The 112,547-nt window shown below is 70.8% G+C and carries 105 protein-coding genes, 1 tRNA gene and 2 pseudogenes (2 of these 108 cut by a window edge); 43 read left to right on the forward strand and 65 right to left on the reverse strand.

What is annotated here, in order from left to right; all coding sequences use genetic code 11:
- Positions 1–1,477 carry the 5' portion of a M48 family metallopeptidase gene (locus HHX35_RS19090; protein ID WP_182900135.1) on the reverse strand. It extends 113 nt beyond the left edge of the window, so 1,477 of the gene's 1,590 nt are visible here — the first part of the coding sequence; it begins with the start codon at positions 1,475–1,477; its stop codon lies beyond the left edge, outside the window.
- 335 nt (positions 1,478–1,812) lie between these two features.
- On the opposite strand from HHX35_RS19090, the gene HHX35_RS19095 reads away from it, so the two are divergent.
- The 4 genes from HHX35_RS19095 (at position 1,813) to HHX35_RS19110 (ending at position 5,537) form a co-directional block, all read left to right on the forward strand.
- The gene (locus HHX35_RS19095; protein ID WP_030509616.1) at positions 1,813–2,073 is read left to right on the forward strand and encodes a hypothetical protein; all 261 of its coding nucleotides are present in this window, start codon (positions 1,813–1,815) and stop codon (positions 2,071–2,073) included.
- 454 nt (positions 2,074–2,527) lie between these two features.
- Positions 2,528–3,538, forward strand: a complete 1,011-nt coding sequence (locus tag HHX35_RS19100; RefSeq protein WP_240809127.1) for a mechanosensitive ion channel family protein — start codon at positions 2,528–2,530, stop codon at positions 3,536–3,538.
- Between the two features lie 34 nt (positions 3,539–3,572).
- Positions 3,573–3,956: a globin gene (locus HHX35_RS19105; RefSeq protein ID WP_182900136.1), complete on the forward strand. Its 384-nt coding sequence runs from the start codon at positions 3,573–3,575 to the stop codon at positions 3,954–3,956.
- 30 nt (positions 3,957–3,986) lie between these two features.
- Positions 3,987–5,537 carry an alpha-amylase family glycosyl hydrolase gene (locus HHX35_RS19110; protein WP_182900137.1) on the forward strand — a complete coding sequence of 517 codons (1,551 nt, stop codon included), beginning with the start codon at positions 3,987–3,989 and terminating at the stop codon, positions 5,535–5,537.
- 48 nt (positions 5,538–5,585) lie between these two features.
- On the opposite strand, the gene HHX35_RS19115 is transcribed toward HHX35_RS19110, so the two are convergent.
- The 11 genes from HHX35_RS19115 to HHX35_RS19165 all read right to left on the reverse strand — a co-directional run bounded on the left by HHX35_RS19115 (position 5,586) and on the right by HHX35_RS19165 (position 20,218).
- Positions 5,586–6,023 carry a thioesterase family protein gene (locus HHX35_RS19115; protein ID WP_240809128.1) on the reverse strand — a complete coding sequence of 146 codons (438 nt, stop codon included), beginning with the start codon at positions 6,021–6,023 and terminating at the stop codon, positions 5,586–5,588.
- 85 nt (positions 6,024–6,108) lie between these two features.
- Complete coding sequence (gene ettA / locus HHX35_RS19120; RefSeq protein ID WP_139576501.1) at positions 6,109–7,773, reverse strand: energy-dependent translational throttle protein EttA; 1,665 nt, start codon at positions 7,771–7,773, stop codon at positions 6,109–6,111.
- Between the two features lie 10 nt (positions 7,774–7,783).
- The gene (locus HHX35_RS19125; protein ID WP_182900138.1) at positions 7,784–9,085 is read right to left on the reverse strand and encodes a GGDEF domain-containing protein; all 1,302 of its coding nucleotides are present in this window, start codon (positions 9,083–9,085) and stop codon (positions 7,784–7,786) included.
- 267 nt (positions 9,086–9,352) lie between these two features.
- A complete protein-coding gene (locus HHX35_RS19130) occupies positions 9,353–9,946 on the reverse strand; it encodes a pyridoxamine 5'-phosphate oxidase family protein (protein ID WP_182900139.1) in 594 nt (197 codons plus the stop codon).
- 389 nt (positions 9,947–10,335) lie between these two features.
- Complete coding sequence (locus HHX35_RS19135; protein WP_182900140.1) at positions 10,336–11,100, reverse strand: single-stranded DNA-binding protein; 765 nt, start codon at positions 11,098–11,100, stop codon at positions 10,336–10,338.
- Between the two features lie 158 nt (positions 11,101–11,258).
- A complete protein-coding gene (locus HHX35_RS19140; protein WP_182900141.1) occupies positions 11,259–12,890 on the reverse strand; it encodes a GTPase in 1,632 nt (543 codons plus the stop codon).
- Positions 12,891–12,948: 58 nt separating this feature from the next.
- Entirely contained in the window at positions 12,949–15,228 is a 2,280-nt protein-coding gene (locus HHX35_RS19145) for a GTPase (protein ID WP_310739173.1), read from the reverse strand.
- Complete coding sequence (gene cobA / locus HHX35_RS19150) at positions 15,225–16,457, reverse strand: uroporphyrinogen-III C-methyltransferase (RefSeq protein ID WP_182900142.1); 1,233 nt, start codon at positions 16,455–16,457, stop codon at positions 15,225–15,227. The genes HHX35_RS19145 and cobA overlap by 4 nt, the downstream gene beginning before the upstream one ends.
- A gap of 126 nt (positions 16,458–16,583) precedes the next feature.
- Positions 16,584–17,669, reverse strand: a complete 1,086-nt coding sequence (gene cobT / locus HHX35_RS19155) for a nicotinate-nucleotide--dimethylbenzimidazole phosphoribosyltransferase (protein WP_182900143.1) — start codon at positions 17,667–17,669, stop codon at positions 16,584–16,586.
- A 36-nt stretch (positions 17,670–17,705) separates the two neighbouring features.
- Positions 17,706–18,914, reverse strand: a complete 1,209-nt coding sequence (locus HHX35_RS19160; RefSeq protein ID WP_259405189.1) for a sirohydrochlorin chelatase — start codon at positions 18,912–18,914, stop codon at positions 17,706–17,708.
- 215 nt (positions 18,915–19,129) lie between these two features.
- Complete coding sequence (locus HHX35_RS19165; protein ID WP_139576508.1) at positions 19,130–20,218, reverse strand: GNAT family N-acetyltransferase; 1,089 nt, start codon at positions 20,216–20,218, stop codon at positions 19,130–19,132.
- Between the two features lie 134 nt (positions 20,219–20,352).
- Between HHX35_RS19165 and HHX35_RS19170 the strand changes: the two genes are divergently transcribed.
- Positions 20,353–20,772, forward strand: a complete 420-nt coding sequence (locus HHX35_RS19170; protein WP_139576509.1) for a DUF2795 domain-containing protein — start codon at positions 20,353–20,355, stop codon at positions 20,770–20,772.
- Between the two features lie 9 nt (positions 20,773–20,781).
- A complete protein-coding gene (locus tag HHX35_RS19175; protein WP_182900144.1) occupies positions 20,782–21,855 on the forward strand; it encodes a Vms1/Ankzf1 family peptidyl-tRNA hydrolase in 1,074 nt (357 codons plus the stop codon).
- Positions 21,856–21,877: 22 nt separating this feature from the next.
- Here HHX35_RS19175 and HHX35_RS19180 read toward each other — a convergent pair whose 3' ends face one another.
- From HHX35_RS19180 to HHX35_RS19190, 3 genes are read right to left on the reverse strand one after another with little or no spacing between them, the layout of a single operon-like run.
- On the reverse strand, positions 21,878–22,489 hold the full coding sequence (locus tag HHX35_RS19180; protein WP_182900145.1) for an LUD domain-containing protein: 612 nt from the start codon (positions 22,487–22,489) through the stop codon (positions 21,878–21,880).
- Positions 22,486–23,901, reverse strand: coding sequence for a lactate utilization protein B (locus tag HHX35_RS19185; RefSeq protein WP_182900146.1), 1,416 nt, complete (start codon positions 23,899–23,901; stop codon positions 22,486–22,488). Before HHX35_RS19185 ends, HHX35_RS19180 begins: the two co-directional genes overlap by 4 nt.
- Entirely contained in the window at positions 23,898–24,635 is a 738-nt protein-coding gene (locus HHX35_RS19190) for a (Fe-S)-binding protein (protein WP_182900147.1), read from the reverse strand. Before HHX35_RS19190 ends, HHX35_RS19185 begins: the two co-directional genes overlap by 4 nt.
- Before the next feature lie 91 nt (positions 24,636–24,726).
- On the opposite strand from HHX35_RS19190, the gene HHX35_RS19195 reads away from it, so the two are divergent.
- Positions 24,727–25,470: an FCD domain-containing protein gene (locus tag HHX35_RS19195; protein ID WP_182900148.1), complete on the forward strand. Its 744-nt coding sequence runs from the start codon at positions 24,727–24,729 to the stop codon at positions 25,468–25,470.
- A gap of 20 nt (positions 25,471–25,490) precedes the next feature.
- Positions 25,491–26,504 (forward strand): LLM class F420-dependent oxidoreductase, encoded by a 1,014-nt coding sequence (locus HHX35_RS19200; protein ID WP_182900149.1) that lies wholly within the window; start codon positions 25,491–25,493, stop codon positions 26,502–26,504.
- On the opposite strand, the gene HHX35_RS19205 is transcribed toward HHX35_RS19200, so the two are convergent.
- Positions 26,473–27,183 carry a glutamine amidotransferase-related protein gene (locus HHX35_RS19205; RefSeq protein ID WP_259405191.1) on the reverse strand — a complete coding sequence of 237 codons (711 nt, stop codon included), beginning with the start codon at positions 27,181–27,183 and terminating at the stop codon, positions 26,473–26,475. The genes HHX35_RS19200 and HHX35_RS19205 overlap by 32 nt on opposite strands.
- Positions 27,184–27,258: 75 nt before the next feature.
- On the opposite strand from HHX35_RS19205, the gene HHX35_RS19210 reads away from it, so the two are divergent.
- A complete protein-coding gene (locus tag HHX35_RS19210; protein ID WP_182900151.1) occupies positions 27,259–28,101 on the forward strand; it encodes a LysR family transcriptional regulator in 843 nt (280 codons plus the stop codon).
- A gap of 110 nt (positions 28,102–28,211) precedes the next feature.
- Here the strand turns inward: HHX35_RS19210 and HHX35_RS19215 are convergent, their stop codons facing one another.
- Positions 28,212–28,682, reverse strand: a complete 471-nt coding sequence (locus HHX35_RS19215) for a hypothetical protein (protein WP_182900152.1) — start codon at positions 28,680–28,682, stop codon at positions 28,212–28,214.
- 166 nt (positions 28,683–28,848) lie between these two features.
- Between HHX35_RS19215 and HHX35_RS19220 the strand changes: the two genes are divergently transcribed.
- Positions 28,849–29,400: a hypothetical protein gene (locus tag HHX35_RS19220; protein WP_182900153.1), complete on the forward strand. Its 552-nt coding sequence runs from the start codon at positions 28,849–28,851 to the stop codon at positions 29,398–29,400.
- A gap of 928 nt (positions 29,401–30,328) precedes the next feature.
- On the opposite strand, the gene HHX35_RS19225 is transcribed toward HHX35_RS19220, so the two are convergent.
- The 4 genes from HHX35_RS19225 to HHX35_RS19240 all read right to left on the reverse strand — a co-directional run bounded on the left by HHX35_RS19225 (position 30,329) and on the right by HHX35_RS19240 (position 36,395).
- Positions 30,329–33,892: a DNA polymerase III subunit alpha gene (locus tag HHX35_RS19225; RefSeq protein WP_182900154.1), complete on the reverse strand. Its 3,564-nt coding sequence runs from the start codon at positions 33,890–33,892 to the stop codon at positions 30,329–30,331.
- A gap of 79 nt (positions 33,893–33,971) precedes the next feature.
- A complete protein-coding gene (locus HHX35_RS19230) occupies positions 33,972–34,238 on the reverse strand; it encodes a DUF6504 family protein (protein WP_139576521.1) in 267 nt (88 codons plus the stop codon).
- A gap of 161 nt (positions 34,239–34,399) precedes the next feature.
- Positions 34,400–35,629 carry a hypothetical protein gene (locus tag HHX35_RS19235; RefSeq protein WP_182900155.1) on the reverse strand — a complete coding sequence of 410 codons (1,230 nt, stop codon included), beginning with the start codon at positions 35,627–35,629 and terminating at the stop codon, positions 34,400–34,402.
- A gap of 67 nt (positions 35,630–35,696) precedes the next feature.
- Entirely contained in the window at positions 35,697–36,395 is a 699-nt protein-coding gene (locus HHX35_RS19240) for a GntR family transcriptional regulator (protein ID WP_182900156.1), read from the reverse strand.
- Positions 36,396–36,583: 188 nt separating this feature from the next.
- On the opposite strand from HHX35_RS19240, the gene HHX35_RS19245 reads away from it, so the two are divergent.
- The 5 genes from HHX35_RS19245 to HHX35_RS19265 are packed head-to-tail and all read left to right on the forward strand — an operon-like array spanning position 36,584 to position 40,976.
- The gene (locus HHX35_RS19245) at positions 36,584–37,825 is read left to right on the forward strand and encodes an NRAMP family divalent metal transporter (RefSeq protein ID WP_182900157.1); all 1,242 of its coding nucleotides are present in this window, start codon (positions 36,584–36,586) and stop codon (positions 37,823–37,825) included.
- A 16-nt stretch (positions 37,826–37,841) separates the two neighbouring features.
- Positions 37,842–38,609 (forward strand): LamB/YcsF family protein, encoded by a 768-nt coding sequence (locus tag HHX35_RS19250; protein ID WP_182900382.1) that lies wholly within the window; start codon positions 37,842–37,844, stop codon positions 38,607–38,609.
- The gene (locus HHX35_RS19255) at positions 38,606–39,220 is read left to right on the forward strand and encodes an allophanate hydrolase subunit 1 (RefSeq protein ID WP_182900158.1); all 615 of its coding nucleotides are present in this window, start codon (positions 38,606–38,608) and stop codon (positions 39,218–39,220) included. The genes HHX35_RS19250 and HHX35_RS19255 overlap by 4 nt, the downstream gene beginning before the upstream one ends.
- Positions 39,221–39,273: 53 nt before the next feature.
- Positions 39,274–40,191 (forward strand): biotin-dependent carboxyltransferase family protein, encoded by a 918-nt coding sequence (locus HHX35_RS19260; RefSeq protein ID WP_182900159.1) that lies wholly within the window; start codon positions 39,274–39,276, stop codon positions 40,189–40,191.
- A complete protein-coding gene (locus HHX35_RS19265) occupies positions 40,191–40,976 on the forward strand; it encodes a putative hydro-lyase (RefSeq protein ID WP_220505621.1) in 786 nt (261 codons plus the stop codon). Before HHX35_RS19260 ends, HHX35_RS19265 begins: the two co-directional genes overlap by 1 nt.
- 26 nt (positions 40,977–41,002) lie before the next feature.
- Here the strand turns inward: HHX35_RS19265 and HHX35_RS19270 are convergent, their stop codons facing one another.
- On the reverse strand, positions 41,003–41,740 hold the full coding sequence (locus tag HHX35_RS19270; protein ID WP_139576528.1) for a GntR family transcriptional regulator: 738 nt from the start codon (positions 41,738–41,740) through the stop codon (positions 41,003–41,005).
- 112 nt (positions 41,741–41,852) lie between these two features.
- On the opposite strand from HHX35_RS19270, the gene HHX35_RS19275 reads away from it, so the two are divergent.
- The 8 genes from HHX35_RS19275 (at position 41,853) to HHX35_RS19310 (ending at position 49,098) form a co-directional block, all read left to right on the forward strand.
- Entirely contained in the window at positions 41,853–43,007 is a 1,155-nt protein-coding gene (locus HHX35_RS19275; protein WP_259405192.1) for an ABC transporter substrate-binding protein, read from the forward strand.
- Positions 43,008–43,011: 4 nt separating this feature from the next.
- Positions 43,012–43,848: an ABC transporter permease subunit gene (locus HHX35_RS19280; protein WP_285785175.1), complete on the forward strand. Its 837-nt coding sequence runs from the start codon at positions 43,012–43,014 to the stop codon at positions 43,846–43,848.
- Positions 43,836–44,723 carry an ABC transporter permease gene (locus tag HHX35_RS19285; protein ID WP_220505622.1) on the forward strand — a complete coding sequence of 296 codons (888 nt, stop codon included), beginning with the start codon at positions 43,836–43,838 and terminating at the stop codon, positions 44,721–44,723. The genes HHX35_RS19280 and HHX35_RS19285 overlap by 13 nt, the downstream gene beginning before the upstream one ends.
- Complete coding sequence (locus HHX35_RS19290; protein WP_182900160.1) at positions 44,720–45,814, forward strand: ABC transporter ATP-binding protein; 1,095 nt, start codon at positions 44,720–44,722, stop codon at positions 45,812–45,814. The genes HHX35_RS19285 and HHX35_RS19290 overlap by 4 nt, the downstream gene beginning before the upstream one ends.
- Positions 45,804–46,487: an HAD family phosphatase gene (locus HHX35_RS19295; protein ID WP_182900161.1), complete on the forward strand. Its 684-nt coding sequence runs from the start codon at positions 45,804–45,806 to the stop codon at positions 46,485–46,487. The genes HHX35_RS19290 and HHX35_RS19295 overlap by 11 nt, the downstream gene beginning before the upstream one ends.
- 24 nt (positions 46,488–46,511) lie before the next feature.
- Complete coding sequence (locus HHX35_RS19300) at positions 46,512–46,874, forward strand: helix-turn-helix domain-containing protein (protein ID WP_220505623.1); 363 nt, start codon at positions 46,512–46,514, stop codon at positions 46,872–46,874.
- Positions 46,875–47,011: 137 nt separating this feature from the next.
- Positions 47,012–48,046 carry a zinc-binding alcohol dehydrogenase family protein gene (locus tag HHX35_RS19305; RefSeq protein ID WP_220505624.1) on the forward strand — a complete coding sequence of 345 codons (1,035 nt, stop codon included), beginning with the start codon at positions 47,012–47,014 and terminating at the stop codon, positions 48,044–48,046.
- 89 nt (positions 48,047–48,135) lie between these two features.
- Positions 48,136–49,098: a quinone oxidoreductase gene (locus HHX35_RS19310; protein WP_182900162.1), complete on the forward strand. Its 963-nt coding sequence runs from the start codon at positions 48,136–48,138 to the stop codon at positions 49,096–49,098.
- Between the two features lie 63 nt (positions 49,099–49,161).
- On the opposite strand, the gene HHX35_RS19315 is transcribed toward HHX35_RS19310, so the two are convergent.
- From HHX35_RS19315 to HHX35_RS19350, 8 genes are all read right to left on the reverse strand, one after another.
- The gene (locus tag HHX35_RS19315; protein WP_182900163.1) at positions 49,162–50,373 is read right to left on the reverse strand and encodes a glycosyltransferase; all 1,212 of its coding nucleotides are present in this window, start codon (positions 50,371–50,373) and stop codon (positions 49,162–49,164) included.
- A gap of 178 nt (positions 50,374–50,551) precedes the next feature.
- Complete coding sequence (locus HHX35_RS19320; protein WP_182900164.1) at positions 50,552–51,604, reverse strand: CdaR family transcriptional regulator; 1,053 nt, start codon at positions 51,602–51,604, stop codon at positions 50,552–50,554.
- Complete coding sequence (locus HHX35_RS19325; protein WP_182900165.1) at positions 51,604–52,404, reverse strand: ABC transporter permease subunit; 801 nt, start codon at positions 52,402–52,404, stop codon at positions 51,604–51,606. Before HHX35_RS19325 ends, HHX35_RS19320 begins: the two co-directional genes overlap by 1 nt.
- Positions 52,385–53,293: an ABC transporter ATP-binding protein gene (locus HHX35_RS19330; protein WP_182900166.1), complete on the reverse strand. Its 909-nt coding sequence runs from the start codon at positions 53,291–53,293 to the stop codon at positions 52,385–52,387. Before HHX35_RS19330 ends, HHX35_RS19325 begins: the two co-directional genes overlap by 20 nt.
- Positions 53,294–53,385: 92 nt before the next feature.
- Positions 53,386–53,769 (reverse strand): DCC1-like thiol-disulfide oxidoreductase family protein, encoded by a 384-nt coding sequence (locus HHX35_RS19335; protein WP_182900167.1) that lies wholly within the window; start codon positions 53,767–53,769, stop codon positions 53,386–53,388.
- Positions 53,770–53,779: 10 nt separating this feature from the next.
- On the reverse strand, positions 53,780–53,926 hold the full coding sequence (locus tag HHX35_RS19340; RefSeq protein WP_161628055.1) for a hypothetical protein: 147 nt from the start codon (positions 53,924–53,926) through the stop codon (positions 53,780–53,782).
- On the reverse strand, positions 53,923–54,879 hold the full coding sequence (locus HHX35_RS19345) for a cobalamin biosynthesis protein (RefSeq protein ID WP_182900389.1): 957 nt from the start codon (positions 54,877–54,879) through the stop codon (positions 53,923–53,925). The genes HHX35_RS19340 and HHX35_RS19345 overlap by 4 nt, the downstream gene beginning before the upstream one ends.
- A 41-nt stretch (positions 54,880–54,920) precedes the next feature.
- Positions 54,921–55,739, reverse strand: a complete 819-nt coding sequence (locus HHX35_RS19350; RefSeq protein WP_182900168.1) for a phosphotransferase enzyme family protein — start codon at positions 55,737–55,739, stop codon at positions 54,921–54,923.
- Positions 55,740–56,047: 308 nt separating this feature from the next.
- On the opposite strand from HHX35_RS19350, the gene HHX35_RS19355 reads away from it, so the two are divergent.
- Both HHX35_RS19355 and HHX35_RS19360 read left to right on the forward strand, forming a co-directional pair.
- A tRNA-Arg gene (locus HHX35_RS19355) sits at positions 56,048–56,121 on the forward strand.
- A gap of 394 nt (positions 56,122–56,515) precedes the next feature.
- Positions 56,516–56,836, forward strand: a pseudogene (locus HHX35_RS19360) (transposase); the annotation flags it as partial.
- Between the two features lie 129 nt (positions 56,837–56,965).
- Here the strand turns inward: HHX35_RS19360 and HHX35_RS19365 are convergent.
- Positions 56,966–57,367 (reverse strand): hypothetical protein, encoded by a 402-nt coding sequence (locus tag HHX35_RS19365; protein ID WP_139580601.1) that lies wholly within the window; start codon positions 57,365–57,367, stop codon positions 56,966–56,968.
- Complete coding sequence (locus HHX35_RS19370; RefSeq protein WP_182900169.1) at positions 57,364–57,768, reverse strand: hypothetical protein; 405 nt, start codon at positions 57,766–57,768, stop codon at positions 57,364–57,366. The genes HHX35_RS19365 and HHX35_RS19370 overlap by 4 nt, the downstream gene beginning before the upstream one ends.
- A 253-nt stretch (positions 57,769–58,021) precedes the next feature.
- On the opposite strand from HHX35_RS19370, the gene HHX35_RS19375 reads away from it, so the two are divergent.
- On the forward strand, positions 58,022–58,780 hold the full coding sequence (locus HHX35_RS19375; RefSeq protein WP_182900170.1) for a hypothetical protein: 759 nt from the start codon (positions 58,022–58,024) through the stop codon (positions 58,778–58,780).
- A gap of 201 nt (positions 58,781–58,981) precedes the next feature.
- Here HHX35_RS19375 and HHX35_RS45140 read toward each other — a convergent pair.
- Positions 58,982–59,827, reverse strand: a pseudogene (locus HHX35_RS45140) (hypothetical protein); the annotation flags it as partial.
- A gap of 606 nt (positions 59,828–60,433) precedes the next feature.
- Between HHX35_RS45140 and HHX35_RS19385 the strand changes: the two are divergent.
- Entirely contained in the window at positions 60,434–61,819 is a 1,386-nt protein-coding gene (locus tag HHX35_RS19385) for a sensor histidine kinase (RefSeq protein WP_182900171.1), read from the forward strand.
- Entirely contained in the window at positions 61,816–62,499 is a 684-nt protein-coding gene (locus HHX35_RS19390; protein WP_182900172.1) for a response regulator transcription factor, read from the forward strand. The genes HHX35_RS19385 and HHX35_RS19390 overlap by 4 nt, the downstream gene beginning before the upstream one ends.
- Here HHX35_RS19390 and HHX35_RS19395 read toward each other — a convergent pair.
- From HHX35_RS19395 to HHX35_RS19425, 7 genes are all read right to left on the reverse strand, one after another.
- Positions 62,496–63,734 carry an ABC transporter permease gene (locus HHX35_RS19395; protein WP_310739174.1) on the reverse strand — a complete coding sequence of 413 codons (1,239 nt, stop codon included), beginning with the start codon at positions 63,732–63,734 and terminating at the stop codon, positions 62,496–62,498. The two genes, HHX35_RS19390 and HHX35_RS19395, sit on opposite strands and share 4 nt — an antisense overlap.
- 37 nt (positions 63,735–63,771) lie before the next feature.
- Positions 63,772–64,437 carry an ABC transporter ATP-binding protein gene (locus tag HHX35_RS19400; protein ID WP_182900173.1) on the reverse strand — a complete coding sequence of 222 codons (666 nt, stop codon included), beginning with the start codon at positions 64,435–64,437 and terminating at the stop codon, positions 63,772–63,774.
- Positions 64,424–65,644, reverse strand: a complete 1,221-nt coding sequence (locus tag HHX35_RS19405; protein ID WP_182900174.1) for a peptidoglycan-binding protein — start codon at positions 65,642–65,644, stop codon at positions 64,424–64,426. The genes HHX35_RS19400 and HHX35_RS19405 overlap by 14 nt, the downstream gene beginning before the upstream one ends.
- Positions 65,645–65,651: 7 nt before the next feature.
- On the reverse strand, positions 65,652–66,179 hold the full coding sequence (locus HHX35_RS19410; protein ID WP_182900175.1) for a hypothetical protein: 528 nt from the start codon (positions 66,177–66,179) through the stop codon (positions 65,652–65,654).
- 90 nt (positions 66,180–66,269) lie between these two features.
- The gene (locus HHX35_RS19415) at positions 66,270–66,599 is read right to left on the reverse strand and encodes an FkbM family methyltransferase (protein ID WP_220505625.1); all 330 of its coding nucleotides are present in this window, start codon (positions 66,597–66,599) and stop codon (positions 66,270–66,272) included.
- 42 nt (positions 66,600–66,641) lie between these two features.
- Positions 66,642–67,676 carry an amidohydrolase family protein gene (locus HHX35_RS19420; RefSeq protein WP_182900176.1) on the reverse strand — a complete coding sequence of 345 codons (1,035 nt, stop codon included), beginning with the start codon at positions 67,674–67,676 and terminating at the stop codon, positions 66,642–66,644.
- A 157-nt stretch (positions 67,677–67,833) separates the two neighbouring features.
- The gene (locus HHX35_RS19425) at positions 67,834–68,709 is read right to left on the reverse strand and encodes an NAD(P)H-binding protein (protein WP_182900392.1); all 876 of its coding nucleotides are present in this window, start codon (positions 68,707–68,709) and stop codon (positions 67,834–67,836) included.
- Between the two features lie 71 nt (positions 68,710–68,780).
- Here HHX35_RS19425 and HHX35_RS19430 point away from each other — a divergent pair, with 71 nt between their 5' ends.
- Positions 68,781–69,401 carry a TetR/AcrR family transcriptional regulator gene (locus HHX35_RS19430; protein ID WP_182900177.1) on the forward strand — a complete coding sequence of 207 codons (621 nt, stop codon included), beginning with the start codon at positions 68,781–68,783 and terminating at the stop codon, positions 69,399–69,401.
- A 164-nt stretch (positions 69,402–69,565) separates the two neighbouring features.
- On the opposite strand, the gene HHX35_RS43520 is transcribed toward HHX35_RS19430, so the two are convergent.
- From HHX35_RS43520 to HHX35_RS19460, 6 genes are all read right to left on the reverse strand, one after another.
- Complete coding sequence (locus HHX35_RS43520; RefSeq protein WP_310739175.1) at positions 69,566–70,831, reverse strand: ricin-type beta-trefoil lectin domain protein; 1,266 nt, start codon at positions 70,829–70,831, stop codon at positions 69,566–69,568.
- A 549-nt stretch (positions 70,832–71,380) separates the two neighbouring features.
- A complete protein-coding gene (locus HHX35_RS19440) occupies positions 71,381–72,328 on the reverse strand; it encodes a PaaX family transcriptional regulator C-terminal domain-containing protein (RefSeq protein ID WP_182900179.1) in 948 nt (315 codons plus the stop codon).
- Positions 72,329–72,463: 135 nt separating this feature from the next.
- The gene (locus HHX35_RS19445) at positions 72,464–74,191 is read right to left on the reverse strand and encodes an IlvD/Edd family dehydratase (protein WP_182900180.1); all 1,728 of its coding nucleotides are present in this window, start codon (positions 74,189–74,191) and stop codon (positions 72,464–72,466) included.
- A gap of 50 nt (positions 74,192–74,241) precedes the next feature.
- Complete coding sequence (locus HHX35_RS19450) at positions 74,242–75,123, reverse strand: carbohydrate ABC transporter permease (protein WP_182900181.1); 882 nt, start codon at positions 75,121–75,123, stop codon at positions 74,242–74,244.
- The gene (locus HHX35_RS19455) at positions 75,123–76,064 is read right to left on the reverse strand and encodes a carbohydrate ABC transporter permease (protein WP_139576594.1); all 942 of its coding nucleotides are present in this window, start codon (positions 76,062–76,064) and stop codon (positions 75,123–75,125) included. The genes HHX35_RS19450 and HHX35_RS19455 overlap by 1 nt, the downstream gene beginning before the upstream one ends.
- Positions 76,065–76,137: 73 nt before the next feature.
- Positions 76,138–77,343 (reverse strand): extracellular solute-binding protein, encoded by a 1,206-nt coding sequence (locus HHX35_RS19460; RefSeq protein ID WP_220505627.1) that lies wholly within the window; start codon positions 77,341–77,343, stop codon positions 76,138–76,140.
- A gap of 16 nt (positions 77,344–77,359) precedes the next feature.
- On the opposite strand from HHX35_RS19460, the gene HHX35_RS42650 reads away from it, so the two are divergent.
- Complete coding sequence (locus tag HHX35_RS42650) at positions 77,360–77,587, forward strand: hypothetical protein (RefSeq protein WP_220505628.1); 228 nt, start codon at positions 77,360–77,362, stop codon at positions 77,585–77,587.
- 137 nt (positions 77,588–77,724) lie between these two features.
- Here HHX35_RS42650 and HHX35_RS19465 read toward each other — a convergent pair whose 3' ends face one another.
- The 3 genes from HHX35_RS19465 to HHX35_RS19475 form a co-directional block, all read right to left on the reverse strand.
- On the reverse strand, positions 77,725–79,905 hold the full coding sequence (locus HHX35_RS19465; protein WP_182900183.1) for an esterase family protein: 2,181 nt from the start codon (positions 79,903–79,905) through the stop codon (positions 77,725–77,727).
- Positions 79,906–80,063: 158 nt separating this feature from the next.
- Positions 80,064–81,086: a LacI family DNA-binding transcriptional regulator gene (locus HHX35_RS19470; protein ID WP_182900184.1), complete on the reverse strand. Its 1,023-nt coding sequence runs from the start codon at positions 81,084–81,086 to the stop codon at positions 80,064–80,066.
- A 171-nt stretch (positions 81,087–81,257) separates the two neighbouring features.
- The gene (locus tag HHX35_RS19475; protein ID WP_220505629.1) at positions 81,258–83,570 is read right to left on the reverse strand and encodes a glycoside hydrolase family 3 N-terminal domain-containing protein; all 2,313 of its coding nucleotides are present in this window, start codon (positions 83,568–83,570) and stop codon (positions 81,258–81,260) included.
- A gap of 627 nt (positions 83,571–84,197) precedes the next feature.
- On the opposite strand from HHX35_RS19475, the gene HHX35_RS19480 reads away from it, so the two are divergent.
- From HHX35_RS19480 to HHX35_RS19500, 5 genes are all read left to right on the forward strand, one after another.
- Positions 84,198–84,875 carry a fumarylacetoacetate hydrolase family protein gene (locus tag HHX35_RS19480; RefSeq protein ID WP_310739176.1) on the forward strand — a complete coding sequence of 226 codons (678 nt, stop codon included), beginning with the start codon at positions 84,198–84,200 and terminating at the stop codon, positions 84,873–84,875.
- Positions 84,876–84,950: 75 nt separating this feature from the next.
- Entirely contained in the window at positions 84,951–85,685 is a 735-nt protein-coding gene (locus tag HHX35_RS19485; RefSeq protein WP_182900186.1) for an SDR family oxidoreductase, read from the forward strand.
- Positions 85,686–85,825: 140 nt separating this feature from the next.
- Positions 85,826–87,082 carry a low temperature requirement protein A gene (locus tag HHX35_RS19490; protein ID WP_220505630.1) on the forward strand — a complete coding sequence of 419 codons (1,257 nt, stop codon included), beginning with the start codon at positions 85,826–85,828 and terminating at the stop codon, positions 87,080–87,082.
- A gap of 94 nt (positions 87,083–87,176) precedes the next feature.
- Positions 87,177–87,932, forward strand: a complete 756-nt coding sequence (locus HHX35_RS19495; protein ID WP_182900187.1) for an SDR family oxidoreductase — start codon at positions 87,177–87,179, stop codon at positions 87,930–87,932.
- A 153-nt stretch (positions 87,933–88,085) separates the two neighbouring features.
- Positions 88,086–88,316, forward strand: coding sequence for a hypothetical protein (locus HHX35_RS19500; RefSeq protein WP_182900188.1), 231 nt, complete (start codon positions 88,086–88,088; stop codon positions 88,314–88,316).
- 219 nt (positions 88,317–88,535) lie between these two features.
- Here HHX35_RS19500 and HHX35_RS19505 read toward each other — a convergent pair whose 3' ends face one another.
- Positions 88,536–89,195 (reverse strand): sigma-70 family RNA polymerase sigma factor, encoded by a 660-nt coding sequence (locus HHX35_RS19505; protein ID WP_182900395.1) that lies wholly within the window; start codon positions 89,193–89,195, stop codon positions 88,536–88,538.
- 364 nt (positions 89,196–89,559) lie between these two features.
- Between HHX35_RS19505 and HHX35_RS19510 the strand changes: the two genes are divergently transcribed.
- From HHX35_RS19510 to HHX35_RS19520, 3 genes are all read left to right on the forward strand, one after another.
- Entirely contained in the window at positions 89,560–92,331 is a 2,772-nt protein-coding gene (locus tag HHX35_RS19510; protein WP_182900189.1) for an AAA family ATPase, read from the forward strand.
- Positions 92,332–92,423: 92 nt separating this feature from the next.
- Positions 92,424–93,671 (forward strand): cytochrome P450, encoded by a 1,248-nt coding sequence (locus HHX35_RS44645; protein ID WP_310739177.1) that lies wholly within the window; start codon positions 92,424–92,426, stop codon positions 93,669–93,671.
- 269 nt (positions 93,672–93,940) lie between these two features.
- Complete coding sequence (locus tag HHX35_RS19520) at positions 93,941–94,936, forward strand: ferritin-like protein (protein ID WP_220505631.1); 996 nt, start codon at positions 93,941–93,943, stop codon at positions 94,934–94,936.
- A 273-nt stretch (positions 94,937–95,209) separates the two neighbouring features.
- On the opposite strand, the gene HHX35_RS19525 is transcribed toward HHX35_RS19520, so the two are convergent.
- A complete protein-coding gene (locus tag HHX35_RS19525) occupies positions 95,210–95,536 on the reverse strand; it encodes a LuxR family transcriptional regulator (RefSeq protein WP_182900191.1) in 327 nt (108 codons plus the stop codon).
- Complete coding sequence (locus HHX35_RS19530) at positions 95,533–95,973, reverse strand: cupin domain-containing protein (protein ID WP_182900192.1); 441 nt, start codon at positions 95,971–95,973, stop codon at positions 95,533–95,535. The genes HHX35_RS19525 and HHX35_RS19530 overlap by 4 nt, the downstream gene beginning before the upstream one ends.
- A 150-nt stretch (positions 95,974–96,123) precedes the next feature.
- Between HHX35_RS19530 and HHX35_RS19535 the strand changes: the two genes are divergently transcribed.
- Positions 96,124–96,366 carry a hypothetical protein gene (locus HHX35_RS19535; RefSeq protein ID WP_182900193.1) on the forward strand — a complete coding sequence of 81 codons (243 nt, stop codon included), beginning with the start codon at positions 96,124–96,126 and terminating at the stop codon, positions 96,364–96,366.
- Between the two features lie 39 nt (positions 96,367–96,405).
- Here the strand turns inward: HHX35_RS19535 and HHX35_RS44650 are convergent, their stop codons facing one another.
- From HHX35_RS44650 to HHX35_RS19555, 4 genes are all read right to left on the reverse strand, one after another.
- Entirely contained in the window at positions 96,406–97,242 is an 837-nt protein-coding gene (locus HHX35_RS44650; RefSeq protein ID WP_182900194.1) for a MerR family transcriptional regulator, read from the reverse strand.
- 59 nt (positions 97,243–97,301) lie between these two features.
- Positions 97,302–97,793, reverse strand: coding sequence for a VOC family protein (locus HHX35_RS19545; protein ID WP_182900195.1), 492 nt, complete (start codon positions 97,791–97,793; stop codon positions 97,302–97,304).
- 152 nt (positions 97,794–97,945) lie between these two features.
- Entirely contained in the window at positions 97,946–98,473 is a 528-nt protein-coding gene (locus HHX35_RS19550; protein ID WP_182900196.1) for a hypothetical protein, read from the reverse strand.
- A 366-nt stretch (positions 98,474–98,839) separates the two neighbouring features.
- Positions 98,840–99,754, reverse strand: a complete 915-nt coding sequence (locus tag HHX35_RS19555) for a DNA-3-methyladenine glycosylase (protein WP_182900197.1) — start codon at positions 99,752–99,754, stop codon at positions 98,840–98,842.
- 128 nt (positions 99,755–99,882) lie between these two features.
- Here HHX35_RS19555 and HHX35_RS19560 point away from each other — a divergent pair, with 128 nt between their 5' ends.
- Both HHX35_RS19560 and HHX35_RS19565 read left to right on the forward strand, forming a co-directional pair.
- Positions 99,883–100,152, forward strand: coding sequence for a DUF6191 domain-containing protein (locus HHX35_RS19560; protein WP_182900198.1), 270 nt, complete (start codon positions 99,883–99,885; stop codon positions 100,150–100,152).
- Between the two features lie 237 nt (positions 100,153–100,389).
- Positions 100,390–101,802: a condensation domain-containing protein gene (locus HHX35_RS19565; RefSeq protein ID WP_182900199.1), complete on the forward strand. Its 1,413-nt coding sequence runs from the start codon at positions 100,390–100,392 to the stop codon at positions 101,800–101,802.
- Here HHX35_RS19565 and HHX35_RS19570 read toward each other — a convergent pair.
- The gene (locus HHX35_RS19570; RefSeq protein WP_310739179.1) at positions 101,762–102,394 is read right to left on the reverse strand and encodes a LysE family translocator; all 633 of its coding nucleotides are present in this window, start codon (positions 102,392–102,394) and stop codon (positions 101,762–101,764) included. The two genes, HHX35_RS19565 and HHX35_RS19570, sit on opposite strands and share 41 nt — an antisense overlap.
- A 179-nt stretch (positions 102,395–102,573) precedes the next feature.
- Here HHX35_RS19570 and HHX35_RS19575 point away from each other — a divergent pair, with 179 nt between their 5' ends.
- The gene (locus tag HHX35_RS19575) at positions 102,574–102,771 is read left to right on the forward strand and encodes a hypothetical protein (protein ID WP_182900201.1); all 198 of its coding nucleotides are present in this window, start codon (positions 102,574–102,576) and stop codon (positions 102,769–102,771) included.
- A 7-nt stretch (positions 102,772–102,778) separates the two neighbouring features.
- Here the strand turns inward: HHX35_RS19575 and HHX35_RS19580 are convergent, their stop codons facing one another.
- From HHX35_RS19580 to HHX35_RS19595, 4 genes are all read right to left on the reverse strand, one after another.
- Entirely contained in the window at positions 102,779–103,633 is an 855-nt protein-coding gene (locus HHX35_RS19580) for a sulfotransferase (RefSeq protein WP_182900202.1), read from the reverse strand.
- Between the two features lie 94 nt (positions 103,634–103,727).
- Complete coding sequence (locus HHX35_RS19585; RefSeq protein WP_182900203.1) at positions 103,728–104,252, reverse strand: hypothetical protein; 525 nt, start codon at positions 104,250–104,252, stop codon at positions 103,728–103,730.
- 126 nt (positions 104,253–104,378) lie between these two features.
- A complete protein-coding gene (locus HHX35_RS19590) occupies positions 104,379–105,176 on the reverse strand; it encodes an IclR family transcriptional regulator (RefSeq protein ID WP_182900204.1) in 798 nt (265 codons plus the stop codon).
- 177 nt (positions 105,177–105,353) lie between these two features.
- Positions 105,354–105,713: a helix-turn-helix transcriptional regulator gene (locus HHX35_RS19595; RefSeq protein ID WP_182900205.1), complete on the reverse strand. Its 360-nt coding sequence runs from the start codon at positions 105,711–105,713 to the stop codon at positions 105,354–105,356.
- Positions 105,714–105,764: 51 nt separating this feature from the next.
- Here HHX35_RS19595 and HHX35_RS19600 point away from each other — a divergent pair, with 51 nt between their 5' ends.
- The gene (locus HHX35_RS19600) at positions 105,765–106,532 is read left to right on the forward strand and encodes an SDR family NAD(P)-dependent oxidoreductase (RefSeq protein ID WP_396780423.1); all 768 of its coding nucleotides are present in this window, start codon (positions 105,765–105,767) and stop codon (positions 106,530–106,532) included.
- A 57-nt stretch (positions 106,533–106,589) separates the two neighbouring features.
- On the opposite strand, the gene HHX35_RS19605 is transcribed toward HHX35_RS19600, so the two are convergent.
- The 4 genes from HHX35_RS19605 to HHX35_RS19620 form a co-directional block, all read right to left on the reverse strand.
- The gene (locus HHX35_RS19605) at positions 106,590–107,921 is read right to left on the reverse strand and encodes a family 2B encapsulin nanocompartment shell protein (protein ID WP_182900207.1); all 1,332 of its coding nucleotides are present in this window, start codon (positions 107,919–107,921) and stop codon (positions 106,590–106,592) included.
- Positions 107,918–110,239, reverse strand: a complete 2,322-nt coding sequence (locus tag HHX35_RS19610) for a terpene synthase family protein (RefSeq protein WP_220505632.1) — start codon at positions 110,237–110,239, stop codon at positions 107,918–107,920. Before HHX35_RS19610 ends, HHX35_RS19605 begins: the two co-directional genes overlap by 4 nt.
- Entirely contained in the window at positions 110,239–111,612 is a 1,374-nt protein-coding gene (locus HHX35_RS19615; RefSeq protein WP_182900397.1) for a family 2B encapsulin nanocompartment shell protein, read from the reverse strand. The genes HHX35_RS19610 and HHX35_RS19615 overlap by 1 nt, the downstream gene beginning before the upstream one ends.
- A 285-nt stretch (positions 111,613–111,897) precedes the next feature.
- Positions 111,898–112,547, reverse strand: partial view of a polyprenyl synthetase family protein gene (locus HHX35_RS19620; protein WP_182900208.1) — the 3' portion only. The gene runs 463 nt beyond the window's last position; 650 of the gene's 1,113 nt are visible here — the last part of the coding sequence; the start codon falls outside the window, past its right edge; it ends in the stop codon at positions 111,898–111,900.

Raw genomic sequence — 112,547 nt, forward strand, 5'->3', positions numbered from 1 at the left:
CCAGGTCGTACGCCGGTTTGAGCAGCAGGTCGGTCCGGTAGTCCTTGTCGACCAACTCGATGGCCTCCTGGCCCAGCTTGAGCGCTGCCTCGACGTCGCCGTCGATGAGCCGGCACATCGCCCGGTCGAACCGGATCAGGGTCTGGTCGAGCAGGTCCTCGTCCGTGTACTTCTCGAGCGCCTGCTGCAGGATCACGTCGGCCTCCACCGTCTGCCCCAGCTTCACCAGGACGTCGCCCTGGTAGAAGTAGAGCTGCCGCTCGGTGTAGCCGAACGCCGGGTCCTCCCGGTCGCTGTCGTTCATCTGCTGGAAGGCCGCCCTGGCGCGATGCAGGGCCCGCTTGGCCTGCTCGACCACCTCGTGCCGCGAGCCGTTGACACCGGCGATCTTCGCCAGCGCCCTCGCCTCGACGACGGGCGCCATGGTCCGCGCGGCGCAGGGGGTGTGGCCGGCCAGGTCGCGGCTCTTCTTCGCCAGCGTGAGCGCCTCACGCGGGTCGCCGTAGTAGAGCGGGACCAGCGCCTCGCGGGCGGTGACCCAGGCGCGCAGGGCCCGGTCGCCGGTCTCGTCCGCCGCCATCCGGCCCGTGCGGAAGAACGAGCGGGCCATCCGCTGGTCTCCGAGGTCGATCATGATCATCCCCGAGAGCCCGGCGAGCTGGGCCGCCATCCGGCACAGCCGCTCCTGCACGTCGATGGGCTGCCGGCGGTCCAGGGCCTTGCGCACAGCGGTGAACTCCAGCATGACGTCGCAGAGCAGCCGTACGGGCGGGGTGTTCATGTACTGCCGCCCGAAGCCGAACGTGGCCTGCTCCCACTGGTCGAGCATCGCCGGCGAGACGGTGGCCGTGACCATCGTCTCGTCCATCCGCCGGCGGAGGTTTTCCACCGCGCCGAGCACCTCTTCGTTGAGCTCCTTGAGCCCAACCGCCCCGACGGTGCCGCCGGCGAGGAGCCTCAACAGCGTCCTCCGTAGCACGTTCTCGTCCTCCTCGCCCCCGTCCACCGGATGGGTGCAGCCGCCCGACGGGGGCGGCGCACCCCACGGAGCGGGTGAAGTGATAGGTCTGTCCTGTTCTGGGTCACCGCCACCTGATTCGGCCAGGTGTCCGTGGCCGCAGATGCACGGGCTTTCGAACCCGAGGGCCAGGGGCTCCACCCGGTAGACCGAGCACAGGTAGTGGAGATACTCCGGGCCGGGCCGCTTCATGCCCGACTCGTACGCGGACAGTAGCGTCTCGCCGATGCCGGGGATGGCTTTTCCGTCCCTCTCGAAGAGCGCGCGCACCTGCTCGATCACGTCGGCGAGCGCCACACCGTGCGAGAGGCGATGTGCCTTGATCCGAGTCGTGCCGAACTGCGGTCCGCAGTCGTTGTGGATCTCCTGGGCGATCTCGGCCAGGCTGCGCCCGGCGGCCAGGCCCCGCGCCCGGATCCGGCGCGCGATTTCCGTCTCCCTGTGTTGCCTGCCGGACATTCCGGCCCCTCTCTCGTGGCCGGCCGCACTCGCAGCCCGTGGTCTCGAGCGGTCCTCACCTCGTGACGGAGAGTGACTTACTCGTCGCGCTCCGACCACACCATAATGATGGACCATAGTTGGCGCGGCCAAGCCCCCAACATGAACGTGCCGACTAAGGATCGTCTCCCGATAGGGGTTTTCTTTCAACCGACATGGGTTTTCCTCCACCACGGCCGCTTCTCGCCCTCGTTGACCCGAGCACTTCCGTGAGCCATCTTGGGCGCACCAGAGTGAACAGACGGGAACGCAAAGTACACATTCCGCCCGCGAACGGAAATGAAGGAGGACCTACGGTGGGGGAGGACGATTTCCGGCGCCTGGAACATTTGGTGGCCGAACTCGACGCGCGGGGTCTACTCGCGCGAGTCGTGCGCACCCCGTCGGGCCGCGCCTACGTACGCGTGATCAACCCCGACGCGACGAGCCTCACGGAGAACGTGGTCTGCCAGGCGGCCGACTACTGGTGGTCCTGGGGCGAGCGGATGCACCGGGCGGACGACCCCGCCGGAGCGGCCACGAAGGTGGCCCGTGTGCTTGCCGCGGTGAGCGAGTAGGGGAAGGCGGCGGCCCGGGTGAGAGTGCAGTCGCCGTGGACCGCCGCATCCACCGCGGCCTCAGGGGGCGGGCAGGACGCCCGGTGCGGAGCGTGGCCGTCGCGCCGCCCCGGCGCGACGGCCACGCTGCGGCGTCCCGCCCGCCCCGACCCCGTCCGAATCTCACGGCCGACCGGCTCGCCGGTCGTCATTGACCGCCGTCCGGCCCTGTCGAGCAGGTGGGGCCGGACGGTGATCGAGGGGGATCCCCACTTGGAGAACGGTGCCGGGCGCGCTTCCGGGTGCGCGCCCGCGCCCTGCCACACCGTCACTGGAGCGAGTCCGGTCCGCCCTCCGCGGCCCCGGACGGGACACGCTTCCGTCTTCCCCGGCGATGTGACGGAGGCCGGATCAGTCGGCAGTATTGGCTACGTTCAAGAACTGCCGTTGATCCGATCCGGGGGGGATCCACCTCGTGTTACCGCTGTCGCCCGCGACGCCCAGTCCCGCGCCGACCGTGCCCGACCTGACCGAGGCGGCCGCGGCTGTGACGAAGGCGTGCGAGAAGAGCGAGGGCGTCTTCTGCACGGTTCTCAACAGTGCCTTCCCGGACCGGGACTTCCCGGCCTGGGTGCAGCTCGTGGCCGGCGTCGTCGACGTGCTCGTGATGCTCGTGCTGATCCTGGCCGGAGCGCTGATCGTCCGGAACGTCGTGCACCGGCTGATCACCCGGCTCACCATGCGGGCCAGCGTCGGCGTGCTGCCGGAGCGGCTGCGCGGCAAGACCGTGCTGACGAGCACGGAGGCCGCGGTGGCGATCATGACGGAGCGCCGCAGGGCGCGCGCCGAGACGATGGGCTCGGTGCTGCGGAGCCTCGCGTCCGTCGTGATCCTGGGCACCGCGGCGTTGATGATTTTCGCGAAGCTCGGGGTCGAGCTGGCGCCGCTGCTCACGAGCGTCGGCATCATCGGTGTGGCGGTCGGCTTCGGCGCACAGGAGCTGGTCAAGGACTTCATCGCCGGCATGTTCATGCTCCTGGAGGACCAGTACGGCGTGGGCGACGTGATCGACACCGGGGTGGCCGTCGGCACGGTGGAGGCCGTCACGCTCCGCATCACCCGCCTGCGCGACGCCGACGGCAAGGTCTGGTACGTGCGCAACGGCACGATCACCCGGATCGGCAACGAGTCGCAGGGCTGGTCGAGGGCCCTGGTGGACGTGCCGGTGCCGTACGACAGCGACGTGGCGACGGTCCGCGAGCTGCTCAACGGCCTCGCACACGACCTGTGGGAGGACCCGGAGTATCGGGACACGGTCATCGTCGAGGAGCCGCAGGTCTTCGGCCTGGAGTCGGTCTCGGGCTCGTCCGTCATCTTCCGGATCAGCGCGAAGACCGTGCCGGCGCGGCACCTGGAGGTCGCCCGTGAGCTGCGCCTTCGGGTGAAGCGGGCCTTCGACGAGAAGAGCCTCGCCTTCGCCGCCTGACCTTACCGATCGGTAGCTGACTTAGGCTGAAACCGTGACCAGCGAGCAGACCCTGTCCTTCTACGAGGCGATCGGCGGTGAGGAGGCCTTCGAGCGCCTCGTCCGCCGGTTCTACGAGGGCATCGCGGAAGACCCCCTACTGCGCCCGATGTACCCCGAAGAGGACCTCACCGGCGCGGAGGAGCGGCTGCGCCTGTTCCTCATCCAGTACTGGGGCGGCCCGAGGACCTACAGCGAGCAACGCGGCCACCCCCGGCTGCGGATGCGGCACGTGCCGTTCGTCATCGACGAGGCGGCACGAGATGCCTGGCTCAGGCACATGGGCGACGCCGTGCGTTCCCTCGGCCTGCCGGCCGAGCGCGAGAAGGAGCTGTGGGACTACCTCGTCTACGCCGCCCACAGCATGGTCAACGCATAAGTAACGGAAGCAGCGGGCAGCCCAAGACTCATGGAAACAACCCCCTGGTGGCGTGATGCCGTTGTCTATGAGATCTACGTCCGCAGTTTCGCCGACGCCTCCGGCGACGGTACGGGCGACCTGGCGGGAATCCGCGACCGCCTGCCGTACCTCGCCGAGCTCGGCGTCGACGCGATCTGGCTGACCCCCTTCTATCCCTCCCCCATGGCCGACGGCGGCTACGACGTGGCGGACTACCGCGACGTCGATTCGTTGTTCGGGTCGCTGGCCGACTTCGACGACCTGGTCGCCGACGCGCACGCGCACGGCCTGCGGCTGATGGTGGACATCGTGCCGAACCACAGCTCGTCGGCCCACCCCTGGTTCCAGAAGGCCCTGGCGTCCCCCAGGGGCTCCCAGGAGCGCGAGCGGTACATGTTCAGGGACGGCGGTCCCGGGGGCGGCGGAAGCGGCCACGGAGAGCCGAACAACTGGCTGTCGACCTTCGGGGGCCCGGCGTGGACCCAGGTGCCCGACGGGCAGTGGTACCTCCACCTGTTCGCGCCCGAGCAGCCCGACTTCAACTGGCGCAACCCCGAGGTGCGGGAGGAGTTCCTCGACATCCTGCGGTTCTGGCTCGACCGGGGGGTGGACGGCTTCCGGATCGACGTCGCGATGGGCCTGATCAAGGCGGAAGGGCTGCCCGACACCGATCCGGGCTTCACCTCGAGGTCGCCGATCTGGAGTCAGCCGGAGGTGCACGACATCTATCGCGACTGGCGGCGGGTGCTCGACTCCTATCCCGGCACCCGTGTCGCCATCGGCGAGGTCTGGACCGACTCGGCCGAGGACCTCGCGCTGTACGTGCGGCCCGACGAACTGCACCAGAGCTTCAACTTCGCCTGGCTGGAGGCCCCCTGGTCGGCCACGGCCTTCAGGAAGGTCATCGACGACACCCTCAAGGCCGTCACCTCGCCGACCTGGGTGCTGTCCAACCACGACGTCGTACGGCACGTGACCCGCTACGGCCAGGGGTCGCTCGACCCGGAGGCCGGTCTGGCCCGGGCCCGCGCGGCGTTGCTCGCCATGCTCGCCCTGCCGGGGTCGGCCTACCTGTACCAAGGCGAGGAGCTCGGGCTGCCCGAGGTCACCGACCTGCCTCCGGAGGCGCGGCAGGACCCGATCTTCGCGCGGTCGAACGGCGAGCTGCCGGGCCGCGACGGCTGCCGGGTGCCGCTGCCCTGGTCGGGCACCGAGCCGCCGTACGGCTTCGGGTCCGGCGGGTCGTGGCTGCCGCAGCCGGCGGACTGGGCGGACCTCACGGCCGAACGGCAGGCGGCCGACCCGTCCTCGACGCTGTGGTTCTACCGCCGGGTGCTGCAGACGCGGCGAGAGCTACGCGGCACGCTGCCCGACGCGATCACCTGGCTGGAGTCGCCGGAGGAGACGCTGTTCTTCCAGCGGGGCCGGCTGCTCTGCGTGATCAACTGCGGCGAGGGCGCGGTGGCGCTCCCGCCCCACGACCAGGTGCTGATCACCAGTGGCCCGCTCGACGGCACCGCCCTTCCCGCCGACACGGCGGCCTGGCTGCTCACCGGCTGACCTCGCCCCGCCTCCGGACCGGCCGCCGGCTCCGGCCGTCGCGGCCGGTCACGGAGCGAGGGCGGAGAACCGCTTGAGGTACGCGAGCTCGTCCTCGTCGAGCCTGCGGGGGCGGGCCGCCGCGGCGTCGTAGGCGACCATGACCGTGCGCGCCTCGACGTAGAGCGTCTCGTCGTCGCGGATCTCGTACGCGAGGGTGAAGCGGACCCTGGAGATCTCGGTGACCCACACCTCGACGCGGACGGGATCGGAGCGGAAGGTCAGGGGCCGCCGGTAGTCGATCTCATGCCGGGCGACCACCAGGTCCTGCCGGCGGCCGGTGATCTCACGCGGCCGCTCCCACAGCATGGACACCCGCGCGTCCTCGAGGTAGTCGAGGAAGCGGACGTTGTTGACGTGGCCGAAGCTGTCGATGTCGGCGAAGCGCACCTTGCGCTCGAAGACGAAACGGGTCAGCCGCTCTGGAGGATGGCGTAGCTCGGTCACCGGTCAAACCTAACGGGCCCCCGTCCCCCGCCCGGCGGCGGGGGACGCAGGCGGCAGGCCCGCGAACAGCGGAAGGGGACCCGGCTCAGTCGCGGGTGAGCTTGCGGTAGGTGACGCGGTGCGGGCGGGCGGCGTCCGCGCCCAGCCGCTCGATCTTGTTCTTCTCGTAGTCGGCGTAGTTGCCCTCGAACCAGAACCAGTTCGAGCCCTCTTCCCACGCCAGGATGTGGGTGGCGATGCGGTCGAGGAACCACCGGTCGTGCGAGGTGATCACGGCGCAGCCCGGGAAGTCGAGCAGCGCGTTCTCCAGGCTCGACAGCGTCTCGGTGTCGAGGTCGTTGGTGGGCTCGTCCAGCAGCAGCACGTTGCCGCCCTGCTTGAGGGTGAGCGCGAGGTTGAGCCGGTTGCGCTCGCCTCCGGACAGGACGCCCGCGAGCTTCTGCTGGTCGGGGCCCTTGAAGCCGAACGCCGCGACGTACGCCCGCGAGGGCATCTCGACGTTGCCGACCTTGATGTGGTCGAGCCCGTCGGAGACGACCTGCCAGACGTTCTTGTTCGGCTCGATGCCGGCCCTGCTCTGGTCCACGTAGGAGATCTTGACGGTCTCGCCGACCGTGATGGACCCGGTGTCCGGATTCTCGGACCCGGTGATCATCCGGAACAGCGTGGTCTTGCCGACGCCGTTCGGGCCGATGATGCCGACGATGCCGTTGCGCGGCAGGTCGAAGGACAGCTCGTCCATGAGCAGCCGATCGGCGAAGCCCTTGCTCAGCTTCTCTGCCCGGATGACCGTCGTGCCCAGGCGCGGACCCGGCGGGATCTGGATCTCCTCGAAGTCGAGCTTGCGGTACTTGTCGGCTTCTGCGGCCATCTCCTCGTAGCGCTGGAGACGGGCACGGCTCTTGGTCTGGCGGGCACGCGCGTTGGAGCGCACCCACTCCAGCTCCTCCTCCAGGCGCTTCTTGCGCTTGACGTCCTTCTGGCCCTCGACCTTCAGACGCGCGGCCTTGGCCTCGAGATAGGTGGAGTAGTTGCCCTCGTAGGCGTAGCACCGGCCGCGGTCGAGCTCCAGGATCCAGCCGGCCACGTTGTCGAGGAAGTAACGGTCGTGGGTGACGGCCAGGACGGTGCCGGGATACTTCTCCAGGTGCTGCTCCAGCCACTGGACGCTCTCGGCGTCGAGGTGGTTGGTGGGCTCGTCGAGCAGCAGCAGGTCGGGCTGCTCCAGCAGCAGCTTGCACAGCGCGACCCGGCGCCGCTCGCCACCGCTGAGCTTGGTCACCTCGGCGTCGGGCGGCGGGCAGCGCAGCGCGTCCATGGCCTGTTCGAGCTGGCTGTCGAGGTCCCACGCGTTACGGTGGTCGAGCGCGTCCTGCAGGCGGCCCATCTCCTCCAGCAGCTCGTCGCTGTAGTCGGTGGCCATCTGCTCGGCGATCTCGTTGAACCGGTCGAGCATCGCCTTGGTCTCGGCGACGCCCTCCTCGACGTTCCCGAGCACGGTCTTCGACTCGTTGAGCGACGGCTCCTGCAGCAGGATGCCGACCGTGAAGCCGGGCATCAGCCGGGCCTCGCCGTTGGACGGCTGCTCCAGCCCCGCCATCATCTTGAGCAGCGTCGACTTGCCCGTGCCGTTCGGGCCCAGGACACCGATCTTGGCCCCCGGCAGGAACGACAGCGTGACGTCGTCAAGGACCACCTTGTCACCGTGCGCTTTGCGCACGCGCTGCAACGTGTAGATGTACTCCGGCATACCTTCAAGCCTAGGGGATCGCACCGGCAGCGCCGTCCGCGCTGCGGGGAGGTGGGGCCACTGGGGCGGCGGGGACGCAGACCCTGTCCCTGCCGAGCTCCTTGGCACGGTAGAGCGCGAGGTCGGCTGCCGCCAGCAGCTCGATCAGGTCCTCACCGTGAACGTTCATGATGGCCACCCCGGCGGAGACCGTGACCGTGACCGTCGCCTGCTCGGCGGGGACCACCATCCGGCCGACCCGCGTGCGCAGCCGCTCGGCCACCCGCCTCGCCTCGTGCGCGTCGGCGCCGGGCAGCAGCACGACGAACTCCTCTCCGCCGAACCGCCCCACCACGTCGTACTCGCGCAGCTGCGTACGGAGGGTGGCCGCCACCTGGGCGAGGACCTGGTCGCCCACCAGGTGGCCGTAGGTGTCGTTGACCTTCTTGAAGTGGTCGATGTCCACCAGGACCAGCGCGAGGGCGTCCCCCGTCCGCTGGGCCCTGACGATCTCCGTGTCCGCCTCCCGCTGCCAGGCGGCCGCGTTCAGCAGGCCCGTCTTCGGGTCCGTGCGGGCCGCGGCCTGGAGCTGGGCGTGCAGCAGGCTCCGCTGGAGCAGCACGACGGGCGGCAGCACGAGCAGCAGCAGCGCCAGGTTGAGGCCGCAGACGACCGCGACGAGAACGCCGAGGCAGAGCTCGACCGCGTCAAGCAGGACGCGTTCGCGGTCCCACAGGACCTCGCCCCAGCGGCCCTCCGGGTCGGACGCGTGCGCCGCGACCGCGATCAGCGCGGTGTTGAGCACCGTGAACAGCACCGCGCAGCCCGCCGCGACCGCGATCGGCTCGCCATCCCCCGCGGACAGGTGCACGGGGACGGGGACCCAGCGATGGAAGACGGCCGAGGCGGAGGCCGCCGCGAGCCCGATCGCCGCCGCGCTGAACACGCGGCGATACAGCACGGTCGCCCGGACCCTGAGCTGCAGCAGGATCTGCATCGGTATGGGCGCGAGCAGGGCATAGACCGGCGGAAGCAGGAACGCCACCGGCAACCACCAGGCGGACAGCAGGTCACGGGACACACCGGCGGGCATGCCGAGGCGACGGGTCGCCTCGATGCACACCGCACCGCACACGGTGAGCGCCCCGAACATGGCGAGGTGGTGGGCGTGGAACGCGGTCGACTTCGCCAGCACCGCGATCAGGACCGCGTCGAACGCCACGATCGCGCACACGTAGGACACGAGGGCGGGCGGCTGGGCGAGCAGCGGCCAGCGACTTCGCGAGTAGATCGCGCTTCGCGGCCTGGCCGAGGTCTGACCGGTAGCCGTCATCCCGCCCCCCAGTAGCCGAAGCCCATCTCACGATGAGTAACACAATAGTTGCGGAGTGTGCGATGCGCGACGGGAACCACTACCTTGGCACGATGGCCATCTGCATCCGATGGGCTAAGGCGGCATCTGCGGCGGATTGCCCGACCCGCCATTCACGCAGCTCCCGCCGAGCCCGCGGTGTCGCCCGGAGGGGTGTCGCCCGGAGGGGTGTCGCCCGGAGGGGTGTCGCCCGGGAGCAAGAGCAGGCCGGCTCCACCCGGCCGGGTGTCATGCGGTGTGTGGAAGCGGCGGCAGCGGCAGCGGCAGACCCGGCAGGCCGTCGATACTGGTCGCGACGTGCTCCTTCTTGTGGAAGTACGCGTCGAGCGACTCGTCGGTCTCGCGTTCGAACCGCGAGCCGTGCAGCGGGCGGTCCTCTTCATAGGTCATGAACGGGACGGCGTACCCGCACGTATCACGGATCTTCTCGGCGGTCACGACGATGATCGCGCGCAGGCCGTGCCGAGTCGGGTCGATGTCCGGGAAGTAGCGCATCAGGCCGGCCCAGCGTGGATCGTCGCGGAAGACCGGCTCTCCGCGACCGTGCACCCGCACGATGTTGGGAGGGCCGTCGAAGGCGCACCACATCAGGGTGATGCGGCCGTTCTCGCGCAGGTGGGCGATCGTCTCGGCGTTGCTGCCGGCGAAATCCAGGTAGGCCACGGTGAGTTCGTCGATCACGGCGAACGAGCCGGTCAGGCCCTTGGGTGAAAGGTTGACGGTGCCCTCGCCGTCCAGCGGCGCGGTCGCGGTGAAGAAGATGTGCTGCGCCTCGATGAAAGCACGCAATCTACCGTCTATCCGCTCATAGCTCTTCCCCATGACCTGATTATGACCGGGGTGATCCGGCAGGGCAGGGGCGGGGACGGCGCAGCGGGAGCGGGGACGGCCCAGCGGAAGCAGGGAACGGGGCAGCGGGAGCGGCGCGCGGCGACCCATCGGGTGGCGGGCCGGTCAGCGGCGGGCCCGCAGGCAGGCTCTGCGCGCCTCGATGAGCTGCTCACGGATGTTGTGCACGTTCACTCCCGGCACGTTGTCCGGGTTCTGCCCTTTTGGCCCGCCGGGACCCATTCTGCCCTTTGGCCCGCTGGGTCCCGGCGGGCCAAAGGAGCGAACAGCTCAGCGGCGAACATCTTCAGCCGCTGCCGGACACGCGTGAGTCGCTCGGGGATCACGCCCGCATCGCACCGCCACCTGTCCGGACCGAGCTGCTAAGCCGCCAGTGCGGGCGGGAGCCAGGCGGCGTCGCCGCTTTCCCGCAGGCCGCGCTCCGGGTCCGTCGCCCCGTCCGTCACCCCGTCCGTCGTGCTTTCCGTTGTGCCTTCTTCCGTGCCGGTCTCGTCCGTTCCGCCGGTCTGCGGTGTCTCGTCGTCCTGCCACGCTCCGCCGGCGTGGCGGGCGCCCGCGGTCGCCCACGCTCCGGCGACCGGAGGAGCCGTGTCGTTCGTGCCTCGTTCGCCGACGAGGGCGTCGAACGCCTCGTCGTCGGCCCCATTGACGCCTCCGTCGACGACGGACGCCGCACCGGGGCCGGTGGGACCGGTCAGCTCCCATTCCCGCGTCGCGTCTTCCATCGCCTGGCGCTCGTCGTCACTCGGCGCGCCCGCCGAGTAGGCCCGGACCGGCTTCTCGAACGTGGCGATGCCCCACTTGAGGTCATGGCCCACCGAGCCGGCCTCGATCTCCGCCCAGAACCGCTGCTCGCCGTCGCGCTCGAACTGCTTGATCCGCAGCTTGCCGTACACCACGACCGGGTGACCCTTGCGGATCGACTGCTGCACGTTGTCCGCCAGGCCGCGATAGCAGCGCACGGTGTAGTAGGTGGTGTCCCTGGTCTGCCAGGTATTGGTCTGCTGGTCGAGGACGCGCCTGTTGACGGCCATCCGCATCGAGGTGACACGCGAGCCGTCGCGGAACCGGTACTGCCGGGGGTCGTCGGTGACGTTCCCGCTCAGCGTGACGTAGATGTCGTTCATCGAAGTGCCTCCCCGGCCCGGTCACTCGCCGGGCTCGGGGGACAGACTGGCCGCGCACCCCGCCGCCTCACGGGCCAGAAACCCGTTCTGTGGACGAAGCCACGCCTGTGGACAACGCTTCGGGTCGCCTGCTCGTGCGCAGTCGGGCGGCGGACCGTTCAGCGCCGGGCGGCCGCCATCGCGCCGAAATACTCGTTGTAACGGGTCAGCTCGCGCTCGACCGGCTGGACGACCATGTCCTGTGCCAGGACGCCCACCCGGCGTCTCATGTCGTGCTCCAGCCGGTCGCGTTCCTTGCCCGCCGCGAGCACCACGAAGTTCCTGCTCGCCATGGCCGAGAACAGGCCGAGCCCGAGAACGCTGATCATCATCAGCCCCACCCAGGGCAGCACGGCCACGTCGCCGAGGACCTCGGCCGGCGGACGGCCCGCCTTGAACACGCCGTACGCCAGGATCGCGCCCGCCCAGGCGAGGCTCGCGACGAACATGACCACCAGGAGGTACTGCCAGATCTTCAGGAGCCACCACCAGACGGGCACCCGGTCGAGCGGCGGAGCCACCTCGGACAGCTCATCGGACAGCGCCTCGGGAAGCTCGTCCACCTGTGAGCGGGCCGCCTCGCGCACGCCGTCGCGCCACACCTCCGGCATGCCGGCCGTCAGCCCGTCGGCGAGCGCCTGCACCGCGTTGTCCACCTCGGCGGGCTGAGCGGTGACCGAACTCGCGACAAGGCCGCGGATGTCGTCCTTCACGGCGCCCAGACGCAGGCTCTTGAGCGGGTCGGGCCGCAGCCGGGCCGCCCAGCGCGCGTACGGCCACCCGACCCAGTCGGCGGACCGGACGGCGTACACGTTCTCGAGGGCCTCACCGAGAGCGGAGACGCCGATGGCGTCGCACAGCGCGTCGACCAGCCCCGCGCGCCGCGCGCCGTCCAGCGTGGGCTCCACCCGCAGCAACTCCGGCACGTCCTTCACCAGGCGCAGCACCAGCCGATCGAGGTCGGCCTCCAGCCGCTGGTATGCCGCACGCCGGGCGGCCACGGACTCGGCCAGGACGGCCTTCAGGCTGTCGACGCCCCTGCCGGTGGTGGCGGACGTCGCGACCACCCGGGGATGGGCGACGCCCTCACGCCGGAGAAGGTCCTCCAGGTCGGCCACGCACTCCGCCTGCTCCTCCGGGGTGAGCCGGTCGGACTGGTTCAACACGAAGACCGTCACCGCGTCGTGCCCGGTCAGCTCGGTCACGTAACGCCGGTGCACCGAGGCGTCGGCGTACTTCTGCGGGTCGAGCACCCACACGATGAGGTCGGCCACCTGGATCAGCCGGTGGGCCTCGTGGTCGGTGAGCGCGCGGATCGAGTCGTGGTCGGGCAGGTCGAGCAGGATCAGCCCGTGCAGCTGGCTCTCGCCCTTGTCGAGGGCGCTTGCGCGGGCGAACCGGTGCCGCCACTGGATCTGCAGCCAGTCGAGCAGCGGGCCCGCGCCGTCGATGCCCCACACGCAGGCGTGGGTGCGTGCCGTGGTCGGCCTGCGTACGCCGATGGGCGAAAGCTCCAGCCCGGAGACGGCGTTGAACAGGGACGACTTGCCGCTGCCCGTGCCACCGGCCAGCGCGACGACCGTGTGGTCGGACGACAGCTTGAGCCGGTCGCCCGCGCGCAGCAGGAGCTGGGCGGCCTCCGTGACCAGCGCCGGGTCGAGCCGGCCCTGTCCCAGCTCGACGATCTTGGCCAGGGCGGCGAGCCTGGGGCCGAGCCCGTGCTGCGTTTCGGCGGTGCTGACAGCCGTCATGGATTCCTCACCGTGGTGCCGGAGACGTACCCGGGCGTGATCTGCCGGATCGGCTGCGTCATCGTGCGACCTCGAGGTTGTACGTTGCCTGGTAGAGCCGCGTCGCCGCGGCCTCGTCCGGGATGCCGGCGCTGTCGAGCGCGTCGACATACCGGAGGGTTTCCTCGTCGAAGAGCAGGCCGACGCGGGCGCGCAGGTCGCTGCGGGCCTTGGCGCTGATGTTGCGCAGCGACTCGGCGCCGAGCAGGCCGCGCAGCAGCCGCTGGGGCAGCGCGCCGGCGCCCGCGCCCGCCGGCGCGTCCGTGGCGCCGTAGCCGAGCAGGCCGATCATGAAGATCAGCGAGAGCGACTCCACGTCGAAGGAGATCAGCTTGGCCACCGACCGCTTGGTCACGCCCTCGGTGCGGATCAGCTCGGTGACGTGGTCCTGCCAGGCGGTGATGGTCCTGGTGGTCCTGCGGGCGATCTCCTCCGCCGGGCGGCCGAGCCCCGGAGTCGCGGCCAGGCGGTCGCCCGCGCCCGCCCGCTGCCGCCAGCGCGCCACGGCCTCCTCCGCGGCCTGCTGGACGGCCGAGTTGACCAGCGCTTCGAGGCCCGCCCGCAGGGCGGCCCTCAGCCCGCGCACCCGCTCGGGGCCCTGCTGGTGGCCCTTGGCGCCGCGGCGCAACCGGAGGGTGCGCATGAGGTCGCCCGAGCCGGCGAAGTCCTGCCACCGGGCGAGCACCTCCCCGCGCAGCAGCGAGCCGTCCCTGGTCGCCTCGTCGATCCGCGCCAGGGCGCCCATGTAGGCCGCGTCGACGTCGGAACGCAGATCGGCGCGCAGGGCGACCTGGGTCTCGAGATGCCGGGCGAGCGCGGGCAGCCGGGTGCGGAAGCTGTTCAGCACGCCGTTCAGCGTCGCCTTGACCGCCGCGTTCCGCCGCTCGTCGTCGACGGACAACGCGGACAGCCACATGCGGAGATCCGCGATCTCGATCTCGGGCAGCCGCCCGTCCTGTACGGATGTCTCCTTGATGACGAAGCGTTCGACCTCGCCCAGGCCGTACTCGTGCAGCATCCGGCCGAAGTGTTTCACGACGACCTCGCGGGACCTCGGCGGCACGCGGGACAGCACGATGACCAGGCGCGCCCCGCGTTCCTTGGCCCGGCGCAGCAGGCTCCAGGACGGCGCGTCGGCGTACCGGGACGCCGTGGTGACGAACACCCACAGGTCGGCGGCGTCCAGCATGCGGTGCGCGATCTCGTGGTGCTCCTGCACGACCGAGTCGATGTCGGGCGTGTCGAGCAGCGCGAGTCCCCGGGGCAGGGACGGGCTCGATGTCAGCACCACGCTGCCGGGCGGGGCGTCCCGCGTGGGTTCTTCGAGCCTTCGCACGCCTCCGAGGAGGTCGCCCCGCGCATACCACTCGTGGTCGCCGGGGTGGCAGACGATCACGGGAGTCGCCGTGGTCGGGCGGCGCACTCCCGTGGCCGAGACCTTCCCTCCGGCGAGCGAGTTGACGATGGTGGACTTGCCCGCCCCCGTCGAACCGGCCACGGCGATCAGCGCGGGCGCGGTGCTCATGTGGACGCGCGGGATGACGTAGTCATCGAGCTGCGCCAGGACCGCCGTCTGTGCCTTGCGCGCCTCCTCGGAGCCCGGCACGTCGAGACCGAAGTGCAGTCCCTTCACCGCCGTGCGGAGCTGGTTGAGCGCCTCGGTCAGCGCCGCCGAGACCGGCTCCGGCATCGGGAACGAACGGACCCCATCGCCGTCAAGCTCGTCGGCGGCGTCCTCCGTGCCCTCCGTGCCCTCGGCGTGCTCGGTGTGCTCGGTGTGCTCCGCGTCTTCAGCGCCCTTCGAGTCGTCCTCAGAGTCCTCCGAGTCCTGAGAGTCCGCCGAGTCCTCAGGGTCCGCCGAGTCCTCAAGGCTCTGCGCGTCCTCGGCGTCTGCCGAGTCTTCGGCGTCTGCGGCGTCTGCCGCGCCCTGTTCGCCGTCGCCGTCCGTCGGCCCGCTCTCGCTCTCCTCGGTCTTCTCGGTCGCCGCGTCGTGCGAGGCCCCGTCGGGCTCGGCGGGCCGCACGGGGTCGTCCTCGGCCTCGGGGACGTCCTCATGGGAGGCTTCGCCCTCGATCGCGTCCGCGGCGGACCCGGCGGACCCGGCGGACGGCCGCCCGCCCGAGCCCGAGGGAGACGAAGCGGGCTCCGGCGCGGGCTCGTCGTCGCGGATCGGGCGGAACGCGATGGTCTGCTCCCCCGGCGACTCCGGATGCTCCTCGATGTCCGGCTCCTCGGTCACGGCGTCGCCGGAACCCGCACCGGTCCCGTGGTCGGGCGTGTTCCTGGCTGCCGATCTCACGGGATCCGCTCCGCTCGCACCATTTCGATCTCCTGGCCGACCTTGACGACCTCACCGACGATCACGATCGCCGGAGGCCGCACTCCGGCCGCGGTCACCCGTTCCGCCACGGTCGACAATGTCGCGGCAACGGCTCGCTGGGTCGGAAGAGTACCGTCCTGTACCACCATCACGGGAGTTTCCGGCGAACGTCCGTCTCGGACCAGCGTTTCGGCGATCTCCTTGATCCGTTCGACCGCCATGAGAAGTATCAGGGTTCCCGTCGATCTCGCCAATCCGGGCCAGTCGACGGTGGACGCGGGGTTGTCGGGCGCGACGTGCACGGAGATGACGTGGAACTCCTGGCTCACCCCGCGATGGGTGACCGGGACTCCGGCCGCCCCGGGCACCGCGACCGCGCTGGTGATCCCGGGCACCACGGTCACCGGGATGCCCGCCCGGGCACAGGCGATCATCTCCTCGCCGCCCCGGCCGAACACGAACGGATCGCCGCCCTTCAGCCGTACGACGAATCTGCCCTTGCGGGCGTGCTCGATGAGCAGTTCGTTGATCTTCTCCTGGGCCAGCGACCGGCCGTACGGCACCTTCGCCGCGTCGATCAGCTCGACGTCGGGCGACAGCTCGTCCAGGAGCGCTCGCGGCGCGAGGCGGTCGGCCACGACCACGTCGGCCTGGGCCAGGAGCTGGCGGCCCCGCACGGTGATCAGGCCGGGGTCGCCGGGACCGCCGCCCACCAGCGCGACGCCGACCGGCTTGGTGCGGTGCCGCCGGGCGTCCACGGTGCCGTCGCGCAGCGCGCCCACGATCGCGTCGCGGATGCCCGCCGCCCGGCGGGGGTCGCCACCGGCGGTGACCGCCACGCCGACCTCGTCCACCCGCCCGCTGGCGGGGGTCCAGGCCGCGGAGGCGTCCTTGTCGTCGGCCCGCACGCACCAGATGCGCTTGGCCTCGGCCTCGGCGGCGACCGCGGTGTTGACGTCGCGGTGGTCGGTGCAGGCGTGCACCAGCCAGGCGCCGTCGCAGTCGCCGACCTGGTAGGGCCGCCGCTCCCAGGTCACCCGGCCCGTGGCGATGAGGTCGTCCAGCGCCGGGGTGACACTGGGCGAGACCAGGGTGACGGAGGCTCCGGCGTCGAGCAGTGCGGGGACCCGTCGCTGAGCGACGCGTCCTCCTCCGACCACGAGCACACGCCGCCCGTCGAGGCGGAGGCCGAGCAGGTAGGGCGCCATGACCCCTGTCTCCCTATTGCGTCAAGCGTGCATTGTTAGGAGGCAAACCTACCCGCTGGGCTCGGGCGACATTCACAGGATGAGACTTGTGAGTCCACGGGGCGGTCGCCCGCGGGCCCGCGCGGCTCAGTCGCCCTTGTCCGCCACGCCCGCGGAGTCGAACGTGGCGACCTCGTGCATGACCCGCGCCGCCGCGCTGACCAGAGGGTGGGCGAGCAGCCCGCCGGTTCCCTCCCCGAGGCGCAGCCGCAGGTCGACGAGCGGGTCGAGGCCCAGGTGGGCCAGCGCGACCGCGTGGCCGGGCTCGGCCGAGCGGTGCCCGGCCAGGCAGTAGCCGATCGCGTCGGGCGCGAGCGCGCCGGCCACCAGGGCCGCGGCTCCGGCGATCACCCCGTCGAGGATGACGGGCACCCGGGCCATGGCGGCGCCGAGCACGAAACCGGCGATCGCCGCGTGCTCCAGGCCGCCGACCGCCGCGAGCACGCGCAGCGCCTCGTCGGACCCGTCGGGTACGGCTCCCGCCTCGGTGATCCCGTTGGCCCGCAGGCCACGCCGTACGATTTCGATCTTGTGCTCGTAGGTGGCGTCGTCGACGCCGGTCCCCCGGCCGGTGACCCCGGCGGCGGGCCTGCCGGTGAAGGCGCAGATCAGGGCGGCCGACGCGGTGGTGTTCGCGATGCCCATGTCGCCGGTGACCAGGCAGCGCCCGCCCGCGTCCACCAGCTCGCGGGCGACCTCGATCCCGGCCGTCAGGGCGGCGGTGGCCTGCTCCTGCGTCATCGCGGGACCCTGCGACAGGTCGGCCGTGCCGTACGCGACCTTGCGGGCGAGCAGCCGGGGCGCGGGCGGCAGGTCGGCCGCGACGCCCACGTCCACCACGGTCACCGACGCGCCCACCTCGGCGGCGAAGGCGTTGGCGACCGCTCCTCCCGCCGTGAAGTTGGCCACCATCTGCGCGGTGACCTCCTGCGGCCAGGGGCTCACCCCTTGCGCGTGCACGCCGTGGTCGGCGGCGAAGATCGCCAGGGCGGCCGGGACCGGGAGCGGCGGCGGGCACGTCCCGGCGATGCCGGCGAGCCGCACCGCGACGTCCTCGAGCACCCCGAGCGAGCCGCTCGGCTTGGTGAGCCTGTCCTGGTGGGCCCTGGCCTCCGCCATGGGGCCGGGCTCGACCGGGCGGATGGCGCCGATCGTCTCGCCGAGGGACGTCATGCTTTCTCCTTCTGCGCGGCGGCTACACCGCGCTGGCTACACCACGCTGGCGACTCCGGGCTGGGCGAGCGGCCCGTCCGGCGCATCGCCGCGGGGCTCCTCCCCCGCCTCGCCGCGGCCGGCCACGCCGATCATGCTATCGGCCTCGATCTCGCCTTCCGTTTCCGGTTCCAGGGTCTCGGCGTCGAGCGCCTCCACGTCGAAGGCGTCCACGTCGAGCGATTCCAGCTCCAAGGACGCAGGGCTCAGCGGCTCAGGGTTCAGAGGCTCGGGGTTCAGCGGCTCGGCGTCGGCGTCCCTGGTCGTGTTCAGCCGCGCGGCGATGGCGGTCACGAGGCCGGCGCCGTTGCCGGCGCCCGGGCCCACGTCCGGCGTACGCCCCGAGGGGAACGGCCGGGTCACCGGCAGCACCGTGGACGGGCGGCGCGCGGCCGGCGCCGAGGACTGGCCGCCCCCGGCGAGCGCCTCCTCATACCTGTCGATCACCACGTCGGCGAGGCCCTCGCAGTCGCCGATCACCTCGGCGCAGCGGATGTCGAGGCCCTCGTGGTTGGCGCCGTACGCCAGCGCCTGCGCCCAGATGCGTTCGAGGACTCCGCCGGCGAACAGGACGTACGGCAGGACGATCACGCGCTTGGCGCCGAGCCTGCGGCAGCGCTCCAGGCCGCCCGGCACGCCGGGGCGGGTGTGTGACACGTACGCGGTCTCCACGGTCAGCAGGTCGGCGGCGTGGGTCTCCCAGAACAGCCGCGAGACCCGGTGGACCTCGGCGTTGACGGCGGGGTCGGTGGAGCCGTGCCCGACCAGGACGACCGCGGTCTCGCCGGGCGTGATCTCGGCGGGCGGTTCGTCGGTCACGAACCGCGGCATCTCGGCGCGGGCGTCGGCGAGCCGCTCCGCGAGCAGCTTGAGCACCCGCGAGTCGGGCCCGAGGGGGCGGCCGAGGTCGTATTCGAGCGTGGGGTGCCGCTCCTGCTCCAGGGCCATGGTGCCGGGGATGTCCCCGAGCGCGCGCCGGTCGCCGGTCAGGCTGAGCGGCACCGCGATCAGGTGGTGATGCCCCCGGGCCACGAGAGAGGCGATGGAGTCGCCGAGCGGGGGGCGGGCGTTCGTGATGAAGCCGCCGCTCACCTCGGCGGGAAGCCCGTCGAGGCGGCAGCGAAGGCGGTGAACGAACCTGCCGAACTCGGCGACGCCGGTCTCATCGTGGGTGCCGTGGCCGATGAGCAGCAGCGGCGGTTTCATCTAGCTGATCTCCCCTGCAGTTGACCTGCGTGTCGTTCACAATCCCCCGGCCCGTCGGGCCGGCGCCGCCCGTGCGCATGCGGGGACCGGGTCTCCCGCTTCTGGACGCGCGCTCACCGGCCGGCGGGAGGCTCACGGCTGGCGAGGATAGCCTTCCGGCCCCCAATCATGGTGGCCACTTGACCGATGGCACAGCGACTAGGGGGATTCTTTACCTAATGCCAGGAAATTTCCCCGTTGAGCATGCCGAACAGGACGGCGTCGGCCCAGCCCCCCGGGATCGGCAGCGCCTGCCGCATGATGCCCTCCTCGATGAACCCGGCCTTCCTCGCGACCGCCTGGCTGGCGCGGTTGCCCGTCGCCACCAGCAGGTGGACCCGGTGGAAGCCGAGGTCGAACAGGTAGGCCGTGGCCAGTTGCGTGGCCTCCACCGCGTACCCCCTGCGGCGGGCCCACGGCGCGATCCAGTACCCCAGTTCGGCGTCCCCGCGTTCGTGGTCCTCACGCTGCACGCCGATGGCTCCGGCGAGCCGTTCCCCGTCCTTCGGCTGTATCGCGAAGTTGCCACCATAGCCGGGGCCGTTCGCGTGCGCGAGCCGGGTGCACCACTCCAGCGCGCGCTCCAGCGTGTAGCCCTCGGCCCACGGCATCCAGCGGGCGATCTCGGAGTCGCCCTTCACCGCGTCGACGACGTCGAAGGCGTCCTGCCGGGCGAACGGCCGCAGGACCAGCCGCTCGCTCTCGATCCTGCGGCGCGGAACCCACCGCTCGTCGCCGCGCAGCCGGCCGAAGACCACCAGGTCGTGCGGGCCGTCGTCTTCGAATCCCGCGCCGCGGAGCAGTCCCTCACGGGTGAAGCCCGCCTTCTCCGCGACCCTGATCGACGCGAGGTTGTCGGCGTTGGCCCGCAGTTCGATCCGCCTCAGCGGGCCCTCCCCGAGCAGGCGGCCGACGAGCCCGCGGACCGCCTCGGTCGCGTATCCCCGGCGGCGGTAGGCGGGGTGCACGCCGTATCCCACCTCGGCGGTGCCCACGCCCCACTGGGCCTTGAAGACGCTGATCGACCCGACCACGCCGTCCCGCGCGTGCATCGCGAGGTGGATCCCCTGGCCCGAGCGCCACAGCTCGTGCACGCCGTACGACAGCCACTGCGCGATCCCGGACGCGTGCCCGGGCGCGCCCGGCGGCAGCGCGGTGGAGTGCGCGCCGTCCTCGATGACGGCCCGCACCTGGCCCGCGTCCCCGGGGCCGAACGGCCGCAGGATCAGCCGTTCGGTGTTGATCGTCAGCCGCTCGTCGAACAATGCGTCACTCCATCACATAAGCGGATTTTTCGGCCGCCGCAGATTATGTGGGACACGGCCTCACCGCTCCCGATGTTTGGGGCAGGCGGTCCGGGTACGAGGCACGACAGTGACCCTAATCGGGAGGTGAGGTCATGAGTATCCAACGCGGCAGCGACAAGCACGGCCGCCGGCTCGACGAGCAGCAGAAGCACGAGACGCAAGGCCTCGTGCAGGGCACCGGAACCAGCCGGGCCGAGGAGTGGCGCGAGCCCGAGCCGACGCAGCAGCCCGAGGAGGACATGTCGCCGCCGCGCCGGCAGCCGCCCGGCCGCGAACCCGGGACGCCGCTCGGCATCACCCCCGCCGACGTGGAGCGCCGCAGCCACCTCGCCACCTGGCTCAGCGACGCCGGTTTCCCCGCCGATCCGGCCAAGCTGCTCGCCCACGCGGAACGCAAGAACGCCCCCGACGCCGTGATCGACGCCGTACGCCGACTGCCCGAGATGAGGTTCCACAACATCGGGGAGGTGGCGGAGGCACTCGGACTCGGAGTGGAACGGCAGCGCTGGTAGGGAGGGCCCGTGAGACTGGACTTCATTCGCCGGCTGTACGAGCGGGGCGGCCCGTATGCCTCCGTATACGTGGATACCGACCGGTCGTCCGAGGGTGCGGCCAACGTTATCCAGCGGCGGTGGGCCCATCTCAGGGAGCGGCTCACCGAGGAAGGAGCGCCCGCCTCCGCCCTCGATCCCATCGGCGAGCTGATGCTCGACCCCGGGTGGGTCGCGCCCGGACGCGCCGCCTTCGCCAGGAAGGGCGAGGTCGTGCTCACCGAGCCGCTCACCCACCGGCCCCGCCGCCAGACCGCGCGGTGGTCGCCGCTCCCCCACGTGGTGCCGCTGCTCGCGCAGCGCGGCGAGCACGTCCCACATGTCGAGGTGCTGGCCGACCGGGCCGGGGGCGACGTCGCCGTCGTGGCCGACGGGCGGCGGCGCGAGCTGACGGTGGAGGTGGCGGACCCGGACCGGTCGCTCCAGAAGACCGGCCAGGGTGGCTGGTCGCAGGCCAACTTCGACCGGGAGGTCGAGGAGGGCTGGCGCCGCAACGCCGTGGCCGTCGCCGAGGTGGTGGAGAAGGAGGCGCACGGCATCGGCGCGGAGGTCGTGGTGCTGGCCGGCGATCCCAAGGCCCGCGCGCTCGTGACCGACTACCTCGCCAAGGACGTCGTACGGCGCCTGACGGTGGCCGAGCACGGCAGCCGGGCCCCGGGGGCCGACCTGGACCACTTCCGGCAGGAGGTCGAAGGGGCCTGCCGGGCCTGGACCGATCGGCGCTGCGAGGAGCTGCTGAACACGTACGCGTCGGGCAACGCCGTGGCGGGCCTGACGGAGACGGCACGCGCGCTGCGCGACCGGCGGGTGGGCGCGGTGCTGATGCACGACGACCCGTCCTCCACGGCCATGATGTGGATCGGCCCGGAGCCCACGCAGTTGTCCACCGACCCGGCGGAGCTGGCCGCCTGGGGGGTGGAGGAGCCCATGCGGGAACGCGCGGACGCCGCCCTCGCGCGGGCGGTGGCCGCGACCGACGCCGAGCTGTGGTTCGTCCCGCGCCTCGATTCACCCGACGGCATCGGCGCCCTGCTGCGCTTCTGACGCCCAGGAATCGGGATGGGGTTCAGGCCACGATCAGCACTTCGAGCGTGCGGGGGCCGTGGACGCCCTCGACCCGGTTCAGCTCGATGTCGCTGGTCGCCGAGGGGCCGCTGATCCAGGTCAGGGGCCGCGCGGGGGCGAGCCGGGCGACGGCGTCCGGCACCCCCGCGACGACCTGGTCGGCCCGCACCACGCACAGGTGGTGATCGGGCACCAGCGTGAGCGCCCGCCGGCCCTGGCCCGGCCCGGCGTCGAGGACGATCGTGCCGGTCTCCGCGATCGCGACCGCGCAGGTGGTGAGCACGCCGTCCACGGCGTCGAGGTCGGCGGCGCTCAGCGGCGGGTCGTCGGCGACCGCCTCCACGTCCGCGGCGGCGAGCCATCGCGCGGGGAACCCGGCGGGCACGACGACCCGCCGCGCCCCGCGCCCGGCGAGAGACAGCGCGACGCGCTCCGCCATGCCCGCCTCGTCCACGAGGTGGACCACGGCGCGGTAATCGCGGACCCGCTCCTCGAACAGGCTGATCTCGCCCGGCGTCCGCGAAGGCCCGCGGTAGCCGCGGGTGATCTCGACGTCGGGCACGCCCGCCAGCGCGCGGCGGACCCGGGCGAGGATCAGGTCGCGGGAGCTCATCGGCGTCCTCCGTCCGTGCGGTCCCACCATGCGCGGAACGACTCTTCCGGCACCTCGGGGAGGTCCCTTGTGTCGGTCCAGCCGCCGAGGGGTCCGGGCAGCCGGCGGGGCACGAGCCGGCGCAGCCGTCCCCCGGCCCGCTGCAGGCGTGCCAGCCGTCCCGACCGCTCGAACACCCATCCGGCCGCCGCCATCCCGGCGCGCTCCGGCCAGGGGTGGCGGGCCCGGGCCCGCAGGTCCAGCAGTACGGACGGGATGTCGATGGCCACCGGGCAGACCTCGTAGCAGGCGCCGCACAGCGAGGAGGCGTACGGCAACGAGCGGTCGAGCTCGGAGCCCATGCCGCGAAGCTGTGGCGTCAGGATCGCCCCGATCGGCCCGGGATAGACCGACCCGTACGCGTGGCCGCCCGCCCGTTCGTACACGGGGCAGACATTGAGGCAGGCCGAGCAGCGGATGCAGCGGAGGGCCTGCCGCCCCACCTCGTCGGCGAGGACGCGGGTGCGGCCGTTGTCGAGCAGCACGAGGTGGAACTCCTGGCCCTCGGCGGCGCCGGTCCACGTCGAGGTGTAGGGGTTCATCCGCTCCCCGGTGGAGCTGCGGGGCAGCAACTGCAGGAAGACCTCCAGGTCGCGCCAGGTCGGCAGCACCTTCTCCACGCCGACCACGCTGATCAGGGTGCGCGGCAGGGTGAGGCACATGCGGCCGTTGCCCTCGGACTCCAGCACGACCATCGTGCCGGTCTCGGCGATCGCGAAGTTGGCGCCGGAGATCGCCACCTTGGTCTTCAGGAAGCGCTCGCGCAGGTGGAGCCTGGCCGCCTCGGCCAGCGCCGCGGGGTCGTCGGTCAGGTCCTCGGGGGCGGGCCTGCCCCAGCCGGACATGTGCTCGGTGAAGATCTCCCGGATCTCCGCGCGGTTGCGGTGGATCGCCGGGACGAGGATGTGCGAGGGGCGGTCGTCGCCCAGCTGCACGATGAGCTCGGCGAGGTCGGTCTCGTACGCGGTGATGCCGTGTTCCAGCAGCGCCTCGTTGAGCCCGATCTCCTGGGTGGCCATCGACTTGACCTTGACGACCTCGGTCTCGCCCGTGGCCTTCACCAGCCCGGCGACGATCCGGTTGGCCTCGGCCGCGTCGGCGGCCCAGTGCACGTGGCCTCCGGCCGCCGTGACGGCCTCCTCCAGCTGCACCAGGTATCTGTCCAGGTTGCGGAGCGTGTGCTCCTTGATCGTCCGGCCGGCCTCGCGCAGCTCGGCCCAGTCGGGCGCCTCCGCGACGACGCTCGCCCGCCTGGCCCTGATCGTCCGAGTCGCCTTGCGGAGGTTGAACCGCAGCTGCGAGTCCCGCAGGGCGCTCGCGGCGTTGCGGGGGAAGGGCCGGGTCGCCGGCATGCCGAGGAAGGTGACGCTCATCGGACCCCCGCCGTCTCGGTCGAGCAGAGGATCTCGGCCAGGTGCGTCACCCGCACGCCCGACTTCTGCCGGCCGAGCATGCCGCCGATGTGCATCAGGCACGAGTTGTCGGCCGCGCACAGCACCTCGGCACCGGTGTCGAGGACGGCCCGCACCTTGTCGGCGCACATCGCCGCCGACAGGTCGGCGTTCTTCAGCGCGAAGGTGCCGCCGAAGCCGCAGCACTCCTCCGCGCCCGGCAGCGGCACCAGTTCGAGCCCCTTGACCTGGCGTAACAGCGTCAGCGGGCGGTCGCCCAGGTGGATGCCACGCAGGGAGTGGCACGTCGGGTGGTAGGTGACCCGGTGCGGGAAGTAGGCCCCCACGTCGGTCACCCCCAGCACGTCGACCAGGAACTCGGTCAGCTCGTACGTCTTCGGCACGACCTGCGCCACCGCGTCGGCGAAAGGTCCGGACGCCCCGGCCAGCTTCGGGTACTGCTCACGGATCATGGCCGCGCACGAGCCCGAGGGGACGACGACCGCGTCGTAGCCGCGCAGCGCCGCCACGCTCCGCCGGGCCAGCCGTACGGCCTCGTCCCGGTAGCCGGTGTTGGCGTGCATCTGACCGCAGCAGGTCTGGGCGCGGGGGAAGTCGGCCTCGACGCCGAGGCGGCGCAGCAGGCGCACGACCGCCCGGCCGGTGTCCGGGAAGAGCGTGTCGTTGACGCAGGTGACGAACAGGGCTACCCGCACATGCCCTCCCGGCGTGTATGGTCTGACCAAATATGGTCAGACCATACATCCTGGTTCGCCCCCGGCGACACCGGCATCGGGAGGAGCCGCGGTGACCACCGAAGAACGCCGGCGTCCGGACGCCCGCCCGCGCGCCTTCGAGGAGGTGCTCGCCCGCATCGAGGAGCGGATCACGGCCGACGGCCTGACCGTGGGCGACCGGCTGCCGGGCGAACGGCAGCTCGCCGAGCAGCTCGGCGTGGGCCGGTCGTCGGTCAGGGAGGCGCTGCGCGTGCTGGAGACCCTTGGGGTGGTCGCGTCGCAGGCCGGGCGGGGCCCGGACGCCGGGGCGGTGCTCACCTCCCGCCCGGGAAACGCGCTCACCGACCTGCTCCGGCTGCATCTCGGCCTCGCGACGCTCTCGATGCGCGAGGTGATCGACACCCGGGTGATGATCGAGCAGTGGGCCGCGGCCCGCGCGGCGGCGGCTTCCACGCCAGCCGCTTCCACGCCGGCCGCTTCCGCGCACACGGCGACGGCGCGGATGGCGGAGGCGATCGCGGCCATGGACGCCGCCGGCGATCCCGCCGAGTTCGTCGAGCACGACATCGCGTTCCACCTGGCCCTCGCGGAGGCGGCGGGCAACCGGTTGATCACGGCGGTCATGCGGGCGCTGCGCGACGCCCTGCGCCGCTACGCCGTGGACGCGGTCGTACGGCTCGGCGAGACCGGCGGCCTGCAGGGCGACCACCGGCGCATCCACCGGGCGATCGAGGACGGCGACGCCGGGGCGGCGGCCGCCGCGGTCGCCGAGCACCTGGCGCGGGCCTATCCGGAGTCTGGCCGGGATTCATAGAACGTGTTCTAATCACGCCTGTGGCCGATGATCTGAGACTCGGGCTGAACCTCGGGTACTGGCAGCGGAACGCCGACGACGCGACCGAGGTCGTGCAAGCCGCGGAACGGCTGGGCTACGAGTCGGTGTGGACCGCCGAGGCGTACGGCAGCGACGCGTTCACCCCGCTGGCCTGGTATGGCGCCAGGACCAGCCGCATCAAGCTCGGCACCAGCGTCGCCCAGCTGTCCGCCCGGCCCCCGGTGACGACCGCGATGACCGCGATGACGCTCGACCACCTGACCGGCGGGCGGCTGCTGCTCGGCGTCGGCGCCTCGGGCCCGCAGGTCGTCGAGGGCTGGTATGGCCAGCCGTTCGCCGCGCCGCTCGCCCGCACCCGCGAGTACGTCGAGATCATGCGCAGGGTGTGGCGGCGGGAGGAGCCGGTGACCAACCCCGGCCCGCACTATCCGCTGCCGCTGCCCGGCGGCCTCGGCAAGCCGCTCAAGCTGATCACCCGTCCGCTCCGGCCCGACATCCCGGTCTACCTGGGCGCGGAGGGCCCGAAGAACGTCGCACTCGCCGCCGGGATCGGGCAGGGCTGGCTGCCGCTGTTCGCCTTCCCCGAGAAGATCGAGGCGATGTACGGCGACGCGCTGTCCGGCGCGAAACCGGGGTTCGACGTCGCCGCCATGGTCATGGTGGTCGTCACCGACGACCTGCGGGCCGCGCTCGACGGCGTGAAGATGATGCTGACGCTCTACATCGGCGGCATGGGGGCCAGGACCCGCAACTTCCACGCGGACATCATCGGCCGCATGGGCTACGCCGAGCAGGCCCGCCGCATCCAGGAGCTCTACCTGGCCGGCCGCCGCGACGAGGCGTTCGCCGCCATCCCCGACGAGCTGGCCGACGGCATCGCGCTCCTCGGGCCGCTCGGCCGCATCCGGGAGCGGCTGGAGCTGTGGCGCCGCAGCCCGGTCACCACGCTGCTCGTCATGGGCCCCCGCGACGAGCCCACGCTCAGAGCCGTACGGGATCTGGTCCTCGGCTGAGCATCGCCCGGTCGGCGGCAGCGGCGGCGAACGCGCGCACGAGCGGATGGGGCCGGCGCTCGGCCAGCTCGGGCTGGAACAGCGTGACCAGATAGAAGGGGTGGCCGGGCAGCTCGGCCACCCGCGGCTCCCCCTCCTCGTCGTGGCCGGTGAAACGCAGGCCGTGGGCCTCCAGGGTCTCCAGATAGGCGGGATCGGGGCCGTAGGAGCAGAAGTACCGCTCCACGGTCCGGTCGGCGCCGACGATCCGCTCGGCGAGCGAGCCGGGGACGAGCCGCACCGCCGCCTCGTGACCGGCGAGGGAGCAGGCGAGCTGCCTGATCAGCGGGTTCTGGGCGTCCGGGTCGTTCTCCGCGTGGCTCACGCTCAGCCCGCACACGTGGCGGGCGTACTCCAGCAGCGCATGCTGGAAGCCGGCGCAGGTGCCGAGCAGCGGGATCGCGTTCTCCCTGGCGGTCCGCGCGGCTGTGATCGCGCCCTGCTCGCTGCGGTAGGGGCTGCCGGGCAGGATCCAGACGCCGTCGAACCCGCAGAGATCGGCGACCTCGTCGGTCCTGACCCAGTAGGCGTCGAGGTCCAGCCCCTCACGCTCGCGCAGCGCGTCGAGGATGAGCGGGATGCGGGTGTGGGAGCGGACGGCGGGTGACCGGTCGCCCACCAGCGCGATGCGGGGTCTCATGACCTCCATGCTGGCGACGTGCGAACTTAATGACAAATGATGATTTCTGAGGTCTGCATAAGCGATGCTGATGTCGTGGACCCTCATCTGCTGCGCACGTTCGTGACCGTGGTCGCCGAGGGGTCGTTCTCGGCCGCCGCGGATCGGCTCGGCTACACCCAGCCCGCGGTGTCCCAGCAGATCGCGGCGCTGGAGGCCGACCTCGGGGTGCCGCTGCTCACCCGCCGTCCCGTACGGCCGACCAGGGCGGGCGAGCGCCTGCTGGAGCACGCGGGTCCGCTGCTGCTGCGGCTGCGGGCCGCGCGGGCGGACGTGGCGCGGCTGGCCGCGCAGCCGCGGACCCTCACCGTCGCCGCCGGCCCGCTCGCCCTCACGGCGGGTACGGCGGCGGCGCTGGCCGGGGTGACGACGCTGCGCATCGCCGGCGCGGCGGCGGCCGTGGCGCTGGTGGCCTCGGGCGAGGCCGACCTCGCGCTGGCCGACGGCCCGGCCGCGCCCTCCGACCCGCTGAACATCCCCGAGGCGGGGCCGCTCACCACCGTCGGCGTACGGGAGGAGGAGCTGGTCGTCGTGCTGCCGGAGGGGCATCCGCTCGCGGGCCGGGCCGGCCTGCGACTGGACGACCTGGCCGACGCCCTGTGGGTGGACGCCCCGGAGGTGATGCCGCTCGACCGCCTGCGCGCGGTTGCGCGGCTCGACGGGCTGCGGCCCGGCATCCGCTACGAGGGCCACGACCCGGCCGTCGCGGCGCGCCTGGCCGCGGCCGGGCACGGCCTGACCCTGCTGCTCGCGTCCGCCGCGCCGTGCGGGGTGCGGGTGCCGCTGGTCGCGCCGAGGATCGTGCACCGGGTCGAACTGGTGCACGCGGCCCTCCCGCCGGGCCCCGCCACCGAGGTCGTCCGCGCGCTCACCTCCTGAGCCCTGCGGACCGCCGGCCGGCAGGACGAGAAGACGCCGCGGACACCGGACAGCCGCTGTCCGGTGTCCGCGCCCGAGAACGCGGAGAAGTGCTCGCGTGGCAACGGATATCAACCGGACAGGTCGCCCACCGCGTCGGCGTAGTAGACCGACCCGCCGAGGTGGAAGGCGACCTGGCGGAGCGTCCAGCCCTCCCCCGGCGAGTGGTCGAGCTGCTCCGGGGTCAGCGCCTCCAGGCGGGCCGTCCAGATCCGGGCGAGCCGGGTGAGCCTGCTGCGGGCCTCGTCGAGGTCCTGCTCGGTGAACGGGGCGAGGTCGGCCGCAGTAGTGATCATCGACCCGTGCCAGTGGTCCGGCAGGGGCATACGACCGGCCAGCCGGTCCTCGACCTCGGCCAGGTGGTCCACGAGATGGTCGGCCACCCGGCGGATCGCCTTGTGCGGGGTGTAGATCCGGTCGCCTGACGGCACCGGACGGCCGTCCCAGGCGGTCCAGGTCGCCGCCAGGCGGAGAGCGTGGTCGATCATCTCGGCCACGACCCGTGCGGGCTCGCGGTCGTCGGTCAGCGGGGTGTCGGTCATGTGCGGGCCTCCGAAGTGCGAGGGGATGTGCCGCGCAGGCTAGGCCCCCGGCGTTTCGACGCCCGCCGAAACGTCCCGTCGAGCGTTTTCCGGAAATGAGCGAACCATTCGGAGAACCCGGGCGTTGGCATCGGATGAAGGGTCCCGAATATCACCGAGGAGATCGATGGACCTGTCCGATATCGCCGCGTTGGCGGTTTCCCTGCTCGCGCTCGTCGTGTCCGTCTTCACGGCCCTGCGGCAGACGACGATGATGCGGCACTCGAATCAGCTCCCCGTTCTGGTCGAGCTTTTTCAAGAATTCCGGTCGACGGAATGGCAGCGCGCCGAGGCCTACGTCCTGGGACGCCTCCGGGCCGAGCACGACCCGGAGATCGGCTGCTCAGCCCTGCCGGACGAGGCGAGGATCGCCGTCAACAAGGTGATCGGGTACTTCAGTGGATTCGGCTACTTCGTCTACAAGAAAATGGCGGCCGAAAGTCTCGTCGTCCCGCTGATCGGATATCGCGCGAGCAGGGCATGGGACGCCGTAGAGCCGTTCGTCCGGCGCGAGCGCGAGATTCGCGGATCCGACGACCGATACGCGGGCATGTTCGAGGATTTCGTGGGGCGAGTTCGCGCGCACATGCCGCTGCACACCAGTTATGGACTCCGTCTCAAAACTCTCCCAGTGACACCGAATCAGGTTCGGGCCGAAGAAAAGCCGCAAATGCCCTGAACCATCCTTCCCCGCCGGGTGGTCCCGGACCGGATTAGCGCGATCGCGGACGGGATAAGAGTGAGGCAGGTCACACACCCGGCGCGGGGGGAGAACACATGCGGTCCACGTCGTCAGCGGTGAGCCGGGCGGCCGCCGGCGTGTACGCGGCCCTCGCCGCCCAGGTCGTCTCGGTGGCCGCGCTCGCCGTGTTCGAGGAGACCCGGGGCAGGCGGCTGGCCACGCAGATCGCGGCCTTCGGCGGCGATCCCGCCTCTCCCGCCGCCCGGACCGTCAGCGGCGCGGCGACGGCGTTCGCCGTGCTGGTCCTGGTGGTGATCGCCGCCACCGTGGCGTGCGCCGCCGCCTACCTGTCCTGGCTGCGGCGGGTGCGCCCGGCCACGCCGCCCGTCGCGCTCGTGGCGGCGTGCCTCGTGCCCGGAGTCAACCTCGTGGTCCCGCCGTTCCTCGCCGACCTGGCCTGGCGCGAGGGCCCGGCGGGCCACACCCGGCGAAGCGGCGGCCCCGCGCGAAGCGGCATCGTGCGGAGCGGCGGCATCATGCGAAGCGGCGGCCTCGTGCGGAGCGAGCCGTACGGCGGCTGGGACCGGACGCGGTGGCTGATCGTCCTCGCCTGCTGGTGGGTGAGCTGGCTGGCCGCGCTCGGGCTGGTGTTCGCCGACCCGGCCCGGGACGGGCTGACCGGCCTCGGCACGCCACAGGCCGCCGCGGTCGCCGTCGCGGCGCTCCTGTGCGCCTCGGTCGTCCACGAGGTCACCGCCCGGCACACCGGCGCCGGACGGAAGCGGGCGGCGCGGCCCGCCGTCCGGCCGCAGGTCCGCCTCGGCCACGGCGAACGGCCGTCCGGCATGCCTTCGTCCGGCACCCCTGACACGGCACCGGTGGGAAGCCAGGCAGGCGCCGCCCTCACGGACGGCGGCGGGGAGGATCACCGGCCGGGCGGCGGTCCCGAACTGCCGGAGCTGGCGTGCCAGAGCCGCCGCTGGGGCGCGGACGGATGGCCGGGGAACCGCCCCTCGCGTACGGCCGGCGGGGCGCCGTTGTCGGAGTAGGGCGACACCCGGAAGCCGTTGCCGTACTCGATGGGCCGTCCGCCCACCCCCGCGCCGGGCGCGGGAACCTCGCTGATCACGGCGCGTACGGCGTCGAGCCCCTGGTCGCGCCACACGCGGTCGAGGTCGGCGAGGTTCCAGCAGTGGACGGCGCGCAGCGAGACCGCCCTGGCCCCGGTGCGCCGCACCACTCCCCTGGCGGCGAGCAGCCACGACCCGAACACGGTCGCGGCCGTGTGCGCCTGCACCGACTCGAAGAACGTCAGGTCGATCGGGCCGGTGGAGTCGTCCAGGGTGGTGAAGATGACCCGCTGCCCCGACCGCACGGCGGGCGTCTGGGTGGCGACCTTCACTCCCGCGACCAGGATCTCCGCACCGTTGCGCTGCCGGACCAGATCCCTGGCCCGCGTCACGCCGAGCGCGTCGAGCAGGTCGCGGTAGAAGTCCATGACGTGGTGGCTCACGTCCATGCCGAGGATCTCCAGCTCGGCCTCGACGGCCTCGGCCTCGGTCATCTCCGGCAGTTCGCCTGGCGTGACCCGATCGGTGAATCCCATCGGAAGCTGCCCGGCCGTGCCCGCGGGAGAGCCGCGGTCGAGCGCGCCGACCTGGGCGATCAGGTCGCGCCTGGTCAGCCGCCCCGGCCGCCAGCGCGGCTCCCCCGGCCGCAGGCCGTGCAGCGCGTCGAACCCGCCGACCTCCACGATCCGCTCGGCCACCGGCCGTGAGGGCCGGGCCCGCTCCCAGAAGTCGGCCAGCGAGGTGTAGGGCCGGGCCGCGACCATACGGTCCACCTCGGCCTCGCTCACCCCCCGGACGGCCGAGAACGGCACCCGCAGGCCGTACCCGCGGCCGAACTCCCCGGGACCGTCCTCCGCCGGACCCGTACGCTCGACCAGCCAGGTCTTCCCCGAGCGGTTGACGTCGAGGGGCAGGACGTCCACCCCGCACTGGCGGGCCTCGTCGAGGATGACCCGGCTCGGGTACATGCCGGGGTCGTGGGTGAGCACGCCCGCGAGGAACGCGGCCGTGTGGTGCCGCTTCAGCCAGGCCGACTGGTAGGTGGGCAGCGCGAACGCCGCCGCGTGCGCCTTGCAGAACCCGAACCCGCCGAACGCGTCGAGCACCTTCCACGCCCGCTCGACGACGTCGGGGGCGTAGCCGTTCCCTCTCGCGAGCGGCACGAACCAGGCGCGTACGGCCTCGCGGCCCTCCGGCGTCCCGAGGGCGCGGCGGGCCCGGTCGGCCTCCGACAGCCCCGACCCGGTCATGATGTCGATGACCTTCATGACCTGCTCGTGGAAGACGACCACCCCGTTGGTCTCCCTGAGCGCGTCGCGCAGCGACTCGTGCGGGTAGCGCGCCTCACGGAAGCCGTGCCTGGTCTCCAGGTAGGGCGTGACCATGTCGGAGTTGACCGGTCCCGGGCGGAACAGCGAGATGTCCACGATCAGGTCGTGCATCGTGCGCGGCTCCAGTTTCGCGACCAGTTCGCGCTGCCCCGGCGACTCGATCTGGAAGCAGCCGATCGTGCGGCTGAGGCGGATCATGTCGTAGGTCTCCCGGTCGTCGCGCGGGACGGCGTCCAGGTCGATCCGCCGCCCCTCGACCCGCTCGACCTCCTGGAGGGCGTACGCCAGGGCGGACTGCATGCGCACGCCGAGCACGTCGAGCTTGAGCAGGCCCGCCTCCTCGACGTCGTCCTTGTCGAACTGCGACATCGGGAACTCCAGCAGGCTGCGCTCGACCGGCGTGCGGTCGCGCAGCGTAGAGTTGCCGATCAGCACGCCGCAGGGGTGCAGCGCGATGTGCCGGGGCAGCCCGTCGAGCCGCTCCGCCAGGCGGAACACGGTCTCCAGCGACCGGTCGTTGAGCCCGCTGTCGCGCAGCTCCGGCAGGTCGGACAGCGCGGCCCTGATCTGCCTGGCCCGCACCTGAGGGAACGCCTTGGCGATGACGTCGATCTCGTGCGGCGGCAGGCCCATGGCGGCGCCGACGTCCCTGATCGCGCTGCGGGCGCGGTAGGTCTCCATCATCGACACACAGGCCACCCGCTCCTCGCCGTACCTGTCGAGGATCGCGCGGTAGCAGTCGAGGCGGCGGGCCGACTCCACGTCGATGTCGATGTCGGGCAGGCCCTTGCGGCCCTCCGACAGGAAGCGCTCCATCAGCAGGCCGTGTTCGAGCGGATCCACCTCGCCGATGCCGATCAGGTAGTTGACCAGGCTGCCCGCCCCCGAGCCGCGGATCGCGCACCGCACGCCCATCGCCCGGATCATGTCCGTGATGCCGGCGACGGACGTGAAATAGCCCGACAGCCGCTTCTTCTCGATGACGCGGAGTTCGGCGGCGAGCCGGTCGCGGGCCTCGGCCGAGCGCTCCAGGCCCCGCCGGGCCAGCCCCTCCTCGCAGCGGCGCCGCAGCAGGGGCACCGGGTCCTCGCCGACCTCGGGCAGGTGGAGCCGGGGCCGCTCGGGTTCGAGCAGGGGCACGACCTCGACGGGGTCGAGCACGCACCTGCCGGCCACGCGGCGCGTCTCGGCCAGCAGCCGCGCGGCCCTGCCGGTGTCGCCGCCGCAGATCCGCGCGGCCACCCGCGCCATCTCGGCGCCGTCCTTCAGGTACGCGTGAGCCGTGGGGTCGTCGAGGTGCCGCCCGTCGAGGGGCACCAGCTTGCGCGCCGCGTCGAGCACGTTGCCGATCTGGTGATCGGCGGCGTCCAGGTAGCGGACCGCGTTGGCCAGCACGACCGGCACGCCCATCGAGTCGGCCAGCCCGATCATGCGGGCGGCGGTGTTCGCGTCGCGGTAGCCGTACAGGTCGGACACCTCGACGACCAGGTCGGGGACCACCGCGCGCCAGGCGGCCAGCAGGGCCCTGGCCTGGTCGTCGCGCCGCTCGGCCACCGCGCGGCCGACGCCCGAGCGGGGCCCGAGCAGCACGGTCAGCCGCGGCCCGCCGTCCGGGCCGGTCGCGTGCTCGGCCACCATCCCCGGTGTGACGTACGGCGCGCCGCGCTCCCCCACCTGGTGGGCGGCCGTGACCAGGCGGCACAGCGAGGCCCAGCCGTCCGAGCGCGCGAGCACCACGACTCGCGCCGGCTCGGCCGCCGTCCCCCGGCCACGCCCGTGTCCGTGCCCGTGCTCGTGCCCGTGCCCGTGTCCGGTGCGGCGGCCGGACGGCAGGCCGCCTCCGAACAGGTCGTCCGACGTGGAAGAACCTTGGTCGAGGGCGAGATCGACCCCGACGACCGGGCGGACGCCCTGCTCGTGGCAGGCGATGACGTGCTTGATCGCGCCGTAGAGGCCGTCGCGGTCGGTCAGCGCCAGCGTGTCCATGCCGTGATCGGCGGCCCGCCGGACGAGGGCGGCCGGGAACGCGGTGCCGTACCGCAGCGAGAAGGCGGACGCCACGTGCAGGTGGGCGAAGGCGTGCGTCACAGGCGCGCCCCCGTCCGTCCCCCGGTCCGTCCTCCAGCGGCCCGTCCCCCGGTCGTCGTGGGGAGCTGGAGCGTTCCCATCAGTCCCAGGCCCTCAGCAGGAGCCAGCCGCCGCTGGCGGTGTCGAAGCGCAGTTCATAGGTCCCGACCTCCTTGCCGGCCGCGGCCCCCACCCGCCAGAAACGCCGCTCGCCGGGATCGGCGTCCGAGGTCTTCCACCATTCCCTGGCGACCACCCAGTGGTCCTGGATCTCGCGGACGGTGTAGAGCCGGTCACGCCAGACGAACTGAGCAGGGTGCCCGCCCCGGACCCACACCTCGATCGGATCGCCGTAAAGTCTGCTCAAGACTCCTTCTCCCTGTGGCTTCGTGGCCACCCGGGGGAAGACGGGCGGATGATTCGGGCAGAATCGCCGCTACTTCGAACATACGTTCCCAGCGGGGTGAACGCAAGTCGGCACGGCCCGTTTCCGGGAACAAAAGCCCAGGAAGCGCGTCCGCCGACGGATCACTCGCCGAGCCAGATCCCGCCGCCCCGGTAGGGCGGCTCCTCTCGTTCGGTGGCGTCCGCCACCGCCGCCCAGACGCGCGCCGTCCCCGGCTCCCTGACGACGGCCGCCACCCGGGTGTGCCCGAGCGGACCCGCCGGAAACGTCCCATGCGTCCACTGGCCGCCCGACAGGTGACCGAACGCCGTGCTCCACTCGTTCTTCGCGTAGAACAGCCAGAACCCGCCCCGGCCGTCGGCCTCCAGCCGCAGGTGGGGGTCGAGCTCGGGCTCGCCAGGCAGGCTGTAGCTCCACCGTCCGTTCTCCCGCCGCAGGAGCAGCGTGCGGCCGCAGAAGGTCACGTCCTCCTCCTCGCCGCCGCAGACCCATGCGACCCAGCCGACGGCCGCCATCCCGCCCGACTCGTCCACCGCGAGGTCCACGAGCTCGGAGAGCTGGCCCCGGTGCAGCGTAGGGACCGCGGGGAGCGGGACCGTGCTCCAGGACCAGCCGTTCCATCGGGCGACGGCGGCCCGGCCGCGGCTGGAACCGGCCGCCCAGACCGCACCGCCGGGCAGGCCGTCCACGTCCTTGGCGACCAGCGGCGGCCGTGCCGTGCGCCAGGCACTGCCGTCCCAGTGCCGCAGATCCGACCAGGAGCTCCAGGGCTCCTCGGCTCCCCCTGCCCCGTCGAGGAAGTTCGCGTTGATGATCGCCCAGACGTCGCCGGGGGCCGCCGCGTGCACCCGCTTCGGCTCCGCGCCCGGGCTCGGCGCCGCGGTCCACCTCCGCCCGTTCCAGCGCGCGGCGGTCTTCGCGCCGAACAGCCACACGTCGCGGTCGGAGGAGGCGGCCACGGCCTGCGGCTCCATCGGCGGGATCGCAGCCTCGCGCCACCGCCCGCCGTCGCCGCGCAGCAGCAGCGGCGCCCTCGTCTCGGGCCCGCACGGCTCTCGCACGCGCGTGCCGGCCGCCCACACGGTGCCCTCGCGGGTCACGGCCAGGCCGGTGATGCGGTCACGGTAGTCGTAGTAGGCGACGCGCCACCCGCCGCCCCGGACCGGGCTCGGCTCCGGCGTGGGCGAGCCGGTCAGGCAGGAGGGCGAAGGCCGCTCCCGCGCGGTGGCCGTGGCGGCCGCGGCGTCGGTCTCGTTCCAGGTCTCGAGATCGCGAGGCGTGGTCGACGCGCACGCCGCCGGCAGCACCATCGCGGCCAGCGCCGCCGTCACACCCAGAATCCGCGTCCGCATATCCGTAGGACGCGGCGGGCCGCCATCCGGTTCTGCCGAACCCGCCTGCCGGCCGTGCCCCCTGGGCTCAGACCGCGCGTTCCGCGTAGGCGGCCAGCAGCTGGGCCTCCGCGGTGTCGAAGTACGCGAGCAGCTCCCGCTCGGCCCGCTCGCGGTCGCCGTCGATCAGCAACGTGGCGATGCGCGCGTTGTCCTCCAGATAGGGCTCGTGGAAGGTCCTGAGCTCGCCCATCACGTGGAAGGCCAGCCGCAGCTCGGCGAGCAGGCGCGCCATGGTCTTGTCCACACGGGGACTGGCGAGCAGCGCGGCGATCGCGCGGTGGAACCACATGTTCGCGGTGCCGACGGCCGCCCAGTCGCCGTTCTCCGCGGCCGCCTGACCCTCCTCGACGTGGCGCCGCACCTCCCCCACGGCCTCGGGCGGGGCCGTGACGACCGCCCGTACGCCCGCCGTCTCGAGGATGCGCCGCATCGCGTAGATGTCCGCGACGTCGGCCGCGGCGAGCTTGCGGACGAAGACACCCCGGTGCAGCTCGTGCACCAGCAGGTTCTCGTGCGACAGCAGCCTGAACGCCTCTCGGAGCGTGTTGCGGGAGACGCCGAGCAGGTTGCCGATCGTCTCCTCGGACAGGCGGGTGCCCGGGGGCAGGGAGCCGTCGATGACGTTCTCCCGCAAGACGTCGGCGACCAGTTCGGCGGCGCTGGCCCGATCGAGCACCGGCCGAGCCGCGCTCAACCGTGCCGCCCAGTCCGCCATAGCCGTCATCGCCGCAACCCCTTCTCGACCGCCCGATCACTCCCAGCTTAGGCCGCGGGACGTCGCCGGAATCCAGCGATCACCATCGGGCTTCGCGCGATCACACCCAGTTGTAGCGGAGAAGTAACCGACAAGAGACTTGATGAATCGTTGAACAATCCTCTAGCTTCCAGGGGAGGTGAGCAAAGGAGTCTCGCATGAACCGACCCCCCGACACCCAGACGGCCTCATCCGCGGGCATCACGAGCGGAGGGCGGCGCTCGGCGCTGCTCGGCGCGATGTTCCTCATGGCCACGAGTGCCATCGGCCCCGGCTTCATCACTCAGACGACGACGTTCACGGCGCGGCTCGGCGCGGCGTTCGCGTTCGTGATCGTCGCTTCGATCCTCGTCGACATCGCCGTCCAGCTGAACGTCTGGCGGGTGATCGGCGTCTCCGGGATGCGCGCCCAGACGCTGGGCAACCGGGTGCTGCCCGGTTCGGGATATCTCCTGGCCGTCCTCGTGGCCTTCGGCGGCCTGGTGTTCAACATCGGCAACGTGGGCGGCGCGGCGCTCGGCCTGAACGCCCTCGCGGGGATCGACGTCAAGATCGGCGGCACGGTCTCCGCCCTGATCGCCGTCGCCATCTTCCTCAGCAGGCGGGCCGGGGTGGCCGTCGACCGGATCGTCGTCGTCCTCGGCGTCGTGATGGTGGCGCTGACGCTGTACGTGGCGATCGTCTCCCACCCGCCGGTGGGCGAGGCCCTGCGGCAGACCGTCCTGCCGGACACGGTCGACTTCCTCTCCGTCACGACGCTGATCGGCGGCACGGTCGGGGGTTACATCACCTACGCGGGCGCGCACCGGCTCATCGACGCGGGCGTGACCGGGCCGCGGAACGCCGGGCAGATCACCCGCGGCTCGGTCACCGGCATCCTCGTCACCGGAGTCATGCGGGTGATCCTCTTCCTCGCCTCGCTCGGCGTGGTGGCCGGAGGATTCCGGCTCGCCGCGGACTCGGCGAACCCGGCCGCCGACATCTTCCTGAGCGCGGCGGGCGAGGTGGGCCTGAGGCTGTTCGGGGTCGTCCTGTGGGCCGCGGCCATCACCTCGGTCATCGGCGCCTCGTACACGTCGGTGTCGTTCCTCGCCAGCTTCTCGCCCCGGACGGACCGCTACCGCTCGTGGATCACGGTGGCCTTCATCGTGGTCTCGACCGCGGTCTTCCTCCTCCTCGGCAAGGCTCCGGCCAACCTCCTGATCCTCGCCGGAGCGCTCAACGGCCTCATCCTGCCCGTCGGTCTGGCGTTGATCCTCTGGGTCGCCGCACGCCGTCGTGATCTCATGGGCGGGTACCGCTACCCTGTCTGGCTGCTCGGCATCGGTGTGCTCGCCTGGGCGCTGACCATCTACCTCGGCTGGAACTCCCTCAGCGGGATCAGCGCGCTCTGGAGCTGACGTGCCCTACCCGACCATGTGCATCGACCTCAACTCCGACCTGGGCGAGGGCTTCGGCCAGTGGACGCTCGGCGACGACGACGCGCTGCTGTCGATCGTCACGAGCGCCAACGTCGCCTGCGGGTTCCACGCGGGAGATCCGGTGATCATGCGGCGCACCTGCGAGACCGCGGCCGCGCGCGGCGTGGTGATCGGCGCCCAGGTCGGCTACCGCGACCTGGCGGGCTTCGGGCGGCGCTTCGTCGACGTGCCGCCCGTCGAACTCGCCGACGACGTCATCTACCAGATCGGCGCCCTGGACGCCTTCGCGCGGGTGGCGGGCACCAGGGTCAGGTACGTCAAGCCGCACGGCGCGCTCTACAACGCGATCGTGCACCACGAGGCGCAGGCCGCCGCGGTGGTCGCGGCCGTGCGCGCCTACGACCCCGGCCTGCCCGTGCTCGGCCTCCCCGGCTCGGCGTGGCTGCGCCAGGCCTGCCGGGCCGGCCTCACCACGGTCGCCGAATGCTTCGCCGACCGCGCCTACACCCGCGAGGGCAGGCTGGTGCCGCGCGGCGTGCCCGGCGCCGTCCTGCACGACCCCGCCCGGGTCGCCGAGCGCAGCGTGCGCATGGCCAGGGGCGAGCCGGTCGAGGCCGTCGACGGGACGCCGCTCACCATCACGGCGGACTCGATCTGCGTGCACGGCGACAGCCCCGGAGCCGTGACCATGGCGCTCGAGGTCCGCGACGCGCTCAAGGAGAACGGCATCGCCCTGGCGCCGTTCGTCGAGGACAAGCCGTGAACGCACGGCTGCACCGCTGTGGCGAGCACGCGGTCCTGGTCGAGCTCGACCGTCTCGAGGAGGTGGTCGCCCTCTACGACGCCCTCGCGGCCGACCCCCCGCGGGGAATCGTCGACATCGTCCCCGCGGCGCGCACGCTGCTCGTCCGGTTCGAGCCGCCGACACGCCACAACGAGGTGGAGTCCGCCGTCCTGGCCGTACGGCCGGCCGGAGGCCGCCTCGCGACGAGCGAGGAGGTGGTGATCCCGGTGGAGTACGACGGCGACGACCTCGCCGACGTGGCCCGGCTGACCGGGCTCACCGAACGCGAGGTCGTGGCGGCGCACACCGGGACAGCGTGGACGGTCGCCTTCTGCGGGTTCGCCCCCGGCTTCGGCTATCTGATCGGCGGCGATCCCCGGCTGGCCGTGCCCCGGCGGCCGGAGTCGCGCGTGCGCGTGCCCACCGGCTCCGTGGGGCTCGCCGGGGAGTTCAGCGGGGTCTACCCGCGCGAGTCGCCGGGCGGCTGGCAGCTGATCGGGCGTACCGAGACCGTGGTGTGGGACATCGCGGCCGACCCGCCCGCCCTGCTGCGCCCGGGGGTGCGGGTGCGATTCGCGGAGGCACTGTGAGCGAGGCACTGTGAACGAGGCGATTGTGAACGAGGCATTGTGAACGAGGCACTGTGAGCGAGCTTCGGCGGGCGCTGGTGGTGCTGGCTCCCGGTCCCCTCACCACGGTGCAGGACCTCGGGCGGCGCCGGCACAGCCATCTCGGCGTCGGGCGCTCCGGCGCCGCCGACCGGGGCGCGCTGCGGCTGGCCAACCGCCTGCTGGCCAATCCCGAGGACGCCGCCTGCCTTGAGGTCACCCTGGGCGGGCTGAAGGTGCGCGCCACCGGCGACCTGCTCGTGACGCTCACCGGCGCGCCCTGCCCCGCCACCGTCACCTACCCCGACGGGCGCACGGGCGGCATCGGGCACGCGTCGGTCGAGCGCCTGCCCGACGGGGCGACGCTGCGGCTCGGCGTGCCGCCCCGCGGGCTGCGGACCTACCTCGCGGTCCGCGGCGGGATCGACGTCCCCGAGGTGCTGGGGTCACGGGCCACCGATCTGCTCTCGGGACTCGGCCCGGAACGTCCGGCGCCCGGATCGGTGCTCCCGGTCGGGCCGGCGCCTGCGGAGTTTCCCGCGGCCGATCTCGCGCCGGTGCCCGAGCCGGAGTCCGGTGTCCTCATGCTGGACGTGCTGCCGGGACCACGCCACGACTGGTTCGCGCCCGGGGCGCTGACGGCCCTGTGCGCGGAGCCGTACGAGGTCACGGCGCAGAGCGACCGGGTCGGCATGCGGCTGCGCGGGCCGCGCCTCGAACGCGCGCGCGACGGGGAGCTGCCGAGCGAGGGCATGGTCCCCGGCGCGCTGCAGGTGCCGCCGTCCGGACAGCCGACGCTCTTCCTCGCGGATCACCCCGTGACCGGTGGATATCCCGTCATCGCGGTGGTGCGCGATCACCACATCGACCGGGCGGCGCAGGCCCGCCCCGGGCAGCGCATCCGCTTCCGGATGGCCGGCGACCAGCGGCCCATTCGTCCGAGGAGGTTCTGATGGAACTCGCCCCCGCACGTCTGACCCCCCGCGAGGCGCGGGCGCTGTTCCGGGGTGGGCTGGTCACGCCCACGTCCGGCTGGGCGGCGGGATGGGCGCAGGCCAACCTGATCGCGCTGCCGAGGGATCGGGCGTACGACTTCCTGGTGTTCGCGCAGCGCAACCCGCGCCCCTGCCCCGTGCTCGCCGTCACCGAGCCGGGTGAGCCGTTCGCGTCGATCTTCGACGGCGACCTGCGCACCGACCTGCCCGCCTACCGCGTCTACCGGGACGGCGAGCAGGTCGCCGAGGTCACCGATGTGACGTCCTACTGGCGCGACGACCTCGTGGGCTTCCTCATCGGCTGCAGTTTCACGTTCGAGGCCGCGTTGCTGGAGGCCGGCGTCCCGATCCGCCACATCGAGGCGGGCACGAACGTGCCGATGTACCTGACCGACCGGCCGTGCGTCCCGGCGGGCGAGCTTTCCGGCCCCCTCGTGGTGTCGATGCGCCCGATCCCCGCCGAGCTGGTGCCGGCCGCCGTACGGGTCACCTCGCGCTATCCGGCCGTGCACGGCGCGCCGGTGCACGTCGGCGACCCCGCCGCGCTCGGCATCGCCGACCTCGGCACGCCAGACTTCGGCGACCCGGTCGAGGTGCGCGACGGCGAACTGCCGGTCTTCTGGGCCTGCGGGGTGACGCCGCAGGCCGCGGTGATGCGGTCGCGCCCGCCGTTCGCCATCGGCCACGCGCCCGGCCACATGGCGATCACCGACGCCCGCGACAGCGCCTACCTGGTCCCCTGAGACAGCGCTTACCTGACCTGGCGGAATCAGTCGCCGGCGCGGCGGACGAGGGGGTTGGCGGCGGTGGAGTTGCGGATGCTGAAGGTCACGCTCCCGGCGCGGTAGCGGTCGTCGGAGCACTCGACGGGCCGGCCCTCCTGGGTGGTGGTGACGCGGCGCTGGCGCAGCAGGGGGCTGCCCCGCCGCACGCCGAGCAGCCGGGCGTCCTCGCTGCCGGCCGCCACCGCGTCGATCAGGTGCTCGCCGTACGCGAAGACCAGGCCTACGGACTCGTAGAGCTCCTGGGTCACCGACTCGCAGTCGGGGTCGAGCCGCTCGACGGCGGGGGCGATCCAGCCGGCGTAGACCGTGCGCTCGACCAGCACCGGTTCGCCGTCGAGCCGCCGCAGCCGCAGCACGTCGAGCACCTCCTCCCCCGGCTCCAGCGACAGCCGTACGGCCTCGGAGGGCGAGCACGGGCGACGCCGGGAGGACAGCACGGTGCCGCTGGCGCGGTAGCCCATCGACCGGGCCCACTGGGCGAAGCTGTGCAACTCGGCGAAGCTCTGGCTGCGCTCGCTGCCGAGCACGATGCGCCGCGCGCCCTGCCGGGACCCGACCAGCCCCTCGGCGGCGAGCAGGGCGACGGCCTGGCGAACGGTCCCGCGCGCCGCCGAATAGCGTAAGGCCAGCTCAGCCTCGGAGGGGAGCTGAGCGCCTATCGGATAGTCCCCCCGGACGATGGCATCCCGCAAGTCACTCGCGATCTGTTCGTAGCGCGCCATCGTGCTGAGCCCTTCCGTTCACGCGACCGACATCGATATGCGACTTACTAGCTCTGGCTTGTTTGTACAAGTTCGCCTAAGTTCGATCCACGCACCACAGTGGGAGGGACCGTTGTCCACACGTACCGCCGGCCTCGTGGCCGCGCTCACGATAACCACCTCAGTGATCGCGGCGTGCGGCGCCGCCCCCACGACCGCCGGCGGCGGCGGCTCGGGATCCGGTGACTCCAAGGCGGCCACCGCGACCTCGGCCCAGGACTTCGGCGGGCTGGACAAGCTGGTGGAGGCCGCCAAGAAGGAGGGCCAGCTCAACACCATCGCGCTGCCGCCGGACTGGGCCAACTACGGCGAGGTCATCAAGGCCTTCGAGGCCAAGTACGGCATCAAGATCACCAATGACAACCCCGACGGCTCCAGCCAGGACGAGATCAACGCGGTCAAGACCCTCAAGGGCCAGGGCCGCGCTCCCGACGTGCTCGACCTCGGCAGCGCCTTCGCGCTCAGCGGCGCCCAGGAGGGCCTGTTCGCGCCCTACAAGGTGCAGAGCTGGGACAAGATCCCCGACGGGCAGAAGGAGACCGGCGGCGCCTGGTACTACGACTACGGCGGCTACATCTCCATCGGCTGCGACGCCAAGCGGGTCAAGACCTGCCCTCAGACGTTCGCCGACCTGCTCAAGCCCGAATACAAGGGCATGGTCGCGCTGAACGGCGACCCGACCAAGGCCGGCGCCGCGTTCGCCGGCGTGTACGCCGCCTCGCTCGCCAACCAGGGCTCGTTCGACGACATCCAGCCCGGCATCGACTTCTTCAAGAAGCTCAAGGAGAACGGCAACTTCAACCCGGTCGAGGCCACCCCCGCCACGGTGGAGAAGGGCGAGACCCCGGTCACCCTCGACTGGGACTACCTGCAGGCCAGCTACGCCAAGGAGTTCTCCTCCAAGGGCGTGGACTGGAAGATCGCCATCCCCGCGGACGGCCAGTACGCCAACTTCTACGCCCAGGCGATCAACAAGTGGGCGCCGCACCCCGCCGCCGCCCGCCTCTGGCAGGAGTTCCTCTACAGCACCGAGGGCCAGAACCTGTGGCTGAAGGGCTACGCCCGCCCGGTGCTGCTGCCCTCCATGCAGCAGGACGGCAGCGCGGACGCGGCCATGGTCGCCCAACTCCCCAAGGTCGAGGGCACCCCCACGTTCCCCACGCCCGACCAGGTCAACAAGGCCAAGGAGGCCCTGGCGAGCGGGTGGGGCGCGGCGGTCTCGGGCTGATTTCGTGCGCGACAGCCGTACGCGATCGAAGAGCCGGTGGGCGGCCGTGCCGCTGCTGGTCTTCGTCGTCATCGTCTTCGGCGTGCCGATGCTGGTCCTCCTCGGTGGCACGTTCACCAAGGAGGGCACGTTCAGCACCGCCAACCTCACCGAGTCGCTCCAGGGCGCGTACCTGACCGCCCTGCTCGGGAGCGTCAAGATCTCGGCACTCGTGGCGGTGCTGGGCGGGGTGCTCGGCACCTTCCTCGCCCAGGCCGTGGTGACCTCCAGGTCCCGCACGCTGCGCGAGGCGGTGCTGACCGCCTCCGGGGTGCTGGCCAACTTCGGCGGCGTGCCGCTGGCCTTCGCCTGGATCGCCACGCTCGGCAACGCGGGCGTCGTCACCACCACGCTCGGCCTCGGCGGCCACGGGTGGAGCCTGTACAACTTCTGGGGTCTCACCCTGGTCTACCTGTACTTCTCCATCCCCCTCCAAGTGCTCACGGTCGTGCCCGCGCTCGACGGGCTGCGCCCGCAGTGGCGTGAGGCCGCGCAGAACAACGGCGCGAGCACCTGGCAGTTCTGGCGATACGTCGGGATTCCGGTGCTGACCCCGGCGCTGCTCGGCGGGGTCGTGCTGCTGTTCGGCGGCGCGTTCTCGGCCTACGCCACGGCGCAGGCCATGGTCGGGTCCACCGTCCCACTGGTCACACTGAAGATCGCCGACGCGCTCACCGGCAACGTCCTGATCGGCCACGAGAACGTCGCGCTGGCCCTCAGCCTCGACATGATCGTCGTCGCGGGCCTGGTCATGGCCGTCTACCTCCCGCTGCAGCGAAGGAGCGCCCGATGGCTTCGCTGACCCCTCAGGTGGCCCCCGGGACGGTGCCCGGCGCCGCCCCGGCCCCCGCACCCTCCCGGCCCGGCCGGCCGCGGCGTCCCCGGGTGTGGCGCGGCGTGGTCCTCGTGCTCGCCGCCGTCTACTTCCTCGTCCCGCTGATCGCGTCGTTCGTCTTCACGGTGAAGGTGCCGGGCCAGGGCTTCTCGCTCGACGCGTACGGCCAGATCTTCTCGGCCGAGGGCTTCGGCGGCAGCCTCCTGCTGTCGCTCGGGCTCGGCGTCGCCACGATCGTGCTGGTCCTGCTGCTGACGCTGCCCGCCGCCGTGGCCGTACGGCTCGGCGCGCCGCGACTGCGGCCGGTGCTCGAGGTGGTCTGCACGCTGCCGCTGGTCGTTCCCCCGATCACGTTCGTGGCCGGGATCAGCACCGTGCTGCGGTGGGGGCCCGACTACCTGGCGAGCACGCCCTTCTACCAGACGATGATCGCGGTGCAGAACCCGGACTTCCCGGTGGTGCTCGTGCTCGCCTACGTCGTGCTGGCGCTGCCGTTCGCCTACCGCTCGCTCGACGCGGGCCTGGGCGCGATCGACGTGCGCACGCTGTCTGAGGCGGCCAGGAACCTCGGGGCTTCGTGGCCCCACGTGCTGCTGCGGGTGATCATCCCCAACATGCGGTCGGCGATGGCGAGCGCGTCGTTCCTCACGCTGGCGCTGGTGCTCGGGGAGTTCACGATCGCCCGGCTGCTCAGCTTCGAGACCTTCCCCAACTGGATCTACCGGATCTCCGGCTCACAGGCGCAGGTGTCGGTGGCCGTCTCGGTGTTCAGCCTGCTGATCACCTGGCTGCTGCTGCTCGCCCTGTCGTCCGCCGGCGCGAGGCAAAGGAGTGGATCATGAACGGCGCCCGGGTCGAGTTCCGCGGCCTGCGGCGGCGGTTCGGCAGCACGGTCGCGCTGGACGGGCTCGACCTCACGGTGGAGCCCGGCGAGCTGATCGCGCTGCTCGGCCCGTCGGGGTGCGGCAAGACCACCGCTCTGCGCTGCCTGGCCGGCTTCGAGCAGCCCGACGAGGGCGAGGTGCTGGTGGACGGCGCCGACATCACGCGGGTGCCGGCCAACCGGCGCGACGCCGGCATGGTCTTCCAGTCCTACAGCCTCTTCCCCAACCTCAACGCGCGGGACAACGTGGGCTTCGGCATGCGGGTGCGCAAGGTGCCCGCCGCCAAGCGGCACGCCCGGGCGCAGGAGCTGCTTGAGCTGGTCGGCCTGCCCTCGGTCGGCGACCGCTATCCCCACCAGTTGTCCGGCGGCCAGCAGCAGCGCGTGGCGCTGGCCCGCGCGCTCGCCCTGGAGCCCAGGGTGCTGCTGCTGGACGAGCCGCTGTCGGCGCTCGACGCCAAGGTGCGGGTCACGCTGCGCGAGGAGATCCGCCGCCTGCAGCTCTCCCTCGGCATCACGACGATCTTCGTGACGCACGATCAGGAGGAGGCGCTGTCGATGGCCGACCGGGTCGCCGTGCTGCGCGACGGCCGCCTGGAGCAGGTCGCCGACCCTGCCACCCTGTACGACCGGCCGGCGACCCCGTTCGTCGCCGAGTTCGTCGGCGCGATGAACCACCTGCCCGGCCTGGTGTCGGACGACCGGGTCACCGTCCTCGGGCAGACACTGCCCGTGGAGGGCCGGGCGCCGGGCACGGCGCAGGCGGACGTGCTGGTGCGGCCCGAGGCCGTGCTGGTCACGCCGGTCGACGCGTCCGGCGCCGAGGGCGACGGGATCGTCATGGTGTCGTCGTTCCGCGGCTCCACCGCCCGCCTGCGGGTCCGCCTCGGCGACGGCACCGAGGTGCTGGCCGACGTCCCCGGCCACGACTCGGCGCGCTTCGCGCCCGGCACCGCCGTACGGATCGGGCTGGTCGAGCGGCCGGTGCTCGTGTCGGCGCGTTCGGAGACCGGAGCCGCGGCGGCGGTCCCCGAACCCGATGTCGTCTAGGGAGAGCCCGGCGGCGGTCCTGTTCGACATGGACGGCACGCTGGTGGACACCGAGGACCTGTGGTGGGACGCCTGCGTGGAGGTCGCGGACGACCTGGGCTCCCCTCTCGGGGAGGCCGACCGGGAGGCGCTGTTCGGCCTGTCGGTCGAGGACGCCGCCCTGCACATCACAGCCGCCCTGGGCTCCACCGGGGGTCCCGGGGCGCGGGCCGTCGAGGCCATGCTGACGGACGCGTTCACCGGCCGGCTGGAGAACGGGGTGACCACCCTTCCCGGCGCGGTCGCGCTGCTTGAGGCCCTGCGCGCGGCCGGGATCCCGGCCGGGCTGGTCAGCGCGTCCCCCCGGCCGGTCGTGGACCTGGTGCTCGAGACCGTCGGCGGGCACCGCTTCCGGCTGTCGGTGGCCGCGGGGGACAGCGCCAGGAACAAGCCCGCGCCCGATCCGTACCTGGCCGCCGCCGCGCGGCTCGGCGTCGACCCGGCCGCGTGCGTGGCGATCGAGGACAGCCCGACCGGCGTCGCCTCGGCCCGGTCCGCCGGGTGCGCCGTCATCGTGGTCGGCCCCTCCGTCGCCGTCGACGGTGTGACGGCGGTGCGGACGCTGGAGAGCGTCGACCTGCCGCTGCTGCGCCGGCTCGTCTCCGGTCCTGGGGCGGTCACTCCTCGAACCTAAGTTCCTTTTGGGTATCGTCACAGCATGAACGCCATGAAGACGGTTTGCGACGACCCCAAGGACGTCTACTCGGCCGCCTGCCCGTGCCGCAACATGCTCGACCTGCTGGCCAACAAGTGGAGCGCACTGGCCCTCGGCGCCCTGGAGGACGGGCCGCAGCGTTTCGGAGCGCTGCGCGCACGTCTCCAGGGCGTCAGCCCCAAGGTGCTCACCCAGACCCTGCGCCGCCTGGAGGACCACGGGCTCGTCCACCGCGACGTGTATCCCGAGGTGCCGCTGCGCGTGGAATACAGCCTCACCCCGCTCGGCCGCGACGCCAACGTCCCGCTCGCCCACCTGCGGACGTGGGTGGAGCGCAACATCGACCGCTTCCCCGACCCGGACTAGCCCGCTGACCTCGATGGTTCCCGATGGGTACTCGTGTCCCTTGCGGGTAACCAGGCGCCGGTGGATACCGTTCGGGTCATGCCGCCGAGCCGTACGACCGGCTTCGGCACGGGATCCATGAAGCGCAGGGGACAGACATGACTGAGAACCAGAACGGGACCATGCCCGCCGTCGCCTTCCGGCGCAGCCTCCCCGTCGACGACCCGGAAAGCCTCCTTGACGTGGAGCTGCCGGTGCCGCACCCCGGCCCGCGCGATCTGCTGGTCCGGGTGGAGGCGGTCGCCGTGAACCCGGTGGACTACAAGGTCCGGCGGAACAGCGATCCGGGCGGCGAGCCCAGGGTGCTCGGCTGGGACGCCGCCGGCACCGTGGTCGCCGTGGGCGACGAGGTGGAGCTGTTCGAGGTCGGCGACGAGGTCTACTACGCCGGCGCGATCGACCGGCCCGGCGCGAACTCGCACTTCCACGTGGTGGACGAGCGCATCGTCGGCCGCAAGCCCGCCACGTTGTCCTTCACCGAGGCCGCCGCGCTGCCGCTGACCTCCCTCACGGCCTGGGAGGGCCTGTTCGAGCGGCTGGGCCTGCGCGGCGACGCCCTCGACCAGACCGGAACGCTGCTGGTGACCGCGGCCGCGGGCGGCGTCGGCTCCATCGCCGTGCAGCTCGCACGCGCCCTGACCGGGCTCACGGTGATCGGCACGGCCTCCCGCCCCGAGACGGTGGAGTTCGCCCGCCGGATGGGCGCCCACCACGTCGTGGACCACCGGGGACCGCTGGCGAAGCAACTGGCCGAGGTCGCGCCCGACGGCGTGGACTACGTCTTCAGCACGACCGGCACCGACCGCAACCTCGCGGCCTACGCCGAGGCGCTCACCCCCTTCGGTCAGATCGTCGCCATCGACGACCACGACTCCCTCGACATCGGTGTGCTCAAGTCGAAGAGCATCTCGTTCCATTGGGAGCTCATGTTCACCCACTCGCTGTTCCGGACCCCGCACCAGGTGAACCAGCACCGCATACTCGACCGGATCGCACGGCTCGTGGACGCCGGAGTCGTCACCACCACCGCCACCCGCGACCTCGGCCCGGTCAGCGCCGCCAACCTCCGCGAGGCCCACCGGATCCTCGAATCGGGCACCGCGATCGGCAAGATCACTCTCACGGGCTTCTGAGGCCCGCCGCGCCGGGGCCGGGGAACAACGGGTACGGCCCCTCCGGTTGGGGACCAAAGGAACCGAGCCGAAGACAACAGGAGCCGCGCATGCATGCCATCGTCATCCCCGCTTACGGTGATTCCTCGGTGCTGGAGTACGCCGAGCGGCCCGACCCCGAGCCCGGTCCCGGTGAGGTGCTGGTCGAGGTCGCGGCGACGGGCGTCAACTTCATCGACGTCTACCACCGCGAGGGCCGCTACCCGATGCCGCTCCCGCTGGTGCCCGGCAACGAGGGCGCGGGCACGGTCACGGCCGTCGGGCCCGGCGTGACCGACGTCGTGCCCGGCGACCGGGTCGCCTGGGCCAGCGTCATGGGCTCGTACGCGACCAAGGCCGTGGTCCCGGCGGACAAGGTGGTCCGGCTGCCCGAGGGGCTGTCACCGGACCTCGCGGCGGCCGTGCTGCTCCAGGGGCTGACCGCGCACTACCTGACCCACTCCACGTACGCGGTCCGGTCGGGCGACGACGTGCTCGTGCACGCGGCTGCCGGCGGCATGGGCCTGCTGCTCGTCCAGATGGCCAAGCTCCGCGGCGCCCGCGTGATCGGCACGGTCTCCAGCGCCGAGAAGGAGAAGCTCGCCCGGCAGGCGGGCGCCGACGAGATCGTCGGCTACGAGGGCTTCTCCGAGGCCGTCAAGGAGATCACCGACGGCGCCGGAGTGCACGTCGTCTACGACGGGGTCGGCGCCGCCACGTTCGAGGGGTCGCTCGCGTCGCTGCGGCCGCGCGGCATGATGGCACTGTATGGCGCGGCCAGCGGCCCCGTCCCGCCGTTCGACCCGCAGCGGCTCAACGCGGGCGGCTCGCTGTTCCTGACCCGGCCCACGCTCGCGCACTACACGGCCACCCGCGAGGAGCTGCTGTCGCGGGCGAACGACCTGCTCGGCTGGGTCGCCTCCGGCGCGCTGAAGGTGCACGTCTCCCAGCGCTACCCGCTCGCCGAGGCCCGGCGCGCCCACGACGACCTGGAAGGCAGGCGGACGACCGGCAAGCTGCTGCTGATCCCCTGAACCGCTGATCCCCTGAACGCTGATCTCCTGAGCCGCTGATCTCCTGGGCCGTGGGTACCGTCCTCAGGGCGCCATGGCGACCAGCCGCCGCGCGGCGGCCGCGGCGCCGTCGGTGCGCACCTCGCCCGCGACGGCCGCGGCACGGGCCGCCACGTCGGGGTGGAGGACCCGGTCGAGAGCCGTGGCCAGCGACTCGGCGGTCGGCGCGGCGGGCGGGTGCGCGATCCCGATCCCGAGATCGGCGACCCGCCCTGCCCAGTAGTGCTGGTCGTAGTGCTGCGCCAGGACGACCTGGGGTGCCCCGGCCAGCGCGGCGGCGGTCGTGGTGCCCGCGCCGCCGTGGTGGACGACGGCGGCGACCCGGGGGAACAGCGCCTGCTGGTTGACCTCGTCGATCGACAGGCAATCGGGTCCGTCGCCGGCCGGGGACAGGCCGGCCCAGCCGCGGAGCACGATCACGCGGCGTCCGAGCGCGCGGGCCGCCTCGGCCGTGGTCTGGGCGATGTCCCGGGGAGCGCGGACGCTGCCGAAGCCGACGCAGACGGGCGGCTCGCCGTCGTCGAGGAACTTCTCCAGTTCCGGTGGCAGCGGGCGCCGGTCCGGCAGGATCCAGGCGCCCGTCTGCACGACGCCGACGTCCGCGGGCTCGGGCCAGGGCCCCAGCGTCGGGTCGGCGGCCAGCCAGGGCCGGTCGGTGAACATGTGACCTCGCGTGTCCTCCACCGGAGCCAGGCCGGCCGCGGCCCGGTGGGCGTTGAGCGCGGCGCCGACGGTGCCGTTCCAGCGCCGCGCGTCCTCGGCCCAGCGCGCGCGGTTGCCGGCCGTCGCGTCCGCCGGCGCCTGCCCCCAGACGGGTACGGGCGCGTGATGCGGCGACGGCAGCGTGACGGGGCAGTAGCTCACGTAGACGTAGCCGATCCCCAGCTGCTCCGCCACCGAGTGGGCGGCCATCGACATGGCCCCGCCTCCCACGATGACGTCGCAGCCCTCGGCCGCCGCGGGGATCGTGGCGAACTGGACGGCGACCGTGCCGTCGATCATCCGCCGGCGTTGCTCGGGCGTGGGCGGCGCCTGGACCCGTGGGGCGGCCGACGCGGTCGGGCGCAGCTCCGGCCCGATGGGCACGACGGGGAATCCGAGGCCCTCGACCCAGTCGCGGAAGTCGGGAGGCACGCACAGGCGGGCCTCCTGCCCAAGTTCCCGCAACGCCATGGCCAGCGCCACCATCGGCTGGACTTCCCCCCGCGTTCCGATCGTGGACAACAGCACGCGCATGTGCACTCCCCTTGTGACGGCCCCTGTGACGGCATGGTGAACGTGAGCGTGCTCGCGGCTCGGTACGGCGTCCGCCGTGGGCCGGCCCGGCTCACGGCCCCCGATTGTGCGCCGTCACCGGGGGCTTGCCGCAAGTCCCCCCGTGGCCTATACGTTGAAAGTGGCGGGGATGCCTCGATCAGGCCAGCGGGTGCGCCGGCCACTCCAGAAGGCGGGCCCCGAGCACGGCCGTCTCCAGCGTGAACCGCTGTGTGGGGTCGCTCGGCGAGAAGCCGGTCAGCCTCCTGATCCGCTCCAGCCGGTAGGTGATCGCCCGGGTGCTGACGCCGAGCCTGCGCGCCGCCGCCGTGTGGTTGCCCTGGGAGGCGAAGATCGCCTCCAGCGTCTCCAGCAGTGGCTCGGGGCCGCCGCGGGCGGAGGTCAGCGGCCCGAGCACGGTGGAGACGAGGTCGACGATCGCCTCCCTGTCCCGCAGCAGCACCGGGAAGACCAGCAGGTCGGCCGCCTTCAGCACCTGGGCCCGCAGGCCGAGCCGCTCGCCGAGGTCGATCGCGTTGACCGCTTCCCGATAGGAGGTGACGATGCCGCCGGGGCCCTGGTGGGGGCGGCCCACCCCTGCCCGCCAGTCCGTGAGCGCGGAGCGTACGTGGTGGGTGAACTCCCCGCTCGCGGCGGTCAGCGCGCCCGGGGACACGCACACCAGAAGGCCGTCGCGGACGGCGACCAGGATGTTGTGCGAGCCGAATCTCGCCACCAGCGCCTGCTCGATCCTCCCGGCCAGCGGGTCGCCGGCCGTCACCGGGGTGCCGGGCCTGGCCACGGTCACGACGTACGCCCCGGCGAGACGCAGGCCGAAGTGCTCGGCCCGCTCGGCGTCCGCCCTGCCCTGCAGCAGGTCGTCGACGAACAGGCGGCGGGCCTCCTCCTCCTGCCGGAGGGCGGCCCGCTGGGCCTCCTCGTATCCCTCGATGTAGGCGGCCATGCCGCGGCGTACGGCGCCGAAGGCCCCGCCGACGGTGATCTCGGCGGCGTGCAGGCAGGCGTCGGCGAGCACCCGCAGCGGGATGCCGCGTTCGGCGGCGAGGGCGCCGCACTCACGCAGGCCGTCCATGTCGGCGCGGCCGGGCAGCCTGCCGGTGGCGGCCGACGCGGCCAGAACCGACAGGAACCCGCCGAGTAAGTCGGCGGGCACCCCGGTCGCCTCGCTCACGCGAGCGAGAACGCTGTCCATCAGACTCCTACGTCACGCCGTTCGAAAGCGAGCAGCGCCGTCATGAGGAGGACGGCCGTCGCACCCAGCAGCACAAGGTAGTCGCCGTACGGCCAGCCCTGATAGAGCGGCCTGCCGTCGAGGTAGTAGTGGACGGGCGAGATCCAGCGCAGCCAGGAGATCGCGTCGATGCTCCTGCCCATGGTCTCCACGATGTACCCGGCGACGCCCCAGACGCCGACCACGGCGAGCGCGATCTGCTTGCGCCCGAAGGCCGCGCCCACACACAGCGTCAGCGTCCCGAAGAACAGCACGAGCAGGAACAGCCCGGTGTGCGCGGCGAGGATGCTGCCGAGCGGCACGTCCATGTCGGCGGCGGACGAGGCCCCGGCGGCGACGGCCAGCGTCACCAGCGCCACCCCGAGCAGGCCGAGCGTCAGCGCGGCCCAGCGCTCCAGGAGCAGCCGCCTGCGGTCGATCGGCAGCGTCAGCGTGAGCTCCAGCGTCTTGGCCTCCTCCGGGCCGGCGATGGCCCGGTTGCCGAGGATCGCGGCGCACATGGTGAACAGCAGCGGGCCGAGAAGCTGGTAGGCGACCGCCTGCAGGTAGCCGCGCCCGGTCGCGATGTCGGTCATGCCGCCCATCAGGTCCCTGAACGCGCCGGGGTACTTGGCGATGGCCTGCCTGCTGAACGTCTCGGGGTCCTTCATCATGCTCGCGTAGATCGAGATGTACATCCCGAGGAACGCGCACAGCCCGACCGTCCACCCGATGAGGGCGCGGCGGTACTCTCCGAGGCTCTTACGCACCAGCGTGGGCATGACGGCCCTCCTCCTCGCTGTAGTAGGTCAGGAAGATCTCTTCGAGGTCCGGCTCCGCGCTGACCATGTGGACCACGGTGTAGCGGGCCGCCGCCTTGATCAGCGCGTCGGGCCTGCCGTCGATCGTGCAGCGCAGGCTCGCCCCCTGGACGACCACGTCGCGTACGCCCGGGAGCCCGTCGAACGACTCCTTGGGGACCGGCGCGTCGAAGTGGAGCTCCACGTGCCGTACGGCCCGCTCGCGCAGTGCGGCGATGTCCTCGACCGCGACGAGGCGGCCCGCGCGCACGATGCCCACCCGGTCGGCCACGTGCTCCACCTCGGCGAGCACGTGCGACGACATCAGGATGGTGTGGCCGGCCGTGCGCGCCTCCCGGACCATGGCCAGGAACTCCTGCTGCACCAGCGGGTCGAGCCCGCTCGTCGGCTCGTCCAGGATGAGCAGCTCGGGCTCGTGCATGAACGCCTGGATGAGGCCGACCTTCTGCTTGTTGCCCTTCGACAGTTCACCCATCCTGACCGACAGGTCGGCGTCGAGCCGCTCGGCCAGTTCGTCGATCCTGCCGCGGCTCACCCCGCCGCGCACGTCGGCGAGGAACTGCAGGTAGTCGCGGGCCCGCTCCCTGCCCTCCAGGGCCAGCTCGCCCGGGAGGTAGCCGATCCGGGCGCGTACGCGCGGATCACGGGTGTCGGCGCCGAGGACGGTCGCCCGGCCGGACGTCGGCCGGATCACGTCGAGGAGCAGCCGGATCGTCGTCGTCTTGCCGGCGCCGTTGGGGCCCAGATAGCCGAAGACCTCGCCCGGCCGGATTTCGAGGGTGAGGTCCTCGAGGCCCCGTCTCGTACCGTAGAACTTCGTCAGTCCTTCGGTCTCCACCACTGCTGTCATGCCGCAATGGTGGCGCTCCCGTCAGGCGCGGGGTATGCCCGCTTCCGGACACTTCCCGGTCGTGTTTGTTCGCACCTTCGGCAAAGCGGAGGTCAAGACGTGCCGCAGGTGGTGGAGCCGGGCAGCAGGTGGCGGTAGCGCGAGACCAGCCGGTAGCCCGCCTCCGCGAGCCAGCTCACCGGCGGGGTCAGCATCGCCCGGCCGGCCGCGCGCCAGGCCGCGCGCGGCTGCAGGGCGAGGAGCAGTGCGACGGCGCGCGCGCCGTGGGCGCGCAGTCCGTCCGGGCCCAGGAGCTGCACGGACGTCGCTACCTCCTCGCGCGTCAGGCCCACCGAGCCGAGGTCGAGGCCCTGCCACGCCCGCACGGCGGGCATGTACGGCAGGAACCGATGCCCGGTGTTCACGCACGTCTGGCAGAAGGCGCAGTCGCCGTCGAAGACCAGCAGGACCCGGTTCTCTTCGCTTTCTCCGCCCATGCCGTCGAACCTACCAATCCTGGGACGGATCATTCCGGTCTCGTGGTGGCGGCGCCGGCCGCCGTGACGCACGCATGATCAGCACGGCGAGCACGATCACCGCGACCGCGACGCTGAAGACGACCGCGAACACCAGCAGCAGGACGAGTGCACTCATCGTCGATCCCTTCGGCGGTTCCGGGTGAGGGCGAGCCGGGCGGTGACGGCCAGGCCGACCGACGCGTACGACACCGCGCGCGCCAGCCGTACGGACCTGGGGATGTCGGAGACGGCCGGGCGGGGACCGTCGCCCAGCTCCGGGCGGTGCTCCACCCTGCCGCCGTAGTCGTTGGCCCCGCCGAGGCGTACGCCGAGGGCGCCGGCGAAGGCCGCCTCGCAACGTCCGGAGTTGGGACTGGGATGGCGGTGCCCGTCCCGCACGAGGACGGCCGCCGCGCGGCGCGGGGAACCGCCCGCCAGACCGGCGAGGCCCACGGTGAGCAGGGCCGTCAGCCGGGCCGGCACGTAGTTGGCCACGTCGTCCAGCCGGGCCGAGGCCCAGCCGAACCTCGCGTGGCGCGGCGACCGGTGGCCCACCATCGCGTCGAGCGTGTTCACCGCGCGGTAGCCGAGCAGGCCGGGCACGCCGAAGAGCGCGCCCCACACGAGCGGGGCGACGACGGCGTCCGAGGTGTTCTCCGCGATGGACTCGATCGTGCCCCGCGCGAGCTCCGCGGCGTCCAGCCCCGACGGGTCGCGCCCGCACAGGTGCGGAAGGCGTGCGCGGGCGGCGGCCAGGTCGCCCTCCTGCAACGAGTGGGCCATCAGCGCGCCCTCCCTGCCCAGTGTCGTGCCGCCGAGCACCGCCCACGTGGCGGCGGCGGTGACCGCGGCCCGCGCGATCGGGCTCGACCTGGTCATTCGCTCGGCGAGCAACCCCGTGGTCGTCGCCACGCCGACACAGAGGGTGGTGTAGGCCAGGCCCGCTAACCGCGAATCACGATATATGCGCTTTTCGAGGGCGGCGGCCCGGCTGCCGAACACCGCGACGGGATGACCCCGCCGGGGATCCCCCACCGCGGCGTCGATCGCGGCCCCGGCGAGCAGCCCCGCCGCCGTGGCACCGTCCATGATCCGGGTCACGCACGCATTCTGCCGTACGTGCGCATTTGTCACGCGATGGGCTCGTCGCCGAGGAGACGGCGCTGGATCGCGTCCTCGTTGGCGTCGAGCCAGGCCGCGGCGCGCCTGATCCGTCCGCCCGCGCCGCCGTCCCACATGCGCGCCCAGCCGCCGCCGAGCGTCCTGGCCCGGTCCCGCATGAGCGCGTAGGAGCGGCCGAACCGCACCCTGGCCGTCTCCACCAGCATGAGCCGGTCCCGCGCCGGCAGGCCGTACGCGTCGCAGAACGACCGCACCCGGGCCGCCGCGTCCAGGGACCGCTGCAGCGGGTCGCGGTCCAGCGGATCGGCGAGCGGGGCCCAGTGCCGCAACGTGGTGACCACGTCGAACAGCCGCGTGGTCGGCCTGGCCATGTCGAAGTCGATCAGCGCGTACGGCAGGAGTCCCGAGCCGGCCCGCTCGCGGAAGACGACGTTGGCCGGGGTGACGTCGCAGTGGCCCACGAGTTCGGCAGGGCCCTCCGGCGCCGAGCCGTCCTCCCAGACGGCGCCGGGAGGCGGGCTGAACGAGGCCGCCGCGTCGTGGAAGCGCCGCAGCAGCCGGGCCAGCGCGGTCAGCGCCTCGTCGCCCACCGCGTACGCCGGCAGGGGATGCGCGGGCGCCACGCCCTCGACGTACGTGAGGATCGCCCTGCCCCGCTCGTCGATCCCGAGAACCCGCGGCGCCCGGTCGAACCCGGCGGACTCCAGGTGCCGCAGCAGCGCGTGGACCGACGGCGACGTGGGCCGCATCGGCCGCCGCACCGTCGCCCCCACCCGTACGACCCCCTCGGAGACGTCTCCGATGAGCGGGATCTCGCGTACGGACATGGCGATGCAGTGTAGCCGCGCGATCACTCGACCGCAGTCGCGCGGACGACTTCCCTATCGTTCCCCTGACGGGCTTCTCAGAGCCTCGTATGGCGGCCGGCGGCGCCGGAGGTGACACGATCGGAACATCGGGGACGCCCTCGCGCGCAGGGTCCTAGACGAGGGCCTGAGCGACGTCGGCGCAGGCCGACCGGCCATCTCCGACGAGCACGGACACCGGTCTCGGGGCCCGTGCGAGGCGCGGTCCGGCCCATGTCCGGGAAACCGGGTGTGTACCCGGTCCCCGGATCATGCAGAATTAGGCACGAGCGCCCTTAGCTCAGCTGGATAGAGCATCGGACTTCTAATCCGACGGTCGGGGGTTCGAATCCCTCAGGGCGCGCTCCTCTCCCCAGCCTCCTTGGGCTCTGACCTGGTCTTTCGCTTGATCGCGCCGTCGCCGAGGATGCAGTCGAACGCCACCAGATGCAGCCCCAGGCGGCCGCTCCCGGAACATACCCGGAATGATCTTGGCTACGTTTCCGCGTGTCGCCAGGCGGATTCCGCCAACTTCCGGAACGATCCCGAGCCTTGCGAGCATGCCGGAGGCTCCTAGCGTGAACCGGGACCCTTCGTATCGTCGTGCTGACGTTGCCACACCGGCGAGAGTTCCAGCCTCGGGCTTTCGCGGCGAATCTGAGCGGGCTTGATCGTTTACATGAGAAAAGTGCCTTTGAGCTGGGAGGATTGGGCTTGTCTAAGGTCCTGTCCGCACCAGTTCAGAAGGCACTTTCCGAGTGAAGACTATCGTGTCCCGGCGCAAGATCATGGTGTCCGCTGACGGCTCGGGACTTTTCTCGCAGGCCGGTGGGCTGTTACTGAAGGAGACGTTGCGGGTCACGGGTCTGGATGCGGCGCTGTCGGCGCAGTTGGAGCGGTGGCGTGCGTCCCGGGCCGTGCACGATCCCGGCAAGGTCATCGCCGATCTGGCCCTCACCATGGCGCTGGGTGGGGACTGCCTGGCCGACATCGCGATGCTCCGCGCTCAAAGCGAGGTGTTCGGCCCGATCGCCTCCGATCCGACCGTGTCCCGGCTGATCGACCGCCTGGCCGCCGATCCCGCCCGCGCGTGAATTGCGGGCACTCACGGTCACTCGACCAGCCCTGACCTGCACCCCTGTTTTCCCAGCTCAGCTTGGCAAGATCAGTAGCCTATTCCCAAGCTGACAGCGCGGGTTCGATTCCCGTCACCCGCTCCACTCTCGCCCCGGGCTCTCCCGAGACGTTGATTTCTCTTCGTCATCACCAATCGGGTCGAGCAGGCCACATGCTCCTTCGATGCCTCCCGAGGAGACCAGGTCTCGGATCGCGGCCGCCATGCCTTCGAACCCGACGCCCCTGATGACGATCAAGTCTGAGCACCAGAAGTACCGGCCATCGAGGCACTCACCAGTACGCGCATCCTTGTCCATGATGTGCTGGATCGCGTCCAGGGTCATGAAGGTCGCATACCGGCGCGAGCCGTCGCGGAAGGTGATTGTCGCGTCTGCCTGGTCAGCAGCGTCCGGCTCGTACCCCTCCCAGGCTGGAATGACCATCTCGAACTCAGGATCCGTAACGCGGTAGAAGGTCCCGTCGAAAGTGATCACCTTGTTGCTCCTCCCGTTGTCGGCCGCGCGGTCTCTGCGACGATGGCGGCCGTGACGTAGAAATCGTCCGGAGCGATCTGCGTCACCGCATCAAGGCGGACTGCCCGCTCGTCCGCAGTGATCATGTGAGCCTCGAAGTGCCGGTAGCTGAGATCCTGCAACCAGATCCGTTCGAGCTCTGCCGCAATCTCCACGGTCGAAGACCCCGGCACAGTCCAGCACGTAGCCGCGATCAGGTTGTTCGTATCGCCGGTACGGCGAACTGATACCTCCCTGATCAATGGCGAGTGCCAGAGGTAAGCATCGAAGTCCATTGCCATGCCGTCGAGGTCAGCCCCAGAGCTGGGGAACGACTCGTCCATCACCTGCTGCTTCACAGCGGCAAACTCCGAGGGATCCATCCAAGAAGCGTCCCACCTCCACATCCCGACGCGATCACCGTGCAATTAGCCAGGGTGACGAAGGGTCAACCACGGTCACTCGTGACCGGCCCGACGGCCAGGTCAGCGCCCCTAACGGCCGTGATCCATGCAATTCCCAAGCTGACAACGCCGCTTCTCTCCTTCACTGCCGACCAGGGGAGACGGATTTCGCTAAGGTGGCAACCTTCGGATGGCACAACCTTCCGGAGTCTTCGAAGGTGAACGCCCCCCGATGAACCTCAACCAGACGCCCGCACTGTTCCGTCTCGACGCCGCGTTGAACCGCGTGGCCGTCACCTTCCAGGGCATGACCGCCCATCCTGACGAGCGCAACTGTGAGTGCCACTGGGGCAGCGCAGAAGAGCTCGCGCAGTTGAAGCTGCCAGACGCGGAGCTGGACCTCGATCTGCTGCGCCGCACGTGGCAGGCCACCGACTGGAATGACCATGCATCGGTGTTACGCCGCATTCTGCCCCAGTTATCGAGGGCCCTGGTCAGCGGCCTCGTCGAGCCTCTCTTCGGCATGGAGGAGGTCGGACGTGCATTCGCTCGCGGCCAGTGGCAGCAGTGGCCTGCCGAGCAGGCCGCAGCGGTACGGGAATTTCTGAACGCCTGGTGGGCCTCCACCCTCATCGACGCGGATCCTGCTGTGCCCGCGCACGAAGTCCTCGCTCTGTGTGCCGAAGCCTCCGCGACGCTCAGCCCATGGCTGCACGTCTGGGAGGCACAGACGTGCGGCGTGGCCAACCAGCACCTGACCGAAGCGGTCGCGCACTGGGAATACGACTTGCTGGGAGACCAGCTCCCCTGGAGAAGCTGGGACAACGAGGAAGAGATACGCACCGAGTTGACGGCCTGGCTGATTCGTCACGCCCCCGCCCGGCTCCACGCCGGGAACGCTCCCGTGGAGCTGCTCCACCGGATACGACTGCTCAGCCTTGCCGGCCCCGCCCGCTGGGAGGACCCCCACTGGCCTGGCCACCGCTACTGAGTCAACGCCCAGCTTGCTTCCAGATCTTCGCGTACGCCGAGCCCGAGATGACGCCGTCCGTCCACCGAGCCGGTCTCTTCGGCGTATGTTCAGGTCGATGATTCGCCCAGGGTCTGCGATCGGGTCCGGGGCGGAACGCAGTGGGGCTGCTTGGTTCAGGGCTTGGTGGGCTCGGTGCTGATTGTAGAACCGTTCGTACTCGCGCAGGGCGTGCCGCAGGTGGCGTTCGTTCCATACGAGGCAGCGGTCGAGAAGTTCCCGGCGGCACGACTGCACCGACCGCTCCATGATCGAGTTCATCCGCGGCATCCGGATACCAGTCAGCACCGTCTTGATGCCGGCCTCGGCGAAGACCTCGTCCATGAGCGCGGGGAACTTTCCGTCCCGGTCTCGGATCAGAAAGCACGCCCGACAGCCTGCATCGTCCAGATCCATCACCAGGTTCCTGATCGCTTGGATGACCCAGTTTGCGCTCGGGTATGCGGTGGTGCCGAGCACACGGACACGTCTGGTGGCGTGCTCGATCACCGCCAGGATGTACTGGCGTTGTCCGCTGAGGGTGACGGTCTCGATGAAGTCGCAGGCCAGCAGGGCATCGGCTTGCGAGCGCAGGAAGTCGGCCCACGTGGTGGACGCCCGCTCGGGCGCCGGATCAACACCTGCCTGCTTGAGGATCTCCCATACCGTGGACGGTGCGACCTTGATACCGAGCGTGGTGAGCTCACCGTGGATCCGCTGATAACCCCAGCCTGGATTCTCTCGGACCAAGCGCAGAATGAGAGCGCGGATGGAGCGGACCGTGGGCGGGCGCCCACGTCGCTTCGGCCGGCAGATACGGGCATGACGCCGGTTCATCAGATCGCGGTGCCAGCGCAGGACCGTATCCGGGCGGACGAGGAGCCGCAGCCGGCGCAGGACCTCGCGCGGCATCGAGGTCATGAGAGCGGCGAGAAGGGCCCGGTCTTCGGGAGCGGCTCCGACTCTGGTGTCGGCGCCGAGTTGGCATTCAAGGACGGCGATCTGGTGACGCAGGACGAGAATCTCCATGTCCTTGTCCCGATCGCCCACGGGGAGCAACCTCAGCGTGGCGAACGCGTTCGTGACGGTGAGGTAGGCCAGGCGAAGGAGCACAGCGGATCATCCTGCCGCACCCGCTTCCGCCTCCCGGGTGGCCGGAGCTCGCGTACGCTACGCGAAGCCCTTGCAGAGCCATGACCTGGGCGGATGCAATTATCGGCAGGCGCAGGACCCGTACTTCATGCGGGTGGATCCGTCCGATCACGAGGCGGCCGACGCGCTCGCGCAGCTGGTGAAGCAGATGGGCGAGAACATGTTCGACATGTCATTGGAAAGTGGTGAGTCGACAACTACCGGGTGGTTCACGGTCGCAAGCCGTTCAGGGCCCGGCATGAGGGCGCGCGGACCGGTGGCTCAAGCGCATCAACATCACCCGCGACCTGCGGAAGTCCCGTGCGCAGCGGCGGTCCCGGTCGGAGCGGTCCATCTTCTGAAAGCCAGCAGAGTAACTAGCATGTGGGCGTAGGCACCAAGATCCCTTATCTGCTGGGACAGGTCTTCTCTTGGAGATGGTGGATGTCCTCCCGCTATGGGCTTCGCTCCCGGATAGCCATGTCATACGTGGCCATTTCCGCCATGTCGGCGCTGGTAGCGGGGGGAATCGCCGGTTTCGTCGTCCCCAGCGTGATGAACACGAAAGTGACCGTGCAGACCAGCAACGGCTGCACGCGTCAGGATCGCGCGGGGCTCCTGGGGGCGGGGCAGGCCGCGGGGCTGAGCCTGCTCGCCGACGACCTGACGCGGCAGCAGGACGGCCGGTCCGGCCCAGAGACACTGGCGGCGGTGGCCCGCCGCTGGCTGGCCGCGGGCCCGCCGGCCGATGGCGATGTGGTGCGCGCGGTGGCCGGCCTGGACGGGCGGCTGGTGCAGGCGTCGGAGCCGCCCGTCTACGACGCGGGGTCGACGCCGCCCGGGCTGTCGCCGGGCACGCGGGCGCGCACCGGCGCGATCACGCTATCGGGCAAAGAGGTCGGCTGGGCGATCAACCCGGTGGTGGCGGGCGGGCAGGTGATCGGGGTCGTCTACCTGCAGAACCGCAGCGCCACCGACTGCGGGCCGGTCGTGGACGTCGCCTCCGACGGCGACAACCGGGCGGGACCGGTCTCGGCCGGGCTCGCGCTGGTGGTGCTCGTCCCGGGGTGCCTGGTGTTCGGGCTGCTGAGCACCCGCAAGCTGATCAAACGGATCCAGCGGCTGGCCGCCGTCGCGGCGACCATGGCCGACGGGGACCTGACGGCCCGGGTGCCCGTCTCGGCCGGTGACGAGATCGGCCGCCTGGAAGAGGGCTTCAACGTGATGGCCGAGCGGCTGGTGGCGGCCGGCCGGGTGGAACGGGAAATGGCCGGGGCGCAGGCGCGGCGGCTGGAGCGCACCAGGATCGCCAGGGAGCTGCACGACTCGGTCTCGCAGGATCTGTTCTCGCTGAGCCTGGTGGCCCGCAGCCTGCGGCGCACGCTGCCGGAGAGCTCGCGTTTCCAGGAGCAGGCCGAGTCCATGGTGACGACCGTCGAGCACACGATGCGGGAGATGCGGGCGATGCTCCTGCAGCTGCGGCCGATCGCGCTGGAGGAGGCCGGCCTGGTAGCGACGCTGCGCGACCTGTGCGAGGCATTCCAGGTGCGGCTCGGCGTGACGGTCGACACCGAACTGCAGGAGGTGCGGCTGGGACCCGGTGCCGAGCACGCCGTGCTCCGGATCGTGCAGGAGGCGCTGAGCAACGCGACCCGGCACGGCGGCGCCCGGCGGATCGAGCTGCGCCTGGCCCAGGAGGGCGAGGACGTCGAGATCGTGGTCCGCGACTACGGCCGCGGCTTCGACAGGGAGCGCAACCAGGACCGGCACGGGATGGGCCTGGAGATGATGCGCGAGCGGGTCATCGAGGTCGGCGGGGTCATCGACGTGGTGAGCGCGCCGGACAGCGGTACGACGGTGCGGGTACGGATTCCGGCGGAGGAAACATGATCCGGGTACTGATCGTGGACGATCATCAGGTGGTTCGCCAGGGATTGCGTTACGTCCTGGAGGACGAGGCGGACATTGAGGTGGTCGGGGAGCGCGCGGACGGGCACGGCGCGCTGGAGGCGATCGACAGCCTGCGGCCCGACGTTGTCCTGCTGGACATGGTGATGCCCGGCATGGGCGGCCTGGAGGTGCTGGAACGGCTCAGGGAGCGGCCGGCGCCGCCCGCCGTGATCGTGCTGACCTCGTTCGTGGAGAACGAGGTGGCGTTGCAGGCGGTGCGCGGGGGCGCGTTGTCGTACCTGTCGAAGACCAGCGCGGTAGACCGGGTGGTAGAGGCGGTGCGCATGGCCGTGGCGGGTGGCAGCGTGCTGGACCCGCCGGTCGCGGCGATGCTGGTCCAGCGGGTTCGCGACGACGACGGCCCGGCGAAGGAGGATCCGCTGCGGATGCTGGCGCCGCGCGAGCGGGACGTGCTGGCGGCGCTGGCGCGCGGGCAGTCGAACAGGGAGATCGCCCGGACGCTGTCGCTGAGCGAGACCACGGTCAAGTCCTACGTCTCCAGCATCCTCACCAAGCTGAGACTCCAAGACCGCACGCAAGCTGCCATCTTCGGCTTGCAGTGCGGTCTGGTCCCGCTGGGTGAGGCGCTCTCCGCCGACCAGCTCCCGGTAGAGGATTAACCGGTGGTACGCAGCGCGTCGGTCGGAGACAGCGCCGCGGCGCGCATCGCGGGGTAGAGCCCGGCGAGGACTCCGGACACGATCGCCACGCCGAAGCCGCCGCCGATCGCGGCGGGCGGGATGGCGATCCCCCAGTCCTGCGCCATGGCCATGCCCACGGTCACCCCCGAGCCGATCAGCACCCCGCCGAGCCCGCCCAGCGCGGACAGCACCAGCGACTCGGTGAGGAACTGGGCGGCGATGTGCAGCCGGGTGGCGCCCAGGGTGCGGCGCAGCCCGATCTCCGCCCGGCGTTCCAGCACGGAGATCACCATGACGTTGGCAATGCCGATGGCGCCGACCAGCAGCGCGATCGCGCCCAGCCCGAGGAACAGCGCGCCGGAGGACTGTTTGACCGCGATCTGCGCGGTCAGCGCGTCGGACGGCCGGCTCGCCTTGACCTGGAAGGAGTTGGCCGGGTTGGCCGTGTGGGCCAGCAGGTCGGCGACCTGCGTCACCTGGTCCGGGTCGGTACGTACGTAGATGCGGCTGGGCGCACCGTCGTAGCCGAGCAGGTCCTTGGCCGCGGCGAAGGAGATGAGCGCGGACCGGTCGACCTCGGGCGCCAGGGTGAACGGATCGAGGATGCCCGCGACCGTGAACCAGTGCCCGCCCAGCCACACCCGGGTGCCGGCGTCCAGCCGCACGATGCCCAGTTGCCTGGCCACGTCGTGGCCGAGCACGGTCACCGGCGCGTCCGCCACGGTGAGGAATCGCCCGAGCTTCAGCGACCCCTGGAGGGTGTCGAGGAGCGAGGCGTCCGCAGCGCGCACGGCCAGGCCGCCGGTCTGACCGGTGGGAATCTGGTCGTTGCGGTAGACGCGAGCGGTGCTGATCTGCGCGGTGGGCGCGACCGCGAGGACCCCGGAGATCCGCCGGAGCATCGGCGCGGCCGTGGCGGGCAGCGCGACCTCGGTGCCGCCCAGGTCGTCGCCGTTCACCACGGTCAGCAGGTTGGTGCCGAGCCGGTCGAGCTGCGCCAGCAGGTGGGACTCGCTGGAGCGGGTGACGCCGAGCACCGCGACCATCGAGGCGATGCCGATCGCGATGCCCAGCGCCGACAGCACCGCCCGGGTCCGGCGCGTGCGCAGGCCCAGCGTGCCGGTGGGGATCAGGTCGTACAGCCGGAGCCTGCTGCGCTTGATCTGCGGCCGGGTCCCGACCGCGTCCTTCTCGTCCTGCAGCACGTCGCTCACTGGTGCACCATCCTCTCGCCGGCCGTCACGGGGCCGTTCATGACACCACCACTCCGTCACGTATCTCGATGAAGCGCTGGCAGGCGGCGGCGACGCGCTCCTCGTGGGTGACCACCACCAGGGTCGTCCCCTCCTCGTTCAGCTCGCGCATGATGGAGAGGATCTCGCCGCCCTTGGCTGAGTCGAGGTTGCCGGTCGGCTCGTCGGCGAACACGATGGCGGGGCGGCCCACCACCGCCCGCGCGATCGCCACCCGCTGCCGCTCGCCGCCCGACAGCTTGGTCACCTTGTGGCGCATCCGGTGAGCCAGGCCGACCCGCTCCAGCGCCTCGACGGCCGCCGCGCGGCGCTGCCTGGCCGGGATGCCTCGGTACAGCAGGCCGGAGGCCACGTTCTCGACCGCCGTCAGCGCTTCGAGCAGGAAGAACTGCTGGAACACCACACCGACCCGCCAGGCGCGCAGCCCTGCGAGCTGCAGGTCGGTCAGCACCTCGACGCGCTGGCCGTCCAGGCGCACGGACCCGCTGGTGGGCCGGTCCAGCCCGGCCATCAGGTGCAGCAGGGTCGACTTGCCGGATCCCGAGGCGCCGCGGATCGCGATCATCTCGCCCGCCTCGACGGCGAGGTTCACCCCGCGCACCGACTTCACCGGCGGCTCGCCCGGGTAGACCTTGCGCACGTCACGCAGCTCAAGAACCGTCACCGGGCACCTCCACCAGCATGCCGGGCCGAAGATCGCCGGTCACCTCGGCCATGCCGGTGCTCTCGTCGAACAGCCCGGTCTCGACCGGCACCCGCCGCCGGCCGCCGCCCTCCACCACGACGACCTCGTAGGTGCCGAGCGGCCGGGCGAGCAGCGCCGTCATCGGCACCGCGATCACGTTCTTGTGCTGCTGGGTGACGATCGAGACCTGGACCTGCGCCTGGTCCAGGAACCCGCGGACCTTGCCGGTCAGCTCGATTGTCACCGGCGCCACCGATTTCGCCGCGGCTGCGCTCTCGGTCGCATCGGTGGTGTCGCCGTCGACGGCCACCGCACCGATGATCCTGATGCGGCCCTTGCGCGTCTTGCCGTCCGGCAGCGTGACCACGACCTTGTCGCCGACGCGGATCTGCGGCAGCTCGGCCGGGGACAGCTGGACCAGCACCGCGGGCGCCTGGCTGGTGCCGTGGAAGATGAGCTGGCCGGGCGCCACGACGCTGCCGACCTTGGTGTCCCAGCCGCCGATCCTGATCGCGGCCGGGGCGAAGACGACCTGGCCCAGCGGCACCTGGCCGGTGACCTTGAGCTTGGCCGCCTTCTGCCAGCGGCGGACGGCGTAGTAGGTCGAGTAGGAGAAGTGCTTGTCGACCGTCAGGTCCTTGCCGTAGCCGAGCGCCTTGAGGTTGCGTTCCAGCTGGAGGACGTCCAGCCCGTTCGAGACGCCCACCTTCAGGTCGCGCCAGGCGGGGCGGTCGCCGTACAGCAGCGGGACGCGCACGCCGTCGAGCTCGTAGGCGGCCTTGCCCCGCTTGACGGTCCTGCCGACCGCCGGCAGCCAGGTGACCACGCCCGCGCGGCTGATGATGACGTTGTACGCGCTGGCGTACCCCAGAGAGCCGTTCACCAGCCGCCGCTCGGCCACGTCGGCCTGCTCGACCTTGGCGGTGGCCAGCGCCAGCCCGGCCGCGGGCGAGGGCGTCGGCTGGGCGTTTCCGCTCGTGGTGACCTGGAACACGGCCCATCCGGCGCCGCCCGTCACGGCCAGGGCCAGCACCGTCATGAGCACGGTGCGGCCGCGCCTGCCGCCCGTCCGGCGCTCCGGCGTCGTGCTCACCCGCGCGGGCGTCTCGTCCACCGGCATCTCCTGCCGTCGATCTTCCTGGTGCCTCCCGGAGTTCTGCGTCTCCTGGTCGATGCGCCCGTGCACGCGAACCTCACCCCTTGCTCGTGACCGTCAGACCGCCCGGGGGCAGCTGCGGCTTGCAGGCGTCGAACTGCGTCTGGTACAGGTCCTTGCCCGACGGACCGCCCAGCCGGGAGGGCAGGGTGAAGCTGCCGTCGGTGTTCGGGTCGGGCCAGTCCGAGATGCCCTTCTGACGCATGCACTGCGCCCATACCCGCCATTTCGTCATATCGGCCGCGGTCACCGGCTTGCCCTCCGGCCCCTGGTAGGCCGGGATCTTGTCGAGGATCGACTTGCACGCGGACTGGGCCGCGGCCGGCGGCGCCGTCGTGCCGGGCGCCAGCCGCCACTGCCCGTTGCTGTCCTGCACCGGGTCGGGGAAGTTCGGCTCGCCGTTCTTGCGGATGCACTCCGCCAGCTGGCGGTACTGCGCCGCGACGTCATCCGAGCTTCCGGAAGCCGCCGGCGCGTCCTTGTCGCACGCCGTCAGCCCGAAAGCCAACACGCCCGTCGCCGCCATCGCGACCGTTATTCGCAGGACCTTCTTGGAAGGGATCATGTCTTTACCTTCCTCCCCGGGCACCCGTCCCGGCCTCCGCCAAATGTTGCCAACCCATCCCCTTCCTTTGGGGGTGGGCCCTCCGGATCGTCAGGCTCCGGCGAAGACGATGCGGCGGCCTTCGGCGCTCGCGTCGGCGGCGGGCAGCACGTGGACGCGGTAGCCGCGCTCGCGCAGCGCCCGCAGGACGATCTCGAGGCGGCCCTCGGTGGCGGTGCCGGGCTCGTCGTGGACCTCCACCGCGAGGTGGCGGATGAGCGGCCAGTGCCGGTCGTCGATGCCGTCCAGCGCCTCGATCTCCGACCGCTGTACGTCGATCTTGAGGAGGTCGACGTGGGGCAGTGCCAATTCCGCGATGACGGTGGACAGCCTGCGGAAGGGGCAGGGGTACGGGCTGCCGGCGAACCGGCTGGTGGCCACCGTGCTCGCACGAGTGATGGCGACCGGTGATGCACCTGTTGACTACACGCCTCTCAATCCGAAGAGGCGCTCCGCGTTGAGATGGGTGATCTTCTCCCGCTCCTCAGGCGTGATGTCGAGTTCGTCGAGAAACTCGCGCGTGCCGTCGAGGTGAAGGAAGGGGTAGTCGACCGACCAGACCAGTCGGTCGAGTCCCACCACGGCGCGGACGAAGTCGAACTGGGGTCGATGGAACATCCCGCTCGGGGTGACCCAGACGTTCGAGCGGTAGACCTCGGTGATCGTCCGCGACAGCCCGGTATCGCCCGGTGAAAGGACGTCGTCCAGACGACTGAGGTAGAAGGGGACCATCTCGCCCCAGTGGCCACTGATGACCTGCAGGTCGGGGAGGCGTTCGAAGACCCCGGCGAGAATGAGCCGTAGAACGTGTATTCCCGCCTCATGGTGCCAGCCCCAGCCGCCCAGCGAGAGTTCCGCGGTCACCTTGTCGTTGAATCCCGCGTAGTAGGACTGCTGGACCTGCGGGACCGGATGGAACGGATGCACATAGAGCGGCACCCGCAGCGCGGCGATCCTGTCCAGGATGGGCTGGTAGACGGGATCGTCGAGGAACCCGGCACCGGGGCGCCCCAGGATCAGGACCCCGCGCAGGCCGAGGTCGGTCACAGCGCGGTCGAGCTCGTCCACGGCGGCGGCCGGCTGTTGCCACGGCAGTGCCGCCAGCCCCTGGAGCCGATCGGGGTGGGCGGTGACCGCCTTCGAGAGGCGGTCATTGGCCGACCGGCACAGGGCGATCGCCTGGTCGTCGGGGACCAGTTGTATCGGACTGGTCCAGGAGACGATCTGCATGTCGATGCCGTGCTCGTCCATCCGCCGGATGCGTTCCCACCCGAGGTCGGCCCCGAGTCGGAGCGCTTCCTTGATGTCGACGGCGGGCCGTCGACCAGGACCTGGGTGCACAGGGGAGGGACTGGAGCTCTGCATGCGCATGTACGGTGCTTCGCGGGCGAGGACCGGGTTGGCCGCTTCGGCGATCGACTGATCGATCGCATGCTCTTCGATACAGATCAGTGTCATGAATCTTCCCTAATACGTTCCCGTGATCACGAGTCAGCGAGCCGGTTCCCCTGCCCTGCGTCAGGGACCAGGCGTGGGGCAACGGGCGGGGTCTCTGCGCTTCCGGCCGTACGGCGGAGCGTTGGGAGGCTGGAGACCTGTTCGCCGACGGCGCCGCTCATTCGGCCACCGCCGGCTTGATGGCTTCTTCGGCGAACTCGCGGAAGGTGGTGGGCGTGGTGGACTCAGCGGTGCGCGGCGTGGCGTTGTTGATGCCGCGTTCGCCGGCGAGGTCCATATCCATCATGGACTGGGCCATCGCCTCGGAGAAACCACGGCCGATGAGGAACTGTTTGACGGCAGCGCGGTCTCCGAACTCGAACCGGACGGGTGTGCCGAGAACGTCGGTCAGGGTTTCGGCGATGTCGTGGTACGAGAGGTCCTCACCGCCGAGGACCTCGACCGAGTCCTGCCCGGTCCAGGTATGGTCGAGAAGGTACTTGGCGGCGAGCGCCGCGATGTCCTTCGTCGCGATCCACGGCATCGTGAAATCGGCCGGGAGGGTGCCCGAGATGACCCCGTTCCTGATCGTGGCCGTCTGCCGGAGGATGTTGTCCATGAAGGTGGGCAGAGCCAGAGCGCGCACGTGCGCGCCGGTGCTGCGGAAGAGGTCCTCCATCGCGTGCGATGCGGAGACGTGGCCGGCATAGATCTGCGATCCGCGCCCGAGCGCGGAGATGATCACGACGCGAGGTACCGCGTGGCGCACGACGGCATCCGCGCCTGGAATGGAGGCAGTGACGTACGCCTCGTAGGGGCTGCTCGCGGTCGCGGCCGCCGGCATGAGCCAGAACAGCGCGTCGGCGCCCTCGAGCGCGCGGTCCAGGACGTCGCGATCCCGGTGCGATCCGACGACGATCTCGGCTCGCTCTCGCACCTTGGCGGGCAGCTTGCCGGGGTCCCGGGCGATGAGGCGGACCGGCTCGCTCTGCTGGAGCAGCGCGGCGACGAGCTTGCTGCCGATTTGCCCGGTCGGGGCGGTAATCACAATCATGGATGATGACTCCAACCAGCATTGAGGGCGAAGTAAACTCAACTGTACCGTATACTTTAAGGTGAGTGCCAATGGCCCGACGCGGGCAAGAGTTGCGCGAGCACATCCTCGACACGGCGAAGCTCGCGTTCCTGGAGGACGGCTTCGAGCGGACCTCGATGGATGCGATCGCGGCGCGCGCGGAAACGTCGAAGCGCTCCCTGTATGCGCACTTCCCGACCAAGGACGCGCTGTTCCTCGCGGTCGTCGAGCGCATCCGTGTCCTGTTCGGTGCCCGGATGCGCACACCTGCCGAGTACTCCGGGCAACCGTCGGAAGCGGTCGTGCAGTACTGCGGGCGCTTCGTACAGCTGTTGCGGTGGTCCTCGGTCGCCAGGATGCTCCGTCTCGGCATCGCCGAGGCCGACCGGCTACCGGATCTGGCAGCGGGCCTCTACGACGTCCTCTTCGAGATCACGGTCCGCGATCTCGCCTCACATTTGGCGACAGCCCTGGGGTTCGCGGCTGACAAGGCCGAGGTCGTGGCGAACGAACTGATCGGCCTCGTCATCCACCCGACGCTCCCCCGCCTGCTGTTCGGAGTCGAACCCCTCGTCGACGAGATGCCAGAGGAAACCCGGCTGGCGACCGACGTCGACCTTGACAGAATTCGGCGACTCCTCCACATCGTCATGCCGCCGCCTGCAGCCTGACACGCCATGGTCGTCGACGAACGAGCCCCTGACCTGCGACAACGCAGGTCAGGGGCTCTTCTTTGGTCCAGAGGCACTGGCCCGCTGACCGCGCCATCCCGGCATCAGCGGGTGAGGGGCCTGCGGTGCGGCGGGGTGGTGGGCACCGCAGGCCCAGGCGCCGGCTATCCGTTCCAGGCCCACTTCTGGTTGGTGCCGCCCCAGCAGCTGTAGAGCTGGATCTTGGTGCCGTTGCCGGTGCCGGCTCCGGCGGCGTCGAGGCACAACCCGGACTGGACGCCCTGGATGGTGCCGTCGGAGTTCACCCGCCACTTCTGGTTGTCGCCGCCCCAGCAGGAGTAGATCTGGACCTTGGCGCCGTTGCCGGTGCCGGCCGCGTCGAGGCACTTGTTGCCGTACACCCGGATCTCGCCCGCGGAGGTGGAGGTCCAGGTCTGGTTGGTGCCGCCGTTGCAGTCCCACAGCTGCACCTGGGTGCCGTCCGCGGTGCTCGCGCCGGGCACGTCCAGGCAGCGGCCGGAGGCCGCCCCCTTGATCGGCCCACTACCCCCACCGGAGGTAGGAGTCACGGTCGGGCTGGGGGACGGGCTGGGGGACGGAGACGAGGTACCGCCGTCGAGCGTGAGGTTCTTCTGCTGGACCTGCCACTGGGTGTTGCACAGGCCGCAGTTGGGGCCGACGAAGTTGGCGCCTGCCGTCGTGTCGCCCTTCAGCCGCCACTTGAGGTACAGCACCGCCACTCGGCCGAACTCTCCACCGTTGGTCTGGTCGTAGGTGCCGCCGTGTCCGACGTTCAGATTGCCCATGAACGCGGGCAGCCCCGCCGGCAACTTGCCCCAGTCGTCGATGGCGTTCGGGTAGGCGATGTCACTCGGCCCGCCGATGAAGTAGGCGATCGGCTTCGTCAGCCGGCGGAGCTGGTAGTCGTCTGAGTCGTTCAACAAGCCGCTACTGAAGATGGTGGTCGTGCTGATACGTGAGTCGTTGGAGACGGCGTAGGCCTCCAGCCCTCCGCAGGACCAGCCTCCTACAGCGATCTTGCTGGTGTCGAGCCTGCCGTTGTATTTGCCGCCCTGCCGGCTGTTCTCCGCGACCGCCCAGTCGATGGACTGGGTGAGCATCTGAGACGTCGTCGAACCAGAGCCGTTCGGGCTGCCGCTGGCGATGACCAGGAACCCGTACGAGGCGATCTCGCGGAGGAAGTTCAGCTGTCCCGTCCCGTTGGCGGAACAGCCTCCGTTGCCCCATACGAAAATGGGGAGCTTCTCGGACGGGAGGGTTCCGGGCCGGTAGATGGTGTGATTGGGCAGGCCGGTGGAGGTCTCGTAATCGGCCGGGTAGGGGCCCGAGCCCCCGACCGCCGCGGCGGCCGGCGTCGTGGTCAGCGCCACTATTCCGGCGCAGAGTGGGGCGACCGCGGCCGCCAGCACTGCGCTGATAATCGAGCGTTTTCTCATTTCGCCCTCCGAGGTGTCACGACGGCGCTCTATGTCGGATGTGGCATGCGCGGCGCACGCCGACGGAGCCCGACAACGGCGCGACAACTCCCACCGCAGTCAGGCTGGTCGGCGCCAACCGAATTTCGAGATCGATACAACGGCCCATCGACTGCGAATTCACGCCCGTACCGGACGGAACGAGCCGATGAAGAACAGCGTGCAGTTACTATCACTGCGGTAATAAAAAGTGTCAAGGGACCACACTCGGCACGTTAAGTGGTGCGCGCAGACCGGAAACGCCCCTGACGCACTCGGATCCGGGCGTAGACCGGCCAGCCTCCGGGCCGGCGCCGCCGGCCCCCTGTCCGGTGCCGCGGGGGCGGGCCGGTGCGGACGGCTCCGGCGCAGGTCACAACGCCTGGCAGGCCCGACGCTCCGGTGAGATCTCGCAGGCGGCGGCCAGTCGGGGAGCTACGCGACGCAGCGGTCGCGAGACGCGCCCAGGCGGCGAGGCAGTCGTTTGAGTGCGTGAAAGTTTCTTCAGCCGTCCCCGCCGGCCGGGGCCGAAACGGAATTCTCCGATACCTGGAAATGGGTGATCCAGGACGCGGCGTCCGGCCAGTACGGTGTCGCGACCTGGATGAGCCGCGCCTCGGCGAGCGAGCCGAGAGCGGAATGGATCTCCAACATGAGGTCCCTGGCAGCCTGGCGGGGCCACGGCGCCGGCAGGAGGTGCTCGGGAAGGTTCGGGTCGATGTCCGGGAACTTCCGCCAGGAATCCATGACTGAGGTCCGGGCCACCAGCGCCCGGGTCGCGTCGATCTCCCCGTCGCGGACGGCCACCCGCAGGTCCGAGTACTGCGCGATGAAGGCCTCGTAGGCCGAGGCGAGGCCGGCCAGATCGTAGGCGGCGGCCGGACCATGCGGACCGGCCTCCTCGTCGAACCGCGTGTGCATGACCGACCACCGACCACCGTCGACGTCGTCCAGGACGTCACACAGCGCACGAGTCACCGGACCGGAGTCGGATCCAGGCCGGATCCACACGCTGTCGTACAGCCGCGCGAATCCCAGCGACCCCAGAGCCTTGCGGACCGCGTGCCGCGTGGCCTGGCCTGACTGGGGCACCGAGAAGGAGACGGTCACCCAGTCTCCCGTCCATCGGGGCGGGCGTGCGCCGAAGCTCAGGAAATGATCCATCCGGGAGCGGTGCCTGGCGACCGCCTGAGGCGTGAGGTGGTACACGGGCGGCCGTCCTGATCCCCGTACGGCGATCAGGCCTCGCTTGGTCAGCCGGGACAACGCGGCCCGTGCGCTGGACTCGCTGATGCCGAACTCCCCGAGCATCGCGACGACCGCCATGGAGGGAAGGCCCGCATCCGAGGAGTCGAGGTACTCACCGAGCAAGGTCGTCAGCAGGTGCTGCGGGTTGGGGCCGACCTGCGCCCGCGGGGCTCCGACATCGTCCGGAGGTACATGGACACTCACGTCATCAGCTTGCCTCACGACAACGCCTTCGCCGCACGACTCCGGGCTGGGCTCTCGCCGGGATCGCGTGTGCAGCCGTACGCAACCGGATGCGGCCCCACGCGGCGACGGCCCCGCGTGGCGCAGGTCGTACGCTCAGTGCGAGTGGCGGGGCGGGGCGCTGCCGCTGCCACCGATGAGGAAGTCCAGGTCCGCGCCCTTGTCGGCTTGCAGCACGTGCTCGGTGTACAGCCGTACCCATCCCCGGTCGGCGGCCGGTTGCGGCGGCTGCCAGGCGGCGCGACGGCGCTCGAGTTCCGCCTCGTCGACCAGCAGGTCCAGACGCCGTGTCGGGACGTCGAGCCGAATCACATCGCCCGTACGCACGAGTGCGAGGGGGCCGCCCACCGACGCCTCCGGGGCCACGTGCAGGATGCAGGTGCCGTATCCCGTGCCGCTCATTCGGGCGTCGGAGATCCGCACCATGTCGGTGACCCCGTCGGTGAGCAGCCGTCGTGGCATCGGCATGTTACCCACCTCAGGGAAGCCGGGGTAGCCGCGCGGTCCGGCGTTCTGCACCACGATGATCGTGTCAGCGGTGACGTCCAGGTCCGGGTCGTCGGCCGCGGCGACGTAGTCCTCGATCCGGTCGAACACGAGCGCCTGTCCGGTGTGCTGGAGCAGATGGGGCGAGGCGGCGGAGACCTTCAGCACGGCCCCGGACGGCGCGAGCGACCCGCGCAGCACGACGGTCCCCGACCCGGCGGGCTGGAACGGCTCCTCCATCGTGCCGATGACCTCTCGGTTCCAGCACTGGGCACCGCTGATGTTGTCGGCCACGCTCTTCCCGCTGACGGTGACGTGGTCCAGGTGCAGCAGGGAGGCGATCTCCTTCATCACCACCGGGAGTCCGCCCGCGTACGCGAAGTCCTCCATCAGGTGCGTGCCGGAGGGCATCAGGTTCACCAGCATGGGCACGTCGGCGGTGAGCGTGTCGAAGTCCTCCAGCGAGAGGGAGACGCCGAGGCGCCCGGCGATCGCGAGCAGGTGCACCACGGCGTTGGTGGAGCCGCCGATCGCGGCGTTGACCCGGATGGCGTTCTCGAAGGCCTCCCGGGTGAGCACTGTGGACAGCCGCTGGTCCTCTTCGACCATCGCCACGATCCGGCGCCCGGCGGCGTGCGCGAGCGCGTATCGGCGGGAGTCGACCGCGGGTACGGCGGCGGCCCCCGGCAACTGGACGCCGAGCGCCTCGGTCACACAGGCCATCGTGGAGGCGGTCCCCATGGTCATGCAGTGCCCGCGGCTGCGGGACATGCAGATTTCCGCCTCGGCGCAGTCGGCCGCGGTCATCCGGCCGGCGCGCTGTTCCTCGGTGAAACGCCACACATCGGTGCCCGACCCGATGTCCCGCCCACGGAATTTGCCGTTGAGCATAGGACCGCCGGTGATCATCAGAGTCGGCAGGTCGACACTGGCCGCGCCCATGAGCAGCCCGGGCGTGGTCTTGTCACAGCCGGACAGCAGCACCACCCCGTCGAGGGGGTTGGCCCGGATCAGTTCCTCCGCCTCCATCGCCAGCAGATTGCGGTAGAGCATCGTGGTCGGCCGCATCAGCGGCTCCCCCAGGCTCATCGCCGGGAACTCCAGCGGCAGGCCACCGCTCTCCCACACGCCACGCTTCACCGACTCGGCGAGGTCGTGCAGGTGGGCGTTGCACGGCGTCAACTCCGACCACGTCGTGGCGATGCCGACCACCGGCCGGCCGTCGAAGACGTCGTCCGCGAATCCCTGGTTGCGCATCCACGATCGGTGGATGAACCCGTTGCGGCCCTCCGCTCCGAACCACTGCTGGCTGCGCAGCGGGCGATTCGTCATCGACATCGGCACACCTCTCTGTCATGTGGATCGAACTGCTGGACGACCGGCCACGGCTACCTCAGGCCTCCGACGGACAGTCCGCCGCGCCAGTGTCGCTGGAGAGTGAAAAAGGCGATGATGAGCGGGACCACCGACACGAGCGCGCCCAGGATGATGAGGCTCCAAAGGGAGGTACTGCCCGCGTTGTTCGCCGAGGCGATGCCCTGCCAGAGGCCGAGCCCGACGGTGACGGGGAAAAGGCGGTTGTCGGAGAGCATGGCGAGGGGCAGGAAGTAGTTGTTCCAGGACGCCACGGCCGACAGGAGCAGCACTGTGACCACCGCCGGTCGCATCAGCGGGAAGGCGACCTGGAGGAACGTCCGCACTTCACCCGCGCCGTCGACCCGCGCCGCGTCCAGGATCTCGTCGGGAACCGCGTCACGCGCGTACACGTGCATCAGGTAGACGCCGAACGGGTTGAGCAGTGACGGGAGGATCACCGCCCAAATCGTGTTCGTCAGGCCGAGCCCGGAGAACATCATGAAGGTGGGAATCACCAGGGCGGTCGCGGGCACCATCAACGCGCCGAGCAGGATCGAGAAGCTGAAGCGTCTGCCGGCGAACCGGTATTTGGCGAATCCGTAGCCGGCCATGACGGCCAGGATCGTGGCGCCGATCCCGCCCGCGAACGCGTACAGCGTGGAGTTGAGGATCCACCTGCCGTAGATGCCGCCGTCATAGGTGAACAGCCGCTGGAGATTCCCGAAATAGTCGACCCGATCGGCGAACCACAGCGTGTTGCCGCCGCCGAACAGGCCGGGGGCGTCTTTGGAACTGTTGACGGTGACCCACCAGAACGGCACGAGGAAGTACACGACCAGGAACCCGAGGAAAATCTGCAGGGGGAGGTGGCGTTGGGGACGGCGGCGTGCGCCGGCGCCGGAGCTGCCGGTCATCAGAAGAAGCTCCTCCGCTTGCGGGTGAAGAACAGGAAGGCGTAGACGCAGACGAACACGATCCCGCCGAGGGCGAAGGAGATCGCCGATCCGTAGTTGAAGTTCGCGAGCCCGAACGCCTGCTGGTACGCGTACATGTTGGGGGTGAATCCCGGTGCGATCGTGCCGGCCGCGAGGTATCGCAGAATCTGTGGTTCGTTGAAGAACTGCAGGGTGCCGATGAGCGAGAAGACCAGGATCAGGAGCAGCGCGGGGGCGATCAGCGGGATTTTGATCCGAAGCGCGATCTGCCATTTGCCGGCGCCGTCCATGCGGGCGGCCTCGTAAAGCGTCGGGTCGATGCCCTGGAGCGCCGCATACAGGATGATCATGTAGTAGCCGGCCCACTGCCAGGTGACGACGTTGATCAGGCCGTAGAAAATCAGATTGCTGCTGAAGAAGTCGGGCGCGGTGGCGCCGAACAACCCGAAGATGTCGGAGAGCGGCCCGAAGCTCTTGCTGTACAGGAATCCCCACATGACCGCCCCGATGACCGTGGGAATGGCATAGGGGAGGAAAATCATGAGGCGGGAGAAGCGGGTGAACAGCGAGGTCACGGCGTCCAGGATGAGGGCCATCGCGAGCGCGATGACGATCTGCAGCGGGATGGCGACGAGCGAGAAGCGGATGACGAACCACGCCCCGGAGAGGAACGTCGGGTCGGTGAACGCCTTCACGTAGTTGCCGAGGAAGACGAAGCTGGTGCCGCCGATCAGCTTCTTCTGCCAGAGGCTGAGGTAGAACGCGTACGCGAGCGGCGCGATGAGAAGCGCCAGGAAGACGATCCCGAATGGCCCGACGAAGAGCCACCCCATCAGGTGCTCACGAAGGCGCACCTTGCCGCGGACCTTGTGCGCTTTCTCTTGAGTGCTCGCCGCACTCTCCTCGGTCAGGAGGGTCATCTTGGGCTCCGCAAAGTCGATACCGGGGGGTCACGGGGTGGGCCGGCCGGGGACGACCGGCCCACCCGTGTTGTCACTGAACGGTGAACCCTTGCTCCTTGGCGTAGCCCACCACGTCCTCCTGAATTCGGTCAGCGGCCTGCGCACCGGTGACGGAGCCCTCGATGAGGGCACTGACCTGCTTCGTCATGGCGTCGAAGTAGTACTGGCCGAACGGGCTGTAGGTCATGCCCTTGTAGGCGTTCGCCGCGGGGACGTAGACCTCCTTGTTCGCCTGCTGGCCGTCGAAGAACGACACCTTCAGGTCCACGAACTTGGGATCGTTGAGCGCCTTGAGGTTCAGCGGGAAGATGATCTGGTTGGTCCAGCCGTCGGTGAGCGACTCGTCGTCGGCGTAGAGGCCGTACGCCGCCTTCGCCGCGAGTTCGGGGTTCTTGGCCTGGCTCGTCACCGAGAAGGCCGACCCGCCCCAGTTCACCTGCACCGGGTTGTTGGGATCCCACTGCGGGAGCGGCGCCACCGCGAACTTGCCGGTGTCCTTGCCCTTGCCCACGCCGGCGCCGGTGAGGTATCCGGGCGCCCAGGCCGCCGAGACGTACGTCGCGTACTTACCGTTGACCACACCGGCGATGTACTCCGGCGTGAACTGGTCCTGCGTCCCGACCAGGCCCTTCTTGGCGAGGCGCCCCCAGTAGTCGAGCACATCCTTGGATGCCTGGTCGTTCAGCTTGATACCGATCGACTCCGGCCGCGCCGGATCGTAGGTGAACGGATTCGCGCCCTTCTGGATCTGCAGCGCCATCGTGACGGCCGACACGTTCGCGCCCAAGTCGCCGAACAGCGGGCCCCCCGCGTCCTTCACCTTCTGCGCCGCCTGCTCGTACTCGGCCCACGTCTTCGGCGGCGTGATGTCGTACTTGTCGAAGATGTCCTTCCGGTAGATCATCGCCATCGGTCCGCCGTCGACCGGCACGCCGTAGACCGCGCCACCGATCGAGACGTCCTTCCACGCGCCCGGGCCGTAGTTGTCCTTGACGGCGTCATAGCCGTACTTCTTGATGTCGACGAGCGCCTTCTGGATCTGGAAGGTCGGGATCCGGTCCGCCTCGATCATGATCACGTCGGGAGCACCGGTGCCCGCCGAGATGGCCGTCTGGAACTTGTCGTACTCGTCACCGCCTTGGCCCACGTTGGTCCAGCAGACCTGCACCTCGTTGTTCTGCTTGTTGAAGTTGTCGACGACGAGCTGCATGTTGGGGTACCAGCCCCAGAAGGTCACGACCGGCAGGTCCTTCTTGCTGATCGTGTTCGTGCAGTTGCTCGCCTTGTTTCCGGCCGCATCGCTTCCGCTGTTACCGCTGTTGCCCGCACTCGCGTTGCTTTCGCTTCCCGCGGTGGAGGAGCAGGCGGCAAGCACGCACGCGGCGGCGAGCATGGATGCGGTGGCGAATAGTCTTTTCGTCTTCATTGACATGATTTCCCTTCCGGGATCGCTGCGCACAGGGGTCATGCGCCGCCGCTGAGGCCGAGCGATCGGCCGGGACAGAGCGCGGATGACGCGATCCGCGCCCTGTCCTTCGTGCCGATCCTCACATGTGAACGTTCACATGACTTCGCTGCCTGGCGAGTACGGCCGGGGTTGCCGCCTCGACGGGCCTGCCTAGCGCTTGAACAGGCGCGGCGCCAGGTCGATGAGGTTCTTCTGCCACACGTCCCAGCCGTGCGGTCCGGGGGTGACCCCGTCGAACTCGTAGTGGACGCCGAGGCTGTCCATCGTGGCCAGTCCCGCCATGAACGACGGGTTCACGAAGTCGGTCACATCGCCGACGTACATGCGCAACAGCTTGGTCCCGCTGTTGATCGCCTCCACGTCGACACCGGTGCCGCCGCCGAACCCGGCCGAGAACGCCGCGATGTAGGCGAACCGGCCCGGATACGCCTTGAGCACCCCGATCGTCTGTCCACCGCCCATCGAGAGGCCCGCGAGTGCCTGCTGCGACGGATCGCTGGAGACGTTGTAGTGGGCGCGGGCCGCGGGAACGATGTTGTCCAGCAGCTCCTTGTTGAAGTTGGACGTGTTGCCGTTGCCCATCACGACCACCATCGGCACCAGCTTGCCGTCCAGGAACTCGTGGTCGAGGATCTGCTTGGCGCGACCCATCTCCACCCAGTCGGTGTAGTTCTGGCCGCCACCGTGCTGGAGGTAGAAGACGGGATACGGCTGCGCGCGGTTCGGGTCGTATCCGGGCGGGGTCCACACCAACGCGGTCCGGTCCGCATTCGCCACGTTGCTCCGGTACGTCAGACTCTCGACCTTTCCGCCCTGACCGGCGGGAACGTCCGAGAGCAGGCGCGACCTCTCTCCGGAGACGAGGAAGGTGCTCCAAGTCGGCTCGGTGGTCACCTTCGTCGGGTTCGACGCGTCCTTGACCGAGACCCGGTCGACGATGAACTTGTAGTAGTAGAACCACGGGTCCAGCGGACCCACGGTCGCCCGCCACCGGTCGCCCTCGCGAGACAGCGGGATGCGCAGCCAGCTCCCGCCGGGAGCCGTGTTCGCCCACACCGTGACGTGCTGGGCATCCTTGAAGTCCGTGGTGGTCTCGAAGGTGACGAAGCCGCCCTCGGACACGAACGGCGTCGGAGTGGTACCCGCCGGCGGCGGGGTGAACTCGCCCTTCAGCTGCCCGTGACCGGCGCTCGGACCGTGGTCCGACACCTTGCGGAACAGCCGCGGCACGAAATCGATCAGGTTCTCCTGCCAGGCGGTCCAGTTCGCCCCGGCGTCGGGGTTGACCCCGTCGAACTCGTACCTCACACGGGCGCGGTCCAGCGCCTTCGTCAGGCGGACGGTCGCGTTGTAGGCGGGATCGGTCACGTTCCCGGTGTACAGACGCACCAGTTTGGCACCCGGGTTCGGCCTGGGACCGGGTCCCCCACCGGCGATCTCCGTGAGGAGACCCGAGAACGAGCCGGCGTAGGCGAACTGGCCCGGGCCGGTCAGGGCGGCGCGCAACGCCTGCGACCCGCCCTCGGACACACCGGCGATCGCCTGGTGCTCCCGGTCACGATGGACGCGGTAGGCGTCCCCGACCGCCTTACGGAGGTCCTTGAGGTCCTTGTCGTCGTCCGGCCCGCGACCATCGGTCATCACGACCACCATCGGCTCCATGGCACCCTGAGCCGACAGGTTGTCGAGAATCTGCTTGGCGCGGCCGAGGTCGAACCAGTCGGTGGCGCTCCTGTCCGAGCCGGACTGCAGGAACAGCACGGGGTAACCCTTGCCCTTGGCTTGGTAGCCCGGCGGCGTCCAGACCAGCGCCGACCGCTCCTCCGTCTTGACCCGATAGGTGAGGGTCTCGACCTTGCCGCCCTGCCCCTCAGGCGCGTCCGCCAGCAGACGCGCCGAGTCGCCCGAAACGAGGAAAGTGCTCCAGAGCGGCTTGGACGCCACAGTGGTGCTGTTCGTCGGGTCCTTCAGACCCTTGGTGTCGTCACCCGTGACCTGGTAGTAGTACAGCCCCGGCTTGAGCGGGCCGAGGATCCCCGACCACACGTCGCCCCTGCGGGTCAGACCGAACTCCGCCCAGGCGGAGGAGGGACCGAAGTTCCCCTCGATGACAACCTGGGACACCTGGCCCACGTTGGCCTGGACGTCTGCCGCCGGGACGGTGAACGACGCGTAGCCGTCCTCGGAGACACTCAGCCACGGCGTGTCCGCCACCGCCGGCCGAGGTGCGAGCAACACCGCCGCGAGCGCCATGACTCCGGCGACGATCACCGCCGAGAGCCGGCGTACGCCCATGGGGCGCACGCTGCCGTGATATAATGACAACGTCATACCGAACTCCTTAATAGTCGACAGCGGATTGGGCCCGACTGGTCGACTGATTCATCGGTGGATGTGTCGTGGACTCTGTTCCTGCACCTCCGTCCGTAACGGGTTCGTTTTTGATTGACCTGACGTCAGGTACGGCCGAATACCGCGCCTGTGGTGTGTCAGGGCCTTGTTGTGGTCCTCGGCGGTGCGGTGCTGCCGCGGACCACCAAGCGCGTCGGGAGCAGTATCTGGCGGGGGCCCTCCCACTCACCGGTCACCAGCGACTTCAGCATGTGAGCGGCCTCGTATCCGAGTCGGTACATCGACTGGTCCACCGTGGTCAGCCCCGGCTCCGCCAGCGCGGACTCCGGAATGTTGTCGAATCCGGCCACCGACAGGTCGCCGGGAACGCTGAGCCCCAGCTCCTTCGCGACCTCCAGAACCTTCAGGGCCATCCCGTCGCTCGCCGCGAAGATCGCCGTCGGACGGTCCGCCCTTTCCAGCAACTCGCGCGCCAGCGGGACCGCGGACTCGGGATTGAAATCCCCCCTGCCGATCAAGGCCGGGTCGACCGGCACACCGGCTTCGGTCAGCGCCCTCCGGTAACCCTCCTCTCGCGACCACGCGGCCGCGAGGCTGGAACGGCCCGCGATGAATCCGATACGCCTGTGACCCAGGCCCAGCAGGTGCTCGACCACTGTGATGGCGCCCGAGAGGTTGTCCGCCGTCACCGACGGCACTGTCGAATCCCGCACCGGATCGATGACCACGACCGGAGTGCTGCTGCGCACCTCGCCCCAGGGTGTGACGACGATGCACCCGTCCGTGAGCGTGCCCGACAGGCGGGTCAGATGCCGCTGCTCCCAGCCTTCCGAGTACGTTCCGTAGAGATCGCTGTTGGCGTAGATGATCAGATGGAAGCTCGACTGAGCCAACGCCTCCATCACACCCTTGAGCACCTCGGCCGTATAGGACTGGAAGCTGTGGGTGACCAGACCCAGGACATTGGTACGGCTGCGCCGCAGGCTCGTCGCCACCAGACTCGACTCGTAGCCCAGCCGCTCGATGGCGGAACGGACCTGCGCGATGGTGCCGGCGCTGACGCCGTAGCGTCCGTTGACCACCCGCGAGACCGTTGCGGTGGAGACACCCGCCAGTCGCGCGACATCGCTCATTGTCACCGGCGCACCGCCTTCGGCCATGCCGTCCTCTTACACTGCAATCGTTATCGGTTACGTTTCCAGCGCTTAACGTAAGCGATAACGATTGCCAACACAAGCCTCATTTCGGTCTCTTAGCACGCGGTTCCCACGCACATAGGGGATGCGGCGGCGGGGTTACCGGTCTCCATCCCAGCGGGCGCCGTGAGGTTGTCATGGCAGCTCACCGACACCGGCCGTGCCCGTGTAGACCTTCTGGACCTGCGGCCGGTCGGCGTCGCCCGTGACGGTGAACGCACCCACGTGGGTGTGAGCGTCGGAGGAGAATCCGACGTAAACATCGATATGCCCGGTTTCTACCGTGTAGGTCATATCTCGGCCGTAGAAGCCGAGTTGGCCCGTAGGCACGTGGAAACGTACGGCCGCGCGCCGCCCGGGAGCGACGGACACACGGGCGAAACCCTTCAACTCGAGCACGGGCCGGGTGACCGTGGCCTCGGGGTCACGAATATAGAGCTGGACGACTTCCTCACCGGCTCGATCACCGGTGTTGGCCACGGTGACCTCCACCGCGACGCCCTCCCCGGCGGTCACTTCGGTCCGGTCCAGCGTGGCCTGTTCGATGACGAACGGGGCGTATCCGAGACCGTGACCGAAGCAGTAGCGCGGGCTGACGGGCGAGTCGACGTAGTCGCCGTGCCAGTGTGACCGTCCGCCGGACACCTTGTGCCCGTAGAAGACGGGTATCTGGCCCACGGAGCGCGGGTAGGAGATGGGCAGCTTCCCGCTCGGGTTCACCTCGCCGAGCAGCACCTCGGCGATCGCCTGTGCCCCGGTCTGCCCGGGCAGCCAGGCCATCAGCACCGCGGCGCATTCCTCGTGCAGGAAGTCGCCGCCGACCGGGCGACCGGCGACGAGCACCGCCACCACGGGGGTGCCGGTGGCGACGACGGCACGGACCAGGTCCTCCTGGACACCGGGAAGCTCCAGGCTGGATCGGTCCCGCGACTCTCCCGTGGTGGCCTGGGTCGTCAGCCCCGAACGATCCCCCAGAACCAGCACCGCGACGTCGGCCGCAGCGGCGGCCGCGACCGCCTCGTCGAAACCGTCCTTCGACGTGTCGATCACGTCGCAGCCACGCGCGTAACGCACCCGATCCCCCAGGCGGGCCATGAGCGCGTCACGCACCGAAGGCAGCCCCTCCGTACTCTCCTCGATCTCAAGGTCGTCCGGGATCGTCATCATCTGGCCGAGCAGGCCCTGCCGCTCGCGCGCCTGCATCAACGACTCGACATGAGCCGCGAAGGAGTAGTCACCGAGCAGGTGCCGCGCGTCGTCGGCGTTCGGCCCGATGAGAGCGACCGTTCCGGCGCCCGGTCGCAGCGGCAGGACGCCGTCGTTCTTGAGCAGGACGAGGCTGCGCCGAGCTATCTCGAGCGCCACCTCCTGGTGCCGCTCGGCGTTCACCGTCACCGCGACCGCGGCCTCGTCGACGTAAGGGTTCTCGAACAGGCCGAGCTCGAACTTGTGCCGGAGAACCCGTGAAACCGCTTCGTCCAGTTCCCCTTCGCCGACCTCGCCGACTTCCAGGGCGTCCGCCAGGGGATCCGCGTACGCATCCGTCGCCGGCAGTTCGACGTCGGTACCCGCGGTGAGTGCCAGAATCGCCGCCCGCCGCTTGTCCTGCGCGAAGTGGTGATACGAGTGGAGATCGTCGACGGCGAAGTAGTCCGACACGACGGTGCCGGTGAAGCCCCACTCCCCACGGAGGACATCGCTGAGGAGCTCACCGTTGGCGTGGCAGGGAATGCCGTCCAGCTCGTGGTAGCCGGCCATCACCGACTGAAGGCCCGCCTCGCGGACCGCCGTCTCGAACGGATACAGATACACCTCCCGCAGCAGACGAGGCGGCAGATGCGCCGGCGCCCAGTTCAACCCCCCCTCGGACGCCCCGTACCCGACGAAGTGCTTGGCCGTCGCGATGACGCCCTCCGCCAGAGAATCGCCCTGGAGGCCACGGACGAACGCCGCGCCCATGCGGGCCACCAGGTAGGGGTCCTCCCCGTAGGTCTCCTCCGTCCGGCCCCACCGCGGGTCCCGCACCACGTCCAGCACCGGTGAGAGCCCCTGATGACTTCCCATCGCGCGCATCTGCGTGCGAACGGCATCCGCAAGCAGCCGGTTGAGTTCCGGCTCCCAGGTGCTCGCGACGCCGATCGCCTGCGGGAAGACGGTCGCCTCCCGTGCCATCACCCCGGAGCACACTTCCTCGTGCACGATCGCGGGAATCCCCAGCCGGGTCTCGGTCACCAGAAAGCGCTGGATCGCATTCGCCACCCGCGCCACCTGTGCCGCCTTCAGGCTGGTGGCCCCCGCGACGCGAGTCACGTGCCCCAAGCCGTGCCGAAGGACCGTCCGCGCCCGCTCCGCCGAGTAGTGGCCGCCCTCGATCAGTGAGAACGCCCAAGCGCTCCCCAACTGCGCGAGCTTCTCCTCCCGGGTCATCCGGGCCAGCAGATCCGCCACGCGCTCCCCTACAGGCGCGGCCGGATCGATGTAAATCGCTTCGGATTCCCGTCTCACCGTGGTCACTCGATCACCCCAATCACCACTGCAGCCCCATTTCCGGCGTCATCGATGACATCGCCAGTCGCCTCTGAACAGACCAGGCCAGATCACCTCGCCCCGGTCCCTGCCTCGTCGCCGCCGATTCCCCAGATGCGCCGTCAAGCGCGCCGGGACGACGGCGTCCGGGCCTCACCACCGGCCCCTGGCGACGTCCATCACATGCGTCCGGCCCTTGCGTAAACGTAATCGGTAACGTTTACGATGCAACCGTCGCCGATCACGTCCGGTTTGTCCATAGCCCGCACCACAGCTGCCAGGCCGGCCGTTCGGCTGAATGAACCGCCGGCACCTCTGCGCCTGACGCCCATCACTTCACGACAAAGGGGAAATCGAGTGCACATCGTGCGATACCAGCGGCATAACGACCCCCACCCACGCATCGGGGTGGTGAATGACGGCGTCCTGTCCGCCCTGCCGGTCGCCGGTATGTTCGAGCTCCTTCAACATCGGAAAGAGGAAATCGAAGGGATTTGTGCCGACGCCGCCCCTGCCTGCTCGCTCAGCGAGGTGCGTCTGCTCGCCCCCGTGGACGGCGCCACGGAGGTGTGGGCCTCGGGCGTGACCTACCTGCGCTCCCGGGATGCCCGGGTGGAGGAGAGCGCCCTCAAGTCGGTCTACGAGCTGGTCTACGACGCCGAGCGTCCCGAACTGTTCTTCAAGTCGCCCGCCTGGCGGGTGGTCGTCGACGGCGAACCCGTCGGCATCCGCTCCGACTCGGAGCTCAACGTTCCCGAGCCCGAGCTGGCTCTTGTGGTGAACCGCTTCGAGGAGATCGTCGGCTACGTCGTCTGCAATGACATGAGCTCACGATCGGTCGAGGGCGAGAACCCGCTCTACTTACCGCAGGCCAAGCTGTACGCCGGCGCCTGCGCCCTCTCCCCCGGTATCAGGCCCGCGTGGGAGGTCGACGCCTCCGACCTCACCATCCGCCTGACGGTTACGCGCAAGGGCGCCGTCATCTGGGACGGCACGACCTCCACCAGGCAGATCCGTCGCCCGTTCAGCCAGCTGACCGCCTATCTGTTCCACTCGGAGAACCATCCCCACGGGGTCGTGCTCTCCACCGGGACCGGCATCGTGCCCGATCTCGACTTCCGGCTCCATGCGGACGACCTGATCAGCGTGACGATCGACGAGATCGGTGAGCTCCACAATCCGGTTGTCGTAGGCAAGGACCACTTCCGCTTCCTGACGACCCCGTGACTCCGGGGTGATCGCTTCCGGGAAGAAGGGGAGCCGGTGCGTATCGTCGTGTCCGAGAGCCAGGAAGGCCAGGAAATGAAGATCGCTGCCATCGGGGGAACCGGCCTCATCGGATCCCGGCTGGTCAATGTCCTGAGCGCGCGTGGGCACGAGGCGGTGCCGCACTCGACGTCCACCGGAGTGGACCTGCTCAGCGGGCGGGGCCTGTCCGAGGCGCTGGCGGGCGCCGACGTCGTCGTCAACCTGACGAAGCCGCGGACCTTCGACGACGCCTCGCCCGCCTTCTTCCAGAAGACGATGGACAACCTGCTGGCCGGTGCCGAGGCGGCGGGCGTCGGCCACGCGGTCATCCTGTCGATCGTCGGCGCCGACCTGGTGCCCGGCTCGGTCTACTACCGTGCGAAGGTGCTGCAGGAGGACCTGCTCAAGGCAGGCCCCGTGCCGTACTCGATCGTGCGTTCCACGCAGTTCTTCGAGTTCGTCGACACGGTGCTGTCCTGGACGTCCGACGAGCACACCGTCCGCCTGCCCGCCACCCTCATGCAGCCCATCGCCGCGGACGACGTCGCCCAGGCCGTGGCCGACGTCAGCGTGGGCGTCCCGCTGCGCGGCACCCTGAACATCGCGGGCCCCGAGGTCTTCGCGCTCGACGAGCTGGGCAGGATCACCCTGACCGCCCGCGGCGACCACCGCGCCGTCGTCACCGACGACAGCGCCGGCATGTACGCCGCCGCCTCGGGCTCCGCCCTCGTCGCCAAGGACGGCGCCGTCATCGCCAGGACCACCTATCGGGAGTGGCTCGCGCGCTGACCGGCCGGCACCCCGCCGGCGCCCGTTCCGCGCATTCCTCCAGCCGCGAGCGTGCGAGTCCGGTGCCGCGTTGTCACAGACCTAAACTCTGCCCTGTCTTCGGAGCGGACCGTACGTTGGACAGCGACAGGAGCAGGACCTTGCCACCAGCAGGCACCACGATCCGGATCCGGGTCCGGATGAGCGCCCGTGCCATCGATGAGCCGCACCGCGTTTCGAGTCAGCTCGAACTGTTGTTCGATCTCACCTTCGTGGTCGCGGTCGCGGCCGCCACCGCGCAGTTCGCGCACGACATCGCCGGCGGTCACGGCCTGGCCGGGCTGGTGCCGTTCCTTCAGGTGTTCTTCGCGATCTGGTGGGCGTGGATGAACTTCACGTGGTTCGCCTCGTCCTACGACACCGACGACGTCGCCTACCGGTTGCTGACCATGGTGCAGATGGCCGGTGTGCTGGTCCTCGCCGCCGGCGTGCCCGCCGCGGCGAGCCACTCCGCCTACGGGGTCATCACGCTGGGCTACCTCATCATGAGAATCGGGCTCGTCGCCCAATGGCTGCGGGCCGGTCTCGAAGATCCGGCGGGGCGCCGCACCGCGTTCCGCTACGCCGGCGGCATCGGCTTCCTGCAGTTGGGCTGGCTGTCGCGGCTCGTCCTCGTGGAGACGGGAGTCCTGCCCTCGTCCTTCGGTCTGCCGTTCTTCGTCTGCCTGGCCGTCCTGGAACTCGCGGTGCCGCGGTGGGCGGAGCGGGCCAGGGCCACCAACTGGCACCCGCACCACATCGCCGAGCGCTACGGCCTGTTCACGATCATCCTGCTCGGTGAGAGCGTGCTGGCCGCGAGCAGAGGGGTCGGAAGAGCGCTCGAGACGGGCGAGGTCGGCGGTCCCTTCGTCGTGATCGCCGGCGCCGGTCTCACCCTGCTGTTCGCTCTTTGGTGGCTGTATTTCCTCGGACCCGCCGGGGACGGTCTCAGCGATCGCCGTCATCGGTCCTACCTGTGGGGATACGGCCACTATGGAATTTTCGCAGCTCTGGCAGCCCTCGGCTCCGGGCTCGAGGTGGCGGTGGAGAAGAGCGGGCACGACGTCGTGGCGTCGTCGCCGGCGCTCGGCTACGCGGTCGCCGTCCCGGTAGGGGTGTATCTCGCCCTGCTGTGGGCGGTGCACGTGCTCGTCGTCACAGAGCCCGTCATTTTCCCCGCCGCGGTTCTGGCGTGCGTCGTCATCGTCTTGTCACTGCCGCTCGCGACGCCCTGGGTCGGCGTGGCCGGCACGGTCGCGGCGATCGCGGCCGTCTGCGTTCTGCTGGTCGCCGTCACGATCTGGTCGGCGGCCGCCGGGGCCCGCACGGGAGCACGTCGTCATGACCCGTCCCACGTGACCGGTGACGAGTTGACGTGAACTTCGCGGCTGCCGTCACAACCCCGGAGGCTGTCCGGTCTTAGCTGGCGACCGGGCGGCAACGAGGTGGCCCGGCGGACAGAAAGAGAGCGCGATGAAGATCGTGGTAATCGGCGGCACCGGCCTGATCGGGTCGAAGCTGGTGAAGAAGCTGGGCGAGCACGGTCACGAGGCGGTCGCGGCGTCGCCGAACACCGGCGTCAACACGCTGACCGGCGAAGGGCTGGCCGAGGTGCTGGCGGGCGCGCAGGTGGTGGTCGACGTGTCGAACTCGCCGTCGTTCGAGAGGACCGCGGTGCTGAAGTTCTTCGAGACCTCCACGGGCAACCTGCTCGCGGCGGAGGCGGAGGCGGGCGTGGGTCACCACGTCGCGGTGTCGATCGTGGGAACGGAGCGGATGCCGGAGAACGGCTACTTCGCGGCGAAGATCGCCCAGGAACAGCTGATCGAGAAGTCGGGGATCCCGTTCTCGCTCGTGCACTCGACCCAGTTCTTCGAGTTCGCCCGCGGCATCGCGGACGACGCCATGGTGGACGGCAAGGTGCACATGCCGCCCGTGCTCTTCCAGCCCATCGCGGGCGACGATGTCGCCCAGGCGGTCGGCCGGACCGCGGTGGGGTCGCCGCTGAACGGCAGGGTCGAGATAGCCGGGCCCGAGCAGTCCCGGATGGACGAGTTCTTCCGGCAGGCGCTGGCCGCCTGGGGCGACCCGCGCGAGGTGGTCACCGACCCGCACGCGCGTTATTTCGGCAGCGAGCTGAGCGAGCGGTCGCTCGTTCCGATCGGCGACGCCACCCTCGGCACGATCCGCTACCACGACTGGCTCGGCCGCACCGCCAGCGACAAGTAGGCCGGCGAGGCCGTTCATCCCTGAGGGCGCGCACGCGATGACCGCGATCACCGGCCACGCCGCTGTCCCGGCCGCACCGCTGTCCCGGCCGCCGCGGTCATCGCGTCCCGCCCCCCGGCCGAGTCATCCGCACACGACACGGAGAGAGGAACGATGACCGCTCGAAACGACGAGACCGAATTTCTGCACGAGCTCGAAATCGAGGTCGAGGCGGAGGTGATCCGGGTCGAGTCCAGCCGTCCGGAGGACGCCGCCGGCCTGCCGGTCACCGACTGGCTGTTCGACCCGACGGACGCCGAACGCGAGGAGATCGGCCTGCGAGGGCTGCTCGCCGCGGTCGAGGTGCTGGAAGACGACCCCCGGCCCGGCGATCCCGCCGAGTAGAGCGGCCTAGGTCGTGTCTGACAAATCATGGCCCTGCTGCGCGTGGCCCAGGCGGCGCCTCGCTGCGTTGCCCCACCCACGAAAATCCCTCGCAGGCTCAGGATTTCCGCGGGGCCCGGGGTCGTCGTCGCCGATAACGCTGTTATCGGCTCCTCCTCCGCCTTGCGATGCATCCACCTGGATCCACGCTCGCGACGGGCAGCACTTGTCAGACACTCCCTAGGAGGCGACGCCGGCGGCGAGCAGTTCCTCCAGTTCGGCGAGGTCGCCGGTCTGCGCGGCGGAGAGGAACGTCCGTACGAGGCGCCGGTGCCCGGTGGTGCTCACCGGGTTGCGCCGCTCGCCGGCGAGGTGGTGGCGGGCACGTCGTACGAGTTGCCGCGCGTGGTCTTCGTTCAGGCCGAGGATCTCGGAGATCCGGCGGTGGGGGTAGTCGAAGGCCACGCGCAGGAGATAGACCGCCCGTTCGGCGGGGGTCAGTCTCTCCAGCAGCAACCGGATCGCGGCGTCGACCGCCTCGTGTCGCTCGGCCGCCGTCTCGGGGCCGGCGGAGTGGTCCGTCGGCTCGGGCAACCAGGGGCCGGCGGGCGTCTCGCGGCGCCTGCGGGCGGACTGGGCGACGTTGAGGGCGAGCCTGGTGGCGGTCAGCGCGAGGAACGCGGGCGGATCGACGACGATCGAGCGGTCCGCGCGGGCCCAGCGCAGCCACGTCTCCTGCACCACGTCCTCGGCCTCGCCCACGTCGTGCAGGACGCGCAGGCCGATCGCGAAGAGCCGGGGCGCGACGTCGACGAACGCCGAAGCGGCTCCGTCCCGTCCTCCGATCGATCCTTGGCCGGTCCGCTCCGCGTGGTCTCTGTGCGACTCCAACAGGTTCATGGTCACGACCTCGGCTCCGTTCACACGCGGCATCCGGCGATGCCGCTGTGATCACGGTCGCGTCCGGGGTCCTTTCATCGCGCCCTGGAGAGAGCGTGGTCGACACCCTGGTCCGGGTGCCGCGGGCGCCTAGGGGCCCCGTGGTAGGCACGCGGGGATCGGCGCGAGCCGCTTCGCACCGGGGTCGTCGCGCTGGTCATCGCAGGCAGGATCACCCCAACCGCGAATAATGACCAGGCCGGGGTTAATTGCCGGGTTGACACCGGAAAGGTAGGCTGCGCGTCGATCCGAGGGGTAGCGCCGGTAGCCTCCTACATTCGGCGGTCGACGGTCAACGGGTGAAGGGGGCGGCGGGGCGGTGCCCATGGCAAGCAAAGGTTTCGATCCGCCGCTTCGTGGGCGGCAGATCGAGTGCGAGACCCTGGACCAGCTCGTGTCGACGGTGCAAGCCGGCCACAGCTCGGTCCTGGTCCTGCGCGGCGAGGCCGGCATCGGCAAGACGGCGCTGCTGGAGTACGCGCGGAGCAGCGCGTCCGGCTGCCGGACGGCCAGAGCGGCGGGCGTCGAGTCCGAGATGGAGCTGGCCTTCGGCGGCCTGCACCAGCTGTGTGCCCCGTTCCTCGATCACCTCGGTCACCTGCCGGGCCCGCAACGCGACGCGCTCGGCACGGCGTTCGGCCTGAGCGCGGGACCTCCGCCGGACCGCTTCCTGGTCGGGCTCGCGGTGCTCAACCTGCTCGCCGAAGTGGCAGGGAAAGGGCCGCTGATCTGTCTCGTCGATGACGCCCAGTGGCTGGACGAAGTCTCCGCGCAGACCCTCGCCTTCGTCGCGCGACGCCTGCTCGCGGAGCCGATCGGGCTGGTGCTCGCGGTGCGCGAGCTCCACCTCGGACAAGAGCTGAGAGGGCTGCCGCAGCTCGACGTAGGACGGTTGAGCGACAGCGACGCCCGCGCTCTGCTCGACTCCGTGACTCCTGGACGACTCGACGAGCAGGTCAGGGACCGGATCGTCGCCGAGACGCAGGGAAACCCGCTGGCCCTGCTCGAAATGCCCCGGGGATTGACGCCGGCGGAGCTGGCGGGTGGATTTGGGCGGCCCGACGCGCGGCCGCTGGCGAGCCAGATCGAGCAGAGCTTCCTGCGGCGGGTCCAGTCGTTGCCGGCCGAGACGCAGCGGCTGCTGCTCATCGCGGCGGCCGAGCCGGTCGGCGATGTGACCTTACTGACTCACGCGGCCGAGTTGCTGGGCATCGACGCGGCCGCCGCATCGCCGGCCGAAGCGGCGGGGCTGATCACCATCGGGACCCGGGTGCGTTTCCGCCATCCCCTCCTGCGTTCGGCGGCCTACCGCGTCGCGGCCCCGCAGGACCGGCAGGACGTCCACCGCGCGCTGGCCGACGCGACCGATCCCCAATCGGATCCCGACCGCCGGGCGTGGCATCTCGCCAACGCGGCGGCCGGCCCCGACGAGACGGTGGCCGCCGAGTTGGAGCGCTCGGCCGACCGGGCGCAGGCGCGCGGCGGAGTCGCCGCGGCGGCCGCCTTCCACGAGCGGGCGGCCGAGCTGACCCCCGATCCCGCACGCCGCGGCGCCAGGGCATTGGCGGCGGCACGCGCCAAACATCGGGCCGGTGCGTACGACGCCGCGCTCGAACTGCTGGACGCGGCCGAGCTCAGCCCTCTGAACGAACGCGAACTCGCCCAGGCCGGCCTGCTGCGCGGTCGGATCGCGTTCGCCTCCAGAAGCGCAGGCGCTGCCTTCCCCCTGCTGCTCAGAGCCGGTAAGCGCCTGGCGCCGCTGGACGCCGGGCTGGCCCGCGAGACCTACCGTGACGCGTTGAACGTGGCCATGAACGCGGGCCGTCTGCCGAGCGGCGCTCAGGTGGTGGACATCGCGAAGGCGACGCTCGCCACACCGCCGGGGCCGCCGCCTGAGCGCAACGATCTGCTCCTGAACGGTGTGGCCGTGGCGCTCACCGAGGGTTACGCGGCGGGCGCGCCGATGGTGCTGCGGGCCCTGGACGCCTTCCGTGCCGAGGGGGCCTCCAGGGAAGAGGGCCTGGGCTGGCTCCCGTTCGCGTCCCGCATGGCCCATAACGTCTGGGACTTCGACAACTGGTCCGTGCTCTCCGCGAGGCTGGTCGACCTGGCACGCGAGGCGGGTGCGCTGTCGGTGCTGCCCTCGGCTCTCCACATGCTCGTGTCGAACAGGGTCCTCGCCGGCGAGTTCGCCCTGGCAGATGCGCTGGTCGCCGAGGCGGCGACGATCGGTGAGGTGACGGGCAGCCGCTTCCTGGCCCAGTACGCGGCCCTGGTACTCGAGCCGTGGAGAGGCCGGGAGGCCGCGACACGTCAGGTCAGCGACGCGATCATGCGGGACACGGCCATTCAAGGGGAGGGCAAGGTGCTGACCGCCACCCAATGGGCGAGCGCGGTGCTCTGCAACGGCCTCGGCCGCTACGAGGAGGCGTACGTCGCGGCCGAGCGAGCCTTCGAGCACCCGCAGGAGCTTGGCGGGACGGCCATCAGATCCACGGTCGAACTCGTCGAGGCCGCCGCCCGGAGCGGAAGACCGGCCCGAGCCGCCGAAGCCGCCCGGCGACTCGACGAGATGGCACGAGCCAGTGGCACCGACTGGGCCCTGGGCACCTCGGCGTGCGCGCGTGCCCAGGTGAGCGACGGATTCGACGCCGACACTCTCTACCGCGAGGCGATCGAGCGGCTCGGCCGGACCGAGGTCCGGACGACGCTCGCCCGCACCCGGCTGCTCTACGGCGAGTGGCTGCGCCGGGAGAATCGCCGCCTCGACGCACGCGAGCAACTGGGCACCGCGTACGAGATGCTCAGCGACATGGGGGCCGAGGCGTTCGCGGAACGCGCCCGGCGTGAGCTCCAGGCCACCGGCGAGACGGTACGCAAGCGCACCGTCGAGACGCGCGCCACTCTCACCGCCCAGGAAGCGCAGATCGCGCGCCTGGCCGGTGACGGGCTGACGAACCCCGAGATCGGCGCGCAGCTCTTCATCAGCCCGCACACCGTCGAATGGCACTTGCGCAAGGTCTTCGCGAAGCTCGGCATCGCGTCCCGCAGGCAGATCAGCACCGCGCTGCTCGCGGGCACCGGGGCCACGGCCTGAGGTCTCGCTGATTCGCCCGTTGACGGGCGGTGCGACATTTCGTACGTTCCGCGTAGGCCGCACCCCGGGCGCCCCCGACGGAAGGGGTTGCAGTGACCACCGAGCCGGATTCGAACGGGACTGAGCCGAATATCGGGCCCAATATTGAGCCGGATATCGTGCCGGGGCCACTTGCCACGCCACCACCGGAGTTCGCCCGAAGACGCGAGTCGGGGCCGCTGGAGCCAGCGACCATGCCCAGCGGCGACCGCGTCCCGATGGCCGTCCGGTACGAGGACGTCCGCGCCCTGCTGGCCTCGCCCGCATCCAGCCGCAATCTCCGCCTCCCGGGATTGCCGCGGTTCGTGAGCGGCGTCGGCATCGACGACGACCCGGACGCGCTGATCAATCAGGATCCGCCGGAGCACACGCGCTACCGCCGGATCATGCAGGGCACCTTCACCCCGCGCCAGATCGAACCGTGGCGTCCCCGCATCGCGGCGATCGCCGGAAAACTCCTCGACGGCCTGGGTGACCGCTTCGACGTGGTCCAGGGATACGCGCTGCGGCTACCGGCCCATGTCATCTGTGAAATGCTCGGCGTGCCGATAGACCACTACGAGCAGTTCGTCCAGTGGACGGACATGTTCCTGACCACCTCCACGGCCACCGAGCAGGCGCGTTACGAGAGCTACAACGACTTCATGGCCTACGCCGCGGAGCTGGTGGCCCAGCATCGCCTCTCGCCCGGCGAGGACCTCATCGACCTGCTCATCCAGGCCAGGGACTCCGGCGACCGGCTGTCGGAGGGCGAGCTCGTCAACACCGTCTTCTCTCTCATCACGGCCGGTTACGAGACGACCGCCTCGATGATCGCCCGTGGCGTGTTCCGGCTGCTCCTCCACCCAAGCCAATGGGACGAACTGGTCGCGGACCCGGCCCTGACGGCTACCGCCGTCGAGGAGATCCTGCGCTTCGACGGACCGCCCGCGAGTGCCTTCATGCGCCGCGTCACCGAGGACACCGACCTGCCGAGCGGCTCGCTGAGCGCGGGGACCGTCGTCATGCCGAACCTGAACGCGGCCAACCACGACCCGCAGGCGTTTCCCGAGCCCGGCCGGTTCGACATCCACCGTTTCACCGAACACCCTCCCAACCCGCATGTGGCATTCGGTTACGGTCCGCACCGCTGCCTGGCAGCCAGTCTCGCCAGGGTCGAGCTCACCGAGGCGATCAGGGCCCTGGTCACCCGGCGACCCGCTCTCCGCCTGACCGCCTCGCCCGAGTCGGTGACATGGACCGATGGTCTGGTCCTTCGGCCGGTCGCGCTGCACGTCACCTCGGGGGCGGCAGGCGCCTGACCGAGGCGGGCCGGGCGCGCCTGGTGGCCGGTCGACGGCAGCGCGCGAAGTCGTGACGGCTCCCTTCCGCCAGGCGCGGAGCTCACGGGTCGTGAAGAAGTTCCCTGCGGCTGTCACACGTCCGGCGGCTGTCCGGTCTTAGCCTGCGACCGGTTGCGTCACACGCACAGACACACTTCTGCCAGTGAGGTAGGACTTCAATGAACGATCTGGAACCGCAGGGGACTGTCGCTGTTCCCGGACCGGCGCCAATCGACACCCTCGACAGTTTGCGTGAGCACCTTCAGTGGGCGGTCGAGCTGGAACACGCGACGTTGCCGCCGTACCTGTGCGCGCTGTACTCCCTGGAGCCGGAGCACAATCCGGAGGCCGCGCAGGTGGTCGGCGGCGTCTTCGCCGAGGAGATGCTGCATCTGGCGCTGGCCGCGAACCTGCTCAACGCCGTCGGCGGCCGGCCGCGCCTCGACATGCCGGAGATGTTGGCGCCGTATCCCCGGCGGCTGCCCCACAGCGATCTGGAGCTGTCGCTGCTCCCGTTCGGCCCGGAGTCCCTGGAGATGTTCCTGCGACTGGAACAGCCGGCCCCACCCGGCGCTCCGGCGGAGGGCGACGGCTACGAGACGATCGGGCAGTTCTACGACGCGGTCGAACAGGGACTGCGCCACCTGTGCGAGCAGCTCGGCGAGCGGGAGGTCTTCTGCGGCGACCCCGCGCGCCAGGTGAGCGGCAGCCATTTCCGGCACACCGCGGGCTGGTTGTTCGCAGTGGAGGATCTGGAGTCGGCGCTGGGGGCGCTGAAGGAGATCGTCGAACAGGGCGAGGGTACGGCCCGGGGCGAAGTCTGGGACGGAGACCAGGACATCTTCCACCCCGATCGGGACGAGGTCGCCCACTACTACCGCTTCCGGGAACTCCAACTCGGCCGGCGCTACCGTCGCGGCGACACCCCGCAATCCGGGCCGACCGGCGAGACGATCTCGGTGAACCTGGCCGCCGTGCGCCCGATGCGGCCCAACCCGCGGCTGTCCGATCACGCCCCGGGCAGCGCGATCCGTACCGCGCAGGACGAGTTCAACAGCACCTACTGCACGCTTCTGAACCAGCTGGAGCAGGCCTTCGACGGCGACCCGAAACTGCTCGGGGCCGCCGTCGGCACGATGTACGCGCTCAAGGCCCAGGCCGACGCCCTGTTGCTGATGCCCGATGTGGACGGCACCACGGCCGGCCCCACCTTCGACTACGTGCCGCCGGAGTCACGCTCATGAGCGTGTCCCGCCGAGGCTCGGAGTCGAGCTCGGCGAGCGCGGTCTTCAGCTCGGCGCGCCCCCTGATGCCGAGCTTCGTGAAGACCCGCGCAGGTGATACTCGGCGGTGCGCACGCTGCCACCACGGGTGAGAGCGAACCCGCCGGCGATCTCGGCCGGGCTCAGCGCCCGGGGCAGCTCCCGCAGTGCGAGCGGATTGCCGCGGGCACGGCAGGGCCGGTGTGCGCCAAGGCTGAAGGCGGGAACCGGAACCGGTTCCCGCCTTCTTCGCTCTCAACGTGTGGTGGTGAACAGGAACGCGCAATCCTGTACGGCCTCCACGCGGTGGCGGCGTTCCGGCATGACCAGCAGATCGCCGGGCAGCCCGTCCCACGAATCGGGCCCGGCGACAAGCCGCACCCGCCCGTGCAGCACGTGCACCGTGACCTCGCCCGGATGCTCGTGTTCGTGTATGTGCTCGCCCTGTCGCAACGCCATCACGGTCTGCCGCAGCGAACGGTCGTGCCCGCCGTGGACGGTGGTGGCGCTGCGACCGCTGTCCGCCTCGCGGGCGAGTGCGAGCAGATCACGGACGAGTGCGGTCAGCGAGACCTTGGTCATGACCGCGGCGCCCGACGGTCGCGCCGAGCTTCCAGCTCCTCCGGGCTGACCACGGTCAACATCGGCTGCCCGGGCGCGCAGAACATCGTCACCACGAACGCCGACTCCTCGTCGGCGAGATGGTTGCCGTCCTGGTAGTGGATCACGTCCCCGCCGGGCTCCCAGAACGTCTCCCCGGCCCGGACGACCCGCGCGGGCTCGCCTTCGAGCTCGAAGTCGATCGCTCCCTTGATCACGAAACCGAACGCGGGCCCGGAGTGCCGGTGAGGCGGCGCGCCAGGGCTGTTCGGCGGCAACGTGACCAGGATCGTCATCGCCTCGGCCCCCTCCGGCGCAGGCGGGGCCCCCGGCACGGTGCCGACCACGTCGATCTTCGGTGGCGGACCGCTCTTGTCGGGGTTCTCAAGGTGGTGAACGTGGGTGTGATCGGTGCTCATCGGGCTTCCTTCGCGTGACGGTGGCCGGCTCGATCCGGCCGTGCACCAGCTCAGACAAGACAGCGTCCCGATGCGTGACAACGCGGTCCTCGGCGAGGCTGGTTGTGAACGCCGGAGGTTCACGCGGCGCGCCTGCGGGAACTGCACGGCGTGACGTTCGACGGCGTGTCGGCAGGGGGCGACCCCGCGACCTTCAGCGCTCCGGTCGACCGGATGGTGCTGCGCCAGGTTCTCCTGGCCGGGCTGGACGGCGGACCTTCCAACGTCACCGTGCTGGGCGACGCCGTTCACGCGATGAGCCCGCCCCAGGGCTCGGGGGCCAACTGCGCGTGCCTGACGCGCCGCCCTGTGCCTGCCCTGTCCGGCGCCGGCTGGTTCGCCGTCAGCGCGTGATCCGGGACCGTTGCGCGACCTGCTCCATGACGCCCGGGTCTACCGCCAGGTCGCGGACTCCGGGTCGACGCCATGCGCCGCGGCATTCGCGCAGATCGTGTCGCGTAGCCAGACGGCCAGGCCCGGCTCGACCGCGTCGTAATGGCCGGCGAACCGGGGATCGGCGGTGAACATCCGCCCGATGCAGGCGTGCATCGAGTGCGTGCAGTCGAAATACCTCGACATCGACGCGCGGTGCCGCTCCGCGAGCGCGTTCGCGCCGGTGGACCCGGGCGTGACGCCGGCGCGTTTCGCCGCGGCGAGGTCGGCGTTCAGGGCATCGGTCTCGGCCGCGATCCTCTTCCAGTCCTTCTGGGTCATCTCGCCGGCCCGCTCGACGTACTGCGACCACTGCGCGCTGTCACCCCAGCGGTCCTCGGCCTCGTCGGCCCAGGCGGGCTGCCAGTCGTCGCCGAAGATCTCGACCTGCTCCTCCGGGGTCAATCGCATGGCGGTGTTCGACGCACCCAGCATGCGGTCGACCGCGCCGACCATCTTCCGCAGGCGGGAGATGCGCTCCACGAGCAGCATCCGCTGCCGCCGCAGATGGTCGCGCGCGTCGGTGCCCGGGTCGTCGAGGATCCGGCCGATCTCGGCGAGCGGAAGCCCGAGCTCCCTGTAGACGAGGACGCGGTGGATCCGCGCGACGTCGTCGGCCGAGTACACGCGATATCCGGCCCGGGTGCGCCCGCTCGGACGTACGAGGCCGATCGCGTCCCAGTGGTGCAGCGTCTTCACGCTGACCCCGACGAGCGCGGCGGCCCGGCCGACGGTGAGGCCGTCGGAGCCGTCCGGTCCGGTGGTGACCGGTCGGCATTCGCCGGCGTCGCTCGTCACCGGCCCAGTATCGCCGACCTCGCCGGAGGCACACGGCCTGAGGCGGGCGTACGGGGTGCTCACTCGGCCGGGATCTCGATGCCTATCGCTCGCAGGTCGTCCGCCCGCGCACTGTGCGGATCGAGCGGCTGAGCGGCCGTCATCACCACCCGGGCGTTCTCGGGCGTGACGACCGTCAGCTCGATGGAGTTCCACGGCATCTCCCTCGGCCCGCTGGTGCAGCCCGGCACGAGTTCCTCGCAGCGGGCGGCGATCTGGTCGATCTGGCTGAGGACGCAGGCGAAGCTGACACTCATCGCCGGGACCTCGCCCACGTGTTCCGCGGGCACGAGCAGGACGTCCTGGAAGGCCCAGCGGCGCAGATGGGTCAGCCGATCCGGCACGGAGAACAGGTCGACGAACCCGAGCCCGCGGGTCCAGAAGTCCTTCGACGCCGTGAGGTCACGGGTGGGGATGCTGACGAACATCGGCATGCCGTAGTAATCCCGGTAGATCTCGGGGGCGGTCGCGTCGAGCGCGGGCATGGGGACGGGACTGATGTACTCGCTCATGCCCTGATCGTCGAGCCTCCTGCCGCGTCAGGGTCAAGGCAGTGACGCATGCCGGTGTCGGCGGCCGCGGCGCTCAGAGACGCGACCCGGTGGGGAAAAGAGGGGGCGCGTTCCCGCTCCTCGGAACGCGCCCCCGGTCATCGGCGTGGACGTCAGGCGACGTTCACCGTGGCGGAGCTCTGCCGCTTGGCCGGCGTGCCGGCGAAGGCGGCCTTCCATGTGCCCGTCCCGCCGCTGTTCACCTTCAGGCTGTACTGCCCGCGCGACCCCGTACGCGTCGAGGTGACGTACGTGTAGCGGGCGGAGCCGGCCTTGCGGAAGTAGACGGCGATGGTCTGGGCGGCAAGGCCCGATCGGCCGGAGGTCAGCGAGCCCGAGAGCGTCAGCTGCTTGGCAAACCGGTCGTTGCGGGACCGCTTCGCCGTCTCCTCACTCGCCGAGGCGGTGATGGTCAGCGAGGTGGCCGCGGCGGAGCGGGAGCCCTCCTCGCCGTCATCCCGCTTGAGGTCCTGCTTGGTGTCCGGCCTGGGGTCCTGCTTCGGGTCCTGCTTGGGGATCGTGGTGGCCACGGGTCGCGGGGCGCCCGGCTGACCGGTCGCCGCGAAGGCCGACGCCGTCGGGACGAGCACACAGGCGCCGACCGTGGCGGTCAGCAGTCCGGCGGTCACTTTCGCACGCATTGGTTCCTCCTCGGGAAAACCACCGGCGCGGGTTTCAATGGACAAAGAGGGTGCCCGCACCGGATTTCGCCTTCACCGAAGAACGTATCGGCCTTTTTCGCGGCCGAGACTATTCTTAAATATCCGCACGACCACGGCGGCCCGCTTACGCCATTCTTATGACGCCAGCTCAGAGCGGGCGCATGTACGACGATCGACCCAATGCGAAAGAAGCCGCCCGGGCGACGAAGTCTCATCCGATGTTCAGCCCGCGTGAGAATCCGATGAGACGACACCCCGGTCCGTTCATCGTCTTCTCAGACGCCGCGAGACGACCGCGACGTGAGGATCGCGCCGCCGTCCACCGCGCTGCCCGCCGCAGAGAATTCAGCGGCCTCGCGTCGGACGGCTCGGGGGCCGGTCGTCGTCCATGGCTCCGTAGCCGGACGCCCGGAACAGGAATGAGGCCCAGGACCGGTAGGGCCGCCACGCCTCGGCCACCTGCCGGTACGCGGCAGGCGGGGCGTCCTCCGGCAGCCCGTACGCCTCGCGCAGGATCGCGAACAGGCGTGGTTCGTCGCCCGGGAACGCGTCCGGCGCGCCCGCGCCGCGGATCAGGATCAGGCCGGCGGAGAACGGCCCCACGCCCGGCAGGGCACGGAGCTCTGCCAGCGCCTCCTGAGGGTCGAGCGCGCGCAGGTGCTCGGCGGTGAGCACGCCGTCGAGGGCCGCGCGGGCCAGCCCGCGCAGCCACTCCTCCTTCTGCGCGGGCAGGCCGAGACCGTCGGCCTGCAGCAGCGTCATGGGCGGAGGAAAGGCGGTGTAGGTCTCCCCGTCCACGACGACCTTCGCGCCGTATCGCTCCGCGATGCGCTGTTTGAGCCGGGCGGCGATGAGCATCGACGAACGCTGCACGATCACCGCCCAGCAGGCCGCCTCCCAGGGGCTCCAGAAGCCCAGCGGGCGCAGGCCGGGATTCTTCCGCTGCAGGTCGCCGAGCACCGGGTCGGTCTCGCCGGCCGCGGCGAAGCCGGAGCCGTCCACGTCGAGGGACAGGATGCGCGCCACCTCGCCCCGGATCCGCGGCCCGGCGGCCCGCGTCGTGGCGACGGCGACCCCGTCCGGCGCGGCGGTCACGGTCACGCCGATCGGCAGCCAGTCGGACTCCGCGCAGTAGGCGAAGCGCAGCGCCCGCCCGCCGGAGGGCAGGCCGCTGGTGGCCGGCCAGTCCTCGACGAAGCGCAACGTGGCGCCGAAGTCGAACGGGCCTTCTGCCGTGAGCGTGAAACCGTGCCTGGCCATGGGCGACATCGTACGAGGCCGGGCCGACAGACGATCTTGCCGGCCGGTATGGGCGTGACCCCCCGTGGGCCACACCGGATCTTCGGGAACGAGGACACCCTGAGAGGACGGGAGGTATGGTCGGGATCATGGAGATGCTGGCGTGCGCGCTGATTCTTCTGGCCCTGCTCGAACGCCTGTGGCGATGGGCGGCCAAGGTCCGCAAGTCCGGCCGGTCCATCTCGGCCACCGGATTCGACGAGTTCACGGCGGCCTTCCTCTCCACCAAACGGGTGCAACTGGAGCAGCAGCAGAGCGAGACGATGCTCCGCGACGACGAGTCCGACGGCGCGCCACCCGCCAACCGCATCGACGCCGCCCGCAACAAGATCACGATCGTCGTACCGGACAAGAGATAGTCCCGCGCCTCGGAGCGCTCTCCTTCGAAAGCTTTCGGCAGAAGACTTGCGACTTTCACTGTCGCCCTTCCACTCCTGTTGCCTATTCTTCCGTTGCACGGCGACTTCCGGCGTGACCAAACCGGACTAACAGGCATTCCCGTGCCGATCATGGAGTGGCATCGTGTCGAAACTTTTCGGTGACAGCGTGGAGATCGGCCTCGGCGACGAGCCGGCCTCCCGAGGGATGACGGGTTCATGGTGACGGTGGCGTTCAGCGGCAGCCGGGAGGGCCAGGCGCCGCTGACCTGGGGACAGCGACTGATATGGCGGGCGGTCCACCTGATGGGCGACAGCCAGACGTTCCTGAGCTGCCCATGGGTGCTCCCGGTGTACGGCAGGCGCGACCTCGGCAGCGTCCTGGACGCGCTGCGCGTGCTGCTCGAACGCCACGAGAGCCTGCGTACGACCTTCGCTCTCACCCCGGAAGGGCCGGTGCAGCGGATCCGCCGCGGCGGCGAGCTGGCCGTGGATCTGGTGGACGCGGGACAGGAACGGGCGCTGCGGGTCGCCGAGCGGCTCGCGGGCGAGCTGGGCCGGACGCCCTTCGCGCACGACCGGGACCTGCCGCTGCGCTGCGCCGTCGTCGTCAAGAACGGCCGCCCGATGGCGCTGGCGGTCGCCTTCTCCCATCTGGCGGTGGACTTCCAGGCGCTGAACACGCTGTCGGAGGAGTGGAAGGCCCTGCTGCGCGGCGAGGAACTGCCGCCCGCCGAGTGGCAGCCGATGGACCAGGCGGCCGCGGAGCGCGAGGAGCCGTACCCCGCCCGTTCGGCCAGGTCCGTCCGATACTGGCACTCCGTGCTGGCGGAGGGGCCGCTCGACGTGTTCGACCATCCGCCGCGTGAGGCGGACGACCCGCGGTTCATCGAGGTCGGCATGGAGTCGGTGGCGCTCGCCACGGCGGCGCAACGGCTGGCCGAGCGCTGGACGATGAGCACGACCAGCGTGCTGCTCGCCGCGTGCGCCACCGTGCTGGCCGTCGTGAGCGGCCGTCCGCGTGCGGTCATGCAGCTCGTGCACAGCAACCGCCGCGACGTGCGCGTCCGCACGATGGTCGGCACCGTGGAGCAGGACGGCCTGTTCGTGCTCGATCTGCCCGCCGCGGACTTCGCCGCCGCCTGCCGGGCCGCGCAGCGGGGGGCGCTCAGGGCGTACCGCAACGCGCACTACGACCCGTTCGAGATGCAGGCGATGCGGGAGGAGATCGGCCGCCGCCGCGGCCGGGAGCCGGACCTCGACGCGTTCTTCAACGACAGGCGGACCGTCGGCACCTGGCCGGGCCTGCCTCCCGTCGGCCCCGACGAGGACGTGGCCCGCCTCACCGAAAACACCAGGACGTACGTCACGAACGCCTGGCCGGGTGTCCGGTTCAAGGCGTTCTTCACGGTCGTCTCGGCCCCCGACACCGGGAAGCTCAGCCTCATCGTGGACACCGCCTACCTGCCCCCGCACATTGCGGAGGCGATGCTGCGGGGCGTCGAGGCCCTGGTGGTCCGCGCCCTCACCGAGGAGGTCCCGATCGCCGCCGTCCCCGAGGTGTGCGGGGTCGGCCCCTACGACGGGCGGCTCAGGACTGCTGGATCGCCAGGCGCAGACCGAAGCCGATGACGATGAGGCCGGTGAGCCGGTCCAGGCCGCGCTTGACCGCCGGCCTGCGCAACCAGCCGCGCAGAATCCCGGTGAACCCGATGAGCACGGCACTCCACACCAGCGCCTCGCAGACGTGGACGCCCGCCAGCAGTACGCCCATCACCGCGTGCGGCACGCCTTGGGGCATGAACTGCGGCAGCACTGCGACGTAGAAGGCGCCCACCTTCGGGTTGAGCAGGTTGGTCAGCAGGCCCCGCCGGAACGCCGGTCCCCATCCGGCGTCCGGCGGGCCAGGCGGGGCATCGTCGTCCGCCCGGCTCGTGCGGCTCTGCCAGAGCATCCTGCCGCCCATCCAGACCAGGTAGGCGACGCCCGCCCACCGCACCACCTCGTACGCCGTCTGGGAGGCGGTGAGGAGAGCGGACAGTCCGGCGGCCGTGAGCAGGCCCCACAGCAGGGTGCCGGCCTGGATGCCGAGCACCACGGCCCAGGCCGGTCTCCGGCCGGCGAGCAGCGACGTACGCAGGATCAGAGCCGTGTCCAGACCGGGCGTGAGCGTGAGCAGCGCCACGATGGCGGCGAACGAGGCGATCGCACCATAGACGTTCACAACGGCCACCGTAACCCACGCGCACGCACCCGGCTCGACCCTCTTCACATCGACGGGCACCCCGCGGTGGTGATCAGCGTGGTGAGGAAAACGCGCCATCGTCGGTGTGACGTGACTCGGGCCGCGACAGAGTTTTCGCGGCAGACCGGGATAACGATCGGCGGCATAGCATCGAAGGCATGGACGAACCACAGTCGGTCACGCTCCCCAACGGCCGCGATCTGAAATGCGACACGTGCGAGAACGAGCTGTTCGAGCTGCGCCGGTGGAAACTCCAGACCACGGGCATGACATTCATGAATCTCGACTGGGCCAACCGCGACGCCACCTGCTTCGTTTGCAGCAGTTGCCGTCGCATTCACTGGTTCCACTGGTGATCGGAAATCAGAGATAGCGCCAGGCCGCCGCGATCTCTCGCAGCGCGTCGGGCACCTCCTCGGGGGTGGGCAGCGGACGGCCCGGCTGGACCCGCCCACTCCGGATCTTGTCGCGCCAGTCGCCGATGCCCTTCACGAAGTCGCCGTGGTCCTTGTCGCCGTACCGGACCATCTCGGGCTCGTACTCCACGCCCAGCCAGGCGCAGAGCCGGCGCAACTCGCCTTCCGTGTCGTCGACGAGCCGCTCGTACCGGACGTCTACTCCTTCGTGACGGCGCCTGGCCTCCTCAAGGTGGCGCATGTACTGCAGCGTGTGCCGCACGGCCTCGTCCATGGGCCGTGCCCGCGGATCGGCCTCGTGCCAGGACCGGGCGATCGACGCGGGGTGGCGCAGGAGGAAGACGAATCGGGCATCCGGCCAGCACGTCGTGATGCGACGGCAGGCGAAGACGTTGCTGGGCGTCTTGTCGACGATGACCTCCTTGCCGCTCCTGACCAGCTCCCGATGCAGCAGGCGGTCCCACAGGATGTGCTCGACGTCGCTCGTACGGTGACCGGCCGCCGCCATGGCCTGCCGTACGGGATCGGTGGTGAGGGTCACGGCGATCCGCCGGACATGCAGTTCGTGCGGCGCGTGGATCCTGCTGTGGCTGTTCAGCAGCACGCGCAGGAGCGTGGAGCCGGACCTGACCGGTGAGAGCACGAAAACGGGCGCGCGCAGCAGGCGGTCGGCGGCGGGATCGACGGGCGGGCGCGGCTCGTCTCGTGCCTCCGGAACCGGTACGGCCCGTGGCCTGGCTCGTGTGATGACGTAACCGGTCATCCCTTCGACGGCGGCGTTGACCCTGCTCTTCCATGCCATGGCCGCGACCGTAGGGAGGCGTGGTGGCCTCGCGGTTAACGCGGGCTGGGGATTTCCGAAGTCGAGCCGGCCAAGCCGGGCGCGCCGGTTGCGGTCACCCCGGTGACAGGACCAGGACCGCCTGGTCGGGCGCCACGCTCGCGAGCCGCAGGCGGATGTCGCCGATCCTGCCGGGCCGTCCCATGGCCAGCGTCAGCCCGCCCTCCGTCCGGCAGCGGCCGTTGACGCAGTCCTGGCTGACGCTGGTGTTCATGCCCTCGACGTGGAAGGCACCCGCGCCCGCTTCGAAGCGCAGCCGCAACTCGCCCCGGTCGAGCGCGACGATCGTGATCGCGTCGAGGCCGGTCTTCCGGTCGAGCCGCAACCGGTCACCGGGACGGACCGCCACCTCGCAGTCGGCATTCCGGCACGCCTCCGGATGGTCCGCGGCCGAGACGACCGACGGGCTGGGCGAGGGCGATGCGGCGGGGACTTCCGTGGACACCGGGCCGCCCGTGGCCACGGGCCGCGGCCGCATCTGCGGCTCCGGGGTCCCGCATGCCGTGAGCAGCACGGTCACCGGAACGGCGACGAGGCCGGCCCGGCCGATCAGGCGGGACACGTAGGGTCCTCGACGCATGACTCTCCCCGAGACCACGACGGCTACGCCGGTCCGTGGCACCGGCGGCCCGAGCGGCTCAGGCCCCGCCGCTCGGCTCGTTCGAGCCTTCCCCGAGCCCGGCGACCCCAATCCCCGAAACGGGGATCACAGGAGGAGCGCGCCGGTGATCTGGTGGGCGGTCCTGCGCACGGCCGCACTCAGGCGCGGCAGCGCCGCCGCTCCCACCGGCGCGGCGACCGCGACGGCCATGCACACCCCGCCGTCCGGGCCGAAGACGGGCGCGGCGACGCAGCACACTCCCTCGGCGAACTCCTCCCGCGCGTACCCCACGCCCTCGCCGCGGACGGCCGCGAGCTCGCGTTCCAGCGCGGCCGGCGCGGTCACCGTACGGCCCGTCATCCGCCGCAGGGCCGGGGCGGCGAGGAACGCGGCGCGCAGGCCTGCGTCGTAGGCGAGCAGCACCTTGCCCGTGGCCGTGCAGTGCAGCGGCGCCCGGTCGACGCCGTCCGACGGTGACTTGACCCGGTTGTGCCCGTACAACCGCTCGACGTACGCGACCTCGAATTCGTCCCGCACGGCCAGGTTGACCGTCTGCCGGGTGGCCTCGTACAGCTGGAGCAGGTGCGGCAGGACCGCCCTGCGGGAGCCGGGCAGGCGACGGCCCTGGACCGCCCAGCCGCGCGGCGGCACGAGGTCGGCGAGGCGTCCGCCGACCGTGTAGTCGCCGCCCGTGCGCGTGACCAGGCCCCGCCGCTGCAGGGTCCCGAGCAGGCGATGGGTGGTGGTCTTGGAGAACCCGGTGGACCGGTGCACCTGGGTCAGGTTCATCGGCCTCATGCCGGCGGCGAGACACAGGAGGATTTCTATCCCGCGTTCCAGGCTGCCCAGCGCGGAGGCCGCCTCCGCCCGGCGGGCGCGATCCAACGGTACGAACAACCTCACCCCGCGACGCTCGTGAACCACATCCTGATCGGCCAGCGGTCACCTTAGCCGCGCTGCACGGCGCATGAGGGGCGAACGCGGGGGCGAATGCGCGGCTCCTCACCTCTGCGGCTCCTCACCTCTGCGGCTCCCCGGCTCTGCGGTTCCTGAGCCCTGCGGCTTCTCCCCCGCGGCTCCTTAGCCCTGCGGCGCGTGGCTTGAGGACGCCAGCCCGACCTGCCGGCCCACTCCGTCGCACTCCGCCGCGGCCAGCACGGGAGCGAGCAGGCCGGGGAACCGGGTCTCCATGTCGTCCCGGCGCAGCACGACGAAGCAGCGGGTGCCCTCCTGACGGGTGCGGGTGATCCCGGCGTCGCGTAGAACCCTGAGGTGATGGCTGAGCGTCGACTTGGCGACCGGGGCCCGCAGCTCCCCCCATCCGCGCTCCCGCCCGTCGGCCAGCAGCCGGACCAGACCCACCCGGATCGGGTCACTGAGCGCCGCCATGACCGCCGTGAGGGAAATCTCGTCCAGTTCGGGGTGGTGCGCCTGCTTCATGGACCGATGGTAGCTTGTTCGATGTTTCGCGAACATCGAACAACGGGAGTCGTGTTGATCGGACAGTCAGCCGGCCGCTTCGCCGGCCGGGTCGTCGTCGTCACCGGTGCGGGCTCGGGCATCGGACGCGCCGCCGCCCTCGCCTTCGCACACGCCGGCGCCCAGGTCCTCGGGATCGGGCGCCGCGCACACGCCCTCGAGGAGACCGCCCTGCAGCACCCGCGCATCGCCGCACTCGCCGCCGATGTTCGCGGCGCGGGCTCGCCCGAGACGATCGTGCGTACGGCCGTCGACCGCTGGGGCCGGTTGGACGTGCTGGTCAACAACGCCGGCGCGACCACGGTCATGCCGCTGGCCGAGACGACGGCCGCGCGCGTCGCCGACCTGTTCGACCTCAACGTCACCGCGCCCAGCCTGCTCGCCCGGGCGGCGCTGCCCCACTTGCGCGAAACACGCGGATCGATCGTCAACATCTCGAGCACCTACGGCCACCGGCCGCTGCCCGGCGGGTCGCACTACGCCGCTTCGAAAGCCGCGATCGAGCACCTCACCCGCAGTTGGGCGCTGGAACTCGCCGGGGACGGGATCCGGGTCAACGCCCTGGCCCCCGGCCCGACCGAGAGTGAGGCACTCACCGCCGCCGGTCTTCCCGAGGCCGTCGTCGAGCAGACCAAGCAGGACGAGGCCCGCCGCATCCCCCTCGGCAGGCGTGGCGAGCCCGGAGAGGTGGCCGAGTGGATCCTCCACCTCGCCGATCCCGCCGCGACCTGGCTCACCGGCCAGGTCCTCACCCTCGACGGCGGCCTGGAGCTCACCTGACCCGGGGAACCGCATCCGGCCGGGATGCTCCCCGAGCGCCCCGGCCGGAGGCGCGCCTCAGTTCACCTCGACGCTTTCCAGTACGCCGAGGGCGTCGGGGACCAGGACGGCCGCCGAGTAATAGGTGGTCAGCAGGTAGGAGATGATCGCCTTTTCGTCGATGCCCATGAAGCGCACCGACAGGCCGGGTTCGTACTCGTCCGTCAGCCCCGTGCGGCGCAGGCCGACCACGCCCTGTTTCTCTGCCCCGGTGCGCATCACCAGGATCGAGCTGAGCCCGCCCTCGGTGATCGGGATCTTGTCGCAGGGCAGTATCGGCACTCCCCGCCACGCCATGACCGTCGCCCCGTTGACCTCGGTGACGTCCGGATACACGCGGCGCCGCGTGCACTGCCGGCCGAAGGCGGCGATGGCCCGGGGATGGGCGAGGAAGTAGTGCGAGCTGCGCCGGCGGGCGAGCAGCTCGTCGAGGTCGTCGGGGGTGGGCGGGCCGGAACGGGTGTGAAGGCGCTGCTTGAGGTCGGCGTTGTGCAACAGCCCGAAGTCGCGGTTGTTGACCAGCTCGTGCTCCTGACGCTCCCGCAACGCCTCGATCGTCAGCCGCAACTGCTGCTCGGTCTGGTTCATCGGCTCGTTGTACAGATCCGCCACCCGCGAGTGCACCCGCAAAATCGTCTGCGCCACACTCAGCTCGTACTCACGCGGCCCCAGCTCGTAGTCCACGAACGTCCCCGGCAGCGTCGCCTCACCCACATGCCCCGCCGCCAAAGCGATCTCCGCCTCGCCATACCGGTTCACCGGCCGGTCCGCGGGAGGGCGGCCGAGATGCTCGCGCAGGCCACCGGCGAGCGCGGTCAGGTTGTCCAGCGCCGACCGGTCGAGGACGAGAACGATGCAGGAGGTGAGGGCCTTGGCGGGCGAGGCCCCCGGGCCGGTGAGGTCCCCCAGGTGGTCTCCGTCGGCCAGGACCTGGAGCAGGGCCTCGCCGCCGTACGCGCCGGCGCCGACGCGTGCGATCTTGCCGTGGGCGACCAGCACCACCTGGCCCGGCGGCACCGGCTCGCCCGGACGCAGGTCGTGCTGGACGAACCGGTCCGCCAGCGCCCCGAGGGTGTCCAGGTCGCCGTAGTCGTGCAGGGACGGCAGTTCGCACAGCTCGGCCGGGATGACCCGCACCCGCGCCCCGGTGGAGACGAAGCTCACCCGCCCGTCCCCCACCGTGCAGGTGAGCCGGCGGTTGAGCCGGTAGACGCCGCCCTGGACCTCCGTCCACGGGAGCACCCGCAGCAGGTGCCGGGGAGTGATCTCCCGCATCTGCGGCGGCGTCTTGGTGGTCGTCGCCAGGTTCCGCGCGGCGGCCGTGCTCAGGGTCAGGCGCGACGCGGTCATGGCGCCCCCACCGGCAGCGAGTGAGCCGGCACCGCCAGATCGGACGCCGCGAGATCGGACGCCGCCAGATCAGACGGCGCCAGATCAGACCGCGCGAGAGCGGGCGCCGTCACGGACGACGCCGTGAACGCCTGCGACCCGTGAGCCGGCGGCGCCCTGTGTGCCGGCGACGCCAGGGAGAGGATGCGTGCGGTGGCCGTCCCGAGCCCCGTCGGCCCCTGGGACCACCGGGCCGCCGGGCTCCTGCGCAACTCCTCCTCGAAGTAGCGCCGGGACCGCTGGTGCCAGCGCAGGATCGCGGCCATCCAGTTGCGCAGGTCGGACACGTATCCCTCGACCGACTCCCGTACGGCCTCCTCCGCCTCGACGCGGTCGAGCAGGGTGGGCAGGTCGACGGTGGTGATGTGCTCGAACTGCCTCATCCGGCTGGTCATGAGCGCGTCCACCACGGTCACCGCCTCGTCGGGCGCGCAGTCGAAGAAAGAGCCCAGCACCACGACGGCGTTGTGCAGCTCACCCTCGAACTGGATCTCCTTCTGATAGGAGAACAGGTCGTTCAGCAGACACGCGTAGTCCTGCGCGGCATCGGTCATGCCGAGGAACTCGCGAGTCCGCTGGATCTCGGTGGGGATGACCCGGCCCGGCGCCAGCCTGGCCAGGCTCATCGTCATCTGCGAGCCGAACGTCCTGCGCCGCATCTCGATGTAGTCGACCGGATCGGGCACGCGGTGCTGGGCCTGGTTGGCCAGCTCCCACACCCAGCTGTCGATCATCTCCTCCACGGTGGCGCGGAAGGCCCGTCGGGAGCCCTCCGGCAGCGGCCCGGCGGTGCGCGGCCACAGGTCGGCCAGCCCGCGTTCCAGCCCCGTCATCGGGGTCAGGCGCGGAACGAGGTCCAGCGGCATGAACTCCTTGAGCCGCCGGTTGCCGAGCTTCGCGCCGACCAGGTCGCGCGCCGCCCCGTAGACCCGGGGATAGTAGTCGTCGCCGTACGTCCCCCAGGCCAGCCAGTTGGTGGCCAGGATCAGTTCGTCGGCCGGGGCGTCCGGGTTGATGCCGGACGCGCACAGGGCGAGGTCGAAGCCGACGAGTTGCGGTTCGTTCCACACGGCGGTCGCCGGGATGCCGGGGACGCCGTCGAAGAAGCCCATGGCGGCACACCATTCGACGTCCGCCGCTCGCGCCGCGTCCAGGTGCGGGTTGTCGCGCACCTCGAACGGCATGTACGGCTGCGGCAGCCGCACCGCGGCCTCGGAGAAGGGCCGGTGGGTGTGGTTGCGCAGGCCGCCCGCACCCGTGAGATGCGCGCGGGCCACGTTCATCCCGAAGAACCCGGTTTCTCCCGCAGTCTTGGTGTAGCGACTGGAGGCGGTATGCCAGGCGTGTCCGCCCGCTTGCCAGTCCTGCAATCCCTTGACGTAGCTCAGGACCGGCGCCTGCTCGGGCGCCAGGGCTCCCTCGTCGGCGAACAGCGCCGGAAGCTCGGTCAGCGCGGTGTGCTCGAACTGGTGCAGCCGGGAGGTGAGCAGGTCGTTGGTGATCTCCACGGCCCGCTCGGTGTCGCAGCCGAAGAAACGCTCACAGACCAGCACGCAGTTGGACAGCTCACCCTCCCGCAGCACCTCCCGCTCGTAGGAGAACAGGTCGTTGCGCAGGTGCACGGAGTCGGCGAACGACTCGGTCAGCACCCGGATCGGCCGGGAATCCGCGAGCCGGGCGGGCAGTTCCGCGCCGGCCGCGTGCTCCACCAGCGCGGCCGACCACGGGGCGCCGCCGACCTTCCTGCGTTCCTCGATGTACTCGATCGGGTTGGAGACGGCCTCGCGCTCGATGTGGAACAGCTCCCACATCGACTCCTGCAGGAGGTCCCGCGTGACCCGGACGAACCGGCGCCGCCACGCCTCCGACATGGCGGGCACGGTCCGGGGCCAGAGGTCGGCCAGGCCCCGCTCCACGGGGTTCGTCGGCTCGGGCGGGTCGTCCGTCATGAACGCGTCGAGCCGGTCCAGGTAGTCCTGGGCGCCGTCCAGGTCCCTGCTGCGTTTGAAGGTCTCCAGGAAGTGGTCGTCGAAGTAGAAGACCCACACGTACCAGTCCGTGACCAGGTCCAGTTCGGTGGCGGAGCAGTCGGGATGGGTGTAGGCGCACATCAGGCCGTAGTCCATCGCGTCGAGCGACTCCTCGGTCCAGATGTCCGGGTCGTCGAGCATGCCCATGTCCGCCGCCCACCCCCGTGTGTGCGCCCGGGCGGTCTCCACGTGCGGGTTCAGCCGGGGCGGATAGGGGAGGTAGAAGTCCGGCAGCCGGTAGGAGGGCATCACAGGACCTCGACGCTCTCCAGGATGCCGAGGGCGTCGGGGACCAGTACGGCCGCCGAGTAGTAGGTGGTCACCAGGTAGGAGATGATCGCCTTCTCGTCGATGCTCATGAAGCGCACCGACAGACCGGGCTCGTACTCGTCCACCAGTCCGGTGCGGCGCAGGCCGACGACGCCCTGGTCCTTCTCCCCCAGGCGCATGACCATGATCGAGCTGATGCCCTTGTCGTTCACCGGGATCTTGTTGCAGGGCAGCATCGGCACCCCGCGCCAGGCCGGGGCCTTCTGGCCGTTGAACTCCACGGTCTGGGGGTAGATGCCCCGGGCGTTGCACTGACGGGCGAAGGCCGCGATCGCCTTGGGGTGGGCGAACATGACGTTCGGGTTCTTCCAGACCGTGGCGAGCAGCTCGTCGAGGTCGTCGGGGGTGGGCGGGCCGGAACGGGTGTGAAGGCGCTGCTTGAGGTCGGCGTTGTGCAACAGCCCGAAGTCGCGGTTGTTGACCAACTCGTGCTCCTGACGCTCCCGCAACGCCTCGATCGTCAGCCGCAACTGCTGCTCGGTCTGGTTCATCGGCTCGTTGTACAGATCCGCCACCCGCGAGTGCACCCGCAAAATCGTCTGCGCCACACTCAGCTCGTACTCACGCGGCCCCAGCTCGTAGTCCACGAACGTCCCCGGCAGCGTCGCCTCACCCACATGCCCCGCCGCCAAAGCGATCTCCGCCTCGCCATACCGGTTCACCGGCCGGTCCGGGTCCTCCCGATAGGCCTGCACGTGCTCACGCAGGCTGTCCGACAGCGTGAGCAGCCGTTCGAACTCCTCCCTGCCGAGCGTGAGCACGGTGCACGACGTCACCGCCTTGACCGTCCACTCCCACCGCGCGTCCGCGTTCACCAGCATCTGCTCGCCGACGTACTCGCCGTCGGCCAGCACCCCGAGCCGCGTCTCGTTGCCGTACGCCCCCTCGCCGAGCCTGTCGACCTTGCCGTGGGCCAGGAGCAGGACCTCGTCCATCGGGGTGCCGGCCTGCGCGATGACCTGGCCGGCCTCGTACTCCCGCTGGGTGAACAGGTCGGCCATGGCGGCGAGCACGTCGGCGTCGCCGAAGCCGCGCAGGGCGGGCAGCTCGCACAGTTCGGCGGAGATGACCCGCACATCCGCCCCGGTCGAGACGAACGTCACCCGCCCGTCGGCCATCTGGTAGGTCAGCCGCCGGTTGACCCGGTAGGCGCCGCCCACCGCCTCGACCCAGGGCAGCACGCGCAGCAGATGACGGGAGGTGATCTCCTGCATCTGCGGCGGGGTCTTGGTCGTCGTGGCCAGGTTGCGCGCGGCCCTGGTGCTGAGGCTCAACCGGTTGTCGGTCGGCATGGTGTTTTCGGTCACGGCACATCACCCCATCTGTGATCGGCACGGCGGCCGGTTGTTCGGTGACTGGACACGCTCGTCGCCGAGCGGCGGAGGGGGAGAGAAAAGATCAGAGTCGTACCGGCCCGGACAGGGCCACACCGCGTGCACCGAATGCACCACCGCATGCGCCGGGTGCCCGTACGGCCGCATGTGGCGGCGGCCGGAGTGTTCCGGCGCCGGGAGTCAGGAGAGCGGAAGTCAGGAGAGCGGGAGTCAGGAGAGAGGCGGGCGTACCGATCGCGCGCCTCACCGGACCCGGCGGGTGAGCCGCTCGGTGAGCACCGCGAGCGCCCGCGCCGCCTCCGGGGCGATCGCGCAGTCGCTCAGCGCGCCGAGCGCCTGCCCGGCCCGCAGGGCGATGAGGTCCTCGACCTCGCCGAGGGCGCCGGTGTCCACGATGATCTGCCTGAGCTCGGCCGCCCGCCGTTCGTCCAGGCCGGGGGCGCCGTGCCAGGTCCGCAGCCGGTCCCGTTCCGGTCCTCGCGCCCGCGCGTACGCGTACGCCATGAGCACGGTCCGCTTTCCCTCACGCAGGTCGTCGAGGACCGGCTTGCCGGTGACGGCGGGGTCGCCGAAGACGCCGAGGACGTCGTCGCGCAGCTGGAACGCCTCTCCCAGCGGCAGGCCGAACCGGGAGTACGCCTCCAGCAGGGCGGGCGGGGCCCCGGCGAGCGCCGCGCCGATCTGCAGCGGGCGCTCCACGGTGTATCGGGCCGTCTTGTAGCGGATCACCGTCAGGGCCTGTTCGACGTCCGCGTCCGCGCGAGCGTGCGCCAGGATGTCGAGGTACTGCCCGGTGACGACCTCCGTGCGCATCCGGTTGAACAGCTCGCGCGCCGCCCGCCCCCGCACGTCGCCGGCGACGGCGTCCGCGAGCAGCTCGTCCGCCCACGCCT

It is taken from the genome of Microbispora sp. H10830, assembly GCF_014161375.1.
GTDB lineage: Bacteria > Actinomycetota > Actinomycetes > Streptosporangiales > Streptosporangiaceae > Microbispora > Microbispora catharanthi.

Excerpts from the sequence above, each read along its gene's own strand:
- HHX35_RS19110 (WP_182900137.1), top strand. The coding sequence starts at position 3,987 with ATGGAAACAACCCCCTGGTGGCGTGATGCCGTTGTCTATGAGATCTAC.
- ettA (WP_139576501.1), bottom strand. The coding sequence starts at position 7,773 with ATGCCGGAGTACATCTACACGTTGCAGCGCGTGCGCAAAGCGCACGGT.
- HHX35_RS19125 (WP_182900138.1), bottom strand. The coding sequence starts at position 9,085 with ATGACGGCTACCGGTCAGACCTCGGCCAGGCCGCGAAGCGCGATCTAC.
- HHX35_RS19130 (WP_182900139.1), bottom strand. The coding sequence starts at position 9,946 with ATGGGGAAGAGCTATGAGCGGATAGACGGTAGATTGCGTGCTTTCATC.
- HHX35_RS19135 (WP_182900140.1), bottom strand. The coding sequence starts at position 11,100 with ATGAACGACATCTACGTCACGCTGAGCGGGAACGTCACCGACGACCCC.
- HHX35_RS19140 (WP_182900141.1), bottom strand. The coding sequence starts at position 12,890 with ATGACGGCTGTCAGCACCGCCGAAACGCAGCACGGGCTCGGCCCCAGG.
- cobA (WP_182900142.1), bottom strand. The coding sequence starts at position 16,457 with ATGGCGCCCTACCTGCTCGGCCTCCGCCTCGACGGGCGGCGTGTGCTC.
- cobT (WP_182900143.1), bottom strand. The coding sequence starts at position 17,669 with ATGACGTCCCTCGGCGAGACGATCGGCGCCATCCGCCCGGTCGAGCCC.
- HHX35_RS19160 (WP_259405189.1), bottom strand. The coding sequence starts at position 18,914 with ATGAAACCGCCGCTGCTGCTCATCGGCCACGGCACCCACGATGAGACC.
- HHX35_RS19170 (WP_139576509.1), top strand. The coding sequence starts at position 20,353 with ATGAGTATCCAACGCGGCAGCGACAAGCACGGCCGCCGGCTCGACGAG.
- HHX35_RS19180 (WP_182900145.1), bottom strand. The coding sequence starts at position 22,489 with ATGAGCTCCCGCGACCTGATCCTCGCCCGGGTCCGCCGCGCGCTGGCG.
- HHX35_RS19185 (WP_182900146.1), bottom strand. The coding sequence starts at position 23,901 with ATGAGCGTCACCTTCCTCGGCATGCCGGCGACCCGGCCCTTCCCCCGC.
- HHX35_RS19205 (WP_259405191.1), bottom strand. The coding sequence starts at position 27,183 with ATGAGACCCCGCATCGCGCTGGTGGGCGACCGGTCACCCGCCGTCCGC.
- HHX35_RS19215 (WP_182900152.1), bottom strand. The coding sequence starts at position 28,682 with ATGACCGACACCCCGCTGACCGACGACCGCGAGCCCGCACGGGTCGTG.
- HHX35_RS19220 (WP_182900153.1), top strand. The coding sequence starts at position 28,849 with ATGGACCTGTCCGATATCGCCGCGTTGGCGGTTTCCCTGCTCGCGCTC.
- HHX35_RS19235 (WP_182900155.1), bottom strand. The coding sequence starts at position 35,629 with ATGCGGACGCGGATTCTGGGTGTGACGGCGGCGCTGGCCGCGATGGTG.
- HHX35_RS19240 (WP_182900156.1), bottom strand. The coding sequence starts at position 36,395 with ATGACGGCTATGGCGGACTGGGCGGCACGGTTGAGCGCGGCTCGGCCG.
- HHX35_RS19245 (WP_182900157.1), top strand. The coding sequence starts at position 36,584 with ATGAACCGACCCCCCGACACCCAGACGGCCTCATCCGCGGGCATCACG.
- HHX35_RS19250 (WP_182900382.1), top strand. The coding sequence starts at position 37,842 with ATGTGCATCGACCTCAACTCCGACCTGGGCGAGGGCTTCGGCCAGTGG.
- HHX35_RS19265 (WP_220505621.1), top strand. The coding sequence starts at position 40,191 with ATGGAACTCGCCCCCGCACGTCTGACCCCCCGCGAGGCGCGGGCGCTG.
- HHX35_RS19270 (WP_139576528.1), bottom strand. The coding sequence starts at position 41,740 with ATGGCGCGCTACGAACAGATCGCGAGTGACTTGCGGGATGCCATCGTC.
- HHX35_RS19285 (WP_220505622.1), top strand. The coding sequence starts at position 43,836 with ATGGCTTCGCTGACCCCTCAGGTGGCCCCCGGGACGGTGCCCGGCGCC.
- HHX35_RS19290 (WP_182900160.1), top strand. The coding sequence starts at position 44,720 with ATGAACGGCGCCCGGGTCGAGTTCCGCGGCCTGCGGCGGCGGTTCGGC.
- HHX35_RS19295 (WP_182900161.1), top strand. The coding sequence starts at position 45,804 with ATGTCGTCTAGGGAGAGCCCGGCGGCGGTCCTGTTCGACATGGACGGC.
- HHX35_RS19300 (WP_220505623.1), top strand. The coding sequence starts at position 46,512 with ATGAACGCCATGAAGACGGTTTGCGACGACCCCAAGGACGTCTACTCG.
- HHX35_RS19305 (WP_220505624.1), top strand. The coding sequence starts at position 47,012 with ATGACTGAGAACCAGAACGGGACCATGCCCGCCGTCGCCTTCCGGCGC.
- HHX35_RS19310 (WP_182900162.1), top strand. The coding sequence starts at position 48,136 with ATGCATGCCATCGTCATCCCCGCTTACGGTGATTCCTCGGTGCTGGAG.
- HHX35_RS19315 (WP_182900163.1), bottom strand. The coding sequence starts at position 50,373 with ATGCGCGTGCTGTTGTCCACGATCGGAACGCGGGGGGAAGTCCAGCCG.
- HHX35_RS19320 (WP_182900164.1), bottom strand. The coding sequence starts at position 51,604 with ATGGACAGCGTTCTCGCTCGCGTGAGCGAGGCGACCGGGGTGCCCGCC.
- HHX35_RS19325 (WP_182900165.1), bottom strand. The coding sequence starts at position 52,404 with ATGCCCACGCTGGTGCGTAAGAGCCTCGGAGAGTACCGCCGCGCCCTC.
- HHX35_RS19330 (WP_182900166.1), bottom strand. The coding sequence starts at position 53,293 with ATGACAGCAGTGGTGGAGACCGAAGGACTGACGAAGTTCTACGGTACG.
- HHX35_RS19335 (WP_182900167.1), bottom strand. The coding sequence starts at position 53,769 with ATGGGCGGAGAAAGCGAAGAGAACCGGGTCCTGCTGGTCTTCGACGGC.
- HHX35_RS19340 (WP_161628055.1), bottom strand. The coding sequence starts at position 53,926 with ATGAGTGCACTCGTCCTGCTGCTGGTGTTCGCGGTCGTCTTCAGCGTC.
- HHX35_RS19345 (WP_182900389.1), bottom strand. The coding sequence starts at position 54,879 with ATGGACGGTGCCACGGCGGCGGGGCTGCTCGCCGGGGCCGCGATCGAC.
- HHX35_RS19350 (WP_182900168.1), bottom strand. The coding sequence starts at position 55,739 with ATGTCCGTACGCGAGATCCCGCTCATCGGAGACGTCTCCGAGGGGGTC.
- HHX35_RS19370 (WP_182900169.1), bottom strand. The coding sequence starts at position 57,768 with ATGGATCCCTCGGAGTTTGCCGCTGTGAAGCAGCAGGTGATGGACGAG.
- HHX35_RS19375 (WP_182900170.1), top strand. The coding sequence starts at position 58,022 with ATGAACCTCAACCAGACGCCCGCACTGTTCCGTCTCGACGCCGCGTTG.
- HHX35_RS19385 (WP_182900171.1), top strand. The coding sequence starts at position 60,434 with ATGTCGGCGCTGGTAGCGGGGGGAATCGCCGGTTTCGTCGTCCCCAGC.
- HHX35_RS19390 (WP_182900172.1), top strand. The coding sequence starts at position 61,816 with ATGATCCGGGTACTGATCGTGGACGATCATCAGGTGGTTCGCCAGGGA.
- HHX35_RS19410 (WP_182900175.1), bottom strand. The coding sequence starts at position 66,179 with ATGATCCCTTCCAAGAAGGTCCTGCGAATAACGGTCGCGATGGCGGCG.
- HHX35_RS19420 (WP_182900176.1), bottom strand. The coding sequence starts at position 67,676 with ATGACACTGATCTGTATCGAAGAGCATGCGATCGATCAGTCGATCGCC.
- HHX35_RS19425 (WP_182900392.1), bottom strand. The coding sequence starts at position 68,709 with ATGATTGTGATTACCGCCCCGACCGGGCAAATCGGCAGCAAGCTCGTC.
- HHX35_RS19430 (WP_182900177.1), top strand. The coding sequence starts at position 68,781 with ATGGCCCGACGCGGGCAAGAGTTGCGCGAGCACATCCTCGACACGGCG.
- HHX35_RS19445 (WP_182900180.1), bottom strand. The coding sequence starts at position 74,191 with ATGTCGATGACGAATCGCCCGCTGCGCAGCCAGCAGTGGTTCGGAGCG.
- HHX35_RS19450 (WP_182900181.1), bottom strand. The coding sequence starts at position 75,123 with ATGACCGGCAGCTCCGGCGCCGGCGCACGCCGCCGTCCCCAACGCCAC.
- HHX35_RS19455 (WP_139576594.1), bottom strand. The coding sequence starts at position 76,064 with ATGACCCTCCTGACCGAGGAGAGTGCGGCGAGCACTCAAGAGAAAGCG.
- HHX35_RS19465 (WP_182900183.1), bottom strand. The coding sequence starts at position 79,905 with ATGACGTTGTCATTATATCACGGCAGCGTGCGCCCCATGGGCGTACGC.
- HHX35_RS19470 (WP_182900184.1), bottom strand. The coding sequence starts at position 81,086 with ATGGCCGAAGGCGGTGCGCCGGTGACAATGAGCGATGTCGCGCGACTG.
- HHX35_RS19485 (WP_182900186.1), top strand. The coding sequence starts at position 84,951 with ATGAAGATCGCTGCCATCGGGGGAACCGGCCTCATCGGATCCCGGCTG.
- HHX35_RS19495 (WP_182900187.1), top strand. The coding sequence starts at position 87,177 with ATGAAGATCGTGGTAATCGGCGGCACCGGCCTGATCGGGTCGAAGCTG.
- HHX35_RS19500 (WP_182900188.1), top strand. The coding sequence starts at position 88,086 with ATGACCGCTCGAAACGACGAGACCGAATTTCTGCACGAGCTCGAAATC.
- HHX35_RS19505 (WP_182900395.1), bottom strand. The coding sequence starts at position 89,195 with ATGAACCTGTTGGAGTCGCACAGAGACCACGCGGAGCGGACCGGCCAA.
- HHX35_RS19510 (WP_182900189.1), top strand. The coding sequence starts at position 89,560 with ATGGCAAGCAAAGGTTTCGATCCGCCGCTTCGTGGGCGGCAGATCGAG.
- HHX35_RS19525 (WP_182900191.1), bottom strand. The coding sequence starts at position 95,536 with ATGACCAAGGTCTCGCTGACCGCACTCGTCCGTGATCTGCTCGCACTC.
- HHX35_RS19530 (WP_182900192.1), bottom strand. The coding sequence starts at position 95,973 with ATGAGCACCGATCACACCCACGTTCACCACCTTGAGAACCCCGACAAG.
- HHX35_RS19545 (WP_182900195.1), bottom strand. The coding sequence starts at position 97,793 with ATGAGCGAGTACATCAGTCCCGTCCCCATGCCCGCGCTCGACGCGACC.
- HHX35_RS19550 (WP_182900196.1), bottom strand. The coding sequence starts at position 98,473 with ATGCGTGCGAAAGTGACCGCCGGACTGCTGACCGCCACGGTCGGCGCC.
- HHX35_RS19555 (WP_182900197.1), bottom strand. The coding sequence starts at position 99,754 with ATGGCCAGGCACGGTTTCACGCTCACGGCAGAAGGCCCGTTCGACTTC.
- HHX35_RS19560 (WP_182900198.1), top strand. The coding sequence starts at position 99,883 with ATGGAGATGCTGGCGTGCGCGCTGATTCTTCTGGCCCTGCTCGAACGC.
- HHX35_RS19565 (WP_182900199.1), top strand. The coding sequence starts at position 100,390 with ATGGTGACGGTGGCGTTCAGCGGCAGCCGGGAGGGCCAGGCGCCGCTG.
- HHX35_RS19575 (WP_182900201.1), top strand. The coding sequence starts at position 102,574 with ATGGACGAACCACAGTCGGTCACGCTCCCCAACGGCCGCGATCTGAAA.
- HHX35_RS19580 (WP_182900202.1), bottom strand. The coding sequence starts at position 103,633 with ATGGCATGGAAGAGCAGGGTCAACGCCGCCGTCGAAGGGATGACCGGT.
- HHX35_RS19585 (WP_182900203.1), bottom strand. The coding sequence starts at position 104,252 with ATGCGTCGAGGACCCTACGTGTCCCGCCTGATCGGCCGGGCCGGCCTC.
- HHX35_RS19595 (WP_182900205.1), bottom strand. The coding sequence starts at position 105,713 with ATGAAGCAGGCGCACCACCCCGAACTGGACGAGATTTCCCTCACGGCG.
- HHX35_RS19605 (WP_182900207.1), bottom strand. The coding sequence starts at position 107,921 with ATGACCGCGTCGCGCCTGACCCTGAGCACGGCCGCCGCGCGGAACCTG.
- HHX35_RS19610 (WP_220505632.1), bottom strand. The coding sequence starts at position 110,239 with ATGCCCTCCTACCGGCTGCCGGACTTCTACCTCCCCTATCCGCCCCGG.
- HHX35_RS19615 (WP_182900397.1), bottom strand. The coding sequence starts at position 111,612 with ATGCCGACCGACAACCGGTTGAGCCTCAGCACCAGGGCCGCGCGCAAC.